The organism is Streptomyces hazeniae (genome assembly GCF_031845485.1).
Classification (GTDB): Bacteria; Actinomycetota; Actinomycetes; order Streptomycetales; family Streptomycetaceae; genus Streptomyces; species Streptomyces hazeniae.
The window spans coordinates 1-102,962 of sequence record NZ_JAVREQ010000022.1 but is presented as its reverse complement, the minus strand read 5'-3'; the positions used below and the strand labels follow the sequence as shown (position 1 = coordinate 102,962).

Annotated in this window: 134 protein-coding genes and 2 pseudogenes; 34 read left to right on the top strand and 102 right to left on the bottom strand. The window is 73.5% G+C overall.

The annotated features are described in order from the left end of the window. Positions 1 to 227: 227 nt before the first annotated feature. From RM572_RS22265 to mug, 5 genes are all read left to right on the top strand, one after another. Positions 228 to 1,574, top strand: a complete 1,347-nt coding sequence (locus tag RM572_RS22265) for a hemolysin family protein (protein ID WP_311675179.1) — start codon at positions 228 to 230, stop codon at positions 1,572 to 1,574. Further along, positions 1,571 to 2,599: a hemolysin family protein gene (locus tag RM572_RS22260; protein WP_311675178.1), complete on the top strand. Its 1,029-nt coding sequence runs from the start codon at positions 1,571 to 1,573 to the stop codon at positions 2,597 to 2,599. The genes RM572_RS22265 and RM572_RS22260 overlap by 4 nt, the downstream gene beginning before the upstream one ends. A 67-nt stretch (positions 2,600 to 2,666) precedes the next feature. Further along, positions 2,667 to 3,455 (top strand): SGNH/GDSL hydrolase family protein, encoded by a 789-nt coding sequence (locus RM572_RS22255; RefSeq protein ID WP_311675177.1) that lies wholly within the window; start codon positions 2,667 to 2,669, stop codon positions 3,453 to 3,455. A gap of 10 nt (positions 3,456 to 3,465) precedes the next feature. Continuing rightward, positions 3,466 to 4,896 carry an adenylosuccinate lyase gene (purB, locus tag RM572_RS22250; RefSeq protein WP_311675176.1) on the top strand — a complete coding sequence of 477 codons (1,431 nt, stop codon included), beginning with the start codon at positions 3,466 to 3,468 and terminating at the stop codon, positions 4,894 to 4,896. A gap of 65 nt (positions 4,897 to 4,961) precedes the next feature. Further along, entirely contained in the window at positions 4,962 to 5,474 is a 513-nt protein-coding gene (gene mug / locus RM572_RS22245) for a G/U mismatch-specific DNA glycosylase (protein ID WP_394813675.1), read from the top strand. A 40-nt stretch (positions 5,475 to 5,514) separates the two neighbouring features. On the opposite strand, the gene RM572_RS22240 is transcribed toward mug, so the two are convergent. Continuing rightward, positions 5,515 to 5,901, bottom strand: coding sequence for a hypothetical protein (locus tag RM572_RS22240; protein WP_311675173.1), 387 nt, complete (start codon positions 5,899 to 5,901; stop codon positions 5,515 to 5,517). A 216-nt stretch (positions 5,902 to 6,117) separates the two neighbouring features. Here RM572_RS22240 and RM572_RS22235 point away from each other — a divergent pair, with 216 nt between their 5' ends. Continuing rightward, positions 6,118 to 7,278, top strand: coding sequence for an ROK family transcriptional regulator (locus tag RM572_RS22235; protein ID WP_311675172.1), 1,161 nt, complete (start codon positions 6,118 to 6,120; stop codon positions 7,276 to 7,278). Positions 7,279 to 7,358: 80 nt separating this feature from the next. Here the strand turns inward: RM572_RS22235 and RM572_RS22230 are convergent, their stop codons facing one another. After that, positions 7,359 to 8,096 (bottom strand): GntR family transcriptional regulator, encoded by a 738-nt coding sequence (locus RM572_RS22230; protein WP_311675171.1) that lies wholly within the window; start codon positions 8,094 to 8,096, stop codon positions 7,359 to 7,361. Positions 8,097 to 8,316: 220 nt separating this feature from the next. Between RM572_RS22230 and RM572_RS22225 the strand changes: the two genes are divergently transcribed. Further along, positions 8,317 to 9,093 (top strand): SDR family oxidoreductase, encoded by a 777-nt coding sequence (locus RM572_RS22225; RefSeq protein WP_311675170.1) that lies wholly within the window; start codon positions 8,317 to 8,319, stop codon positions 9,091 to 9,093. 27 nt (positions 9,094 to 9,120) lie between these two features. Here RM572_RS22225 and RM572_RS22220 read toward each other — a convergent pair whose 3' ends face one another. Further along, positions 9,121 to 10,017, bottom strand: coding sequence for an RNA polymerase sigma-70 factor (locus RM572_RS22220; RefSeq protein WP_311675169.1), 897 nt, complete (start codon positions 10,015 to 10,017; stop codon positions 9,121 to 9,123). 145 nt (positions 10,018 to 10,162) lie between these two features. On the opposite strand from RM572_RS22220, the gene RM572_RS22215 reads away from it, so the two are divergent. From RM572_RS22215 to RM572_RS22205, 3 genes are all read left to right on the top strand, one after another. Beyond that, positions 10,163 to 11,038 carry an alpha/beta fold hydrolase gene (locus RM572_RS22215; RefSeq protein WP_394813674.1) on the top strand — a complete coding sequence of 292 codons (876 nt, stop codon included), beginning with the start codon at positions 10,163 to 10,165 and terminating at the stop codon, positions 11,036 to 11,038. 97 nt (positions 11,039 to 11,135) lie between these two features. Then, on the top strand, positions 11,136 to 11,663 hold the full coding sequence (locus RM572_RS22210; protein WP_311675168.1) for a DUF1990 family protein: 528 nt from the start codon (positions 11,136 to 11,138) through the stop codon (positions 11,661 to 11,663). A 124-nt stretch (positions 11,664 to 11,787) separates the two neighbouring features. Further along, positions 11,788 to 12,432, top strand: a complete 645-nt coding sequence (locus tag RM572_RS22205) for a GNAT family N-acetyltransferase (protein ID WP_311675167.1) — start codon at positions 11,788 to 11,790, stop codon at positions 12,430 to 12,432. Here the strand turns inward: RM572_RS22205 and RM572_RS22200 are convergent. Continuing rightward, positions 12,347 to 13,558: a trans-sulfuration enzyme family protein gene (locus tag RM572_RS22200; RefSeq protein ID WP_311675166.1), complete on the bottom strand. Its 1,212-nt coding sequence runs from the start codon at positions 13,556 to 13,558 to the stop codon at positions 12,347 to 12,349. The genes RM572_RS22205 and RM572_RS22200 overlap by 86 nt on opposite strands. Positions 13,559 to 13,617: 59 nt before the next feature. Between RM572_RS22200 and RM572_RS22195 the strand changes: the two genes are divergently transcribed. Both RM572_RS22195 and RM572_RS22190 read left to right on the top strand, forming a co-directional pair. Continuing rightward, on the top strand, positions 13,618 to 14,091 hold the full coding sequence (locus RM572_RS22195; RefSeq protein WP_311675165.1) for an Lrp/AsnC family transcriptional regulator: 474 nt from the start codon (positions 13,618 to 13,620) through the stop codon (positions 14,089 to 14,091). A gap of 77 nt (positions 14,092 to 14,168) precedes the next feature. Continuing rightward, positions 14,169 to 15,896, top strand: a complete 1,728-nt coding sequence (locus RM572_RS22190) for a DUF885 domain-containing protein (RefSeq protein ID WP_311675164.1) — start codon at positions 14,169 to 14,171, stop codon at positions 15,894 to 15,896. 76 nt (positions 15,897 to 15,972) lie between these two features. Here the strand turns inward: RM572_RS22190 and RM572_RS22185 are convergent, their stop codons facing one another. The 3 genes from RM572_RS22185 to RM572_RS22175 all read right to left on the bottom strand — a co-directional run bounded on the left by RM572_RS22185 (position 15,973) and on the right by RM572_RS22175 (position 21,111). Further along, on the bottom strand, positions 15,973 to 19,146 hold the full coding sequence (locus tag RM572_RS22185; RefSeq protein ID WP_311675163.1) for an SMC family ATPase: 3,174 nt from the start codon (positions 19,144 to 19,146) through the stop codon (positions 15,973 to 15,975). Continuing rightward, on the bottom strand, positions 19,143 to 20,318 hold the full coding sequence (locus RM572_RS22180) for an exonuclease SbcCD subunit D (RefSeq protein ID WP_311675162.1): 1,176 nt from the start codon (positions 20,316 to 20,318) through the stop codon (positions 19,143 to 19,145). The genes RM572_RS22185 and RM572_RS22180 overlap by 4 nt, the downstream gene beginning before the upstream one ends. A gap of 97 nt (positions 20,319 to 20,415) precedes the next feature. After that, positions 20,416 to 21,111, bottom strand: coding sequence for an IMPACT family protein (locus RM572_RS22175; protein WP_311675161.1), 696 nt, complete (start codon positions 21,109 to 21,111; stop codon positions 20,416 to 20,418). A gap of 61 nt (positions 21,112 to 21,172) precedes the next feature. Between RM572_RS22175 and RM572_RS22170 the strand changes: the two genes are divergently transcribed. Next, entirely contained in the window at positions 21,173 to 21,586 is a 414-nt protein-coding gene (locus RM572_RS22170; RefSeq protein WP_027764748.1) for a CoA-binding protein, read from the top strand. Positions 21,587 to 21,671: 85 nt separating this feature from the next. Here the strand turns inward: RM572_RS22170 and RM572_RS22165 are convergent, their stop codons facing one another. Then, positions 21,672 to 22,244, bottom strand: coding sequence for a helix-turn-helix domain-containing protein (locus RM572_RS22165; protein WP_311675205.1), 573 nt, complete (start codon positions 22,242 to 22,244; stop codon positions 21,672 to 21,674). 113 nt (positions 22,245 to 22,357) lie between these two features. Here RM572_RS22165 and RM572_RS22160 point away from each other — a divergent pair, with 113 nt between their 5' ends. Next, entirely contained in the window at positions 22,358 to 23,221 is an 864-nt protein-coding gene (locus RM572_RS22160; protein ID WP_311675204.1) for a DMT family transporter, read from the top strand. 170 nt (positions 23,222 to 23,391) lie between these two features. Here RM572_RS22160 and RM572_RS22155 read toward each other — a convergent pair whose 3' ends face one another. After that, positions 23,392 to 24,072 carry an acyltransferase gene (locus tag RM572_RS22155; RefSeq protein ID WP_311675203.1) on the bottom strand — a complete coding sequence of 227 codons (681 nt, stop codon included), beginning with the start codon at positions 24,070 to 24,072 and terminating at the stop codon, positions 23,392 to 23,394. Positions 24,073 to 24,235: 163 nt separating this feature from the next. After that, positions 24,236 to 24,769, bottom strand: coding sequence for a gamma carbonic anhydrase family protein (locus RM572_RS22150; protein WP_311675160.1), 534 nt, complete (start codon positions 24,767 to 24,769; stop codon positions 24,236 to 24,238). A 107-nt stretch (positions 24,770 to 24,876) separates the two neighbouring features. On the opposite strand from RM572_RS22150, the gene RM572_RS22145 reads away from it, so the two are divergent. Then, positions 24,877 to 25,722, top strand: coding sequence for a spermidine synthase (locus RM572_RS22145; protein WP_311675159.1), 846 nt, complete (start codon positions 24,877 to 24,879; stop codon positions 25,720 to 25,722). Here the strand turns inward: RM572_RS22145 and RM572_RS22140 are convergent. Further along, entirely contained in the window at positions 25,662 to 27,047 is a 1,386-nt protein-coding gene (locus tag RM572_RS22140) for an MFS transporter (protein WP_311675158.1), read from the bottom strand. The two genes, RM572_RS22145 and RM572_RS22140, sit on opposite strands and share 61 nt — an antisense overlap. A gap of 126 nt (positions 27,048 to 27,173) precedes the next feature. Between RM572_RS22140 and RM572_RS22135 the strand changes: the two genes are divergently transcribed. Both RM572_RS22135 and RM572_RS22130 read left to right on the top strand, forming a co-directional pair. Beyond that, positions 27,174 to 27,647, top strand: coding sequence for a DUF4442 domain-containing protein (locus tag RM572_RS22135; RefSeq protein WP_311675157.1), 474 nt, complete (start codon positions 27,174 to 27,176; stop codon positions 27,645 to 27,647). A gap of 94 nt (positions 27,648 to 27,741) precedes the next feature. Further along, positions 27,742 to 28,554, top strand: a complete 813-nt coding sequence (locus tag RM572_RS22130; protein WP_311675156.1) for a TVP38/TMEM64 family protein — start codon at positions 27,742 to 27,744, stop codon at positions 28,552 to 28,554. 65 nt (positions 28,555 to 28,619) lie between these two features. Here RM572_RS22130 and RM572_RS22125 read toward each other — a convergent pair whose 3' ends face one another. Further along, on the bottom strand, positions 28,620 to 29,195 hold the full coding sequence (locus RM572_RS22125) for a TIGR03086 family metal-binding protein (protein ID WP_311675154.1): 576 nt from the start codon (positions 29,193 to 29,195) through the stop codon (positions 28,620 to 28,622). A gap of 86 nt (positions 29,196 to 29,281) precedes the next feature. Here RM572_RS22125 and RM572_RS22120 point away from each other — a divergent pair, with 86 nt between their 5' ends. Then, positions 29,282 to 30,085, top strand: coding sequence for a helix-turn-helix transcriptional regulator (locus tag RM572_RS22120; protein ID WP_311675153.1), 804 nt, complete (start codon positions 29,282 to 29,284; stop codon positions 30,083 to 30,085). A gap of 156 nt (positions 30,086 to 30,241) precedes the next feature. After that, on the top strand, positions 30,242 to 31,132 hold the full coding sequence (locus RM572_RS22115) for an undecaprenyl-diphosphate phosphatase (RefSeq protein ID WP_311675152.1): 891 nt from the start codon (positions 30,242 to 30,244) through the stop codon (positions 31,130 to 31,132). 67 nt (positions 31,133 to 31,199) lie between these two features. Here the strand turns inward: RM572_RS22115 and RM572_RS22110 are convergent, their stop codons facing one another. Continuing rightward, positions 31,200 to 32,417 (bottom strand): CapA family protein, encoded by a 1,218-nt coding sequence (locus tag RM572_RS22110; protein WP_311675150.1) that lies wholly within the window; start codon positions 32,415 to 32,417, stop codon positions 31,200 to 31,202. A 74-nt stretch (positions 32,418 to 32,491) separates the two neighbouring features. Next, a complete protein-coding gene (locus tag RM572_RS22105) occupies positions 32,492 to 33,646 on the bottom strand; it encodes a CapA family protein (RefSeq protein ID WP_311675149.1) in 1,155 nt (384 codons plus the stop codon). Between the two features lie 322 nt (positions 33,647 to 33,968). Here RM572_RS22105 and RM572_RS22100 point away from each other — a divergent pair, with 322 nt between their 5' ends. Beyond that, positions 33,969 to 34,976, top strand: a complete 1,008-nt coding sequence (locus RM572_RS22100; RefSeq protein ID WP_311675148.1) for a DMT family transporter — start codon at positions 33,969 to 33,971, stop codon at positions 34,974 to 34,976. Between the two features lie 34 nt (positions 34,977 to 35,010). On the opposite strand, the pseudogene RM572_RS22095 reads toward RM572_RS22100, so the two are convergent. Further along, positions 35,011 to 35,331: pseudogene (locus tag RM572_RS22095) on the bottom strand (gfo/Idh/MocA family oxidoreductase); the annotation flags it as partial. A gap of 308 nt (positions 35,332 to 35,639) precedes the next feature. Here RM572_RS22095 and RM572_RS22090 point away from each other — a divergent pair. Further along, positions 35,640 to 35,882, top strand: a complete 243-nt coding sequence (locus RM572_RS22090; protein WP_311675147.1) for a helix-turn-helix domain-containing protein — start codon at positions 35,640 to 35,642, stop codon at positions 35,880 to 35,882. A gap of 278 nt (positions 35,883 to 36,160) precedes the next feature. Here RM572_RS22090 and RM572_RS22085 read toward each other — a convergent pair whose 3' ends face one another. Then, a complete protein-coding gene (locus RM572_RS22085) occupies positions 36,161 to 36,538 on the bottom strand; it encodes a DUF6415 family natural product biosynthesis protein (protein ID WP_311675146.1) in 378 nt (125 codons plus the stop codon). Positions 36,539 to 36,644: 106 nt separating this feature from the next. Between RM572_RS22085 and RM572_RS22080 the strand changes: the two genes are divergently transcribed. The 5 genes from RM572_RS22080 (at position 36,645) to RM572_RS22060 (ending at position 39,726) form a co-directional block, all read left to right on the top strand. Continuing rightward, positions 36,645 to 37,823, top strand: a complete 1,179-nt coding sequence (locus tag RM572_RS22080; protein ID WP_311675145.1) for a helix-turn-helix domain-containing protein — start codon at positions 36,645 to 36,647, stop codon at positions 37,821 to 37,823. A 5-nt stretch (positions 37,824 to 37,828) separates the two neighbouring features. Continuing rightward, positions 37,829 to 38,275 (top strand): GNAT family N-acetyltransferase, encoded by a 447-nt coding sequence (locus tag RM572_RS22075; RefSeq protein ID WP_311675144.1) that lies wholly within the window; start codon positions 37,829 to 37,831, stop codon positions 38,273 to 38,275. A 525-nt stretch (positions 38,276 to 38,800) separates the two neighbouring features. Beyond that, positions 38,801 to 39,094 (top strand): hypothetical protein, encoded by a 294-nt coding sequence (locus RM572_RS22070; protein ID WP_311675143.1) that lies wholly within the window; start codon positions 38,801 to 38,803, stop codon positions 39,092 to 39,094. Positions 39,095 to 39,117: 23 nt separating this feature from the next. Beyond that, positions 39,118 to 39,417, top strand: coding sequence for a hypothetical protein (locus RM572_RS22065; protein WP_311675142.1), 300 nt, complete (start codon positions 39,118 to 39,120; stop codon positions 39,415 to 39,417). 78 nt (positions 39,418 to 39,495) lie between these two features. Then, positions 39,496 to 39,726, top strand: a complete 231-nt coding sequence (locus RM572_RS22060; protein ID WP_311675141.1) for a hypothetical protein — start codon at positions 39,496 to 39,498, stop codon at positions 39,724 to 39,726. A 97-nt stretch (positions 39,727 to 39,823) separates the two neighbouring features. Here RM572_RS22060 and RM572_RS22055 read toward each other — a convergent pair whose 3' ends face one another. The 43 genes from RM572_RS22055 to RM572_RS21845 form a co-directional block, all read right to left on the bottom strand. Further along, complete coding sequence (locus RM572_RS22055) at positions 39,824 to 40,510, bottom strand: collagen-like protein (protein WP_311675140.1); 687 nt, start codon at positions 40,508 to 40,510, stop codon at positions 39,824 to 39,826. Further along, positions 40,507 to 40,704, bottom strand: a complete 198-nt coding sequence (locus tag RM572_RS22050; RefSeq protein ID WP_311675139.1) for a hypothetical protein — start codon at positions 40,702 to 40,704, stop codon at positions 40,507 to 40,509. Before RM572_RS22050 ends, RM572_RS22055 begins: the two co-directional genes overlap by 4 nt. 171 nt (positions 40,705 to 40,875) lie before the next feature. Further along, on the bottom strand, positions 40,876 to 41,139 hold the full coding sequence (locus RM572_RS22045; protein WP_311675138.1) for a holin: 264 nt from the start codon (positions 41,137 to 41,139) through the stop codon (positions 40,876 to 40,878). A gap of 61 nt (positions 41,140 to 41,200) precedes the next feature. Next, positions 41,201 to 42,133, bottom strand: coding sequence for a LysM peptidoglycan-binding domain-containing protein (locus tag RM572_RS22040; protein ID WP_311675136.1), 933 nt, complete (start codon positions 42,131 to 42,133; stop codon positions 41,201 to 41,203). After that, positions 42,121 to 42,558 carry an endonuclease VII domain-containing protein gene (locus RM572_RS22035; protein WP_311675135.1) on the bottom strand — a complete coding sequence of 146 codons (438 nt, stop codon included), beginning with the start codon at positions 42,556 to 42,558 and terminating at the stop codon, positions 42,121 to 42,123. The genes RM572_RS22040 and RM572_RS22035 overlap by 13 nt, the downstream gene beginning before the upstream one ends. Then, a complete protein-coding gene (locus RM572_RS22030; RefSeq protein ID WP_311675134.1) occupies positions 42,555 to 42,830 on the bottom strand; it encodes a hypothetical protein in 276 nt (91 codons plus the stop codon). The genes RM572_RS22035 and RM572_RS22030 overlap by 4 nt, the downstream gene beginning before the upstream one ends. A 79-nt stretch (positions 42,831 to 42,909) precedes the next feature. Next, the gene (locus tag RM572_RS22025; protein WP_311675133.1) at positions 42,910 to 44,934 is read right to left on the bottom strand and encodes a right-handed parallel beta-helix repeat-containing protein; all 2,025 of its coding nucleotides are present in this window, start codon (positions 44,932 to 44,934) and stop codon (positions 42,910 to 42,912) included. 13 nt (positions 44,935 to 44,947) lie between these two features. Then, positions 44,948 to 45,565, bottom strand: coding sequence for a hypothetical protein (locus tag RM572_RS22020; RefSeq protein WP_311675132.1), 618 nt, complete (start codon positions 45,563 to 45,565; stop codon positions 44,948 to 44,950). 10 nt (positions 45,566 to 45,575) lie between these two features. Next, on the bottom strand, positions 45,576 to 46,508 hold the full coding sequence (locus RM572_RS22015; protein ID WP_311675131.1) for a hypothetical protein: 933 nt from the start codon (positions 46,506 to 46,508) through the stop codon (positions 45,576 to 45,578). Continuing rightward, a complete protein-coding gene (locus tag RM572_RS22010) occupies positions 46,505 to 47,692 on the bottom strand; it encodes a phage tail protein (RefSeq protein ID WP_311675130.1) in 1,188 nt (395 codons plus the stop codon). Before RM572_RS22010 ends, RM572_RS22015 begins: the two co-directional genes overlap by 4 nt. Continuing rightward, complete coding sequence (locus tag RM572_RS22005; RefSeq protein WP_311675129.1) at positions 47,659 to 48,546, bottom strand: hypothetical protein; 888 nt, start codon at positions 48,544 to 48,546, stop codon at positions 47,659 to 47,661. The genes RM572_RS22010 and RM572_RS22005 overlap by 34 nt, the downstream gene beginning before the upstream one ends. Positions 48,547 to 48,558: 12 nt before the next feature. Continuing rightward, on the bottom strand, positions 48,559 to 52,266 hold the full coding sequence (locus RM572_RS22000; protein WP_311675128.1) for a phage tail tape measure protein: 3,708 nt from the start codon (positions 52,264 to 52,266) through the stop codon (positions 48,559 to 48,561). Positions 52,267 to 52,284: 18 nt separating this feature from the next. After that, positions 52,285 to 52,539 (bottom strand): hypothetical protein, encoded by a 255-nt coding sequence (locus tag RM572_RS21995; protein WP_311675127.1) that lies wholly within the window; start codon positions 52,537 to 52,539, stop codon positions 52,285 to 52,287. A 134-nt stretch (positions 52,540 to 52,673) separates the two neighbouring features. Next, positions 52,674 to 53,027 carry a hypothetical protein gene (locus RM572_RS21990; protein WP_311675126.1) on the bottom strand — a complete coding sequence of 118 codons (354 nt, stop codon included), beginning with the start codon at positions 53,025 to 53,027 and terminating at the stop codon, positions 52,674 to 52,676. A 101-nt stretch (positions 53,028 to 53,128) separates the two neighbouring features. Continuing rightward, a complete protein-coding gene (locus tag RM572_RS21985) occupies positions 53,129 to 53,779 on the bottom strand; it encodes a phage tail protein (protein WP_311675125.1) in 651 nt (216 codons plus the stop codon). Positions 53,780 to 53,845: 66 nt separating this feature from the next. Beyond that, positions 53,846 to 54,229 (bottom strand): hypothetical protein, encoded by a 384-nt coding sequence (locus RM572_RS21980; protein ID WP_311675124.1) that lies wholly within the window; start codon positions 54,227 to 54,229, stop codon positions 53,846 to 53,848. 6 nt (positions 54,230 to 54,235) lie between these two features. Continuing rightward, the gene (locus RM572_RS21975) at positions 54,236 to 54,556 is read right to left on the bottom strand and encodes a hypothetical protein (protein ID WP_311675123.1); all 321 of its coding nucleotides are present in this window, start codon (positions 54,554 to 54,556) and stop codon (positions 54,236 to 54,238) included. Further along, complete coding sequence (locus RM572_RS21970) at positions 54,556 to 54,894, bottom strand: phage head completion protein (protein WP_311675121.1); 339 nt, start codon at positions 54,892 to 54,894, stop codon at positions 54,556 to 54,558. The genes RM572_RS21975 and RM572_RS21970 overlap by 1 nt, the downstream gene beginning before the upstream one ends. Then, on the bottom strand, positions 54,894 to 55,442 hold the full coding sequence (locus RM572_RS21965) for a mobile element protein (RefSeq protein WP_311675120.1): 549 nt from the start codon (positions 55,440 to 55,442) through the stop codon (positions 54,894 to 54,896). The genes RM572_RS21970 and RM572_RS21965 overlap by 1 nt, the downstream gene beginning before the upstream one ends. Continuing rightward, a complete protein-coding gene (locus tag RM572_RS21960) occupies positions 55,429 to 55,659 on the bottom strand; it encodes a hypothetical protein (protein ID WP_311675119.1) in 231 nt (76 codons plus the stop codon). The genes RM572_RS21965 and RM572_RS21960 overlap by 14 nt, the downstream gene beginning before the upstream one ends. Positions 55,660 to 55,759: 100 nt before the next feature. After that, on the bottom strand, positions 55,760 to 57,109 hold the full coding sequence (locus tag RM572_RS21955) for a phage major capsid protein (protein WP_311675118.1): 1,350 nt from the start codon (positions 57,107 to 57,109) through the stop codon (positions 55,760 to 55,762). 4 nt (positions 57,110 to 57,113) lie between these two features. Next, on the bottom strand, positions 57,114 to 58,001 hold the full coding sequence (locus tag RM572_RS21950) for an HK97 family phage prohead protease (protein WP_311675117.1): 888 nt from the start codon (positions 57,999 to 58,001) through the stop codon (positions 57,114 to 57,116). A 3-nt stretch (positions 58,002 to 58,004) separates the two neighbouring features. Next, complete coding sequence (locus tag RM572_RS21945; RefSeq protein WP_311675116.1) at positions 58,005 to 59,939, bottom strand: phage portal protein; 1,935 nt, start codon at positions 59,937 to 59,939, stop codon at positions 58,005 to 58,007. 2 nt (positions 59,940 to 59,941) lie between these two features. Beyond that, positions 59,942 to 60,163 (bottom strand): hypothetical protein, encoded by a 222-nt coding sequence (locus RM572_RS21940; protein ID WP_311675115.1) that lies wholly within the window; start codon positions 60,161 to 60,163, stop codon positions 59,942 to 59,944. An 85-nt stretch (positions 60,164 to 60,248) separates the two neighbouring features. Beyond that, entirely contained in the window at positions 60,249 to 62,030 is a 1,782-nt protein-coding gene (locus tag RM572_RS21935) for a terminase large subunit (protein ID WP_311675114.1), read from the bottom strand. After that, positions 61,999 to 62,454: a phage terminase small subunit P27 family gene (locus tag RM572_RS21930; RefSeq protein WP_311675113.1), complete on the bottom strand. Its 456-nt coding sequence runs from the start codon at positions 62,452 to 62,454 to the stop codon at positions 61,999 to 62,001. The genes RM572_RS21935 and RM572_RS21930 overlap by 32 nt, the downstream gene beginning before the upstream one ends. Before the next feature lie 223 nt (positions 62,455 to 62,677). Beyond that, the gene (locus RM572_RS21925; protein WP_311675112.1) at positions 62,678 to 63,076 is read right to left on the bottom strand and encodes an HNH endonuclease; all 399 of its coding nucleotides are present in this window, start codon (positions 63,074 to 63,076) and stop codon (positions 62,678 to 62,680) included. Between the two features lie 24 nt (positions 63,077 to 63,100). Next, a complete protein-coding gene (locus RM572_RS21920) occupies positions 63,101 to 63,481 on the bottom strand; it encodes a hypothetical protein (RefSeq protein WP_311675111.1) in 381 nt (126 codons plus the stop codon). A gap of 228 nt (positions 63,482 to 63,709) precedes the next feature. Then, positions 63,710 to 64,108, bottom strand: coding sequence for a DUF732 domain-containing protein (locus tag RM572_RS21915; protein ID WP_311675110.1), 399 nt, complete (start codon positions 64,106 to 64,108; stop codon positions 63,710 to 63,712). A gap of 624 nt (positions 64,109 to 64,732) precedes the next feature. Next, the gene (locus RM572_RS21910; RefSeq protein ID WP_311675109.1) at positions 64,733 to 64,942 is read right to left on the bottom strand and encodes a hypothetical protein; all 210 of its coding nucleotides are present in this window, start codon (positions 64,940 to 64,942) and stop codon (positions 64,733 to 64,735) included. Between the two features lie 100 nt (positions 64,943 to 65,042). Further along, the gene (locus tag RM572_RS21905) at positions 65,043 to 65,225 is read right to left on the bottom strand and encodes a hypothetical protein (RefSeq protein ID WP_311675108.1); all 183 of its coding nucleotides are present in this window, start codon (positions 65,223 to 65,225) and stop codon (positions 65,043 to 65,045) included. A gap of 97 nt (positions 65,226 to 65,322) precedes the next feature. Beyond that, on the bottom strand, positions 65,323 to 65,928 hold the full coding sequence (locus RM572_RS21900) for a restriction endonuclease (RefSeq protein WP_311675107.1): 606 nt from the start codon (positions 65,926 to 65,928) through the stop codon (positions 65,323 to 65,325). A 159-nt stretch (positions 65,929 to 66,087) separates the two neighbouring features. Further along, positions 66,088 to 66,237 carry a hypothetical protein gene (locus RM572_RS21895; RefSeq protein WP_311675106.1) on the bottom strand — a complete coding sequence of 50 codons (150 nt, stop codon included), beginning with the start codon at positions 66,235 to 66,237 and terminating at the stop codon, positions 66,088 to 66,090. A gap of 85 nt (positions 66,238 to 66,322) precedes the next feature. Then, positions 66,323 to 66,493, bottom strand: coding sequence for a hypothetical protein (locus RM572_RS21890; protein WP_311675105.1), 171 nt, complete (start codon positions 66,491 to 66,493; stop codon positions 66,323 to 66,325). 20 nt (positions 66,494 to 66,513) lie between these two features. Next, positions 66,514 to 67,281, bottom strand: a complete 768-nt coding sequence (locus RM572_RS21885; RefSeq protein ID WP_311675104.1) for a hypothetical protein — start codon at positions 67,279 to 67,281, stop codon at positions 66,514 to 66,516. Further along, complete coding sequence (locus tag RM572_RS21880) at positions 67,278 to 67,772, bottom strand: hypothetical protein (RefSeq protein WP_311675103.1); 495 nt, start codon at positions 67,770 to 67,772, stop codon at positions 67,278 to 67,280. Before RM572_RS21880 ends, RM572_RS21885 begins: the two co-directional genes overlap by 4 nt. Beyond that, on the bottom strand, positions 67,769 to 68,386 hold the full coding sequence (locus RM572_RS21875) for a hypothetical protein (RefSeq protein ID WP_311675102.1): 618 nt from the start codon (positions 68,384 to 68,386) through the stop codon (positions 67,769 to 67,771). Before RM572_RS21875 ends, RM572_RS21880 begins: the two co-directional genes overlap by 4 nt. Continuing rightward, the gene (locus RM572_RS21870; protein ID WP_311675101.1) at positions 68,383 to 68,775 is read right to left on the bottom strand and encodes a hypothetical protein; all 393 of its coding nucleotides are present in this window, start codon (positions 68,773 to 68,775) and stop codon (positions 68,383 to 68,385) included. Before RM572_RS21870 ends, RM572_RS21875 begins: the two co-directional genes overlap by 4 nt. A gap of 33 nt (positions 68,776 to 68,808) precedes the next feature. Next, positions 68,809 to 69,792: a hypothetical protein gene (locus RM572_RS21865; protein ID WP_311675100.1), complete on the bottom strand. Its 984-nt coding sequence runs from the start codon at positions 69,790 to 69,792 to the stop codon at positions 68,809 to 68,811. 200 nt (positions 69,793 to 69,992) lie between these two features. Next, positions 69,993 to 70,343 (bottom strand): hypothetical protein, encoded by a 351-nt coding sequence (locus RM572_RS21860; RefSeq protein ID WP_311675098.1) that lies wholly within the window; start codon positions 70,341 to 70,343, stop codon positions 69,993 to 69,995. Between the two features lie 82 nt (positions 70,344 to 70,425). Then, on the bottom strand, positions 70,426 to 70,689 hold the full coding sequence (locus tag RM572_RS21855) for a hypothetical protein (RefSeq protein WP_311675097.1): 264 nt from the start codon (positions 70,687 to 70,689) through the stop codon (positions 70,426 to 70,428). 21 nt (positions 70,690 to 70,710) lie between these two features. Next, on the bottom strand, positions 70,711 to 70,938 hold the full coding sequence (locus RM572_RS21850) for a hypothetical protein (protein ID WP_311675096.1): 228 nt from the start codon (positions 70,936 to 70,938) through the stop codon (positions 70,711 to 70,713). A gap of 2 nt (positions 70,939 to 70,940) precedes the next feature. Beyond that, entirely contained in the window at positions 70,941 to 71,087 is a 147-nt protein-coding gene (locus tag RM572_RS21845) for a hypothetical protein (RefSeq protein ID WP_311675095.1), read from the bottom strand. Positions 71,088 to 71,293: 206 nt separating this feature from the next. Here RM572_RS21845 and RM572_RS21840 point away from each other — a divergent pair, with 206 nt between their 5' ends. Beyond that, on the top strand, positions 71,294 to 71,572 hold the full coding sequence (locus RM572_RS21840; protein WP_311675202.1) for a helix-turn-helix domain-containing protein: 279 nt from the start codon (positions 71,294 to 71,296) through the stop codon (positions 71,570 to 71,572). Positions 71,573 to 71,635: 63 nt separating this feature from the next. On the opposite strand, the gene RM572_RS21835 is transcribed toward RM572_RS21840, so the two are convergent. From RM572_RS21835 to RM572_RS21680, 32 genes are all read right to left on the bottom strand, one after another. After that, positions 71,636 to 72,574 (bottom strand): hypothetical protein, encoded by a 939-nt coding sequence (locus RM572_RS21835; protein WP_311675094.1) that lies wholly within the window; start codon positions 72,572 to 72,574, stop codon positions 71,636 to 71,638. Between the two features lie 167 nt (positions 72,575 to 72,741). Then, on the bottom strand, positions 72,742 to 72,966 hold the full coding sequence (locus RM572_RS21830; RefSeq protein ID WP_311675093.1) for a hypothetical protein: 225 nt from the start codon (positions 72,964 to 72,966) through the stop codon (positions 72,742 to 72,744). Beyond that, positions 72,963 to 73,355 carry a DUF2493 domain-containing protein gene (locus RM572_RS21825; RefSeq protein WP_311675092.1) on the bottom strand — a complete coding sequence of 131 codons (393 nt, stop codon included), beginning with the start codon at positions 73,353 to 73,355 and terminating at the stop codon, positions 72,963 to 72,965. Before RM572_RS21825 ends, RM572_RS21830 begins: the two co-directional genes overlap by 4 nt. Further along, the gene (locus tag RM572_RS21820; protein ID WP_311675091.1) at positions 73,352 to 73,984 is read right to left on the bottom strand and encodes a hypothetical protein; all 633 of its coding nucleotides are present in this window, start codon (positions 73,982 to 73,984) and stop codon (positions 73,352 to 73,354) included. Before RM572_RS21820 ends, RM572_RS21825 begins: the two co-directional genes overlap by 4 nt. Beyond that, a complete protein-coding gene (locus RM572_RS21815) occupies positions 73,984 to 74,373 on the bottom strand; it encodes a hypothetical protein (protein ID WP_311675090.1) in 390 nt (129 codons plus the stop codon). The genes RM572_RS21820 and RM572_RS21815 overlap by 1 nt, the downstream gene beginning before the upstream one ends. Before the next feature lie 2 nt (positions 74,374 to 74,375). After that, a complete protein-coding gene (locus tag RM572_RS21810; RefSeq protein WP_311675089.1) occupies positions 74,376 to 74,657 on the bottom strand; it encodes a hypothetical protein in 282 nt (93 codons plus the stop codon). Positions 74,658 to 74,743: 86 nt separating this feature from the next. Then, positions 74,744 to 75,148, bottom strand: a complete 405-nt coding sequence (locus RM572_RS21805; RefSeq protein ID WP_311675088.1) for a DUF6011 domain-containing protein — start codon at positions 75,146 to 75,148, stop codon at positions 74,744 to 74,746. Further along, entirely contained in the window at positions 75,145 to 75,459 is a 315-nt protein-coding gene (locus tag RM572_RS21800; protein WP_311675087.1) for a hypothetical protein, read from the bottom strand. The genes RM572_RS21805 and RM572_RS21800 overlap by 4 nt, the downstream gene beginning before the upstream one ends. After that, positions 75,456 to 75,695, bottom strand: a complete 240-nt coding sequence (locus tag RM572_RS21795) for a hypothetical protein (RefSeq protein ID WP_311675086.1) — start codon at positions 75,693 to 75,695, stop codon at positions 75,456 to 75,458. The genes RM572_RS21800 and RM572_RS21795 overlap by 4 nt, the downstream gene beginning before the upstream one ends. Then, positions 75,692 to 75,904, bottom strand: coding sequence for a hypothetical protein (locus RM572_RS21790; RefSeq protein WP_311675085.1), 213 nt, complete (start codon positions 75,902 to 75,904; stop codon positions 75,692 to 75,694). Before RM572_RS21790 ends, RM572_RS21795 begins: the two co-directional genes overlap by 4 nt. After that, positions 75,901 to 76,155 (bottom strand): hypothetical protein, encoded by a 255-nt coding sequence (locus RM572_RS21785; RefSeq protein ID WP_311675084.1) that lies wholly within the window; start codon positions 76,153 to 76,155, stop codon positions 75,901 to 75,903. Before RM572_RS21785 ends, RM572_RS21790 begins: the two co-directional genes overlap by 4 nt. Next, positions 76,152 to 76,607 carry a hypothetical protein gene (locus RM572_RS21780; RefSeq protein ID WP_311675083.1) on the bottom strand — a complete coding sequence of 152 codons (456 nt, stop codon included), beginning with the start codon at positions 76,605 to 76,607 and terminating at the stop codon, positions 76,152 to 76,154. Before RM572_RS21780 ends, RM572_RS21785 begins: the two co-directional genes overlap by 4 nt. Further along, a complete protein-coding gene (locus RM572_RS21775; RefSeq protein ID WP_311675082.1) occupies positions 76,604 to 76,852 on the bottom strand; it encodes a hypothetical protein in 249 nt (82 codons plus the stop codon). Before RM572_RS21775 ends, RM572_RS21780 begins: the two co-directional genes overlap by 4 nt. Then, on the bottom strand, positions 76,849 to 77,307 hold the full coding sequence (locus RM572_RS21770; protein ID WP_311675081.1) for a hypothetical protein: 459 nt from the start codon (positions 77,305 to 77,307) through the stop codon (positions 76,849 to 76,851). The genes RM572_RS21775 and RM572_RS21770 overlap by 4 nt, the downstream gene beginning before the upstream one ends. Then, positions 77,300 to 77,923, bottom strand: a complete 624-nt coding sequence (locus RM572_RS21765; protein ID WP_311675080.1) for a zinc finger domain-containing protein — start codon at positions 77,921 to 77,923, stop codon at positions 77,300 to 77,302. Before RM572_RS21765 ends, RM572_RS21770 begins: the two co-directional genes overlap by 8 nt. Next, entirely contained in the window at positions 77,920 to 78,681 is a 762-nt protein-coding gene (locus tag RM572_RS21760) for a hypothetical protein (RefSeq protein WP_311675079.1), read from the bottom strand. Before RM572_RS21760 ends, RM572_RS21765 begins: the two co-directional genes overlap by 4 nt. A gap of 14 nt (positions 78,682 to 78,695) precedes the next feature. After that, on the bottom strand, positions 78,696 to 78,977 hold the full coding sequence (locus RM572_RS21755; protein WP_311675078.1) for a hypothetical protein: 282 nt from the start codon (positions 78,975 to 78,977) through the stop codon (positions 78,696 to 78,698). Between the two features lie 75 nt (positions 78,978 to 79,052). After that, positions 79,053 to 79,322, bottom strand: coding sequence for a hypothetical protein (locus tag RM572_RS21750; protein WP_311675077.1), 270 nt, complete (start codon positions 79,320 to 79,322; stop codon positions 79,053 to 79,055). Further along, complete coding sequence (locus RM572_RS21745) at positions 79,319 to 80,746, bottom strand: DNA cytosine methyltransferase (protein WP_311675076.1); 1,428 nt, start codon at positions 80,744 to 80,746, stop codon at positions 79,319 to 79,321. Before RM572_RS21745 ends, RM572_RS21750 begins: the two co-directional genes overlap by 4 nt. Then, positions 80,746 to 81,261 carry a RusA family crossover junction endodeoxyribonuclease gene (locus RM572_RS21740; protein ID WP_311675075.1) on the bottom strand — a complete coding sequence of 172 codons (516 nt, stop codon included), beginning with the start codon at positions 81,259 to 81,261 and terminating at the stop codon, positions 80,746 to 80,748. The genes RM572_RS21745 and RM572_RS21740 overlap by 1 nt, the downstream gene beginning before the upstream one ends. 115 nt (positions 81,262 to 81,376) lie before the next feature. Continuing rightward, on the bottom strand, positions 81,377 to 81,847 hold the full coding sequence (locus RM572_RS21735; RefSeq protein WP_311675074.1) for a phiSA1p31-related protein: 471 nt from the start codon (positions 81,845 to 81,847) through the stop codon (positions 81,377 to 81,379). Further along, on the bottom strand, positions 81,844 to 82,641 hold the full coding sequence (locus RM572_RS21730; RefSeq protein WP_311675073.1) for an exonuclease domain-containing protein: 798 nt from the start codon (positions 82,639 to 82,641) through the stop codon (positions 81,844 to 81,846). Before RM572_RS21730 ends, RM572_RS21735 begins: the two co-directional genes overlap by 4 nt. Then, positions 82,638 to 82,823 (bottom strand): hypothetical protein, encoded by a 186-nt coding sequence (locus RM572_RS21725; RefSeq protein WP_311675072.1) that lies wholly within the window; start codon positions 82,821 to 82,823, stop codon positions 82,638 to 82,640. Before RM572_RS21725 ends, RM572_RS21730 begins: the two co-directional genes overlap by 4 nt. Further along, positions 82,823 to 83,884, bottom strand: a complete 1,062-nt coding sequence (locus RM572_RS21720) for a recombination directionality factor (RefSeq protein ID WP_311675071.1) — start codon at positions 83,882 to 83,884, stop codon at positions 82,823 to 82,825. The genes RM572_RS21725 and RM572_RS21720 overlap by 1 nt, the downstream gene beginning before the upstream one ends. A gap of 2 nt (positions 83,885 to 83,886) precedes the next feature. Next, positions 83,887 to 84,720 carry a hypothetical protein gene (locus tag RM572_RS21715; protein WP_311675070.1) on the bottom strand — a complete coding sequence of 278 codons (834 nt, stop codon included), beginning with the start codon at positions 84,718 to 84,720 and terminating at the stop codon, positions 83,887 to 83,889. Beyond that, positions 84,717 to 85,163, bottom strand: coding sequence for a hypothetical protein (locus RM572_RS21710; RefSeq protein ID WP_311675069.1), 447 nt, complete (start codon positions 85,161 to 85,163; stop codon positions 84,717 to 84,719). Before RM572_RS21710 ends, RM572_RS21715 begins: the two co-directional genes overlap by 4 nt. After that, positions 85,160 to 85,381: a hypothetical protein gene (locus RM572_RS21705; RefSeq protein WP_311675068.1), complete on the bottom strand. Its 222-nt coding sequence runs from the start codon at positions 85,379 to 85,381 to the stop codon at positions 85,160 to 85,162. Before RM572_RS21705 ends, RM572_RS21710 begins: the two co-directional genes overlap by 4 nt. Beyond that, entirely contained in the window at positions 85,381 to 85,635 is a 255-nt protein-coding gene (locus RM572_RS21700; protein ID WP_311675067.1) for a hypothetical protein, read from the bottom strand. Before RM572_RS21700 ends, RM572_RS21705 begins: the two co-directional genes overlap by 1 nt. Further along, complete coding sequence (locus RM572_RS21695; RefSeq protein ID WP_311675066.1) at positions 85,632 to 85,859, bottom strand: hypothetical protein; 228 nt, start codon at positions 85,857 to 85,859, stop codon at positions 85,632 to 85,634. Before RM572_RS21695 ends, RM572_RS21700 begins: the two co-directional genes overlap by 4 nt. Further along, complete coding sequence (locus RM572_RS21690; protein WP_311675065.1) at positions 85,856 to 86,254, bottom strand: hypothetical protein; 399 nt, start codon at positions 86,252 to 86,254, stop codon at positions 85,856 to 85,858. Before RM572_RS21690 ends, RM572_RS21695 begins: the two co-directional genes overlap by 4 nt. Positions 86,255 to 86,335: 81 nt before the next feature. Beyond that, on the bottom strand, positions 86,336 to 86,557 hold the full coding sequence (locus RM572_RS21685; RefSeq protein ID WP_311675064.1) for a hypothetical protein: 222 nt from the start codon (positions 86,555 to 86,557) through the stop codon (positions 86,336 to 86,338). Continuing rightward, complete coding sequence (locus RM572_RS21680) at positions 86,554 to 86,802, bottom strand: helix-turn-helix domain-containing protein (RefSeq protein WP_311675063.1); 249 nt, start codon at positions 86,800 to 86,802, stop codon at positions 86,554 to 86,556. Before RM572_RS21680 ends, RM572_RS21685 begins: the two co-directional genes overlap by 4 nt. Before the next feature lie 239 nt (positions 86,803 to 87,041). On the opposite strand from RM572_RS21680, the gene RM572_RS21675 reads away from it, so the two are divergent. Genes RM572_RS21675 through RM572_RS21665 form a run of 3 tightly spaced genes read left to right on the top strand, consistent with a single transcriptional unit; the run spans position 87,042 to position 89,445 of the window. Continuing rightward, complete coding sequence (locus tag RM572_RS21675) at positions 87,042 to 87,515, top strand: helix-turn-helix domain-containing protein (RefSeq protein WP_311675061.1); 474 nt, start codon at positions 87,042 to 87,044, stop codon at positions 87,513 to 87,515. A 16-nt stretch (positions 87,516 to 87,531) separates the two neighbouring features. Next, positions 87,532 to 87,867 (top strand): hypothetical protein, encoded by a 336-nt coding sequence (locus tag RM572_RS21670; RefSeq protein ID WP_311675060.1) that lies wholly within the window; start codon positions 87,532 to 87,534, stop codon positions 87,865 to 87,867. Between the two features lie 15 nt (positions 87,868 to 87,882). After that, positions 87,883 to 89,445 (top strand): recombinase family protein, encoded by a 1,563-nt coding sequence (locus tag RM572_RS21665; RefSeq protein ID WP_311675059.1) that lies wholly within the window; start codon positions 87,883 to 87,885, stop codon positions 89,443 to 89,445. Here the strand turns inward: RM572_RS21665 and RM572_RS21660 are convergent. After that, positions 89,436 to 90,089 (bottom strand): annotated as a pseudogene (locus tag RM572_RS21660) (Gfo/Idh/MocA family protein); the annotation flags it as partial. The gene RM572_RS21665 and the pseudogene RM572_RS21660 overlap by 10 nt on opposite strands. 148 nt (positions 90,090 to 90,237) lie before the next feature. Between RM572_RS21660 and RM572_RS21655 the strand changes: the two are divergent. After that, the gene (locus tag RM572_RS21655) at positions 90,238 to 90,711 is read left to right on the top strand and encodes a hypothetical protein (protein ID WP_311675058.1); all 474 of its coding nucleotides are present in this window, start codon (positions 90,238 to 90,240) and stop codon (positions 90,709 to 90,711) included. Here the strand turns inward: RM572_RS21655 and RM572_RS21650 are convergent. The 7 genes from RM572_RS21650 to RM572_RS21620 all read right to left on the bottom strand — a co-directional run bounded on the left by RM572_RS21650 (position 90,699) and on the right by RM572_RS21620 (position 96,937). Next, positions 90,699 to 91,121 (bottom strand): hypothetical protein, encoded by a 423-nt coding sequence (locus RM572_RS21650; protein ID WP_394813677.1) that lies wholly within the window; start codon positions 91,119 to 91,121, stop codon positions 90,699 to 90,701. The two genes, RM572_RS21655 and RM572_RS21650, sit on opposite strands and share 13 nt — an antisense overlap. Positions 91,122 to 91,244: 123 nt before the next feature. After that, positions 91,245 to 91,916, bottom strand: coding sequence for a uracil-DNA glycosylase (ung, locus tag RM572_RS21645; protein WP_027764761.1), 672 nt, complete (start codon positions 91,914 to 91,916; stop codon positions 91,245 to 91,247). 196 nt (positions 91,917 to 92,112) lie between these two features. Continuing rightward, the gene (locus tag RM572_RS21640; protein WP_311675055.1) at positions 92,113 to 93,699 is read right to left on the bottom strand and encodes an ABC transporter substrate-binding protein; all 1,587 of its coding nucleotides are present in this window, start codon (positions 93,697 to 93,699) and stop codon (positions 92,113 to 92,115) included. A gap of 293 nt (positions 93,700 to 93,992) precedes the next feature. Beyond that, on the bottom strand, positions 93,993 to 94,784 hold the full coding sequence (locus RM572_RS21635; RefSeq protein WP_311675054.1) for an SDR family oxidoreductase: 792 nt from the start codon (positions 94,782 to 94,784) through the stop codon (positions 93,993 to 93,995). Positions 94,785 to 94,798: 14 nt separating this feature from the next. Continuing rightward, complete coding sequence (fabG, locus tag RM572_RS21630; RefSeq protein ID WP_311675053.1) at positions 94,799 to 95,560, bottom strand: 3-oxoacyl-ACP reductase FabG; 762 nt, start codon at positions 95,558 to 95,560, stop codon at positions 94,799 to 94,801. Between the two features lie 133 nt (positions 95,561 to 95,693). After that, positions 95,694 to 96,077, bottom strand: a complete 384-nt coding sequence (locus RM572_RS21625) for a DUF3037 domain-containing protein (protein ID WP_136181383.1) — start codon at positions 96,075 to 96,077, stop codon at positions 95,694 to 95,696. Continuing rightward, positions 96,074 to 96,937 carry a HipA family kinase gene (locus tag RM572_RS21620; protein ID WP_311675052.1) on the bottom strand — a complete coding sequence of 288 codons (864 nt, stop codon included), beginning with the start codon at positions 96,935 to 96,937 and terminating at the stop codon, positions 96,074 to 96,076. Before RM572_RS21620 ends, RM572_RS21625 begins: the two co-directional genes overlap by 4 nt. Before the next feature lie 95 nt (positions 96,938 to 97,032). On the opposite strand from RM572_RS21620, the gene RM572_RS21615 reads away from it, so the two are divergent. Further along, positions 97,033 to 97,494, top strand: a complete 462-nt coding sequence (locus RM572_RS21615) for a Rieske (2Fe-2S) protein (protein WP_311675051.1) — start codon at positions 97,033 to 97,035, stop codon at positions 97,492 to 97,494. A 24-nt stretch (positions 97,495 to 97,518) separates the two neighbouring features. On the opposite strand, the gene RM572_RS21610 is transcribed toward RM572_RS21615, so the two are convergent. Next, positions 97,519 to 98,850: an aminotransferase class I/II-fold pyridoxal phosphate-dependent enzyme gene (locus RM572_RS21610; protein ID WP_311675050.1), complete on the bottom strand. Its 1,332-nt coding sequence runs from the start codon at positions 98,848 to 98,850 to the stop codon at positions 97,519 to 97,521. 45 nt (positions 98,851 to 98,895) lie between these two features. Here RM572_RS21610 and RM572_RS21605 point away from each other — a divergent pair, with 45 nt between their 5' ends. Continuing rightward, positions 98,896 to 99,591, top strand: coding sequence for a pyridoxamine 5'-phosphate oxidase family protein (locus RM572_RS21605; RefSeq protein WP_311675049.1), 696 nt, complete (start codon positions 98,896 to 98,898; stop codon positions 99,589 to 99,591). On the opposite strand, the gene RM572_RS21600 is transcribed toward RM572_RS21605, so the two are convergent. Further along, positions 99,563 to 100,588, bottom strand: a complete 1,026-nt coding sequence (locus tag RM572_RS21600) for a DMT family transporter (protein WP_311675047.1) — start codon at positions 100,586 to 100,588, stop codon at positions 99,563 to 99,565. The genes RM572_RS21605 and RM572_RS21600 overlap by 29 nt on opposite strands. 161 nt (positions 100,589 to 100,749) lie before the next feature. Next, on the bottom strand, positions 100,750 to 101,766 hold the full coding sequence (locus RM572_RS21595; RefSeq protein WP_311675046.1) for an EamA family transporter: 1,017 nt from the start codon (positions 101,764 to 101,766) through the stop codon (positions 100,750 to 100,752). Between the two features lie 168 nt (positions 101,767 to 101,934). On the opposite strand from RM572_RS21595, the gene RM572_RS21590 reads away from it, so the two are divergent. Further along, positions 101,935 to 102,756 (top strand): PhzF family phenazine biosynthesis protein, encoded by an 822-nt coding sequence (locus tag RM572_RS21590; protein WP_311675045.1) that lies wholly within the window; start codon positions 101,935 to 101,937, stop codon positions 102,754 to 102,756. Positions 102,757 to 102,962: the final 206 nt, after the last annotated feature.

Below are 102,962 nucleotides of genomic sequence, written 5' to 3'. Positions count from 1 at the left end.
CGGAGCCGGGACGGTGCGGGCGCGTGACCAGGGGTGCTCCGTGCGGGCTGCTTTGCGGACGCTTTACGATGGGTGGCTCACCGGACAGTCGTCCGGGGTGTCAGATCGACCGGAAGGTGTGAGCGTCCGCCCATGGGCGAGCCTCCCAGTACCGACTCCGGCGGCCGTCACGGCCGCCACACGTGCCCCGCCGGCGTGCCCGATCCCGGGTTGGGGGTGGCGGCACGATGACCGAAGTACTCCTGCTTCTGGTGGCGCTCCTTCTCGCCGTGGCCTGCGGCGCCTTCGTGGCGGCCGAGTTCTCGCTGACCACCGTCGAACGCGCGGAGCTGGAGAACGCGGTGGACCGCGGCGAACGCGGCGCGCGGAGCGCGATGAGCGCGGTCACCTCCCTCACGTTCCAGCTCTCCGGCGCGCAGCTCGGCATCACCGTGACCAACCTGGTGGTCGGCATGCTCGCCGAGCCGTCCATCGGCGCGCTGCTGTCCGGCCCGCTCGGTGACCTGGGGGTTCCCGAGTCGGCGTCGTCGTCCGTGGCGCTGGTCATCGGTACCGCGCTGTCCACGCTGGTCATGATGGTGATCGGCGAGCTGGTGCCGAAGAACTGGGCGATCTCCCGCCCGCTGCCGGTGGCGAAGGCGGTCGCCACGCCGCAGCGGCTGTTCTCGGCCGCCTTCCGGCCGCTGATCCGGCATCTGAACAACACCGCGAACCGCGTGGTGGTCCGGATGGGCCTGGAGCCCACCGAGGAGCTGGCGTCCGCGCGGTCCCCGCAGGAGCTGGTGGCGCTGGCCCGGCACTCCGCGAAGGAGGGGGCGCTGGAGGCCGACACGGCGGACCTGTTCGTGCGCACCCTGCATCTGGCGGAGCTCACCGCGGAGAACGTGATGACGCCGCGTGTGCAGGTCACCGCGCTGGAGGTACAGGCCACCGCGGAGGACGTCGCCAACGCGACCCGGGCGACCGGCCTGTCCCGCTTCCCCGTCTTCCGCGGCAACCTGGACACCGTCGTGGGGATCGTGCGGATCAAGGACGTGCTGGCCGTCCCGGCGGAGGAGCGGCCGCGACTGCCGGTGACGGAGCTGCTGCGGGAGCCGCTGCTGGTCCCGGAGTCGCTGACCGTCGACCGCCTGCTGGACCGGATGCCGGGCGGTGACCGGTCGATCGCGGTCGTCATCGACGAGTACGGCGGCACCGCCGGAGTGGTGACGCTGGAGGACATCGTCGAGGAGGTCGTCGGCGAGGTGCGGGACGAGCACGACCCGCACGAGGCGCCCGACCTCGCACCCGCCGGGCAGGACGCGGACGGCCGCAGGCTGTTCGACGCCGACGGCGCGGCACGCACCGACCAGCTGGCGCAGATCGGCCTGCGGGCGCCGGAGGGGCCCTACGAGACGCTGGCCGGCCTGGTCGCCACGGAACTGGGGCGGATCCCGTCCGAGGGCGACGTGCTGGAGGTCGCCGGATGGCGGCTGGAGGTGCGGGACGCCTCCGGGCGGCGCGCTGCGGGCGTGCGGCTCACGGGGCCGCTGCCGCAGGCGGAGAACGACGAGGACGAGGGGGCCTGGCGATGACCGCGCTGCAGTTGTTCATCGGCCTGCTGACGCTGGTGGCCAACGCCTTCTTCGTCGGCGGCGAGTTCGCCATGGTCTCGGTGCGCCGCAGCCAGATCGAACCGCGTGCGCAGGAGGGCGACCGCCGGGCGCGGAGCGTGATGTGGGGCCTGGAGCACGTGTCGCAGATCCTGGCCGCCGCGCAGCTGGGCATCACGCTGTCCACGCTGGTCCTCGGCGTCGTCGCGGAGCCGGCGATCGCCCACCTGCTGGAGCCGCTGTTCCACGCTGTGTCGATGCCGGAGGGCCTGATCCATCCGATCGCGTTCGCGATCGCCCTGTCCGCGGCGACCTACCTGCACATGCTGGTCGGCGAGATGGTGCCGAAGAACATCGCGCTGGCCGCGCCGTACCGCTCGGCCATGGTCCTGGGGCCGCCGATGGTGGCGCTGACCCGGGCGCTGCGTCCGGTGATCTTCACGGTGAACGCGTTCGCGAACACGCTGCTGAAGCTGATCCGGGTGGAGCCCAAGGACGAGGTCGAGTCGACGTTCTCGGACGACGAACTGGCCCGCATGGTCGCGGACTCCAGCGAAGCGGGACTGCTGGACGACCGTTCCACGGAGCGGCTGCGGGACGCGCTGGAACTGGGCCGCCGCCCCGTCTCCGACGTGGCGCGGCCGCTGGAGCGGGTGGTGTCGGCGCCGCTGGGTGTGACGCCGGAGGAACTGGAACGGCTGTCGTCCGACTCCGGTTACTCCCGCTTCCCGGTCGTCGATGCGAGGGGGCGGGCGATGGGCTACCTGCACGTCAAGGACGCCCTGGACGCGGTGCCGCGCGACGAGGCGTTTCCGCGGAGCGCCCTGCGCCCGATCGCGCTGGTGCGCGGGGCGATGCCCCTGGACGACGTGCTGGGCGCGATGCGCGGCAGCCGTACGCACCTGGCGGCGGTGATCGGCGCCGAGGGGAAGGCGGCGGGTCTGGTCACCATGGAGGACGTGCTGCGGGAGCTGGTGGGCAAGCTTCCCGGCGGGTGGACCCTGTGAGCCGGGTGGCCGGGCGGGGCGCACCGGTGATCTGCTTGACCGGGGCAACCAGTATTCTGGGGCGGCCATGGACAACGCCGCCGCGCCCCCGATCACCAGCTTCGTCGCCCTGGGCGACTCCTTCACCGAAGGCATGTCGGACCTGCTGCCGGACGGCAGTTACCGGGGCTGGGCGGACCTGCTGGCCACCCGGCTCGCCGCGCGGTCCGGCGGCTTCCGGTACGCCAACCTCGCGGTGCGGGGCAAGCTGATCCGTCAGATCGCCGACGATCAGGTGGCGGTCGCGGCCGCGCTGCGCCCGGACCTGGCGACGCTGGTCGGCGGGCTGAACGACGTGCTGCGGCCACGCTGCGACATGGGCCGGGTGTGCGGCGTGCTGGAGGAGTCGGTGGAACGGCTCGCGCCGTACTGCGGCCGGCTGGTGCTGATGCGCAGCCCCGGGCGCCGCGGGCCGGGGCTGGAGCGCTGCCGGCCCCGGATGGAGCAGCTGTTCTCCTTCGTCGACGCTCTCGCCGGCCGGCACGGCGCGACGGTGGTCGACCTGTACTCCGCCCCGTCGCTGACCGACCCGCGGCTGTGGGCGGACGACCGTCTGCATCTGACGGACGAGGGGCACCGCAGGGTCGCCGAGGCGGTGTGGCAGGCGGTCGGGCTGCCCGCCGAGTCCGACTGGGAGACGCCGCTGCCGGAGTCCGCGCCGCCCGGCTGGCTGCTGCGGCGGCGCGCGGACCTGCGGTTCACGCGCGAGCATCTGGTGCCGTGGGTGGGCCGTCGGCTCACCGGGCGTTCCTCCGGCGACGGACGGGCGCCCAAGCGCCCGGACCTCACCCCGCTGGCCTGCGAGGACACCCCGTAGAATCCGCGGTGTGAGTGACAAGCCCCGCATCCCGAACGTCCTGGCCGGCCGCTACGCCTCGACGGAGCTGGCCGTCCTGTGGTCCCCCGAGTACAAGGTCACGCTGGAGCGGCGGCTGTGGCTCGCCGTGCTCCGCGCCCAGCGGGACCTGGGTGTGGAGGTCCCGGACGGGGCCGTCGAGGACTACGAGCGGGTGCTGGAGCAGGTGGACCTGGAGTCCGTCGCCGCGCGGGAACGCGTCACCCGGCACGACGTGAAGGCCCGCATCGAGGAGTTCAACGCGCTCGCCGGGCACGAGCAGGTCCACAAGGGCATGACGTCCCGGGACCTGACGGAGAACGTCGAGCAGCTGCAGGTGCGGCTGTCGCTGGAGCACGTGCGGGACCGCACGGTGGCGCTGCTGGCGCGGCTGGGCAGGCTGGCGGGCGAGCACGCGGAGCTGGTGATGGCCGGCCGCTCGCACAACGTGGCCGCGCAGGCGACGACGCTGGGCAAGAGGTTCGCGACCGCGGCGGACGAGCTGCTGGCCGCCTACGAGCGGCTGGAGGACCTGCTCGGCCGGTACCCGCTGCGGGGAGTGAAGGGCCCGGTGGGCACCGCGCAGGACATGCTGGACCTGCTGGGCGGCGACGCGGGGAAGCTGGCCGAGCTGGAGCGTCGCGTCGCCGGGCACCTCGGTTTCGCGCGCGCCTTCACCTCCGTCGGGCAGGTCTACCCGCGGTCGCTGGACTACGACGTGGTGACGGCCCTGGTGCAGCTCGCGGCGGCGCCGTCGTCGCTGGCGAAGACGATCCGGCTGATGGCAGGCCAGGAGCTGGTCACCGAGGGCTTCAAGAAGGGCCAGGTCGGCTCGTCGGCGATGCCGCACAAGATGAACACGCGTTCCTGCGAGCGGGTCAACGGCCTCGCGGTGATCCTGCGCGGGTACGCGTCGATGGCCGGCGAGCTGGCGGGCGACCAGTGGAACGAGGGCGACGTGTCGTGCTCCGTGGTGCGCCGGGTCGCGCTGCCGGACGCCTTCTTCGCGTTCGACGGGCTGCTGGAGACCTTCCTGACGGTGCTGGACGAGTTCGGCGCCTTCCCGGCCGTGGTCGCCCGCGAACTGGACCGCTATCTGCCCTTCCTGGCGACGACGAAGGTGCTGATGGGCGCCGTGCGGGCCGGTGTGGGACGGGAGACCGCGCACGAGGCGATCAAGGAGCACGCGGTCGCCTCGGCGCTGGCCATGCGTCAGGGCGCGGAGCGCAACGAGCTGCTGGACCGGCTCGCCGCCGACGACCGCATCCCGCTGGACCGCACGGCGCTGGACGCGCTGATGGCCGACCGGCTGTCGTTCACCGGCGCGGCGGGCGAGCAGACGGCCGCCGTGGCGGCGAGGATCGAGGAGATCGTCAAGCGCCATCCGGAGGCGGCCGGGTACACACCGGGGTCGATCCTCTGAGCAGCCCGCCCCCGCCGCCGTTCCGCCCCTCCCCCGCCGACCTGGAGGCCGCGCGCGACCGCCTGGTGCCGGACGTGGTCGCGGAGGGCTTGCGGGTGCTGTTCTGCGGCATCAACCCCGGGCTCTGGTCGGCGGCGACCGGCCACCACTTCGCGCGGCCGGGCAACCGGTTCTGGCCGGTTCTGCATCGTTCCGGCTTCACGCCGCGGCAGTTGGCGCCGCACGAGGAGCGCGAGCTGCTGGAGCACGGCCTGGGCATCACCAACGTGGTCGCCCGGGCCAGTGCTCGCGCGGACGAGCTTTCCCGCGAGGAGTACGAGACCGGCGGGCGCGCGCTGGAACGCAGGGTCGCGCGGTGGCGTCCGGCGTGGCTGGCGGTGGTGGGGGTGACCGCGTACCGGGCGGCGTTCGGCGAACGGCAGGCCGGCGTGGGCCCGCAGGAACGGACCATGGGCGGCACGCGCATCTGGGTACTGCCCAACCCCAGCGGCCTCAACGCGCACTGGCAACCGGCCGCGATGGCGGAGGAGTTCGGGCGGCTGCGTGCCGCCTCGGAGGCGGACCTGACGGACGGCTGAGCCGCGCGCGGCGTGCTGCGTCAGCCGCTGTCGGTCGGTGTCAGTCGGTGTCGCCGACCGCAGCGACCAGGTGGAGGGGCAGGTTGTCGCCCTGCCGGCCCACGCCGACACCCAGCCAGCGGTCGCCGACCTGCCAGCGGCGCAGGACGCGGACGAAGGCACAGAGGGTGCGCCGGGGTTCGGGGACCGGCTCCCCCGAGGCCAGCCGCACCAGGTCGTCGGTGAGGTCGAGCACCTCGGGCTCGCCCCAGCGGCGGGTGAGCAGCTCCACCAGCGCCTCGCAGTCGGTGCCGAAGGCCTCCTCCGCCTCCAGGCCGGCGCTCGGGTCGTCCTCGGACGGGTCCGCGCCGACGGCGAGGTCCGCGGTGCGCGGTCCGGGCACCTTCAGGAGGCGCTCGACGGCGGCGGCGTGGTCGGCGAGGATCATGGGGCCAGTAAACCGTCCTCCGGGAGCGGTTGACGACGGTTCAGGCACGGGCATTCCGCGACGCCGGAACGCGAGCCGCCGGGATGCCGCCCCGGGGCCCGGCCGCAGGGAGGTCCGCGCCGCCCGCCACGGGTCCGTTTCGTGAGGGCGGCGCTGCTCGCAGGGCCGCGGCGGAGCGGATACGATCCGCTGCACGCGCACGACCAGGGAGGCGACGTGGGGAGGCTCACCGGCGGCGACCCGTCGCTGCTGCGTCGTATCAACTCCGCCGTCGTGCTGCGGGCCCTGCGCGGGACGGACGAACCGCCGACGCTGACGCTGACCGACCTCGCCCACGCGACGGGTCTGTCGCGCCCCACCGTCGAAGGTGTGGTGGAGGGCCTGGCGGACGCCGGACTGGTCGCCGAGGACACCCAGGGCGGCGGCGACGCCCGCCGCGGACGGCCCGCACGCCGGTTCCGGTTCTGCTCCGAGGCGGGGCACCTGCTGGGCGTGGAGATCGGACCGCACCGCGTCGCCGCGGTGCTGGCGGACCTGACGGGGCGCACCACCTCGACGATGGCACGGCCGGTCGCGGAGGACGCGGAGGCCGGCCGGCGGCTGGAGCACGTCCGCACGCTCGTCGCGGATCTGCTGCGCCGGGCGGGGGTGGCCCGCACCTCGCTGCGCGCGGTCGGCGTGGGAAGCCCCGGCATCGTGGAGGCGGACGGCCGGGTACGGCTGGGCACGGCGCTCCCGGGATGGACCGGCCTCCCCCTGGGCGACCGGCTGCGGCGGTCCTTCCGTTGCCCGGTGCTGGTGGAGAACGACGCGAACGCGGCGGCGCTCGCCGAGCACTGGAAAGGCGCGGCCGCCGGCTCCGACGACGTGGTGTTCGTCCTGGCGGGTCTGAGCCCCGGCGCCGGGTCGCTGATCGGCGGCCGGCTGCACCGGGGGTTCGGCGGGGCGGCGGGAGAGATCGGGGCGCTGCACCTGCTGGGCAGGGAGGCCACCCCGGAGCGTTTGCTGTCCACGACGGGCGAGCCGCTGCACCCGCTGGACGAGGAGGCGGTGGCCCGGGTCTTCGAGCTCGCCCGGGAGGGCGACCTCCGGGCGACGGAGGCGGTCGGGAGGTTCATCCGGCGGCTGGTGCACGACGTGGCGGCGCTGGTCCTGGCCCTGGACCCCGAGCTGGTGGTCGTGGGCGGCTGGGCCTCCGGGCTGGACGGGGTGCTGGACCCGTTGCGTCACGAGCTGGAGCGGTACTGCCTGCGGCCGCCCCGGGTGGCGCTGTCGGAGCTGGGTGAGGCGGCGGTCGCGACCGGCGCGCTGCGGCTGGCGGTGGACCATCTGGAGGAGCGGCTGTTCGCGGTCGAGGGCACGACGGTCGGCGGCTGAGAGGGAACGCGAGCGCGACTCGCCGCTCGGCGGCGGCGAGGTCGCCGTTCCCGCAGGGCCCCGCGCCTCGCAGGGTCCGGTCAGCCTGCCAGGGGCAGCGGGCCCGTCTCGGCGAAGGTGAGCCGGCAGGTGTCGGCGCGGTAGGTGGCCACGGCGACGGCGGCGGTGCGGCCGGCGGAGAAGTAGCGGGTGGTGACGACGAGGACGGGCGCGCCGGGCAGCCGGTCGAGCTGACGGGCGTCCTCCGCACGGGCGGAGCCCAGCTCGACCGCGCGGTCCTGGCCCTCCAGCGCGTTGGCGTGGAGCAGCCGCAGCAGTGTGTGAGCGGCGTCGGCGTCGCCGTGGGTGAGGTCGGGCGCGCCCGGCAGCGAGGCGGCGGGGAGGTAGAGGAGCTCGGTGGCGACCGGTTGTCCGTGGCTGATGCGGGTGCGGCGGACCGCGTGCACCGGCGTGCCGGGAGTGGTGGCCAGCAGCCGGGCCACGGGAGCGGGCGGCGCGGCCGGCTCGACGCCGTCGGTCTGCCACGCCTCGCCGGGCAGGCCCGGCCAGCGGTGGGGCTCGGGACCGACGTCGACGCCGACGCGCGGGGGCGCCACGGTGGTGCCGACGCCTCGGCGGCGCTGAAGCCGTCCTTCGAGTTCGAGCTGTTCGAGGGCCTGCCGGAGGGTGGCGCGGGCGACCCCGAACCGGGCGGCCAGTTCGCGTTCGTTGGGCAGGATCTCGCCGACGGAGAACTCGGAGTCGAGCGCGTCGGTCAGGACGGTCTTCAGGTGCCAGTACTTCGGCTCCGGAACCTGTTCGAGCTGTGTCGTCCCCACCCTTGCCTCCGCATGTCGCCGCGCGGGGGCGGCAGTCGGGTTCTTTACGCGTGGTCCTTTATGAAAGGTTGTTGCGTAAGCCCGACCATAGGACGGCGCGGTGCGCTGGTCAAGACCAATCGACGGCGAGCGGTCGCGCTCGGTGTTGTCCACGGTCCGGCGCCGGTGAGATGCTCGATCATCGATCGGGTGCCGATCGGGTGTCGGTGAAGAAGGCGGGGTGACGGGAGTGACGCGGGCGGAGGGCGCCACCCGGCCGGTGACGGTGGTCACCGGGGGCGGGCGGGGCATCGGTGCGGCGACCGCGCTGCGGCTGTCGCGGGCCGGGCACGACGTGGGCATCGGCTACGAACGGGACGCTGAGGCGGCGCAGCGGACCGCCGCAGCGGTGCGGGACGCGGGCGGGCGAGCGGTGACCTTCCGTCTGGACGTCAGCGACGAGGACCAGGTGGACGCGTTGTTCACCGAGGTGCGCGAGCGCCTGGGCCCGGTGACGGGAGCGGTGTGCAACGCGGGCGTCACCGGACCTCTGGGCCGCTTCACCGAGACCCCGGCGTCCGTGATGCGCCGCGTGACCGAGGTGAACGTCCTGGGCACGCTGCTGTGTGCGCGTCGCGCGCTGCTCGAGATGTCGACCGCGCACGGCGGGGCGGGCGGCGCGATCGTCGCCGTCTCCTCGTGCGCGGCGACGCTGGGCAGTCCGGGCGAGTACGTGCACTACGCGGCGACGAAGGCGGCTGTGGACGCGATGACGGTGGGGCTGGCGAAGGAGTACGGGCCGGAAGGCGTGCGGGTGAACTCGGTGCAGCCCGGGTCGGTCCTCACCGACATGCACGCGGCGATGGGCGACCCGGACCGCGCGTGGCGGAAGGCCGAGGTCACGCCGCTGCGGCGGCCGGGCGAGCCGCGCGAGGTCGCGGACGCGATCGCCTGGCTGCTGTCGGACGAGGCGTCGTTCACCTCCGGCGCAGTGCTGCGGGTGTCCGGCGGGCTGTGAGACCCCGCACCGAGGACGGCTGCGGGGTCACGGGGCCAGGTGGGCGACCTTGTCCGGGTTGGCCATCAGGTACAGGGTGCGGATGCGGCCGTCGGCGACGTCCACCGACATGACGGTGTGCGGGCGCCCGCCGCTGGTGACCAGGACCGCGGGGGCGCCGTTGAGCTCGAGGAAGGTCCACCGCACGTCAGGGATCTCGTTGGGGCCGATGGCCGCGAGGAAGCGGGCGACCTTGCGGGCCGACTCGATGACGCGGCGCGGCGCCTTGGCCTTGCCGCCGGCGTCGCCGACCAGCCGGGCGTCGGGCGCGAGGACGGCCAGCAGCCCTTCGAGGTCGCCGGCGGTCGCGGCGGCCAGGAAGCGTTCGGTCAGGTCGCGTTGCTGCGCCGGGTCGACCTCGAATCGCGGCCGGCGCTCGGCGACGTGCCGGCGTGCCCGTCCGGCCAGCTGCCGCACCGCCGGTTCGGCGCGCTCCAGGACGGCGGCGATCTCGGTGTACGGGTAGCCGAAGGCCTCGCGGAGCACGAATACGGCGCGTTCCAGCGGGGAGAGCGACTCCAGCACCACCAGGAGGGCGAGGGAGACCGACTCGGCCAGCACCACCCGGTCGGCGCCGTCGGGCACCGGGGCGGCGGCGAGGTCGGTGGGGAACGGCTCGGGCAGCCAGGGGCCGACGTACGTCTCCTTGCGCGCCTGGACCTGGCGGAGCCGGTCGATGGCGAGGCGGGTGGTGGTCCTGACCAGGTAGCCGCGGGCGTCGCGTACGGCGGTGGTGTCGGCGGCGGACCAGCGCAGCCAGGCCTCCTGGACGACGTCCTCGGCGTCCGCGACGCGGCCCAGCATGCGGTAGGCGACGGCGAGGAGCACGTCGCGGTGCTGCTGGAATTCCCGGGCGGGGGCGGTGGTGGAGTTCTCGGCTGCCACGGCTTCATGATGGCATCCGGGCGGGCGACGGCGTCGCCGGGTGGGCGGCTCGCGGCGGGTTTCACCCTTCCCTCCTCCACCCCTTGCTGACATGGTGTCCAGGACCGTCTCTCGACAACTCCGACCAGCGCGCAGGGAGTCCGCCGTGACCGTCGCCCCCGTCCACGCAGCCGTGCCCGTCTCCGCCACCTCCGTGCGGGTGCGTCCGTCCGGCGGGCCGGACTTCGAGGTGGTCCACGAACGGCGGGGCAGCGGTGCACCCGTGCTGCTTCTGCACGGCATCGGGCACCACTGGCAGGCCTGGGAACCGGTGCTCTCCGCACTGGCCGCCTCGCACGAGGTGGTGGCCGTGGACCTGCCGGGCTTCGGCGCCTCGCCCGCACTGCCTCCGCCGTACGACTACGACCTGGGCACGGTGGTGCCGCTGCTGGCCCGCACGCTGGAGGCGCTGGGCATCGAGCGGCCGCACGTGGTGGGCAACTCCCTCGGCGGCCTCCTGGCGCTGGAGCTCGGGCTGCACGGGCACGCCCGCTCGGTCACGGCCCTCTCCCCCGCCGGGTTCTGGACCGAGCCGGAGCGTCGGTACGCGTTCGGGGTTCTGCGCGGCATGCGGGCGGGCGCCTCGGCACTTCCGGACGGCGCGCTGCGCGGGCTGGCCCGCACCGCGGCCGGGCGTGCGGCACTGACCAGCACCATCTACGCCCGGCCGGGGCGGCGTTCTCCGGAAGCGGTGGTGGCCGAGACGCGGGCGTTGCGGGACGCAGCCGGCTTCGCCCCGACCCTGGCCGCGGGGCGGCGCGACGACGTCCGCTTCACCCGCGACCTCACGGACGTCCCGGTGACCCTCGCCTGGGGCGACCGGGACCGGCTGCTGCCGCCCCGTCAGGGGGTACGCGCCAAGCAGACGATCCCCGGAGCCCGGCTGGTCCGGCTGAACGGCTGCGGGCACGTGCCGATGAACGACGACCCCGCGAGGGTGACGCGGGTCGTCCTGGACACGGTGGCGCGCGCCACGGCGTGAACGCCGCGGCACCGGCCGGGAGCCGGGCGCCGGGGGGCGGCGCGCCGTTCGGGGGCCGGGCTCCGCACGGACGCGCGGCCCGCGCCATACTGGCGCCGTGGATGGGGACTTCACTTACGCTGACGTGGGGGCGACCGCGACGGACCGGCAGCCGGAGGGCTTCTCCCGGCTGTGGGTGCGGACGCGGATCGGTGAGGGCGACGCCGACTTCCGGAGGGCCGCGGGCGCGGTCTCCGGGTGGCGGATGCACCGGGCGATGGGAGTGCGCATCGACGCCGACGCCGAGTCGGCCGTCGAGGGCGCGCGGGTCCGCGTGGGGCTGGGCATCGGACCGTTGCGGCTGCACGCGCCGTGCCGGGTGGTGTGGACGCTCGACGAACGGCGGCGCGCGGGCTGGGCGTACGGCACGCTGGCCGGGCACCCGCAGTGCGGGGAGGAGGCGTTCGTCGTCACCCGCGACGGCTCGGGCACGGTGTGGCTGACGGTGCTGGCGTTCAGCCGGCCCGCGGCGTGGTGGACGCGCGCCGCGGGCGGGCTGGTGCCGGTGTTCCAGCGCCGGTACGCCGACCGGTGCGGGACCGTGCTGCGGCGACTGGTGCGGGAGGGCGGACGTGCCGGGGGCTGAGCGGGCTGCCCGAAACGTCCCGCCCGAGCGGCGAGGCGCCCGACCGGCCCCGGGCGGGGCGGAGTTCACCCCGTCGTCACGCCACGGTGAGGTCGCGGCAACACGGCCGGGCGACCGTGGCCGGGTGGACGAGACGACGACTGCGGGCAACCGCCCCGGCAGCCGGCGGCGCGGACGGTCCGCCGGGCACGCCCCGCGGGACGTGCTGCTGCCGCGCGGCGGCGGCACGCTCACGGTGCGGCTGGTGGACGTCCGCGACGCGGACGCCGTGACGGCACTGCACGCTCTGTGCTCCGACGCCGTGCTGCGGGCCCGCTACCGGACACCGGGCGCGGCGACCGGCGCGCGGCTGCGCGGGGAGGCCGACGTGCTGCTGTCGCACCTGCTGGCTCCGCACATGGGGCACACCCTGGGCGCGTTCCGGTCCGACGGCACAGTCGTCGGCCTGGGGCACCTGCTGTGGGACGGCGCGGACGAGGCGGAGACCGCCCTCCTCGTGGCGGACTCCTGGCAGCGGCGGGGCGTCGGGGCCGGGCTGCTGCGGCGGCTGGTGAGCACGGCCGGTCAGCGCGGGCTCGGCCGGGTCTACACCGTCGCGACGCGACCGGCCACCGGCGCGGCGGCGGTGCTGCGCACGCTGGGGCTGCCGCTGGAGTTCCGACACGAGGAGGACGCCGTCGTCGTCACGGCATCGCGGGTTCCGGCACCGCGTGGGCCGGCACGGCCGGCCGGTCCGCCGGGGCCGGGACGGCACTGCCGGCTCCGCTGAGCGCCGCGTCGAGGTCGCGCCACAGGTCCTCGACGTCCTCCAGTCCGACCGACATGCGCAGCAGCTTCTCGTCGATCCCGCCGCTGCGCCGGTCGTCCTCGGGCACGATGCGGTGGCTGATCGAGCCGGGGTGCTGGATGAGCGTGTCGACGCTGCCGAGGCTGACCGCGGGGGTGATGAGCCGCACGCCGGAGATGACCTCGTGCGGGTCGCCGGCCACCTCGAAGGCGACCATGGCGCCGCCGATCCTCGGGTAGTGGACGCGGGTCACGCGGGGGTCCTCGGCCAGCCGGCGGACGAGTTCGGCGGCGGTCGCGGACTGGGCACGCACCCGGACGGGCAGCGTGGAGAGGCCGCGCAGCAGCAGGTATCCGGCCAGCGGGTGCAGCACGCCGCCGGTGGCGAAGCGGATCTGGCGGAGCTGCCGGGCGGTCTCCTCGTCACACGCGATGACGCCGCCGAGCACGTCGCCGTGCCCGCCGAGGTACTTGGTGGCGCTGTGCAGCACCAGCCGTGCACCGCTCTCGCACGGCCGCTGCAGCACGGGGGTGGCGAAGGTGTTGTCCACCAGCAGTGGCACCGAGCCGGCGGCCTCGGCCACGGCGGCGAGGTCCTGCTCGGCCAGGGTGGGGTTGGCGGGGCTCTCGACCATGACCAGGCCGGTGTCCGGGCGGATCGCCTCGGCGATCTCGCCCGGGTCGACCCAGGTGACCTCGGTGCCGAGCAGGCCGCTGGTCAGCAGGTGGTCGCTGCAGCCGTACAGCGGGCGTACGGCGACGACGTGGCGGAGCCCGGCCGAGGCGCGTACCAGCAGGGTGGCGGTGAGGGCGGCCATGCCGCTGGCGAACGCCACGGCCGCCTCGGTGCCCTCGAGACGGGCCAGGGCGTCCTCGAAACGCGCCACGGTGGGATTGTCGAGGCGGGAGTAGACCGGCGGCCCGTCCGGGCGCGCACCGGTGGCGGCGAACTCGTCGATGCGGGCGGCCTCGGCGCGGCTGTCGTGCGACGGGTAGGTGGTGGAAAGGTCCAGGGGCGCCGCGTGCAGGCCGAGGGCGGCGAGGTCCTCGCGTCCGGCGTGCACGGCTTCGGTGGCCAGCGATCGGGTGGCCGCAGTGGTCGTCTCCATGCTCCGATACTGAACAGCGACCGGGAAGAAGCGGGATACGACCGTGCTACGTTCGGAGTATGACCGAATCCGTCGCTCTGGATCCGGTGGATCTGGAGATTCTGCGGGTGTTGCAGAACGACGCCCGGACCACGAACCGGGACCTCGCCGCCGCGGTCGGCATCGCGCCGTCGACGTGTCTGGACCGGGTGGGCCGGCTGCGGCGCAGCGGGGTCATCCTCGGGCACGAGTTGCGGCTGGACCCGGCGCGGCTGGGGCGGTCGCTGGAGGCGCTGCTGCTGGTGCAGGTACGGCCGCACCGCCGGGAGCTGATCGGGCCGTTCGTCGACCGCATCCGCGCGCTGCCGGAATCGCGGGCGCTGTTCCACCTGACCGGCCCGGACGACTACCTGGTGCACGTCGCGGTCACCGGGACGGCCGACCTGCAACGGCTGGTGATCGACGAGTTCACCTCCCGGCGGGAGGTGGCGCGGGTGGAGACCCGGCTCATCTTCCAGCAGTGGGCGTGCGGTCCGCTGCTCCCGCCCGCCTGACCGCGGCGCACCCGATCACGAACGGGGGCGGCCGATGGGCGTGACGTGGGGCTCGCTCGCGTACGAGGATGGACCGCATGTCCGATGCAACCAATGCCGCTCAGTCCACCGAGTCCGCCGAGGGGCCGCTCCCCCGCCAGGTCGCGGACGCGTACGTCGACGCCCTCGTCGCGCTCGACCCGATCACCGGAACGTACCTGGGGGTGCCCGAGAGCCACAGCAGACTTCCCGACTTCTCCCCGCACGGGCAGGAGGAACTGGCCCGGCTGGGCCGTGACACGCTCGCTCGGCTGACCGAGGCCGAGCAGCGGCCGGGTGCCGGCAGCGACGCGGAGCGGCGGTGCGCCCGGCTGCTGCGGGAGCGGCTGTCCGCCGAACTGGCCGTGCACGAGGCGGGCGAGGGCCTGCGGGCGGTCAGCAACCTGCACTCGCCGGTGCATGCGGTGCGCGGCGTGCTGACGGTGATGCCGTCGGAGACCGAGGAGGACTGGGCGGCGGTCGCACGGCGGCTGCGGGCGGTTCCGGCCGCGCTGGAGGGCTACCGGGCGTCGCTGGCGCAAGGGCTGGACCGGGGTCTGGCGGCGGGCCCGCGCCAGGTCGCCACGGTCGTGGGGCAGTTGGCCGAGTGGACCGGCGACGACGGGGAGGGCGGCGGGGAGAGCTGGTTCGTCTCGTTCGCCGGTGAGGGCCCGGAGCTGCTCGGCGAGGAGCTGGCCGCCGCGGCCGGCGAGGCCACGGGGGCGGTGCGGGAGCTGCGCTCGTGGCTGGTGAAGGTGTACGGGCCTGCCGTCGAGGGCGCCCCGGAGACGGTGGGCCGGGAGCGGTACGCCCGGTGGTCCCGGTACTGGAACGGAACGGACCTGGATCTGGACGAGGCGTACGCGTACGGCTGGGCGGAGTTCCACCGGCTGCTGGCTCAGATGCGTGCCGAGGCGGAGAAGGTGCTGCCCGGTGCGGCCACGCCGTGGGAGGCGCTGCGCCATCTGGACACCGCGGGCGAGGCCGTCGAGGGTGTCGAGGAGGTCCGGGACTGGCTGCAGGCTCTGATGGACGAGGCCATCGAGTCGCTGGACGGCACCCACTTCGACCTGGCCGAGCGGGTCAAGCGGGTGGAGTCGAGGATCGCGCCGCCGGGCAGTGCCGCGGCGCCGTACTACACGCAGCCGTCGCTGGACTTCTCCCGCCCGGGCCGCACCTGGCTGCCGACGCTGGGCGAGACCCGGTTCCCGGTCTACGACCTGGTGTCCACCTGGTACCACGAAGGCGTGCCGGGCCACCATCTCCAGCTGGCGCAGTGGACGCATGTCGCCGGTGAACTGTCCCGCTACCAGACGACGGTGGGGATGGTCAGCGCCAACGCGGAGGGGTGGGCGCTCTACGCGGAGCGGCTGATGGACGAGCTGGGGTTCCTGCGGAACGCGGAGCGGCGGCTGGGCTACCTGGACGCGCAGATGATGCGGGCGCTGCGGGTGATCGTGGACATCGGCATGCACCTGGAGCTGGAGATTCCGGCGGACTCGCCGTTCCGTCCGGGCGAGCGGTGGACGCCGGAGCTGGCGCAGGAGTTCTACGGCATGCACTGCGGGCGTCCGGCGGACTTCGTGGAGAGTGAGCTGGTGCGCTACCTGGGGATGCCGGGGCAGGCGATCGGCTACAAGCTGGGCGAACGTGCCTGGTTGAAGGGCCGGGACGCGGCGCGGGCGGCGCACGGCGACGCGTTCGACGCCAAGCGCTGGCACATGGCGGCCCTGTCGCAGGGGTCGCTGGGGCTGGACGACCTGGTGGCGGAACTGTCGGCGCTCTGAGCCGCCCGGCGCGCACGGCCTTCCTCAGCGCTGCGCGCGCCGGGTTTCCGCGCTGCGCGCCGGGCCGCCGCCACGCTCAGGAGGTGAGCGGGGCGGCGCGGTGGCGCACGGTCGAACCGGTGCGGGTCTTGAGCACCTCCAGCTGGACCGGGATGCGGGTGCGCAGGTCGGCGACGTGGCTGACGATGCCGACGCAGCGGTCGCGTTCGCGGAGTGCGTCGAGGACGTCGAGGACCTCGTCGAGAGTCTGCTCGTCGAGGCTGCCGAAGCCCTCGTCGATGAAGAGGGTGTCGAGGCGGGTGCCGCCGGCCTCGTCGGTGACGACGTCGGCGAGGCCGAGGGCGAGGGCGAGGGAGGCGAAGAAGGTCTCGCCGCCGGAGAGGGTGGCGGTGTCGCGCTGCACCCCCGTCCAGGAGTCGACGACGTGCAGGCCGAGGCCGGAGCGGCCGCGCCCGGAGGCGCGTTCGTCGGAGTGGACGAGGGTGTAGCGGCCGGCGGACATGCGCGCGAGGCGGGTGCTGGCCGCGGCGGCGACCTGTTCCAGCCGTGCGGCGAGGACGTAGGTCTCCAGGCGCATCCGGTGCCGGTTCTCCGCGGAGGTGCCGGCCGCCAGGTGGGCCAGGGCGGCGACGCGTTCGTGCACCCGGCGCAGCGGCGCGGTGCGACGGATCTGTGCGGTGGCCCGGGCGCCGAGTTCGTCGAGTTCGCGGCACCGGGCACGGGCGGCGTCCAGTGCGGTGTCCGCGTGGCGCCGGGCCAGGTCGGCTTCGCGTGCGGCGGTGTCCGCACGGACGGGGTCGGCCGGGGGTGCTTGGGCCGCCGCGAGGAGTTCGGGGTCGGAGAGGGCGTCGGCGACGGCCTTCTCCTCCGTGTGCCAGGCGTCGAGGTCCCGCTGGAGACGGCTTTGCGTGGCGGCGTCGAGGAAGGCGTCCCGGGCGGCTTCGCGGGTGGGGAAGCCGGCTGCGCGCAGGGCTTCGGCGAGGCGCGTGCCTGCGTCGTCCTGGTGGCGGGCCGCGGTGAGGCGGGTGCGCGCGGCGTCGGCCGCGGTGGCGAGCAGCCTGGCGCGGCGTTCGAGGAGGTCGGCGTGTTCGGCGAGGGTTCCCTCGGCGCCGGTGGTGCGGGAGGTGCCGGTCCCGGCCCGGAAACGCTCCAGTTCACGGGTGAGGGCTGACTCCTCGACCTGGAGCGCTTCACGGCGGGAGGCGCGGGCGGCGCTGCGGCGTTCGGCGTCCTGGGCCGCGGACCGGCGGCGGGCGTGTTCGCGGTCGGCGCTGTCGAGGGCCTCGCGGGCGGAGTGGGCCCCGCCGGCGGCGGTGCGTGCCGCGGCGTGCTGTTCCTCCAGGGCGGTCGCGGCGTGTTCGAGGGCGGCGCGGGTGGCGTCGCCGGTTTCGGCGCGGGCGGCGGCGAGATGGTCCCGGAGGGTGCGCAGCCGGCCGGCGGCTTCCTCGCGGGCGGTGTCGGCGCGCTGGTGGGCGTCGAGGGCGGCGTCTTCGGCGCGCTGGTCGGCGTGGTCGTCGGCGGGCTCGCGCGGGTCGGGGTGGGTGGTGGCGCCGCAGACCGCGCAGGGCTCGCCGTCGCGCAGGGCGGTGGCGAGTTCGGCGGCGTAGCCGGCGAGCCGGCGGTTCCTGACGTCGAGCCAGTTCTCGCGGGCGTCTGCGGCCTCCTCGCGGGCGCGGAAGAGCGCCGCACCGGCCAGGGGTTCCTCCTCGGCGAGCCGGTCGCGCCGGTGGGCTGCCTCCAGCCGGCGGCGCGCCGTCCCGAGGCGGCCGTCCAGGTGTTCGGCTCGGGTGGCGGCCTCCTGCGCGTCGTCGACGCGCTGCTGGAGTGCGGCGCGGGTGGCGTCCCAGTCGGCGAGCCAGGCGGCGGCTTCGCGCAGGCCGTCCTCGTCGGCGCGGGCTTCACGTTCCAGGGTGGCGAGTTGGGCGTGCAGGTCGGTGCGGCGCTGCTCGGAGCGGCGGGCCGCTTCCAGCGCGCCGAGGTCGCGGCGGGTCGCGCGTTCGACGTCGGTGAGCCGGTCCGGGCCGGCGTCGGCGACGTCGGCGGGAAGGTCGTGGCGGGCGCGCGCCTCCGCCGCTGTGGCGCGGTCATGGTCGGCTGCGGCCCGGTCGTCGTGGGCGAGGAGGGGAGCGACGGTGTCGGCGGCGCGGGAGGCGGCGAGGCGTGCGGCGGTGTCACGGCGTTCGGCCGCGCGGGCCTCGAGGGCGGTGTGGCGCTGCCGGGCTTCGGCGTACCGGCGCCGGCGGCGGTCGAGTTCACGGGTCTGCTCGGCTTCGAGGGCGGCGGCTTCGTGACGGGCGTCGGCGGCGCGGGAGGCGAGTACGGCGCTCTCGTGCCGTTCGCGGGCGGTGCAGCGGGCCTGCGCGGCCCAGGCGAGGAGCCCGTCGGCGGTGGTGGGTGCGGTGGTCTCGCCGTCGGCAGGGGCAGAGACAGAAGCGGGGACGGAGGCAGAGGCCGTGGGGGCGGTCGCGGCGGGGGTGCGCGGGTCGGGTACGGACGCGGCCCGTCGCCGTGCGCGGGCGGGCTCGGCGGCTCCGTCGGCTTCGTCGGGCTGGGCCACGTCGGCGAGGATGTCGGCACCGGCCGCCTGGCGGATGCGGTGGGCGTAGCCCGTGAGGGCCTGGTCGCTCTCGGAGACGTCCTGCTCGGTCTCCTTGCGCATCCGGGCGAGTTCCTCCTCGGCGGCGGCGAAGGCGGCGGTGTCGAAGAGGCGGCCGAGGAGCTTGGCGCGTTCCTCGGCGGAGGCCCGCAGGAAGCGGGCGAAGTCGCCCTGCGGCAGCAGGACGACTTGGCAGAACTGGTCGCGGCTCATGCCGAGGAGTTGCGTGATCTCCTCTCCGATCTCCTGGTGGGAGAGGCTCAGCGCCTTCCACCCGCCGGTGGCGGGGTCGTGCTCGCGCAGGGTGGACCGGGCGCGCTCGCGGGTGAACCCGGTGCCCGTCTTCTTGGGACGGAGCTGGTCGGGGGCGCGGGTGATCTCCAGGCGGCGGTCTCCCACCGTGAGGTCGAGGACGACGCAGGTGGCGGTGTGCGGGTCGGCGTGGTGGCTGCGGAGCACACTGCCGGGCTGCTGCCGGGCGCCGGGCACGGCGGCGTACAGGGCGTAGCACACGGCGTCGAGGACGGAGGTCTTGCCGGCGCCGGTCGCGCCGTGCAGCAGGAAGAGCCCGCCGGCGGACAGGTCGTCGAAGTCGACGCGGTGGGTGCCGGCGAAGGGGCCGAACGCGGTGAGGGTCAGGGAGTGGAGTCTCATCGGGCGGCTCCGCTTCCCGCGGTCTCGGTGCTCCGGGCACGGACGGCGTCCAGCGCGTCGCCGAGCAGGCCGCGTTCGTGGGCGTCGGCGGCACGGCCGCCGCGCACGTGCAGGACGAAGTCCTCGGCGATCTGCTGTGCGGTGCGTCCGCGGACGCGGGCCGCGTACCCGGTGTGCGGGTCGTCGGGGGCGCCCTCGGGATCGAAGGCGAGGCTGAGGACGTGCGGGAAGCGGCGGGCCAGGCGGGCCATGGGTTCGGAGGGGCGGACGGCGTCGGTGAGCGTGGCCTCCACCCAGGCGTCCTCGTACCGGGTGTGCGCTTCGGCGGTGAGGAGGTCGTCGAGGGTGCCGCGGAGGCGGGCGAGGGGGCGCGGGACGGGGCAGTCGAGGCGCTCGGCGCGTACCTCGCCGTCCGCGTCGAGGTCGATCATCCACATGGACTTGCGGTGCTCGCTCTCGGAGAAGGAGTAGGCCAGGGGCGAACCGGAGTAGCGCACCCGCGGGGTGAGGGTCTGGCAGCCGTGGAGGTGGCCGAGGGCGGCGTAATCGACGCCGTCGAAGACGGCGGCGGGCACGGACTCGACGCCGCCGACGGTGATGTCGCGTTCGCTGTCGGAGGGCCGGCCGCCGGTGACGAAGGCGTGCGCGAGGACGACGGACCGGGTGTCGGCGGGGCGGCCGGCGAGGTCGGCGCGCACCCGGTCCATCGCGGCGGTCAGCACGGCCTCGTGGCTGCGCTGACCGGCGCCGAGCGTGGTCTGGGTGAGCGTCGGTTCGAGGTAGGGCAGCCCGTAGCAGGCGACGTCGCCGTGCTCGTCGTGGAGGACGACGGGGGTGCCGCAGCCGGCGGGGTCGGTGCGCAGGTGGACGCCGGCGCTGCGGATGAGGCCGGAGGCGACGCCGAGGCGCCGGGCCGAGTCGTGGTTGCCGGAGATCATGACGGTGGGGACGCCGAGGGCGGCGAGCCGGTGCAGGGCGTCGTCGAAGAGCTCCACGGCGGCCAGCGGCGGCACGGCCCGGTCGTAGACGTCGCCCGCGACGAGGACGGCGTCGATCCGCTGCTCCTCGACGGTGGCCACCAGGTGCGTGAGGAAGTCGCGTTGGGCGTCGAGCAGCCCGACGCGGTGGAAGGAGCGGCCCAGGTGCCAGTCCGAGGTGTGCAGCAGACGCATGGTCACAGACTCTAAATGCGGCCACTGACATCGTCTTTCGCGGCCGGCGGCCTGCGGCGTCCCGGGACCGGCGGGTCCGTCCGCAGCCGACGGGGCGTCAGGCGGCCGTGCCGCCTCCGGCGACGGGGGGCGTGCCGCCCGCGGCGTAGGTGTCGCCGCCGAGTTCGAGGCGGGCGGTGCCCGCGGTGGCGTCGGCGAGCCGGGCACGGAAGTCCTCCACCGCTCCGGCCGGCAGCGCGAGGTCGAGGGTGACTTCCGCGCCGTAGCGCACGTCGAGGACGGCCGCGTCGCCGACGGCGCGGAGGTCGTTCTCCAGCCGCCCGGCCCGTTCGTGGCCGACGGTGACGGTGACGAGGCGGCAGCGGCGCCGCTCCACGGTGCCGACCGCGTCGAGGGCGGCGCCGACGGCGCCCCCGTAGGCGCGGATGAGTCCGCCTGCCCCGAGTTTGGTGCCGCCGAACCAGCGGCTGACGACGGCGACGAGGCAGCGGGTCTCGCGGCGGGTGAGCATCTGGAGCATGGGCAGTCCGGCGGTGCCGCCGGGTTCGCCGTCGTCGCCGGAGCGCTGCACGCCCGCGTCGGCGCCGATGACGTACGCCCAGCAGTGGTGGCTCGCGGTCGGGTGCTCGCGGCGGACGCGGGCGATCACCTCCTGGGCCTGCTCCTCGGTGGCGGCCGGGGCCAGCAGGCAGCGGAACCGCGAGCGGTTCACCTCCGTCTCGTGCACGCCCTCGGCGGCGACGGTGAGGTAGCCGTCCTGCTGCTCGTCGCTCCGGTCCCGTTCGTGCGGCATGACGGCAGCCTATGCGGGCAGTGGGGGAATGCCGCGGGCCGGTGCGCGGGTTGTGCACGGCATGAGCAGCGAGACGGAGACCATGCGGCGCGTCCTGACCTCCTCCGGGGACACCTGGGCGGTGGTCGGGCTGTCCGGCAACACCTCGCGGGCCGCCTACGGCGTCGCTCAGGTGCTGCGGCGGTTCGGGAAGAGGGTGGTGCCCGTCCATCCGCGGGCGGAGACCGTGCACGGCGAGCCGGGGTACGCGAAGCTGGCCGACGTGCCGTTCCCGGTGGACGTGGTGGACGTGTTCGTGAACTCCTCCCTCGCGGGAGGGGTCGCGGACGAGGCGGTGGCGGCCGGCGCGAAGGCCGTGTGGTTCCAGCTGGACGTGGTCGACGAGGCGGCGTACGAGCGGACGCGCGCGGCGGGGCTGGACATGGTGATGGACCGGTGCCCGGCCATCGAGATCCCGCGGCTCGGCCTGGGCTGAACGCGGCCGCCGCCCTCAGTCGACGGGCACGCCGGGGCCCTCCTGCCCGGGTGGGGTACAGGCGGGGCCGGGACGGGCGGCGGCTTCAGCGGGGCGGGGGCACGGCGACGGCCATGGTCATCTCCACGGGCTGCGTGCCGTCGTTGCGGTAGCCGTGCGGTACGTGGGACTCGAAGGACGCAGAGGTCCCCGCGGGCAGGAGGTAGTCCTCGCCGTCGGCGGTCAGGGTGAGTTCGCCGGCGGTGACGTGGACGAGTTCCGTCGTGCCCTGGGGGTGGGGGTCGGAGGCGCTGCCCTCCCCCGGCATCAGCCGCCAGTGCCACAGCTCCAGGGGCCCGGGGGCCTCGGCTCCCGCCAGGAGGGTGCTGTGGCTTCCGGCGTCCGTGGACCACAGGCGCACCGCCTGGTCCGGCGGGACGACGCGGACCTGGGGCTCCCGGTCGAAGTCCAGCAGGGTGGTGATGCTCACGCCGAGCGCGTCGCCGACCTTGACGACGGTGCCGACGCTGGGGTTGGTGCGGGCCTGTTCGATCTGGATGAGCATGCCCCGGCTGACGCCCGCCCGGGCGGCGAGGGCGTCCAGGGTGAAGCCGCGTTCCTGCCGCCATCGCCTGAGGTTGCGGGCGAGGGACTGCGTGAGGTGGTCGAGGTCCGTCACGTGCGGGCGCACCGTCCAGTCGTAGTCCACTATTCTACATGACAGAGTCCAGCCTGCTGTACTACGGTGTGCTGGACCCGATCGTTCACCACACTGTACTGCGAGGTGCCGTCATGACCGCAGCCCTGGCGCTGGCGACCAGCCTGATGTGGGGGCTGGCCGACTTCGGCGGCGGGCTGCTGACCCGGCGCATGTCCGCCCTCACCGTCGTGGTCGTGTCGCAGACCCTCGCCGCGCTGGTACTGGGCGCCGTGGTCGTGGCGACCGGAGGATGGAGCGAGTGGGGGCCGCAGCTGTGGTTCGCGGTCGCCGCCGGCGTGGTGGGGCCGGTGGCGATGCTCGCCTTCTACAAGGCGCTCGCGCAGGGGCCGATGGGGGTGGTCTCACCGCTCGCCTCGCTCGCCGTGGTGGTGCCGGTCGGCGCCGGGCTCGCCCTGGGCGAGCGCCCCGGCTGGACTCAGGCCGTGGGCATCCTCGTCGCCGTCACCGGGGTGGTGCTGGCCGGCGGCCCGGAGCTGCGCGGCGCCCCGGTACAGCGGCAGACGCTGCTGCTGACGCTGGTCTCCGCGTTCGGTTTCGGTGCGGTGATGGCACTCATCGAGCACGCCTCGACCAGCATCACCGGGCTGTTCCTCGCGCTGTTCGTACAGCGGCTGTGCAACATCGCGGTCGGCGGCGGGGCGTTGCTGGTGCAGACGCGGCGCGGCGCGGCCGCGCTGCCCGAGGGCGGGGTGCCGGTACTGCGCGCCCAGCTTCCCGCGCTGGCCTTCGTCGGCCTCGCGGACGTGGCGGCGAACGGGACCTACGTGCTGGCGGCGCAGCACGGTCCGGTGACCGTCGCGGCGGTGCTCGCCTCGCTCTATCCGGTGGTCACGGCACTGGCGGCGCGGGGCGTGCTCAAGGAGAGGCTGCGCGGGGTGCAGACCGCCGGGGCCGGGCTGGCGCTGGTGGGCACGGTGCTGCTGGCCTCCGGCTGAACGGGAGGGGGAAGCGGGAGCGGGCGGGTCAGAAACGCTGGACGGCGTAGAGCAGCAGCGCGAACCCCTGGACGGCGATGGCCGCCAGAAGGAGTATGCGCAGCGTCCGGCCGCTCACGGCGCCTCCCGTCCGGTGCCCGTGCCGCGCGGCACCCTGCCGCCGGCCGTTCTCACTCCAGTGTGCCCGCGGCGCTGCGTTCGGATGCCGCCAGTGCGCGCAGTTCCTCGGCCGTGATGCCGTCGGGCAGCGGCTCGGGCGGAGGGGTGCGAAGCGGCGGCTGCCAGCCGTGCGCGGCGTCCCAGCGGCGCACCACCCGGGCCGGGGCGCCGGCGACCACCGCGTGGTCGGGCACCTCACCGCGCACCACCGATCCGGCGGCGACGACCACGTTGCGGCCCAGACGGGCGCCCGGCAGGACCACGGCCCCCGCGCCCAGCCAGCTGCCGGCGCCGATGTGTACGGGCGCGGTGCGCGGCCACTGGCGGCCCACGGGAGCGCCGGGGTCGTCGTAGGAGTGGTTGGTGGAGGTGATGTAGACGTACGGGCCGCAGAAGACGTCGTCGTCCAGGGTGACGGCGGCGTCGGCGACGAGGTGGCTGCCGCGGCCGACGACGACGCCGTCTCCGAGAGTCAGCACGGTGTCGTCGCCGAGGTCCAGGCCGGGCATCATGCCCGCGGTGAGGGTCACGTCCTGACCGATGACGCAGTGGTCGCCGATCTCCGTCCAGGGCGCGCCGAAGACGGTGCCCTGCGGAAACGCCAGGCGGCTGTGGGGGCCGAAGGCGCGGAAGGCGTACGGTCCGGGACGCTGCGCCGTAACGGCGCCGAGGTGCTGGGCGCGGCGCCACATGGCGTGCACGGCGCGGGAGGCCAGCGCGGAGAACAGGTTACCGATCGGTCGCACGGCCTCACGGTAGCGGCCGGGCGGCCGGCCCACCCCGCGCCGGGCCTGTGATCCTTCCCGCAGCGTCGCCCGCAGGGGCGCCGCGCACGGCTGCCGTGCGGGGCCGCGGTCAGCGGACGGGAGTGGCCTCCCGGTGCCGGCGGGCGAGTTCGAGGTACATGTCGGAGTTGGCGCGGATGCCCTCGCGTTCCTCCGGGGTGAGTTCGCGCTTGACCTTCGCCGGGACGCCGGCGACCAGCGAGCCCGGTGGGATCTGGAGCCCCTGCGGGACGAGCGCCTGGGCGGCGACGAGCGAACCCGCCCCGATCCGTGCACCGTTGAGGACCGTGGCTCCCATGCCGATCAGGACGTCGTCCTCCACGGTGCAGCCGTGGAGGACGGCGTTGTGCCCCACGGAGACGCGGGCGCCGACGCTGACGGCGAAGCCGGGGTCGACGTGCACGGTGCAATTGTCCTGAATGTTGCTGTTCGCGCCGAGCACGATCGGGCCGCAGTCCGCCCGCAGCACCGCGTGGTACCAGACACTCGCTCCGGCCTCCAGGGCGACCTCGCCCAGCACGACCGAGGTGGGCGCGGTGAACGCCTCCGGGTGGATCCGGGGCCCATGGCCGCCGACGGCCATGACGAGTGCGTTCTCCGTCATCGATGTCTCCCGTTCCGCGTCTCTCGGCGGGGTGCCGCCCTGCCCCGGCAGCCTACTGGAGCGGGGGCGACGCACCGACGGGTGAGCGAGGACCGCACAATGGGACGGTGGAGGAGCCCGCAGCCGTCTGCCGCCCGGTGGGCGGCGGCACCGCGAAACTGCTGCCCGACGTCGACCGCCGCCGGGCGTGGCTGCTGACCGTCGACGGGGCGCCGCAGTCGTACGTGGACCTGGACGATCCGCTGCACCTGGAGTTCGAGTACGTGCGGCGGCTGGCCCACGTACTCGATCTCGCGGGGCCCGAGGGGTCGCCGCTGGACGTGCTGCACCTGGGCGGCGGGGGTCTGACGCTGCCGCGCTACGCGGCACGCACCCGGCCTGGGTCGCGGCAGCGGGTCGTCGAGTGGGACGCGGAACTGTCGGCGCTGGTCGCGGAGTTCCTGCCGCTGCCGGCCGGGGCCGGGACGGCGGTGGAGGCGGCTGACGCCCGCGCGGCGCTGGAGTCCTCTCCCCCGGCATCGGCAGACCTGGTCGTCGCGGACGTGTTCGGCGGGAACCGGGTGCCGCCGCAGATGACGACGGTGGGCTGCGCCCGGGCCGCGGCGCGGGCGCTGCGGCCCGGCGGGATCTACGCGGCGAACCTCGCGGACGCGGCGCCCTTCGGCTTTCTCGGTTCCCAGATCGCCACGTGGCGCGCGGCGTTCGCCCGGGTGTGCGTCGTGGCGGAGCCGGCGGTGCTGCGCGGGCGGCGGTTCGGCAACGTACTGCTGCTCGCCTCGGACGGCGAACTGCCGCCGCCCCTGCTGGCGCGGCGCACGGCTGCGGATCCGTTCCCCGCGCGGGTCGTCCCCTGTGCGGAGCTGGGGGCTCTGCGGGGCGGGGCGATCCCGGTTCAGGAGGACGCGGCCGCGCCGTCCCCGGTACCGCCGGAGGGTTCCTTCGGCATCGGCTGAGACGCCCGTGGCGGTCCGGGCTGCCCGGGAGCCCCGGTGTCGTCCGCGACGTCGCGGGGCACCGTGCGGCGCTCCAGGCGGCGTACGTCGGGCACGCACAGGACCGCCGCGGTGAGCAGCACGATCACCGCGGAGCAGGACCACAGTGCGGCCGGCCGGCCGACGAGTTCCTCGGCGGGCCCGGCGAGAGCGGTCGCCACCGGGACCATCGCGAGGGAGCCGAACCAGTCGTAGGAGGAGACGCGGGAGAACTTCTCCTCGGGGACCTCCTGGTGCAGGGCCATCATCCACGTCACCCCGAACACCTCTACGAACAGGCCGGTGGCGAACATGACCCCGATCAGCACCGCGGCGGACACCGGCACCGCGAGCGCGGCGGACGGCAGAGCGAGCGGGAAGACACACAGGGCGCCGGTGAGCAGGATGCGGCGGGGTTTCCAGCGGGTCATCAGCAGCGCGCCGACGACCGTGCCCGCGCCGAACGCGCCCAGGGCGACACCCCAGGGGCCGGCCCCGCCCAGGTGCTCCTGGGCGACCTGGGGCCCGTACACCGCCTCCGCGGCGGCGACGACGGCGTTGACCACCGCGAACTGGACCACCACCGCCCACAGCCAGGTACGGGAGACGACCTCGCGCCAGCCGTCCCGCAGGTCGGCGAGCAGCCCGCCCCCCGGGCCCCGTTCGGGGACGCCACTGAGGTCCAGCAGGGCGCGGAGGAGTCCGGCGGCGGCGAACGCCGCGGCGTCGGCCGCCAGGACCCAGCCCGGTCCGACGACGGCGACGAGCGCGCCGCCGAGGGCCGCGCCGCCGATGTTGGCGCCGTTGACACCCATGCGGAAGAAGGCGAAGGCGCGGGAGGACTGCTCACCGCTGACGGTGGCCAGCACCATGCCCTCGGACGCGGGCGCGAAGAACGCCTGGCCGGTTCCGCCCAGCGCGGACAGCAGGGCCATCTGCCACAGCTGGGCCTGCCCGGTGATCACCAGCGCGGCGAAGACGCCCTGCGAGGCACAGTTGAGGGCGTTCGCGGCGACCATGACCCGGTGGCGGGGCAGGCGGTCGGCCACGGCGCCGCCGACCAGCAGGAACAGCACCAGTGGAACAGTGCGGGCGGCGGCGACCAGCCCGATGTCGGTGCCGTCGCCGCCGGCCGCGAGGACGGCGAAGGCGGCCGCGACGAGGGCGCCGGAGTTGCCGAGGCCGGTGACGACGGCGGCGGCGGTGAGCAGGGTGTAGTTGCGGCCGGCCCAGGTCGCCCGGGCCGGCCGCTTCGCTGGTCCGGGCGGCGTCCCGGGGTCGCCGCCGTGCTGGTCCGCCTGCCACATGGGCGGCAACCCTACGGGCTGCGCCGGGCCCGTCGCAGCCCGGTTTCCGGTCGCTCGGACGGCGCGGCGGCGGTTGCGGCGCGAGCGGCCGGACCACAGCAAGTTACCCAGTGGTAATGTGCGCCCATGACGACGGAACCCGCGCCCTCCACGGGCGACACGCAGTCCTGGGGCGAGCTGCTGGCGGCCACCGTGCCGATGGTGCGCACCCTGAACCTGGAGTTCGCCGAGACCACGGCCGAACGCGCGGTGCTCTCGCTGCCGGACCAGAGCGCCTTCCACAACCATGTCGGCGGGCCGCACGCCGGGGCCATGTTCACCCTCGCGGAGTCCGCGAGCGGTGCGATCGTCCTGGCCGCCTTCGCCGACCAGCTCTCCCGCGCCGTGCCGCTGGCGGTCAGCGCGGAGATCGCGTACCGCAAGCTGGCCATGGGGCCGGTCACGGCGACGGCGGAGCTGGGGCGGCCGGCCGCCGAGGTCGTCGCCGAGCTGGACGCCGGCGGGCGGCCGGAGTTCCCGGTGCGGGTCGTGATCACGCGCGAGGACGGTGAGACGACGGGCGAGATGTCCATCATCTGGACATTGCGCCCGAAGGGCTGACGGGCTGGTCAGAGCGCCACGCCGGAAAGGGACCGCCGGGGGGCGTGACCCGCGTCACGTTGCGGGTCCGAGGTCGTGGGTTACTCTCCCCGAGATGTCCCTTTCTGTCGCGCAGCCCGCGGGTTTCCCCGCCCGCCTGGCACAGACGCTCCTCTCCCCCTGGTCCCGTTTCGGCCTGCTGATCGTGCTGCTGGCCACGGCCGCCACCCTGGTTCTGGTCTTCGAGCCGCAGCGCCTCATCACCGACGGCGGGATCGCCCAGCTGTCCGGTGCCCTGGCCGTGCTGCTCTTCGCCGCGGCCTACGGCACGTGCACCACGGCCTTCCTCCCCCGCCCCTTCCTCAACCTGGCGGCAGGCGCCCTCTTCGGCGCGCAGCTCGGCCTCGGCGCCGCGCTCGCCGGCACCGCCGTGGGCGCCGGCATCTCGTTCGGCATGGGCCGCCTGCTCGGCCAGGACGCCCTGCGTCCGCTGCTGAAGCACAAGCTGCTCACCAAGGCGGACCGGCAGCTCAGCCGGCACGGATTCCGCACCATGCTGATCATGCGGCTGCTTCCGGGTATCCCGTTCGCCGGGTCCAACTTCACCGCGGCCGTCTCCCGCATGAGCTGGCCGGCCTTCCTCTCGGCCACCATCCTCGGCTCGATCCCCAACACCGCCGCGTACGTGGTGGCGGGCAGCCAGGCCGGCACGCCGAACTCCCCGGCGTTCATGGTCGCGTTCGGCTTCATCGCGGTGTCCGGTGTCGGCGGCGTCGTCTTCGCCTGGCGCAAGCGCGCCAAGATGCGGGCGGCCACCGCACGGGCGGCGGGCGTCCCTGCCGATGCGGCCACCGAGGCACCGCAGCCGCTCGACGCCCCGCAGGTGGCGGCCGCGGAGGAGAAGGTTCCCGCCGCCCAGGCCGCCTGAGGCCACCGCCCCCGCCCGGGCCCTCCGCTCCGGCCCTCCCCGCCACGCCCCTCGGCCCGCCCGCGTCACCGCGCGGGCGGCGCCCATTGCGGGTCGCGTCCCACGGCGCCCAGCAACCTCTCGAAACGCCCCGCATCGTCGGGAACGGGTACCGGCTCGCCGAAGGCGCCCATCGAACGCGCGGTCGGCCCCATCTGCGCGACGAGGTCCTCCAGCTCGCCCAACCCCGCCGTGCCCGCCGTGTAGTCCAGTCCGGCGGCCCGGGCCAGGTCCCAGGGGTGCACGGTGAGGTCGAGCAGGACCATGGCGCCCAGCGTGCGCGCGGGCAGCCCCATGGAACCTGCCGTGCCCTCCTCGGCGCCCGGCTGCGCCCAGGCGCGCACCAGAGCACCGGTCTCGCGCGGGAAGCGCGCCCGCCAGTCGCCGTGCAGGTAGACGGGCGTGGCGGAGAAGTCCGCTTCGCGCTTGGCCGCCATCTCCTGGAAGCTCACGACCACGTGGAACAGGTGGTCGAGCAGTTCACGCACCCGGTAGTCGGCGCACGGCGTGGGTGCGTCGAGCCGGTCGTCGGGCACCGCCGCGACGACGGGCACGGCCCGGCGTGCGGCCCCTTCGAGCAGGTCACTGATCGTGTCGTCCATACCGGCGACGCTAGGCGCCCGGCGCGGGCGGGGCTTGAACAAACGCGACACCGGTGCGGCGGGGCATGCCGTCCTAGGATCGGGACATGGCAGGTCCACGGCGCGACACCCGCGGCATCGTCGACGCGCACGGCCTCTTCGCCCGCGTCCGGTTCCGCCGTCACGCGCCGGCCGCGGCGCTGCGGCCGTACCTGGAGCACTACTGGCTGATCGACTGGGATCTCGACGAGCCGTACGAGACGCACGTGGTCCCGCATCCCTCGGTGAACGTCGTCTTCCAGCGCTCCTCGGGCGGACCGGACCACGCGGAGGTCGCCGGGATCGGGCTGGAGCTGTTCACCCGGAAACTCGAGGGACGCGGGCGGGTGTGCGGGGTGCAGTTCCGTCCCGGCGGTTTCCGCCCGTTCGCCCCCGGCCGCACGGTCTCCACCCTGACCGGGCTGCACGAGGGGCTGCGCGAGGTCTTCCCCGGCGCAGCTCCCTCCGTCCCCTCCGCCGTGCTGGGACCGGAGTCCGACGCGGAGCGGGTGACGGCGCTCGACGACTTCCTGCTGTCCCTGGGCCCGGAGCCGCTGCCGGACGCCGACCTGGCGATGGCGCTGGTGCAGCGTGTGCGCGAGGACCGCACGATGCGGCGCGTCGACCGGCTGGCGCAGGCGGGCGGCATGTCGGTCCGCGCCCTGCAACGGCTGTTCGCCGCCCAGGTCGGGGTGGGCCCCAAGTGGGTGATCCTCCGCTACCGGATCCACGAGGCGCTGGAGCGTGCGGAGTCCTCCGGGCCGGTGGACTGGGCGCGGCTGGCGGCGGAGCTGGGGTACAGCGACCAGGCCCACCTGGTCCGCGACTTCACCGCGACGGTGGGCGTGCCGCCGACCGCGTACGCGGCGTGACGCGGCACCGCCGTCCCGTCATCCACCCGTCACCGGCCCGCCGCCCACGCGTCACCTCCCGTCGACGGAAGGTGACGCCGTCTGTCCTAGAGTGGCGCGGGTCCGACTCGCACCGGCTCGCGAACAGCGCACACCTCGGGGACGCACGGGAATTCCATGTCTTGGTTCGAAGCATTCGTCCTCGGGCTCGTCCAGGGGCTGACCGAATTCCTCCCCATCTCCTCCAGCGCCCACCTGAGGCTGACGGCCGCGTTCGCCGGCTGGAAGGACCCGGGCGCGGCGTTCACCGCCGTCACCCAGATCGGCACCGAGACGGCCGTGCTCATCTACTTCCGCAAGGACATCGCCCGGATCGTCACCGCGTGGTTCCGGTCGCTGACCGACCGGGCGATGCGCCGGGACCACGACGCGCAGCTCGGCTGGCTGGTGATCGTCGGGTCCGTCCCGATCGGCGTGCTGGGGCTGACGCTCAAGGACCAGATCGAGGGGCCGTTCCGTGACCTGCGGCTGATCGCCACCACGCTGATCGGCGTGGGCGTCATCCTGGGCGTCGCGGACCGGGTGTCGGCCCGGCGGGAGCGGGGCGGGCGGCACCGTGCGCGCCGCGAGCCCAAGAAGCTGGAGAACCTGACCGTGAAGGACGGCCTGCTCTACGGGCTGGCGCAGGCGTGTGCGCTGGTGCCGGGCGTGTCGCGGTCCGGGGCGACGATCAGCGCGGGGCTGTTCATGAACTACACCCGCGAGGCCGCCGCCCGGTACTCCTTCCTGCTCGCCATCCCCGCGGTGCTGGCCTCCGGACTGTACGAACTGACGGAGATCGGCGAGGGGCACGTGTCCTGGGGGCCGACCCTCTTCGCCACCCTGCTGGCGTTCGCCGTCGCCTACGTGGTCATCGCCTGGTTCATGCGGTACATCAGCACCAGGAGTTTCATGCCGTTCGTGATCTACCGGGTGCTCCTGGGGGTGGTGATCTTCGTCCTCATCGCGCTGGGCGTGCTCACTCCGCACGAGGCAGGCGACGTCGGGTCGGGGCAGGGCTCGCACTGAGGCCCCGCCCCGACACCGCCCCGAGACCGTGCCGCCGCCGTGCCGCCGCCGCGGAGGAAGCCGGTGGTCAGCGGGTCATGGTGAGGCCGTCGTCGGCGGCGCCGCGGGCGAGCACGGCCTCCCGGATGCCGTTCAGCGCCGCGGTGTACTGCGGGCGGCCGGACCCGCGGGCCTCCTCACCGGTGAGGTCGACCAGCCGGAAGCGTGGCTCACTCGCCATCAGGAACGGCGTGAAATCCGCCTTCCGCACGCGCCACTCGCCGCCCTCGCGCCGCGGCGGGGCGAAGGTGAACCGGGCGGCGCTGCCCATGCTGCCGCGCGGGTCGTTCATCACCCCGGCGACCTGGTCGCCGAGGCCGTAGACGACCCAGGTGCCGTTGACCTTCTCGTACGCCTGCGGCACGTGGTTGTGCGTGCCGAGGATCAGGTCGATGTCGCGCCGCCCGTCGCTGCGCGACGCGGTCAGCTCCTTGGCCAGCCGCAGCTGGTCCGTGTCCGGCTCCTGCTGCCACTCGGTGCCCCAGTGGACAGACACCACCACGACGTCGGCGCCCGCCTTCCGGGCCGCACGGGCGTCGGCGACGACCTTCCGCGGGTCGAGGAGGTCGACGAGCCAGGGCTTGCCGTCGGGCACCGGTATGCCGTTGGTGCCGTAGGTGTAGGCGAGCTGGGCCACCTTCGCGTCACCCGCGTCCAGTAGGACGGGCTCGGCGTCCTCCTTCGCGGAACGCGCCGAGCCGACGTGCCGGACCCCCGCTTCGTCGAGGGCGTCCAGAGTGCGGCGCACGCCGTCCGGGCCGGCGTCCAGGGTGTGGTTGGAGGCGGTGGAGCAGCTGTCGTACCCGGTGGCGGCGATGGCCTCGGCGACGTGCGGCGGCGTCTGGAAGGCGGGGTAGCCGGTGAACGGGCCGCCGTCGGCACCGTAGACGGTCTCCATGTGGCAGACCGCCAGGTCCGCGGCGGAGACGAGGGGTTCGGCGGCGGCGAGCATGGGCCGGAAGTCGTAGCCCTTGCCGCCCGCGTCACGCCGTGCCTGCTGGATGATCGAATCGTGCGCCAGGATGTCGCCGGTGGCGACGAGGGTGAACCCCTCTGCGGACTCGCGGTGGGCGGCCGCCGCGGCGTCCCGGCTCCGGCCGCCGTCCGCGGCTGCGCCGTCGTCGCCGGCCCGGTCCGCCCCGCAGGCGGGGAGTGCGGTGAGGAGCGCGGTGACGGCGCAGGCGAGGGCGACGCGGTGCAGGGGGCGGCGGCGGGTGCGGTCTCTTCCGTGGTGGTGCGTGGGCATGCGGCATCTCCGGAGGGTGCGGGCGGGGGTGCGGGGTCGGTGTGGGGGCGGGGCGGTGTGGGGGCGGGTGCCGTTCAGCGGGTTTCGGTGAGGCCGTCGTCGGCCGCGCCGCGGCTGAGTACGGCCTCGCGAACGCGCTGCCGGACCTCGGGGAAGCGGTCCTCGGTCGCCCGGACCACCCGGAACGGCGGGCCGGTGTCGGAGTGCGTCACCAGGAAGCCGGCCTCGGAGACGGTCCAGGGCTCTCCCGCCCGCTCGGGCGGGGTGAAGGTGAAGCGCGCGGTGGAGCCCTCGTTGCCCCGGTACATGGAGGGGATGAAGCTGGCGACCTGGTCGCCGAGGCCGTAGACGACCCAGGTGCCGTTGACCTTCTCGTAGGCCTGCGGCACGTGGTTGTGGGTGCCGAGGATCAGGTCGATGTCGCGCCGCCCGTCGCTGCGCGACGCGGTCAGCCGCTTCGCGAGGCGCAGCTGCCGCGCGTCGGGCTTCTGCTGCCACTCGGTGCCCCAGTGGACGCTGGCGACGACCACGTCGGCGCCCGCCTTCCGGGCGGCGCGGGCGTCGGCGACGACCTTCCGCGGGTCGAGGAGGTTGACGGCCCAGGGCTTGCCGTCGGGCACCGGTATGCCGTTGGTGCCGTAGGTGTAGGAGAGGTGGGCGACGGTGGCGCGGCCGGCCTTCAGCAGGGTGGGGCTGTTCCGTTCGCGCGACGACCGCGCGGAGCCGGCGTGCTCGAGTCCTGCCTCGTCCATCGCCCGCAGCGTGCGGGTCAGACCCTCCATGCCGGCGTCGAGGGTGTGGTTGGAGGCGGTGGAACAGCTGTCGTACCCGGTGGCGCGCAGCGACTCGGCGAGCTGCGGCGGCGAGCGGAAGAGCGGGTAGCCGGTGAACGGGCCGTCGTCGTCCCCGTAGGGGGTCTCCATGTGGCAGAGCGCGAGGTCGGCCTGTGCGACGACGGGGCGGATGCCGGCGAATATGCGGGTGAAGTCGTAGCCCTCGCCCCCGGCGTCCTGCCGGGCCTGCCGCATGATCGAGGGGTAGGGGATGACGTCGCCGGAGGCGACGAGCGTGAACGGTTCCGCGTCGGCGGCTCGGGCCGCGGGTATCCGCTGCTCGTCCCGGTCGCCGGCGGCCGCGTCGGTGCCGGTCTGCGTCTGGCTGCACGAGGCGAGCGCGGCGCAGAGCGTGAGCACTCCCGCGAGCCGTACCGGCCGTCGTATGCGTCCCATGACTGTTCCTCGCCTCTCCTCGGCGTGCGTGCCCGTGACGGGCTCCTGCTTCGCACCCTGCGGCGGGCGGAGGGAACGCGACAGCCGGGAGGTCCGTCGGGGGGAGGAACGTCAGGGGGACGGGCTAGCGGCGGGTCCGGGCCGAGGGCGGCGCGGTGTCGGGGCCGGTGTCGGGCACCGTGTCCGCTGTGGGGTGTACACGGGGCTGGGGTGTACTCCTGTGGGGGGAGGAGAGATCGGGACCGCCAGAGGACGCATTCGCGGTCCGACGGGTCCATGGTGGAGGTATGGACGTCTTCTGGTCGGAGCGAGGTGCACGGCGGTGAACGCGCTGGCCGCCTCGGTCCTGCTCGCGCTCCTTTCCGCGGTCGCCTACGCGGGAGCGGCGATCGTCCAGGAGCGGATCGCGTCGACGACCGACCCGAGCCGTTTCGCGCTGCTGCGCAACGGCCGCTGGTGGGTGTCGGTCGTGCTGAACGGCACGGGCGCGCTGCTGCACGTCGCGGCGCTGGGGCTGGGGCCGCTGACGGTCGTGCAGCCCCTGGGGGTGCTGACCATCGTGATCGTGGCCCCGCTCGCCGCGCTGACGGTGAAGCGCCGGGTCGGCAGGAGGGCCTGGCGGGGCATCGGCCTGGTGACGCTGGGGCTGGCGGCGGTGCTCCTGTTCACGGGCGCGAACGCTTCGGAACCGCTGGGCACCGGCGGCCAGTACGCGGTGACCGGCGTCGCCACGGCCGGCGTCCTGCTGCTGGTCGGCTGCGCGACGGTGCTGAGCCGGACGGGGCGCACCGGACTGCGCAGCATCGCCCTCGCGACCGCGGCCGGGGTCGCCTTCGGCACGGCCTCGGTGTGCGTGAAGGCGGTCGCGGAGGGCTGGGCGCTGACGTCGCCGGCCCGGGCCGTCCCGGTGCTGGGCCTGATCGCGGTCTTCGCGGTCACCGGCCTCGCCACCTCGCAGGCGGCGTACCGGGGCGGCGGCCTGGCCACGCCGCTCGCCACGGCGACGGTGGTCAATCCGGTGGTGGCCGGGGCAGTGGGCATTCTGCTGCTGGACGAGGGCTTCCGCTACGGGGCTCCGGGTGCGGTCGCCGCGCTGCTGGGCGCCGTGGTGACCGGCTGGGGGCTGTTCGTCCTCACGGCCGACAACGTGGCACGGCAGCGGCGGGCGGCGGCGGCCGCCCGAGCGGTCGTCATCCCCGCGCCGGTGGCGCGGCCGGAGGCCGCCGGGGTGCTGGTGCCGCTGACGGCGGCGCTCGATCCGGCGGCGGTGCGGGGCGAGGGCCGGGCGGACGGTACGGCGGTGCCGCTCCCGGCGCACTGCCGGAGCTGACCCGGGGCGAATGTCCGCCCGGGGCGTCAGCACGTCAGACGGACTGCTCCTCGACCGCACGGACCACGCGTTCGCACAGTTCGTGGGTGCGCAGCGCGTCGCGGGCGGACAGCGGCCGCCCGGCGCGCACGGCGTCCAGGAAGCCGAGGACGGCCTGCTCGACGCCACGCTGCCGGGCGACGGGCACCCAGTCGCCGCGGCGCCGCACGCTGGGCTGCCCCTTGTGGTCGACGATCTCGGCCAGGTCGCGGACCTCCCGCTTGGTGTCCTGCCCCGAGACCTCCAGGATCTCCTCCGCCGATCCGGAGAGCCGGTTCATGACGCCGAGCGCGGTGAAGCCGTCCCCGGGCAGTTGACCTAAAGCACGATACGGGGGTGATGGGCTGCGCCCCCTGTCTGGACTTTGCGGAGACGAGACAGGGGGCGCACGCCGGTCACGCAGGTGCGGAGTTCCTGGTGACCGTTCTACCGGTATACCCGGTTCGCCGTATGGTCCCTGTTTCAACCAGGCGACGGGTATGTCCGGATGCTGTGGCGACGAAACGATTCTCTACGTTCTGAGCAGGGATGGTCTGGCTCCGGGTGCGTACCCGCGCTTCATGATCGTAAAAAGTGCGTTACCAGATACAGACACGCGATCATGGTCGGCCAGAGCGTTGACGGGTGCAACCCGCCGACCCGCCGCCCGACTGGCTGCTCCCCCGCCGCCGGGCCGTCGGCGACCGAATCCGCACACTGCGGATGCACGCCAACCTCACGCAGGAGCACCTCGGCGAACGCGCCGGCGTCGACCGGCAGCAGGTCAACCGCATCGAGCAAGGGCACGTCTCCCCACGGCTCGACACGCTGCTGCGCCTCGCGGACGCTCTCGACGTTCACCTGTCGGACCTCGTTCGTCATGAGTAGCAGTGGAGGGGCCGCCCGGCGGGAGAGAGCCACCGCCGGACGGCCCGGGGAGGTCCGGCTGCCTGCGACGGGGGGACGCCTACAGCCGGACCGGTCTTAAAGGGCCCGCAGCGGGCGGGCCAGCCGCAGCGCCCACTCCGGGACGTGCGTCGCGCCTTCCCGCGTGAGATGCGCGAGGCACGGCGGGCACGCCCACGGGTCGTCGGCGCGGTGCTCGTGCGGCTCCAACATGGCGGGCGTCCCGCAGGCCCGGCAGACGCGCCGCACCGGTTCCGGGCTCACTGCCCGCCCCCGGTGGCGTACCGCAGGAGCCCGCGGCAGTCCTGCGCGAGGAGACGCACGTGGGTGTGCGCGGTCGCCCGGTCGTAGCACAGCCGCTTGCCGACCCGGTAGCGGGCGATGTTCAGCGCCTGGCGCTGCCCGACGTACTCGACGGTGCGCCTGTCGAGTTGCTCAACCGCCTGCTCGCCCAGGGGCAGCAGGAGCTGGATATGGCCGCGGAGCAGCTGCTCCAGCAGGACGAGGTCATCCCGTTCGGGCGCCGGGCCCTGCTGCAGGGCGCGGTCGACGGTGGTGCGAATGGTGCCGACGTCCACCGGCAGCCCGTCGACCGGCGAGGTCGGATTATGCCGGATGGGGTCCTTCGTCGCGGTCATGCGAGTAACGTCTCTCACCTGCACGGTCACGCACAGGAGTTGACCGTCCGCTGATGTCCGCTCCGCTGCGGACAGCGCGGACACTGCGGACAGAGAGGAGCAGGCCATGAGCCAGACGTTCGGAGACCGACTCCGGGAACTACGCGGCAGCCGCTCCCTGCGAGACGTCGCAGCCCTCGCCTCCGTCGGGAAGTCCTACGTCTCCGACCTGGAACACGGCCGGCGGCGACCGACCCGAGCCATCGCCGACGCACTCGACCACGCCCTCGACGCAGGCGGAGAACTCACCGCCCTTGCGTCCGTCGACCCGGCCGCAACCGTTCAGGCCCGCGCTGGCGCGCTGCAAAAAGGGCTCCACGACGCGCTCGCCGCCGGACCCATGACCGACGCCGGCCTGGACGACTGGGAGTACACCGTCGCCCGGCACGGCCGCGCCACCCGTACCCGGCCAGAGGGCAACCTGCTCGCCGACCTGGTGGACGACTTCGCCGACCTGCGGCTGGTGCTCACCCACCGGCACCCCGCCCCCGTGCGGCGGCGCCTCACCCTCGCCAGCGCACACATGGCCGGCCTGATGGCCCTGACGCTGTTGAAGATGGGCGATCCGACGGCGCGGGACTGGTGGCGCACTGGGCGGGCCGCTGCTGCCGCCGCCGAGGACCGGGCCGCCATGTCGTGGATCTACGCCCACCAGGCGTACCAGGCGTACTACCTCGGCGACATGGACAGCGCCGTCGAACTCGCCGCGCGCGCCCAGCAGCTCGCCGGTGGCCTGCCGTGCGTCGGCCCCGCCCTGGCGGCGCCGCTGGAGGCCCGCGCACTGGCCGTTCTCGGCCGCGCGGAGGCGGCAGCGGGCGCGCTGGAGCGCGCCGAAGTCGCGCTGGAACGGCTCCCCGAGCAGGAGCAGATCGGGTCAGCGTTCGGCTACTCGGAGAACCAGCTCCGTTTCCACGCTGGGAACGCGTGGACGCACCTCGGGGACACCGCGCGAGCCGCCGAGAACCACGGGCAGGCGCTCGCCCTGTACCCGGCCGACGACCTCACCGACCGCACCCTGATCCGCCTGGACCAGGCCATGTGCATAGTGCAGGACGGCGACCTCGCCGGGGCAGCCACCACCGCGACCGCCGCCATCGAGGAACTGCCCCGTGAGCACCGCTCCGCCCTGATCATCTACCGTGCCGAACAGCTCGCGGATAGGGTTCCGCGGCAGGCACAGACGGTGCCGGAGGTGCGGGTGCTCCGCGAGACGCTGGCGCTGCCCTCCGGGCGAGGGAGGGACTGACCCACATGGTGACGATCGACCGGGCGACCGAGACGGACGCCGAGACGATCTCCGCGCTGCTGGGGGAGATCGAGGCGTACTACGGCGGCGACAACGTGCCCGGCGATCTCACGCAGGTACGGGCTGCGCTGTTCGGTGACCGGCCTGCCGCGACGGTGCTACTCGCCCGCGAGGGTGAGCAGGTCCTGGGCATGGCGTCCTTCACCTTCCTGTGGCCGGCCTCTGGCGCTGAGTCGTCGCTGTACTTGAAGGAGCTGTACGTGCGCGAGGGGGCACGGCGGCGCGGTATCGCACGTGCGCTCATGGACGCGCTTCGTGACGAGGCGACGGACGCTGGCTGTTCTCGGGTGGAGTGGACGGCGGACCGGGACAACCCGACGGCGCTGGCCTTCTACGAGGCGTTGGGCGCTGAGGAGAACCGGGGGAAGGTTTTCTTCCGGTCGGAGAAGTAGCCGCGCGCAGACATGACGAATGCGCCCCCGCCCGGCCCGAAGGCCAGAGCGGGGGCGTTCGTGATATACGAACCCCGCTCGCGCGGGGAGTAGGGGCGCCACTCTCGCGGCGACCTGAGCCCTCATCGGGCCACCCCCGCTCGCGCGGGGACACGGCACAGCTTACGCACGAACCCCGCTGGTGCGGGGTCAACTCGTCCGTGGCGGGTATGGCCGGCCGATCCCCGCGTGTGCGGGGGCCACAACGGGGGCCACTGACCCTCGATGGGGATAACCGGCCGATCCCCGCAGGTGCGGGGCCGACGGGGATCAGACTGCCACAGTGCCGCGGTCCGTGCAGCCGTTTCAGGGAGAAAGGACCGCTCGCGCCGTGTCGCGCGGCCATTCGGCGGTGCCTCGTCGGCGCGGCGGTGATGTCGGCAGACGGGCGCGCGCGTGCGTACTTGACACTTCGCATCACGTGCTGCATAGTTGGGTTCATCGCCAAGGGCAACCGCCCAAGGCACCACGGAGAAGGAGCCTCCGTTGACCACCACCGCCCGAGTCGAATGGCACCGCGAGGTCGAGGGCCACTTCCTCCACGTCCGCCCCGAGACCGCCGTTACCGGCATGGGAGACCACCTCGTCCGCATCCTCATCCACTTCCACGAGGACGGCCCCACGACCTGCGACTGCCGCAGCGTCCACGTCCAGAGCGGCAACAGCCACGACTTCGACCCCGAGCTGTGCGAGACGGTCCTCCGCGACGCCGGATGGAAGGTCACCGGCCCCTGGAGCCGACGCCGCGCCTGTATGACCGCCCCCGTCGCCGCCTGCTGACCGACACCACACCGGGAGACCTCATGACCACCACCACGAAGTACGGCGAGTACACCCTCCTCACCGAAGACGCCACCGCCCAGACCTTCACCGAGTACGTCGTCGGAGCCCTCGGCGACCACAGCGAGGACTACGACACCGCCGCCCTCACCGACGCCTACCGGGCCGCTCTGAACGAGCAGCTCCCCACCGGCGTCACCCTCGTCGGAGACGAGGTCTTCGGCCCCTACCCGGTCGACGCGGCGCTGTGCGAGCAGATCCCGGCCGCGTGGGACGCCGTCGACTTCTGGGCGATCGCCGAGAAGCACGACCGCACCGCCTGACCCCCACGGAACATGCGAGCGGCCCGCCACCCGATGAGCCCGGGGGCGGGCCGCTCCGGCACGGAAGGAGCCCGCACCATGCCCGACGATACCCGCGAGCTGTGGACCGCCCAGCAGGTAGCCGACCACCTCGGCACGACCTCCACCGGCAGCGTCCGCGGCACCCTCTCCCGTCTCGGCGTTGCCGCCGTCGAGCACCGCCCCGGACCGTCTGGGCGCGTCCAGGCGTACTACGACGCCGCACAGGTCCGCGCCGCCCTGGCAGCCCGCCCCGGCCGTGGCCACCGCAGCGACCTCAATGCCAGCTGACTCCGGACGCACGAAGCGCCCCCGCCCGCCGGCCGCGAAGGCCAGCAGACGGGGGCGTTAACGCGCGGCGTGAAATTTCCACGGCCAGAATTAAGGGTCAGGGGTAGGTGCGTCGGGTCGGGTCCAGCGCCGCCACGGTCAGGTCCAGCAGGCCGCCGCCGTCCTCCGAAGGCTCCGGGTCGGGCTCCGGCGCACTGCTCGAGCACGTGTACCGAGTCGAGCCCTCCGTGACGGGCGAGCAGGAGTACGTCACCCCGTCGTGCGTGAACGTCCAGCCCGACGGCGAAGGCCCGGCCGGGCCCTGCTCACCGCGGGGGCCCGGAACAGTCGAGTCCGCGCCCGGCTCTCCTCGAGGCCCACGCGGCCCCGGCACCGTGGAATCCGCACCGTCCTGACCGTCCTCCCCAGCCTCCGGGGTGATCGTGGGGGCCGGCTTCCCGGACGGACCGGGCTTCCCCCGGCGCCCTTCCGGCCCGGGCGGGCCGGGCACCGGGACGGGAACCTCGACCCGCTCCGGGAGGTCGTCCACAGCCTCCGCGGGGTCCGGCACAGCCGGCGTGTCCCCGTTGGCAGTGATCTGGTTGCGGAGCGTCCGCACGTCCCCGGCGAGCGTGCTGACCGCCTCCCCCCGCCGGTTCGCCTCATCAGCGAGCCCATCCGCGCGGTCGTTCGCCGCGTCGACACGCAGCCACACCAGCAGCACCGCGCCACCGAGGATGAGGAGCGCAGCAACGACGGCAAAGGCCCGCCACCGGCGCGTCAGCACGTGCTTCGTGCGGGTCACGTCGTCGTCCCTTCGAGTTCGCCGATGCGGCGGTTGAGCCGGGCATTGTCGGCGCGCAGCTCGTCGACTTCGCGTTGCAGCGCCGCGACCTGGCCGTGCCCGGCGGCGAGTTCGGCGTATGCGTCCGCGAGCTTGCGTTCGGCGGCGGCGAGCTTCTCCCGCACGTCCGCGCGTTCCTCTTGCAGCTCGTTCACGAGCCCGCCGTACCCGGTCAGGACGACACCTTCGTGGTTCGTGCGCCCGGCTCTCCGGTGCCCGTACAGGGCGGCGCCGGCCGCTGCGAGCCCGGTCACAAGGAGCGCAACGGACCCGAGCATCGCAGCGTCCACGCGAGTGCCTCCATGGTGCGTGCAGGGCCGTTACGGTCACGGGGCAGCAGTGCCGCCTCCGCTTCCGGGCCCAGCGTGGTTGACCGTCTCCGTGACGCCGGGGCCCTCGCCGCCGGCGCCGGAGGTGACGATCGCGGTGAGCAGCGCGACTACGGCGGCGAGCCCGCCGACGGAGAACGCCGCGCCCCAGTCGACGTCGACGAGGCCCATGCCGTCGCCGCCGAGCAGGGCGAGCACGGCTTGCGCGAAGGTGCGCACCATGCGTTCGAGGGTGGCTCTCCAGAATGCAGCGGTGGTCATGACGGATGTCCGTTCTCTCGAAGGGGTGTGACCAGGCTTTTCGGCGATCGCCGAAGAAGGGTCAGGTGGTGACGGTGAAGCCGTGCCGCCGCCCAAGGTCCGTCAGCGACGACCGGCCGGGCATGCCGTCCGCGTCACCGCCCGGAGCGGTGCCCCGGTAGCCGAGCCGCTGCTGCCACAGGCTGTAGGCGCTGAGCGTCGCCGTGCCGAAGTGGCCGTCCGCGAACCGCGACGACAGCAGCCCCTCGGCGACGAGAGCGGCCTCCACCACCTTCGCGGGGCCGTACGAAACCGGCGTGCCCTGCTTCGGCGGATCGCTCTTGGCCGCCTTCCGCAGCCGCGACAGCGACACCGCGGGCTTCGCCACGCCCGGCAGCTTCACGCGCTGCCCGGCCCGGATGACGTCCGGGTCCTTGATGCCGTTCAGGGACGCCACCTTCGCGACGGTGGTGTCGTACCGGTCGGCGATCTCCGACAGGGTGTCGCCCGGCTTCACGGTGTACGTCGCGGCGCCGTCCCCGGACTCCTTCTCCGGCCCCGGGCTGTACTTCGGCCGCCCGTACCCGGCGATCTCCCGCTCGCTGCGGACTCGGCGGGCGCACACGTTCGCGGTGTTGCCCTCGATCGTGTAGACGCGGGAGCCGGACACGCCGGTGACGATGCCGACGTGGTCGATGTGCCCGATCGAGTCGGAGCCCGCCCAGTCGATGAACACGATGTCGCCGCGGCGGATGCCGCGCGCGCCGGAGTGCCACTGCCCGGCTTCCTTGAAGCGCTGCGCGTGCCACACGGTGTACGCGTAGTCGGTGCCGAAGCACACCTCGGCGTGGTTGCCGGACTGCACCGCCCAGTACGTCACCGCAGCGTTGCACCACGGCCAGTTCCCGCGGAACGCTGGCCCGTTGCGCTGCTCGTACCACCGTTGAATGGCGTTGGGCTCCCGCATGCCCAGGGACCCCTCAGCCTTGCGGATCATCGCCTCTACTCCGGACATGTCGCCTCCTTCAGAACGTCGCGCTGAGCCATCAGATAGGCGGCAGCACCAAGCAGCCTGTTCGGGTCGTCCTGAAAGCAGCCGAGACCCTTGTTGCAGAACGCGCAAAGGAGCCCGCGAACCGCCCCGGTGTCGTGATCGTGGTCGACATGCAGGCGGTGCTGCGGGGTATCCCCGCACGCCGCACACTTGCCGTCCTGCTCGGCGAACATCCGGTCGTAGTCCTGGATGGTGATGCCGTACCGAGACTTGAAGTGAAGTCCCTGTCGCGTGCGGTTGTCCTGCTGCTGTCGCGCCTCGCGCTGTGTACTGGCGCGGCAGGAGCGGCACGCGCTGTAGAGGCCGTCACGACGTCGTCCGTCAGGGGAGAACGCGGACCGCGCCTTGTCCTCCTGGCAGACGGAACACACCTTCGTCGCGGTCACGACGGCTCGCCTTCTTCGGCCTGCCCGGTGGTCGGGGTGTCCGGCGCGGCGGACGTGTTCTCGCCCTGCTGGCCGTCGTCGGCGCCGGCGCCGTCCTCGACCGGCCGGGCCTCCGTGCCGGTGTAGACCCCGGCCATGTCCGGCGTGCCGAACCGGGCGCGCAGCAGCGCCTCCTCGTCCTTGGTGGTCGGCCCGTTGCTGGTGCGGCGCAGGAGCCGCGCCTGCTCGTGTTGATCCGGCCGGCCCTCGACCGGTCGTTCCTCCTGGCCCATGGGTGAGCCTCCGTCCGTGCATGAGAAAGGCCCCGGCCGGTCGGCTCGGGGCGTACAAGGGGGTGGCGCTGCGCTGCGCCTACGTGCCTGCGTCGTACGGGCTGAGGTTCGGGCTGGCGCTGGTGTCGTTGACGGGGGTCGCGGCCTGCCCGATCACGTCGTTCCCGAACCGGCGCACGCCGGACACGGACGAGCTGAGGTAGATCGCCGTCCCGGCCTCCGTGCCCGATCCCCACTTCTCGTAGGTGTTGAGCGTCAGCGTCAGCCGGGTGACGTTCGTGGTGACCCGGTAGCCGTTGCCGGTACCGTCCGCCCGCCCGGCGCCCTTGACCCGGTTGCCGTGCACCTTGAGTCGGGCGCTCGTCTCGAACACCCACAGGCCGTGCGACTGGCACAGCGACAGGTGATTGTCGGAGATCACCATGTCCGTGCCCGTCTCGACGGTGAGCAGGCTCGATCCGCAGTCGTAGACGCGGTTGCCGCTGATGTGCCCGCCCGCGAGCTGAGTCGTCGAGATGCCCGTCCCGCCCACGGACCGAATGATGTTGCCGGTCACCTCCGGGTCGGTGCAGTACGTCATCCGGATGCCGTGCGCCCCGCCGGTGACGATCTCGTTGCCGCGCACCTGCACGGCGTTCCACCGGCCGGTCGACTCGCCCTGCACGAGGATCGCGTCGGCGTAGCTCCCGGCCTGCCGGATGATGTTGCCCTCGACGAGCTGCACCGTGTTCCACGCGGACGCCCCGGTGTCGACGCCGGCGTCGTTCGTCCGGTCGGCGGTCTTGCTGGAGTCGAGGGTGCGCAGCCAGATTCCGGCGCCGCAGCCTTGGATGATGTTCCGCGCGATCACGGACTCGTCCCAGCAGTACGACTTGACCGCGTACTGCGCGAGCCCCTCGAAGGTGTTGTTCTCGACGCGGATCCGCTTGTGCGGGTGCCCGGCCGTCGTGCTGTGCGAGCCGACGCCGGCGGGCCACGCCACGGTGCCGGGGGTGCCGGACGCGCCGACGTAGCAGCGCCGCATGACCACGTCCTGGCACACGGTGTGGTCGTAGGGGCCAAACGCGCCGAACAACGTGACCCGGCCGGCGAGGTCGAACTGGACGGCCTCGGAGAACGCGCGGCCGCCGGTGTCGAGGTAGCCGAGGAACCGGCAGCCCTCGATGAGCCCGTGCCGGGTCGAGTTGAGTTCGATCGCGTGGTAGCCGCCAACGTCCCGGATCTCCAGGTCGCGGATCACCACGTTCTCGGCGTGCCCGATCGAGATGGCCATGTCCGGGTCCGTGGGCGCGTCCGTGGCGCGCATGTCCCACACGCCGCCCTCGATGACGAGGTTCCCGTGACCGGTGTAGCCGCCGAAGTTCTGGTCGGCGTCGCCGTTCACCAACAGCGTGCCCGTGGTGCCGCGCACGAACACCGCGCCGGGCATCAGCGTCAGCCGCGTGTTGCGACGGACCCGCAGCGGCAGCGACGCCAGCCGGTACGTGCCGGGCGGCACAAGGACCTGCCCGCCCCCGGCACCCACGCACTGGTCGAGGGCGGCCTGCACGGCGTTCGCGTCGTCCGCGACGCCGTCCCCGGCCGCGCCGTAGTCCCGCGGGTTGAAGATGCGCAGCGCTTCGAGGCTGCCGCCGCCCTCGTACCCGTCGACCGTGAGCGTGCCGGTCACGTTCAGGTCGTCGATCGTGGCGCCGCCGGTGACGTCGAGGCCGCCCGCGACGACCGCGCCCTGCAGCAGCTCGACGAGCCCCTGCACCTGCCCGCCCGCGCTGCGGGACAGCGCCCCGGCGGCCTGCGCGAGCGCGTCCTGCGCGACCTCCCGCCCGGCCTGGTACCAGCGCACCGGCTGAGACTGCGCGTCAAGGTACTCGTACTCGATCTCCGGCTGCGCGCACTTGAACGGGCGCACCGCGCCGGGCTGCGAGTGCCCGGCCGGGTTGGACCGGAGTTCCCCGATGGGGGTGGTGCCGTCGACCTCGAACAGCGCCGTCACGAGCTGGCCGGTTCCGGCGACGCGCACGTTCAGCGGGTAGTCGGGGACGACGTTGCCCAATGCGTCGGTGAGGACGTCGGACGGTGTGCCGCCGTAGGTGTACAGAGCCATGCAGAGATCCCCCTCAGTCGATCCAGTAGGTGCCGCCGCCGAGGTTCACCCACGACACGCCCTCGCCCTGCTGCGACCACCACACGACGGTGCCGGGCCCACCCACGCTGCTCGAGGTGTTGGCGTCGAGGACTTCGATCCGCCCGGCAGGGACGGTGGGGTCGCCGGCCATGGAACACACCACGGCCATCTGGCCGGGCTGGTCCTGCGGGACGCAGTCGTTCGGCACCGTGCCCAGGGCGACCCCGGTGTTCGGGATGACGGCGCTGTCGGTGCGCTCGACCTGCCCGCGGATCCACACCTGGCTGCCGATACGGCGCACCTCCGGCCGGAAGCTGGACGTCTGGTGGCCAGTAGCGAGGGCGAGGGGCCGCCACTCGGGGTCGGGCTCGTACACGGTCGCCCACACGTTGGCGGCAGCCGAGGTCTTGAGCCACGCCGAGCCGTCCTCGGCGGTGACCAGGGTGTGCAGCGGCGCGGACGCGAACGTCGCGTCGCGGTCCGCGATGTCGACGGCGTGCTGCACGAGGTGCGGGTCGAGAGCCTGCGCCAGCGCCGCGACCGCCGCGGGCCCGGTCGGTGCGTCCCCGCCTCCGGGGACGGGCAGGTTCGCGTATCCGACTGTCGCCACAGGGCGCCTCCTAGGTGAACGTGATGCGGATCGTGCCGCGGGTGAACGCGGCGTAGTCGCGGGAGCCGTTGGCGTAGATCGCCAGACCCCGGGCCGCGCCCGTGGCGAGCTTGTTCGCCCACGAGCCGGGCAGGGGCGCGGTGCCCTTCGCGCCGGTGGACAGCGACAGCAGGTTCTCGGGGCCCTCGTCGAGGTCGAGCTGCCCGCCGGGGGGTGAGGTGTGGTCGTGCAGGTACAGGTGCATCGGCACCTTCGAGTTGCGGCCGGAGCCTGAGCGGCGGGTGAAGGCGACGGTCATCTTCGCGACGGTCTTCCCCGCGCACGCGTCGGCGATCTTGCTGCCGTAGAACCATCCGCCGCGCCGGTTGCCGCGCCCGGTCCAGTCGCCTTGCATCGGGTAGTCCGCGTACTCGTCGGGCCGCCCGCCCCGCCACGAGCCCGACGAGTTCGGGGAGATGCTGACCGGTTTCGGGGCGCCCTCGGCGGGCGCCTCCGGGCTGGTGTCGGTGGGGTTGTCGACCTGCGCGTACAGCTCGACCTTCCCGTCCCGGGACTTCCTCATGTACAGGCCGTTGACGGTCTGCCACCCAGCGCCGGACGGCGCCCCGGACCCCCACGTCGCCGCGCGCACCACCTGCACATCGAGGGACTCATCCCGGGCGTACTGCCGCACCTGCGCCTCGTCCGCCTCGCCCGGGTCCTCACCGAGCCGCCACAGCACCACCGGCCGCGCCCCGGGCCGCACCGCGACCCAGTCGCCGGCGGCGCGTGCGCGGTAGGCGTCGGTGCACGGGACGTCGGTGATGAGCGCGCCGCGCATCTCCAGGTTGACGGTGCCGGCTTCGGTGACGTCGACGACCTGCGCGGAGATGGTGCCGCCCGCACCGGCCGGGGTCATGGCGCGGGCGAGGTCTTCGCCCAGGCGCCGCGCCGCGTCGCTCATGCCGTCGTCCTCCGGGTCGTCGTGCGGGTCGTGCAGGACATGGAGGCGCCGCCGAGGGCGTACGGGCAGGAGTCGATGATGTGCCGCTGCCACTCGCCGGGCCGGACCTCGACGTCGACGACGTCGCCCGGCTCCAGGGCGGGGTTGCACACCGCGGTGAAGGAGAGGCTCGACTGGACGCCCAAGCTGTCGGCGAGCCGTGCGCGACCGACGTTGTAGGCCTGCCCGGTGGAGGTGATCAGGGGCGAGCTGTACCGCTCGACGCGGAGCCGCACCCCGGAGAGTCCGAGCCGCTGCGGCGCGAGCGGGTCCTCGATCGGATCCGGCCCGGCGTACGTCAGCGAGTTGGGGTCGTCGTCCCACACGAACACGGGGCCGACCGTCGCCGTACCGTCGCCGCCGTCGCCCGTGACGACCCACAAGTTCACCACGCCCTCGGCGGACTGCTCCTCGGCGGGCTCCACCATCGCCAGCCCGTACGGCACCCGCCACACCACCGGGTCGGCGAGGGTAGGGATCGGCGCCATGGTGAACACCCCGCGGGCGTCCACCCAGCATTCGGCGCCCAGGGCGGCGGCGATACCGGTCTGCGTCCCGGACTCGTCCGTGCCACCCGACAGGGCCGCCCACCGGTCCTCGTCCACCACGAACCGCGGCACCGGCGTGGCCTGGTCGACGCCGCGCCGCCACGACACCGGAGTCGCCGGCAGGGCTTCGCCGACGAGGGCGGGCACCAGGTCCCCGGCGGTGTCCGGGCCGACGGTCCGCGCCGTCGGAAACGACGCGGACCGGATCGGTTCCTCCAGCCCCAGCAGGTCGAGTTTCGCGCCAAGCCGCGTGCGCTTCACGCCGTCGACGACGTACACACCGGCCGGGATCCACTCCACGTCCATGCGCGGCCCAGCGATGCCCTGGAACAGGCGGACCTGCGTCGCCTCGGTGTTGATGCCCGCGGCTCCCAGCGTCACGTCGAGGAGCTCGACGTCCGCCGAGTAGCGGCACTCCGCGGTACGGTCCGGCGTCACCGTGCCGTCCCCGCACCGCGCCGGCAGCCACGTCACGCCGCCGTCGTTGCTGTACTCCGCGCGGCGCGGCCGACGGGCGGCCGGGCCGGTGACCGCCTCGCGGGCCGCGTCCGACAGCCACTGCATCAGGTCACGCCGTTCGTGCTGAGCGCCGCCCACGACGGGTACGACGCGGCGACCGCGTCCCACGTCGCGAACTGGTCGACGACGTGGTCCCACGACCAGCCGGGCAGACGCATCGGCTGCCCGGCCGTGGCCGGCCGGGCGATCGGCTCGATCGTGAACGCCACGGCGTAGCCGCCGGTCGAACCGAGCTTCCCCGTCGGGGTCTCGGCGATGTCACCGGGGACGAAGTACGCGTCCGGGGTCTGGTACGCGGCCCTCACCTGCGCCAGCAGGATGCCGGACCGCAGCAGCTTCCGCACCCGCTCGATGTCCTCACGGAGCACGTCGACGGTCACCGGCCGGGTCGCGGCCTGGTGCACGTCGTAGGCGATCACCCGGTACGGCGACCCGGCGACCACGGTGGCGTCCTGACGCCCGGCCGACTCCTGCCCGTACGGGGAGGTGAGCTGTACCCGCGCGGAAAGCGACGGGTCGTCGAGGGACTTGATCCACAGGTCGCGGACGGCGCCCGGCGCTGGGGCCGGGACGGTCACCGCGAGCTGCGAGGAAGGTCCCTCGCTGCCGTCCTGGTAGAGCGCGGTCGCCGTGTAGACCACGGCCGCGCCGAGCGGCGCTTCGTGGTCGTACGCCGTGCCGACGCCCTCGACCGCCCACGCCGCGTCACCCGACCGGACCGGGACCGGCTCCGGGGCGCCGGGGTCCTGCCGCACGATGCGGACCTGCCACACCTCGTCGGCGTCCGCGAGCGGGGTACCGGCCGTGTAGTCCACGGACAGCACCACCCCGGCCCACGGCTCGTCGACGATCGCGGCGAGCCACCCGTCCGGGCTGGTGATCCGGCTCGGCGGCGTCACGTGCGGCGCCGCCGGGTCCACGATCATCGCCATGCGTTGCCCTCCCTACTTCACTCCTGCTCGCTTCCGGCGCCGCGCCTTGTCCATGCCGTCGTCGACGCGCTCGTCGACGAGGGCGACGAACTCCCGCTCCCCGATGCGCAGCACGACGGTGTCGCCGCGGCGCAGCGCCCCGTCCTGCCCGCCCGGCGACGAGGCGCCGTGAGCGGGCGCGGCCGCGTGCGCGTAGCTGCGCGCGACCACGGGGGCGACGGTGGCCATCCCGGCGACGACTGCAGCGCCGACCTCTTCGCCGACGAGCCGCATCGACTCGCGGTGGTCGAAGATCCGCGTCGAGGATCCGACACGTGCCAGCTCCGGGCCCTGCTCGCCGAACATCGACCAGCCCGGCCGGGGCCGCCCGCCGCGGGCGTAGCCCTTGCCGGTGAACCCGTACCAGCTGCTGAACATCCCGGAGTTCGTGCCGCGGGCCCGGGGGCCGACCAACACGCCGTCACCGCCGCGAGATTCCACGTTGGTGCCGGACAGGGTGCCCGCCGTGTGGCCGACACCGGCGTGCGTGATTCCCACGGTGAAAGGCGCTTTCACGCCGCGCTGCCAGCCGGGCGGCGCCCCGCCGGCGAACGCGTGCGTGCTCCACCGTCGGTGCGGCCGCTGGCCGCGGATGACCGACTCGATCGCGGAGACGAACCCGCTGCAGTCCCAGCTGGGGTTGCCGTTGCCGCCCCACTGGTACGGCTTGCCGTGCTGCGTGCGCGCCCAGCGCAGCGCGCGGGCGACGGCCGGGCCGCCGATCGCCGCGCCGCCGCGCTTGTCGGCCTCCTTGCTGTAGCCGAACAGCGCGCTGATCATCCGGTCCGGGATGCGGCGCAGCATCTTCCCGAAGCCGGTGTCCATGCCCGGGAAGTTCGCCAGCAGCGGCCGCACGACGGTGTTGACGCCGGCCCGTGCGGACGCGGCGATGCCGTCCTTCAACCACGACGTGGTCGCCTTGACCGCCGACCAGACCGCCGACCCGGCGCCGCCAAGCTTGTCGCCGATCCACCCGAAGATGCCGCCGTCTGCAAACCGCTGGTGCGGAACGACCCCGCCCGCGGCGTACGCGGACTCGACCGACGTGCGCGGGTTGCCGCCCAGCAGCGGCGACAGGGCCTGCCGCACACCTCGCGCGCCGCGCGAGGTGGCGAGCTGGTTCATGCCGTTCACGAACCGTGCCCCGACGGCGCGGGTGAACTCCGGCCGCATGATGGACTCGCCGCCCGACAGGGACAGACGGCCGCCGGACGGCGACGCAAAGTGGTGCACGTCGCGGCCCGGGGTGTAGCCCGGCATGATGCCGCCGGACGCGAACTCGAACCGCGGCAGCTTCTTCGCCCCGAACGCGCCCGCGACCTTGTTCCACACCCCGCGGATGCCGTTGTTGTAGACGGTGTCCACGATGAACTGGATGGGCTTGCGGGCGATGCTCTTGAGCTTCGACCACTGCTCGCCGATGACCTCCTTCGCATGCCGGAACGCCGCGCCGAACAGGCGGACCGCTGAGCGGCCCTTGTCCAGCACGGGCTTGATCGTCTTGTCGTACAGCCAGCGCACGACGGACGCGACACCGTTGAACGCCGGTTTGATCGCGTTGCGGTACAGCCACGACGCGACCGCCCCCACGCCACGGAAGATCGCGCGGATCATCGCGAAGTACCGGGAGATCACGTTCCGCCACAGCCACGTCGCCACGTTGGCGACACCGCGGAACGCGGGCTGCAGCGCGTTGCGCCACAGCCACAGCCCGGCCGCGCCCACCGCGCGGACGGCGACCATGACGCCGCGCATCGCGCCCTGCACGATGTTCCGGAACGTCGTCGACCGCTTCCACAGGACGACGAACAGGGCACCCAGCGCGACGAGAGCCGTGATGACGATGCCGATCGGGTTCGCGCGCATGGCCGCGTTGAGCAGCCACTGCCCCGCGGCGGCGGCCTTCGTCGCGACCGTGCCGGCGACCATCGCCGTGCGCTGCGCCGCCAGCGCGACCGTGGACCGCACCGTCGCGGCCATCGTCCGGGCCTGCGCCGCCACCCACGCCCCCGCGGTACGGGCGGCGTTGCCGGTGGCGGACGCCGCCGTCGCGACGAACGAGCCGACCGCGCGGGCCCGAGCAGCTGCCCAGCCCATCCCGGCCCGTAGCGCCGTCGCGGTCCACGTCGCCGCCGTACGGGCGGCGTTGACGACGGCCGCGCGGGACGTCGCCAGGAAGCTGCCCACCGCGCGTGCACGCGCGCCCGCCCACGCCGCGCCCGACCGGGCCGCCGACGCGACCCACCGGGCCCCGGTGATCACGGCCTGCTTCGCCGCCTGCGCACCGACGACCGTGTAGTAGCGGACGGCGAACGCCGCGAACCGGACGTGCCCGGCCGCTGTCCTCGCCGCCGTACCCGCGGCCTGCATACCGCCCCACAGCGCGCGAGCGCCGGACACCGCGGCGGCCGCGACCTTGAACGCGATGACCGCGCCGACGATCGCCATGACCGCGGTCGCCGCCGCCCGCATCCGTCCCGGGTCCGCGGACAGCCACTGCCACAGCTCCCGCACCGGGGCGAGCGCCGTGGCGAAGACGGGCGCGACCGCCCGCGCGGCGGGCACCACGTCCTGCATGACGACCGTGGCCAGTCCCTGCATGGCGTCGCGCTTGAACTGCTCGAACTGCACCGCGGTGTTGTCCCGCAGGTCGTCGCCCGCCTTCCGCGCCGCGCCGCCGACGCGGCCCAGCGCGTTCTCCGCCTTGGACGGGTCGAGCGCGAACAGCGCGTCTCCCATGTCCTCGGCCTTGGTGCCGAACAGCTCGATCGCCGCGGCGTTCCGTTCCGCGCCGGGCGGCATCGCCCGCAGCCGGTCCAGCACGGTGTCGAGTGCCTTCCCTGCGGCCGGGCCGCCCTTTGCGAACGTCTTCACCATCGTGTCGGCGTCCAGGCCGATCGACTTGAACCCGCCGCGCACGCGTTCCCCGCCGGCGACGGCCTCGATCGTGAACTCCTTGATGGCGTCGGCGACGACGTCGGTGTCGCGGGCACCGGCCTTCATGCCCTGTGTCATCAGCCCGACGGCGGTCTTCGCGTCCAGGCCGACCGACCGGAAGATCGTGGAGTATTCGTTGAAGGTGTCCATCAGGTCATCGGCGCGCGGGCCCATGATCTGGAGGCCGCGGGTGATGACGTCGAACGCCTCGGTGGCGTCCTTCGCCAACCCGGTCTTGAGGATCTGCCCGACGGCGTTCGCGGTCTGACCGAGGTCCGTCTCGAACAGGCCGCTGACGTCGGCGACCTTCGTCGCGATCGACTCCAGCTGCCGCGTGGTCGCCCCGGCCGGGGCGATACCGGCAGACATGATCGCCCGCACGGCGGCGGCGCCGTCCTCGACGGACTCCGTGACCGCGCTGGTGTACAGGTTCCCGGCGGCCTTCCCGGCGCGCTGGGCGTCCTTCCCGGACAGCCCGAGCTGCGCCTGCAGCCGGCTGGTGGCCTTCTCCGCCTCCAGGCCCTCCATGAGCCCGGCGGTCAGCGCGGCGCCGGCCGCGACACCGACCGCCGCCGCGCCGGTCTTGAGCGAGTCGCTCATGCCCCGCGCGGCGGCCTCGCCGCCTTCCTCACCGGCCTCCCGGGAGGCTGTGACGATCGGCTCGCTGATCTGCCGGTCCAGCTCGCGGCTGAACCTGCTCATGTTCGGCAGGACGTCGACCCACACCGCTCCGGCACGCGCCACCGACGGCACCTCCCCGCGTCACAGCCGCCCGGGGGCGACCTGCTGCACGATGTCCTCGTAGCCGCGCCGCGCCTGCACGGCGGCCTTCCGCGCGGCCTTCTTCTCCTGCTTGCGCCGCTTCGCCTCGCCGGGCCGCGGCAGCCGCTCGGGGTAGGGCACCTCCGGGGAGCCCTCCTTGCGGTGCACGTTCTGCGTGAACGTCAGCAGACCGCCGAGCAGGTCGGCAACGTCGTGCAGACGCCAGTCCGCCAGCGTCCACGCGGAACCGTTCACCGCCCTGCCGACCGCCCCGTCGACGGGCAGCCCCTCGGCGAGGACCCGCAGCTTCCGCAGCGTGATCTCCCCCCGGAAGTACGCGGCGAGCGGCCCGTCCCGCCCGTACCCGGGGTACCGGTGCAGGTCGGCCTCTACCGCTTCCGGGTGCTCCCCGAGGACGTCGAGGACCGTGTAGGGCGCCCATTCTTCAGCTCACCCTTCATGTCCTCCATCGCCGCCATGCGCACGAAGTTGACGTCGGACGGGTCACCGCCCGCCTCGACGAACTTGTCGTACTGCTCGTCGCCGAGCATGGCGCGCGCCAGCTCGTCATCGTCCTCGGCGTCGTCGACGGCCTTCTTCCACGCCGACGGGGCGAACATCGGGTGCGGCATGGTGAACGTGCCGCCGGGGCCCTCGAACTCGATCTCCTCGCCGCCGACCGCTTCGGCGTACTGGGCTCGGACAGCGGACAGGATGTACCGCTTCTTGTTCGGCTTGCTCATGATCTCGTCTCGCTTTCAGGTGGGCCGGTGGGTGGACCGGAGGTGCGGGGCGGCGCGGCCCACCCAGGGCGCCGCCCCGCACCGGTCGATGCGCGTCAGGGTCAGGGGACGACAGGCGGGGCGTAGTCCCGCCAGCCCGGCCCGTCGATCCACGTCTGCGAGTCCGTGCCGGCACCCTCGTCGAAGTACGCCTGATAGGTGACGGCACGGCTGATCTCCGCGGTGCGCACCCACTGCTCGTCGTCGCGCTCGGTGCGCAGCGCGGCGGGCATGTGCCGCACCACGTACAGCGGGTTGCCCGTCGCCTTGTTCAGGTCGCGGGCGATGAACACCAGCCGCCGGTACAGCGTCGGCGGCGTCTTCGGCCGCGACCACGTCCACGTCGCCGAGCCCATGTCGGGGAAGTGGTCCAGCAGCAGGTTCTCGTACAGGCAGACCGCCGCGGCGTTGGTCTCCTGCGGCACCCACGCCGCGGTCTGGATGTCGGTCTCCACGTCCGACCGGGTCGGCATCGCCGCCTGCCCCGACTCGACGTCGGACATCGACAGGTCCCCGGAGAAGGTGACGCCGTCGCCGTTGGTGTAGCCGACCGGCAGGTAGCCGGTGGGCAGCTCCTGGAGGACGCCGGCCTCATCGAACGGCGCCGTGACCGCGGGGGCGTCGGCGTCGGCCGCGAAGATGGCGTACGACAGGGCCTTGCGGATCAGCGACGTCTGGAGCGCCGCCATCGTGTCGAAGTCGGCTGCCACCATGGCGCCCACTCTCCTTTCCGGAACGAGTCCCGCGCGGGCGCGGGCGTGCAGATGGGTACGCGCGTCTCAGGTGCGCGCGGCTACGCGGTGGGTGAGCCGGTAGGAGGAGACCGTCCGCTCGACGGCCGGGTTGTTGTAGGGCACGTGGCCGGGCATCGAGTCGGTGGCTACGTCGTCGATGACGAGCCCTCCGGCGAGTCGGCCGCGGGCGGCGAGCATCGACTCGTGCGCCGCGCCGGCCAGCTCCCACATCAGGGTGCGGGTCTCGGCGAACGCCTGGACGTCGAGGGCGTTCTCACCGCTGACGCCGTCGTCGCCGCCGCCGGGTACCACGGCGACGAACAGCAGCGGCAGCCGCTCCTCCAGATCGGACGGCAGGGCGTTGACGACCCGGACGCCAGGGTGTCGGGAGCGCAGCCACAGCGTCGCCGCGTACTCGAGGTCCGGCACGGGAGGTCACCCGCCGTCCTGGAGGATCGGGCCGCTGCGCGCGGCCCGGCCCAGGATGCGGCGCCGCTCCTGGTTGGTGTCGCCGAACTCCACCTGCTCGGCGTCCTCCCGGTCGGCGATGACCCGGGCGGTGGGGCGGCCCTTCGGCCGGGTGTCCTCCTCCACACGGATCGCCTCGGCGAACTCGTCCGACACCTCCGTGCGGGCGAGGGACTTCGCGCGGGGCTCGACCTGGTCGGCGACCTTCCGCAGCGCGCCCCGCACCTGCTTCGACCGCATCACCTCGCCGATACCGCGCCGGTCCGGCTGGAAACGGCGTCGTGTCATCAGCCGCTCACCTCCATCAGGATCGCTTCGGTGTGGTCCAGCACGCCGGCGAACGACCGGTGCACACCGGGCTCGCCGTCGACCTCGAACGTCCGGTCGCCGTACCGCACCCGGTCGCGCGCCTTGAGGTCCATGCCGCGCGGCCCCGCGAGCCGCCACCGGGTGATGACCTGCGCCTTGCCCTCGACGACTTCCGTGGAAGACATCGGCTGCACATTGCAGCCCGGCACGACGGTCTCCGTGGTCTCCCACGCCTCGTTGCCCCGGTCGTCCTCGACCGCCACCGCACGCAGCACGGTGACCGTGTCGCGGTACAGCGGGTGCGTGAAGCCGCCCATCAGGCGCCGTCCCCGCGGTTGAGGCGGTACGCCGACACCGCGGACGTCCACTGCGCCGACACGCCGACCGCAGCGGTCGCCGCGAACGTCACCGCGTCCGACCCGGTCGACACCTGCTGAATCGCAGGGTCGAGGCGGTAGATCGCGCGGGCCTGGTCGACGACGACCTCGGCGACCTCCGGCGGCGGCACGACGTACCCGTGGTCGTACGTCACGTCGATCTCGGCGTCCGCCTGCCACACCCCGGCCGTGCGCTTGAGCACACCGGAGCGGCGCAGCACCCGGTAGTCGTCGACCTCGACGCCGTCCACGGTCACCAGGTGCACGACCGTGACGGGGGCGGCGCGCAGGTGCAGGACCCGCGTACCGTCCCCGTCGGCCTGCTCCACGTCGCCGGTGACGCGGGTGACCGGGTGCCGGACCGCGCCGCGGAACCGCGCTGAGGCGGCGTGCAGCGCGGCCAGCAGCCGCACGTCGTCGGCGGGCAGGTCGAGAAACTTCGCGAGCTCGGCCGGCTCGGCGAGCAGCAGCGGGTCAGGCCCCGCCACCGTCGGCCGCCTTGTTCCGCGCGCCGGTGCGGGCCTTGTTGGTCGAGGTGCTACGCGCCTTCGCCGACAAGGTGCTCGCCTCGCCGTCGTCGACGGCCACGGCACCCGGGTAGTTGGGCAGGTCCGACTCCGAAAGCCGCATCGTGGTGTCGAACCCGTTCAGCTGCACCCGGTAGGTGCGCAGCGGCTCCCCCGGCTTGCTGGTGTCTTCCTTCATCACGTCCACCGCTTCCGTCGTGGTTGTGTGTCCACACGTCGTGTGCGGCGCCCCGTCGACCGGACACCGGCCGCGGGGCGCCGTCCACCACGCCACCGGCTCAGGCGGCCGTGAGGTCGAGCCGCGCGAACGCCGCCGGACGGAGCACGCCGAACGCGGCGCGCATCTCACCGAGCACGGCGACCAGGTTCCGCACGAAGAAGTCCTCGTGGCTGTCGGTGGCCGTGATGCTCGACTCCTCCCGGTCCCACAGGATCGCCTGCCGCCAGTCGCCGAGGTAGCCGACGCCCTCGGCGACGGACTCGGACTGAACGACCGGCAGGCCCCACAGCGGGTTCGCGCCGCCGGCCGCCGACGGGCCGCCGAAGTAGAACCGGCCCTGGCCGTCGGCGAGCAGGTCGAACCGCTCGGCGTCGGTGGGGTTGATGACGAACCCGGTGGGTGCGGCACGGCCGATCTTGCGGATCTTCGTGACGGCCTTCCGGGCGGTGGTCAGCAGGTCCGTGTCGTACGCCTGCGCCTGCACGCCGCTGATGGTGTCGAGGCCCTCGAAGTTCTCGCCGGTGCCGTCGCCGCTCATCATCTGGTCTTCCAGCTCTTCCTCCAGGCCGGCCTCGAGGAAGTTGTCGACCATCGTCTGCACCTGCGCCACATCCGAGATGCTGCGCTTGGTCATCGCCAGCCAGTGCGCGATCGTCTTCACGACCGCCGTCTTCCGCTGCATGGTGAACGTCGACTGCGGCTTGTAGCCGCCGCCGGTCGCGTTCACCAGCGGCCCGGCCGTGCCGCCCGACGTCGGCCGCGCCTCGGTCGTCGCCTCCGCCACCGGGGCGGCGTTGTTCGTGATCGAGGCGACCCGCGCGTACTCCACCGTGTCCGACGTGGTCGTGCCCTGCGTCACCAGCGACCGCAGCGTCAGCGGCCGGAAGAACTGCGAGAAGTCGTCCTGCAGACCCCTCCAGTCCGGCTGCACAAGCGCGCCACCGGAGCTGTCGCCGGCGCCGGTCGTCAGCGCCTTCGCGCCCCGCGCGGGCCGCACCAGGCTCTTGAACGTCGCCGGGCGGGACTGCACCCGCTGCTTCTCGCCGAACCGGCCGCCCGCCGCGGTGCCGAGCAGGTCCACGAACTCCGCGCTGCGCACGAACCGCTCACCGATGGACCCGCCGGCGGACTTCCCGCCGCCGTGCTGCGGCGCCGAACCGGCCGGCTCGCCCGGCCCGCCCACCTCGGACGCGAACTGCGCGACCGTGCTGTACGCGTCGCGGTCGGCCTTGGCCTGCCGCCACCGCTCGTCGGCGGCCTTCGCCTCCGTCAGCGCGGTCTCCACCGTGGTGCGCTCCTCGGCGGTGAACTCGCGGCCCTCCTCGGCGACCTTGTCCGCGATGGACTTCGCCGCCTGAGCGTGCCGCTGCCGCTCCTCGAACGCTTCCTTCACTCGCTGCTCGTACATCCGCTTACTCCTCGTCGGTGTCGTCGGCCGCCAGAAGGACGGCCAGGTCGGCACGCAGACGCAGATCAGCGGCGCCGCCACCGGCAGACGCGGAACCCGTCGGTTCCGTGTCGCGGGTGCCGGGCGTGGCCTTCCCGTCCGTGCTCTGCTGCGGCGGCTGGTCGCCGCCGTCCTGCGGTGCGCCGCCGTCGACGGGCCCGTCGGCCGGGGCCGCGGGCGCCGTCGCGGCCGCGGGTTCCGGGCTGGCGGGCCGGCCGGGGCCGGCGCTCTTCTCCGGCTCGGCGGCGGCGAGGACATCGCCGATCGCCTCGTGCGCGGAGCTGAGCCGGTCGTAGTTCGCCTGCGACAGCACACGGCCGGCCTTCGCGCCCTGCGCGAGCCGGGTCGCCTTCGCCGCGATCAGCTCCGTCTCCTGGTTCGCGCCGACCAGGCACGGCCCGACCTCGTGCAGCTTGAGGCGCCGCAGTTCGAAGTAGCCGCCCCACCGGTGATCGTCGTCGGTGACGAACGCCTCCTCCTCGATGTCGTAGGCGAAGGAGAACTGCGTGACGCGGCGGCCCTTGAGCAGGCGGTACACCTGCTGCGCGGTCGGGTTGGAGTCGAGGTCCTCGATCTGCCCCGTGATCTCCAGCCCGGCCAGAGTCTCGGTGGCCTTGACCACCGACCCGATGTGCGCGAACGGGTCACCCCACGCGTGGGACCAGATCACCGGGATCGGGTCGCCCTTCTCACCCCACGCCGCCAGGGTCTCGGTGAACGCCCCGGCGCGGACGACGTCACCCATCGAGTCCTCGTTGTCGAACACGCTGACCAGGGCGACGAACTGCCCCTCGGTCAGGCCATCGTCCGGGCCCGCCGCCTTCACACGCGCGGGCGCGTCCTTCGTTCGCATGCCTCACTCCTCCGCTCGCGCGTAGGTCAGATCGCAGTTGCAGTTCGCTGTCTGCGCCGACGAGCCGGCCGAATCGCCGGGCCAGCGCAAGCCGTTGCTGAACGTCTCGCCGAGCCGCACTGTCTCGCCGTCCATCCGCGCGTGCTCCGGCCGCGGCTTCGACCCGGTCCGCCACGTCTTGAACACCAGGCCCGACGCGTCGGCGGCGTCATGCCCGCCGAAGCTGCGGGCCTCCGTGCCTGCCGTTGCCGCGCGCAGAGCCGCCGTGGACAGCAGCGCCTCGCGGGCGCCGGCCACGGCCTGCCCGGTGTCGAGGTCCGGGTCGGCGACCCGGTCGGCGAGGTCTTCGTCGCCGGCCTGCACCAGCTGCGCGGCGTGCGTCGTCGCCGCGGCGGCCAGCCACGCCTCCATCACCGCCGGGTCCCAGCCGTCCGCGGTCGGGTTGAACTCGGCGAGGACTTCCCACGCCCCGGCCGCCGCGATGCGCAGCAGCCAGTACCGCACCGTCGCCGCCAGCTCCGCGGTACGCTCCGGCGCGGTCTCCGTCCACGGCAGCAGCGACGGCAGCGCGTCCTCGTCGCCGAGCACGTCGGCCAAGCGGCCGCCCTGCTGCTCCGCCCACTGCGCGAGCGCCGCCGCGAACCCGGCCTGCTCGACCTCGTACGCCGGCGGGTCGGGCTCGTCGGCTTTCGCCCCGGCAGGTGACCGCGTCTTCGGCGCCGCCTTGGGCGGCGGGGCGGTGTCTCGCGGTGAGGCGAGCCCTCCCGCCGTCACGTTCATCGGCACGATGAGGTCGTCGCCGCCGTCGACCCGCGGCAGGTTGAACCGGGCGCGCTGCTCGTTGCGGGTCATCCACGGCCCGCCCGTCGCCGTCGACGCGGCCGCGGCCTGCTCCTCGAAGCTGCCGCGCATCTTCTCGGAGATGTTGAACTCGACGTACACCCCGGAGCCGGGAGGTTCGAAGTCCGGCAGCAGCTGCACCGCGATGTCCTGCTGGATCTGCTGGAGCCACGGGCCCAGCGTGTCCTGGTACAGCTGCCGGTGCTGCTCCTTGATGTTGGAAAAGGTGGCGTGGTCGAGGATCCCGACCATCGGCAGCGGGATGTGGAACGCCGCCGCGACCTCCTCGCGGGTCAGCTTGCGCGCCTCGATGTACTGCGCCTTCTGCGGGTCGATCGAGACCTGCTTGTAGTCCATGCCGTCCTCAAGGATCGGCGTGCCGCCCTCGGCGCCGCCGCCCTGCGTGAACGTCCGCCACATCTCCCGGAACCGGCGCCGCTCGTCCGGGTTCCACTCGGCGGCGTCCGCCGGCCGGGTCAGGACACCCGTGGCGCGCATGCCGTTCCGCCACATCGCGGTGCGCTGCCCGGTCGCTTCCCGGTCCTCGCGCAGCAGGTCCGCGAGCGCGTCCAGCGTCGACGACCCGACCCGCATGTCCTCCGGGGTGTAGCCGCGGAAGTGCACCACCTGCTCCGGCCACAGCGTCTGCCCGCCCGCCGTCTCGTACTTCTCCGGCCCGAGCCACGACCCGCCACGCGGGCGGATCAGTGTGGGCGGGATCGGTGCGAGCATGCGCCGCTCCCCGTCGAAGAACTTCACCCAGTACGCCACGTCGTGGAGCGCCAGGTCCGACACGAGACGCTCGATCAGCCGGTACAGGGAGAACCGCGGCAGGGGCTCGTTCAGCAGCAGCGCCAGCGGGTGATCGGTGACCCGCTGCCGGTCGTTGTCGTCGACACGCCGGTAGGTGTGCAGCCCAAGCTGCGCGATGTTCCGCGCCAGGAACGAGATCACGGTGCGGACCTGCGGCTGTGTCCGCCAGATCAGCACCCGGTCCAGGGGCGGGAGCACATCCAGGCCCGGCGCCGACCAGGCGCCCAGGCCCGGCGAGATCCCGCCCGGCCCGGCGGTGGCACCACCTGAGACGACGAACGCCACGATCAGCCACCCCCGCCCGGCACGACCTGAACGAACTCGACGCGGGCACGCTCGACGACGACCTCCCCGTCGACGGGCACGGGCTCCCGGCCCGGTTCCAGCAGACGCGCGTCACGCAGCACCAGAAGCGGGCCGCGCTTCGCCCACAGCACCCCGTCGAAAGCCCTGTCGGCGAGGTTGACCACGACCCGCTTCCGGACCGCCGTACGCCGCCACGCGAACATGGGACCCCCTCCGGGAATTGCGCCGCTACCGTGACGGCGTGAAGAGATTGCTGTTCCGCCTCGCCGGGCGCTGCCCGGGGCGCAGCTACACGACCATCATGTCGTCGTCGCTGGCGTACGCGGACTTCTTCTTCCGCGGCCGCGCGATCAGCTCCGACATGCCCGTCGCCAGCGCAGACACCCCGTCGATCTTGTCGCCGGAGCTCGCCTTGTCCGGCTTCACGTTCCCGGCCGGGTCCATCGCCACCGCAAGGTTGTCGACACACCAGCGGGCCACCGGGTTGCCGCCGTGGATCAGCGCCGGCGCCTCCGCGGTCCCGGCGAGCACGAGCCGCTGCACCGCCTTGAGCGCCGGGTTCATCGTGATGAACCCTTGCCGGACCTTGACCAGCGGCGCCCGCTCAGCCGTCAGCATCGTCGTCAACTGCGACGCGTTCCACGGGTCGTAGCCCAAGGACCGGACCTTGAACGCGTCACGGTCCCGCCGTACCTGCTCGATGATCCACTCGTAGTCGGCGACGTTGCCCGGCGTCACCGTCAGCCAGCCCTCCCGGGCCCAACGCGACGCCGCCCCCGCCGTGCGCTTGTCCAGCGACTCGACGTTCGCCTCCGGCGTCCAGAAACGCCAGATCGCTTCGACCGTGCCGTCGCCGGCGCCGTCGGCGTCGTTCGGGAACAGCCAGCACAGCGCCGTCAGGTCGCTGGTGCTGGCGAGGTCCAGGCCGCCCCACGTCTCCCGCCCCGCGAGGGTCTGCTCGTCGACCATGCCCGCGTTGCGGTCCCACGCATCCAGCGGCAGGAACTTCGTCTCCTGCCGGGTGCGGATCCCCAGGTGCAGACGCAGGTAGGCCGCCAGGTCCGCCGGCGACTGCTGCGCCTTCCGCGACGCCTTCGCCAGATACGAGCGGGTCGGGGAGATCCCGAACCCCGGGTTCGCCTTCCGCCACGTCTCCTCCGCGTGCGGGTCGTCGGACTTCTCCGCGGCCCAGATCACGCCGTACACCGACGGGTCGGTCAGCACCCCGCGGGCCAGCTGCTCGATCCGGCGCCGCTTGTTGTCGTACGGCGTCTCCCGCTTCCCCGTGTCCGCCGTCGTGATGATCATCCCGAGGGGCTGGCGTCGCGACCCCGTGCCGGACTCCAGCGTCTCCAGCATGTCCGGCGTCCGGTGGATGTGTAGCTCGTCGCAGATGTAGCAGTGCAGGTTCGCGCCGTGCTGCGCGTCCGCCACGTTCGAGATCGGCTGGAAGTAGGAGTTCGACCGGCCGTGGAGGATCTTGTCGCGCAGCGGCTGCACATGGCCCTTGAGCGCGGGCGAGGACTCGGCGAGTTTCCGCACCGGGTCGAAGACGAACCGCGCCTGCTCCTTCGTCGTCGCCGCCGCGAGGACCTCGGCGCCCTGCTCGCCGTCCGCGCACGTCATGTAGATCGCGATGCCGCCGCACAGCGTGCTCTTGCCGTTCTTCCGCGGCACGTCGACGTACGCCTCGGAGATGACCCGCACGTACCCGTCGGCGTCGTCGTCCCAGTGCACCCAGCCGAACACCGGCGCCAGGATGTACCCGACCTGCCACGGGTCCGGGCGCAGCGGCTGCCCCGCCCACTGGCCCTTGGTGTGCCGCAGCTTCGAGAACGCGTTGATCACGCGGTCGACGCGGTCCGGGTCGAAGCGGGCGCCGGGCACGTCCCGCGGCTCAGGGGTCTTGATCAGCGGCGGGCAGTCCGGCAGCGGAATGTTCCGCGACAGCAGGTACCACGCCACCTCGGGCGACAGCCGGAGCCGCTCCAGCTCGGCGGCGTCCGGAAGGTCGACCTGCGCCGCGGCGGCGCGCGGCTTACGCGAACGGGTTGTCGTCCTCGCCGCCATCGTCGGCCCCTCTCGCCAGGGCCTGTTCCGTCGAGGGGGTCAGGCCAAAGTGGGCACTCCAGGCCCGCACCTCACGGCCGGCGTTCCGCGCGATGGCGACCGCGGGGTGCGCGAGCGTCCCCTGCTTCGCCTCGATCGTCAGCCCCTCCCGCTGCACGGTCTCCGACGCGGCCCGGAACGTCGCCCATGCCTCGCAGTACGACGCGAGCCCGGCGCGGTCCTCCGGCTTGAGCAGGTCCAGGCGCGTCAGCCCCGGCACCACCCGCTGCCACTCGGCGGCCGCCTCGTCGCTTAGCCACTCCGGCGCGTCCGGCGGGGTCCGCACGAAAGCGGGGCCCTGGTTCACCGGCCGCCCGGCGGTGTCCTTGCCGTCGCCGCGGCCCTTGAGCAGCTTCAGCGCGGCCGGCTGCGCGGTGCGTCCCATGGCTGACCCCCTGTTGATCGATTTGTGCAGCGGTCCGCCGAGTTGACCGCGCCGGGTCCCCAGCGATCTTGTCCAGCGATCGAGACTCCCCTACCCCCGGGGAGGGGCGTGGGGCTGGCTGTGCGCCTGCTGGGCGCGTTGTGGGGCTGTGCTGCGCCTCGGTGGGTGCCTGGTGTGCTGCGGGGGCGCCTGTGGGGCTCCTGCGCGTTCGGCTCGGGGGGCGTCAGGTGTGCCGTGTTCGTGCCCGTTCGCGGGCTCGCTGGGCGCCTCGTTGTGCTTCGTCGCGGCTCTTGACCTGGTCGCAGGGGCCGCAGAGGAGTCCGAGGTTGTCGAGGTCGGTGGGGGAGCCGCCTTCGGCGATGGGGGTGATGTGGTCGAGGACGTAGGGCTCTTCGGGTGTGTCGGCTTGGTCGGCTCCGCATCTGTAGCAGCAGCCGTGGTCGCGTCGGGTGACGGCGCGTTTGAGGGTGCGCCAGCGTCCGGAGCTGATGCCGTAGCGGGCTGTCTTGTCGTCGCGGCCGGCCCATGGGGTGGGTTGGTGGTGGTCGCAGCGGCCTCGGTGGGTGGCGTAGTTGCTGCATTCGGGGTCGGTGCAGCGGGTGGGGGGTGCGGTGGGGGGCATGCCGGGGTCCCCTCGGGGTGGGGGTTAGACGGTGCGGAGGGGTTCGGTATGGGGCCTGCCTGCGGCCTTGGTGGTGCGCTGGTGCAGGTCGGTGATGGCCTGTTCGACGTGTGCGCGGAACTCGTCGAGCTGGGCGCGGAGGTCGTCGACGTCGAGCTTGACGCGGACGGGTCCGGGGTTGGGGGTGGGGTGTCCGTTGTGGTCGAGGGTGATCACGTTGTCGGGGATCTCGACGGTCTCGGCGAAGACGAGGACGTGGCGCGCGCCGATGCCTTCGGCGAGGACGGTCTCGTTGTGGGTGATGTCGGCGAGGGTCTTGTCGGTGACCTGGTCGATGACGAGGGCGAAGGGCGGCCGGTCGTCGTGGGTGCCTTCGGGGAGTTCGAGGATCTGGAGTCGGGGCATGGTGGGCCTCCTGCTCGGGGTGGGTGGGGTGGTGTTGGTGGAGCCGAGGGGGTGAGAGGCGCTGCGCGGGGCCCACACCCCCTTGCGCGTGCCGTCGATCACCCTCCTCGGCTCCGTGCCCGCCCGCCTGCGGGCTGTCCACGCTCCCCAGCGTGGTGTGTTCCGTGCGGGGCGGGCGCCAGCGGCACCGCCGTGTGTCGATGGGTGTGACCTGCCCCGCACGGGGCTCTACTTGGGGCAGAGGGTCTGCCTGAGGGCCTGGTTGATGGCCTTGGCCTGCTGCTCGCTGACCTGGTTGCCGCCCATGCTGAACCGGGCTGCTGCGGTGCCGGCGGGGTCGGTGCCGCCGCCGTTGAGGCTGCTGCACTGGTTGCGGCCGGCGTCGATGGCCTTGTCGGCGTCGGCGACGAGCTGCGGGTCGATGGCTTCGAGGGCGGCGAGGTAGGCGTCGCGTGCTGCGCCGGTGGGCTCGGGTGGGATGCCGGTGCCGGGGTCGGGCTGCGTGGGGCTGCTGGCCGCGGGGGTCTCCGGCTGTGGCTTGGTGTCGGGGGTGTTGTCGGCGCCGCATGCGGTGAGGGTGAGGGCGGCGAGGGCGAGGCCGGCTGTGGTGGTGAGGTGTCGTCGCATGCCGTCAGGGTGGCAGCGGTGGCCGGCGTTGGGGCGGGGAATGGCGAAAGCCCCCGGTGGTCTCCGGGGGCTTTCGCGGGAGGTTGGGAGGGAGGGCCTCGTCCTGCTGGTTGCTGTTGGCCGGCATCTGGGGCGGGGCTCTCGCTGTGGGCTTTCTGCCGTCTGGGCAGGGGGTGCCTGTCGACGAGTGTGTGACATGTCGGCTCGGATTGCAAGTGGCGGGCCTGAGAGCAGAGTTGATCTTGCTCGCGCGCTGATCCACCTGAGGTTGATCTCTCTCCTCAGCCACCAGAGAGGTAGTGGAGTGGATAGGACTCTACGCGCGCGCGAGCCTGGGGAGTCCCCGGGGGACAGAATCCGTTGACCTGCGAAGATGCGATGCAGTTGCCGATACATGTAGGCACCATTCGGCAGCAAAAGCGATTCAGTTTGCGTTCAGTTTGAGCGCGGAATGACGCCGGATCGCTCCTCGGCGGGGCCGCCTGGCAGCCCGTCTGCGCCCCTCGGCCGGCTCCTCGACGGGGGCTGCGGATGGGCTCCGGGCCCTGGAAATGGCGGTGGTCCCGCCGATCTGACGGGACCACACATCCGCGAACCGTTACCGGATCGTGTCTTTCGTGGGGGCTATGGGGTGATTTGAGTCTCCGTCGGATCGGGCTCTGCGGGCGCCGGGATGGGCAGCGGAAGGCCGGGGACCGGGGCGCCGGTGACGGCCGCAGCGGCGACGCGTACCTCCGGCGGCTCCCATCCGGCGAGCGGGGGTTCGCCGGTGAGGGGGCGTCGGTGGATGTGTCGTACGGCGCGGCCGGCGTTCGGGTAGGGGCGGTGTCCCATGTCGGGCTCCTCGATGGGCGTGCAGGGGCGGGTGGGGCCTGCACGCGGCAGCGCGAAGGCCCGCACCGGGTGAACGATGCGGGCCTTCGGGAGGGGACGGTCAGCGGCGAGGCCCGTGCGCCACTGCGGCATAGGCGGCGGCAAGTTCCGCGACGTGCTGCGCCTTGCCGCCCGCGTTGCTGACCTTCACCACGTCCTTCAAGCGCTCCTCGATGGCCTCGTACAGGGCCTTCGCGGTGGACATCTGCGCGTCGTGGACTTCGCTCGCGGTGACGTCGGCCATGGGTTCCTCCGTGCTGGTGTGGGACAACTGGGGGCGGCTTGATCAGCCTATGCGACAGGTCCGACAACCCGTCTGGAACCGGGTTTACGCGTGTACTTCAACGCATCCACGGCGGCGGGCCCGTGCGCGACGCCCACCCCGCCAGCGCGGCCTGGTCCACGCACGCGATGCCGTGCGCCGCCGCGTACTGCGCGGCCGGGCGGGTGAACACGCTCGTGGTGACGACGGCGGCGAGCGCGGCGCGGTGCACGGAGTAGCAGGTGCCGCCGAACCGCTGCACGTCCGGCGATCCGACCTTCGTGGAGCCGTACCGCTTGCACTGGATGACGATCCTGCGCCCGTCCGGCGCGACCGCGGTCACGTCGGCGCCGAGGTCGCCGGCGCCGCCGACGACGCGGACGTCTCGGCAGCCGTCGCGGGCGCACAGGTAGGCGACGGCGTGCTCGAACTCCCGCGGGTCCATCGCGTGGTAGCGGGCGACCTCGGTGGACCTGGTGGCCCGTAGGCGGCCCTCGCGGCGTCGTTGCCGCCATGTGCCGACGAGGCCCATGACGGCGGCGATGGGGAGCAGCAGGGCGGCGAGGAGCCCGGGGTGCCGTTCGATGAGGAACAGCAGCAGCATGCCGGCGAGCACGGCGACGACCAGCAGACCGGTGCATGAGCGCAGCGGGTTGCGCTGCATGATGCGGTGCGGTGTGGTCATGGTGCGCTCCCGTGATGCGGTGATGCGGACGGCGTGGTGCGGTGGTGCGGATACGGCTGCGCCCCGCCGCATCAGGTGGTGATGCGGCGGGGCTTTGATGATGCCTGCCGGGTCTGACTCTCCGGCAGGTCGCCGGGTTGTGTCAGCCGAACGCGGGGATCAGGGCTTGGGCTTGGGCTCGGGCTTGCTGGACTTGAACCAGCCGCCACGGGACGGCTGGTAGGTGGTGGCGTGCCGCTCGTTGTCGCCGCCGCTCGCCTTCTGCTTCTCGCGCAGCTCGCTGGTGGACATCGTCCTGCGGAAGGGCATGATGGGGCTCCTGTCTCGATGCGTCGGGATGGGTGGACCGGGGCGGCCGTCAGCTGCCAGGCGGGGGCCGCCCCGGGGTCTTAGGTCAGCTCGCGCGCTGCCGCTTCACTTCGGCCTCGATGTCGGCGCGCCGGACGCCGAGGAGCAGCGCGCGGACGACGGCACCGGGGTGGTGGTCCGGGTCGGTGAGGCAGTCCGGCCTGCTGTTCTCCAGCACTGCGCGGGCGGCGTTCTCGGTGGCGGTCTGCTTGTCCATGTCGGGTGTCCTCTCGTGGGTCAGGGGCGCTGCACGCGGTGGTGGCGCAGCACGGTGTCGGCGTGGTGCCGGACGATGGTCATCCCCGGGACGGGGTGCTCGACCGTGACCCCGCCCGGGGCCGGCTCGGCGTTGTTGCTGTTGTTGTTGCCGGGCTGACCTGCGCATTCCGGAGCAACAACAGGGGGGCCAGGGGCGGTCGGGAGAGTGGGGAAGTCCTCTCGCTTCACGCCGGTTGAGACGCGGCCCCCCGCGCGCACCCCACCGGAGACCGGGATACCGGCCGCGTCCAGGCCCTCCCGGACCCGGCCGGGGGTGGTGTCGAGGTGGCGGGCGAGGGCGGCGAGGTGGGCGTGCGGGGCGGCCACCTGGCGGAGCGCCTGCACGAGCTGCTCGGGGGAGGGCGGGCCGGCCTTGGACAGGTCCACGCGCGGGCCCTGGCTGGGGGGCTCTTGGCCGTCGCCGTCGGCCGGCTCAGCGTCATCCGCGGCGGCAGGTGCCGCGGGCTTGGCGCGGTACGCCTTCCAGCACCACACGGCGGTCGCCGCCCACATCAGGTTCGGGGCCGCGTGCAGCACCCGGTATGCGATCCACGCGCCGCCGGCCAGCAACCCGGCGCGCAGCCAGCAGCCCAGTGCCGCGGCGACGCCTTCGAGGTCTTCCCGGCGCCCTGCGCGGACCCACTCCCCCGCGCCGCTGGTGATGCGGTCGGTGAGGATGCGGGATCCGCTGCTGATGCGGCCGAACGCATCACGCGCCGCCTCACCGGATGCGGTCAGGCGCTTCATGCCGCACCGCCGAGCAGCCCGTAGCCCTGCGCCCCGATCCAGTTCACCGCGTCGGGCAGGACCGCGAGGCCGGCGGCGACGCCCGGCAGGATGCCGAGCGTGGCGCCGGTGATGAGCCCGCCCGCGGTGCGCCGCTTGTCGTCCTTCCCGGCGGATTTCCACATGAGGACGACGCCGATGGTCAGCAGGAACACCACGACGCCGCCCGGGGGTGTGAGGGCGCCCAGGCTGGCGGTGGCGACGGGTGCGGAGCCGGTGCCGGTCACGGAGGTGACGGCCTTGTCCCCGGCGCCGGAGATGAGGCTGGCGACACCGGACGCGCCCCAGCCGAGGGCGCCGCCGGCGCAGATTGTGGCGAGCGCGCCGAGCGCGGCGCCGGTCCCGAAGGGCACGAGGGCCTTGGGGTCGCGGCCGCCCTTCCACCAGGGCTTGAAGTTGGCGAGAACGATCGCGAGGGCGACAGCGATGCCGCCGAGCGAGAGCGGGTTCACGGGGTGACTCCTGTAAGGAAGGTGATCGGGTCGTACCAGTGGGCTGCGCCTGCGAAGCCTGCGGCGCCGACGACGAGCCAGAAGCGGGTGACGATGCGCCAGGACCGGCCGCGGTGGTCGGCGAGGACGGCGAGGGTGAACACGCCGCCGGCGAGGGCGTAGCCCCAGCCGTAGCCGAAGCTGTCGCGGGCCTGTCCGACGGTGTCCGCCCAGGTGACGGCGGCGGAGTAGTCCGAGAGCGGGTACATGGGGACGAACGCGAGTCCGGTCGCGGCGAGCGTCCACCAGGGGTGGAGGCGGTGCCGGGCCCACGCGAGGGACCAGCGCGACGGCGGCTCCTGCTCGCTCTGCTGGGCCTGGTCGTGGGTGACGCGCACCTCGACCACATGCGGCGCAGCGTCGGTTGCGGCAGGCGCATCCTGGCGCGGCGCCTCAGCGGCGGGGGGCGCCTCACGAGGCGGCGCCGCCGCAGGAGGCGGTGGTGCGGCCGGGGCGGTGGGCTTCGGCTGTTCCCACCACGGCGGGCGCTCCCCCGGCTGCGGCCCGCGGCCCGGGAGCGCCGCGGTCTGCCCGGCCGGGATGATGCGCGTCGGCGTCAGCGGCTTGTCGGTCACCGCAGGCTCCCCTCGGTGCAGGTGTGGGTGCGGGCGTCGGTGAGTGCGCGGGCGAACTCGCGGGGCTCGAAACCGCGGGAGATCGCCGGGCAGGTGGGGCAGCGCCAGGCGTAGCCGTGGATCGTCCACCCGCCGTGCACCGACGGGCGCTGGTAATCGGCGCGGTGGAGATGCACCGGCTGGCCCGCGGTGCCGGTGACCGTGGTCAGGACGCCGGACACGAGTACGGGACGGGGCGCCGCCGGGGGCGCCTCACTGGTGTGCGGCGCCGCCGGGCGGGCGGGTGCGGTGATGCGGGGGGCGTACCCCGTCGGGAGGGGCGGCAGCGTGGGCAGGGCGGGGCGCGCCGCGGCGGGCGGGCTGGTGCGGGGCGGGGTAAGCAGTCGCATCGGGTCCTCCGGGGCGCGTGTCTGGCGGGCGGGTTAGAGGTAGAGGCCCTGGCCGTCGGGCTGGTCGTTCTGCTGCGCCTTGCGGGCGGCGCGGCCGAGGGCGGTGCGGACGTATCCGTCGGTCACCTCGACGCCGTGCTCGGCGAGGCGGCGGACGATCTGCGGGGCGCTGTCGCCCGGGTGCTTCTCCTTCATCAGCAGCACCGCCTTGGACTTCGGCAGCTCGGTCAGGTCGAGCGCGGGCGGCGGCTGCGTGCCGTGCGGCGGGACGGGCACGAGCGGCGGCCGGCCTTGCTGGGCGGGCTGCTCCTCGTGCTGCGGATGCGGCGCGTCGTGGGGCGCCTCGTCCGCCTCGCCCTGATGCGCCGCCGCATCCGCGGGCGCATCGTGGGGCGCACCACCGGATACGGGAAGCGGCCGGGCGGCCGGGGCAGCGTCGAGAGCGAGCGGACGCTGACGGTGCAGCTCCCTCTGCTTGTTCTGCCGCTTGAACTCGATGTCGAAGTCCGTGTCGACTTCCGTCATCTGGAGCTCGGCCTGCATCTGGCGGCGCCGCATCGTGATGCTGTGCTGCGCCTCTTCGAACGCCATGTGCCGCCGCATCTCGGCGAGCTGGTGCTGCTCGTCGTCGGTGAGCGCCGCGGGGTCGCGCATGTCGGCCAGGGCGAGCGCCCACACGATTTTTGCGCCGAGCGGCAGGAACGGCCCGGCGACGGCCATCGCGATGACATCCTGCTCGATGCCGTGCCAGGCGAGGAACGCGGCGACGGCGAGGAGCGTGAGCCAGCCGAGGACGTGCACCGGCCAGCGGCGCCCCATGATGCGGAGGCCGCGGTACTCGGCGACGATGATCGACGCCCAGATGATGTCGGCGCCGGCGGCGACGGTGATGCCGACCTCTTCGGCGCCGAGGAGGTCGATCAGCGACCACGACGTCCAGACGAGCGATGCGGCGGAGAGCAGGGCGGCGGGGTAGACGAGGGGCGAGGTGCGGGCGAGGAACGCCGGCGGGTTCATGGGGTGCTCCGGTGTGGGTGTAGGGGGCCGGGCCGCGCAGGGACGGTGCGCGGGCCTGGCCGGTCGAAAGGGGGGTCAGGACTCCCAGCCGCGGGCGACGTCCAGCGCGCGGCGCAGGGCGGACGCCAGCGGCAGACGCTGCTGCTCCGGCAGATCCACGGCGGCCCGCAGCAGCGCGCGGTCGCCCTCCTCGATGGCGGTCAGGGTGAACCCGCCGTCGGCCGGGGCGAGGGTGAGGCCGGAGAGTCGCCGAGCCAGGTGCCGACGCGGCCCCTCGGCGTGCCGTCGGGGTAGTGCGGCTGGTGCTCCCACGGGGCGGTGACCGGCTCGCTCAGCGCGTCGATCAGGGTGGGCAGGTCGGTGGTGGTGATCGAGGCTTCTGCGGCGTGGGTCTTGTCGCTGGTGACGCGCACGTAGACGGTCGCCTGGCCGGGGTCCTCGCGGAGGCCGGCGGGGATGACGGTGAGGGTGACGCCGTCGGGGGTGGTGTAGTCCCAGGGCTGCGGGGTGAGTTCGGCGATGACGTTGCTGAGGGCCTGCTTGAAGTCCATCGGGGTGTCCTGTTCGGGTTCGGGGCTTGACTGGTTCTCCTTGGCGCCCGGGAGGGTGGTCCCGGGCGCCGCGGGCAACCCGTCAGGCGGTCGGCTTGGGCAGGGCGCGGCACTTCTCGGCGTGACTCTGGGCGTGCTTATGGGCGGACGATTCGGCCCAGACGGCGCCGATCCCCTCCGGACAGCCAGTGCACCGGTACCTGGTTCGGTGCCCGCTGCCGGTCACGTCGACGGTGGCGCCGGCGACGGTGAGGTAGCGGGCGACGACGCCCTTCGGCCAGGCGGTGGCGGTGGTGTCGGACACGGGGGTCTCCTTGCGGTGGATGAGGAACGCGGGCATGCGCATGTCGTTCGGGTCCTTCCGGGGTCAGTGGCGGCGGCCGAAGCGGCCGTACTGCTCGCGGTGGCGGTCGGCGTCCTCCCACGCCTGGCCCTGGCGGGCCGCACGGGTGGCGCCGGATCGGTGGTGCCGCTCGCGCCGCTTCGCGGACCTCTTCTCTTCGCGCTCGCGGGCGCGATCCGTGGCGGACTGGCGGCCGGCGTACTCGTTCGCCGCCATCGCGGCGTCGTTGCCGAACAACCCGAAGAACGCCACGTTCACCACCCGCCGTTGCCGGTGCGGCGCGCGGCGGCGTCTTCGTACTCGCGGCGGCACGTCTCCGGGGTGGAGGGGCCGTCGAGTCCGGGGATGCTGTCGGACGGCGTGGGGGTGTCCTGCTGCTGTTCGGGGGCCGTACGATCCATGTCGGACCTGCCTCTTCGTGATGGTTGTGGGTGGGTCCGGCCCCCCGGCATATGGCGTTGGAGCGCCGCCGGGGGGCCTTCGTGCATACGGACGGAGAGCGGACTCTCGCCGTTGTGTACAGACACTACACACGTGTAGGCTCTGTACACAACACCGAAACGAGATCCGGCTCCCAGAACACCCATGAGGAGCGGACGTGGACGACATGGCGGAGGAGGTGCAACGCGTGCTTGACGCCGTCGACGGCGTGGCGGAGGCCGACTCCCCTACAGCCAGAGCGAAGCAGTTGACGCACCTGTTGGACGCGGTGCCGGAGAGAATCCGGCAGGCGCGGCAGCAGGCCGTGCGAGAGATGCACGAGAGCGGAATGACGTACCGGGAGATCGCCGCGGAACTCGACATCAGCTTCGGGCGGGTCCGCCAGATCCTCGAAGGCGTCAACGCACCCCGGAAGCCACGGAAGAAGCCGGCGGACGACAAGTAGCACCCGCAACAGCGAACGGCCCGTGCACCCCCTAGGCGAGCACGGGCCGTCCGTATGTCCACGCTACGCCGCACGAGCACGCGCCCGCTGACGGGCCTTCCGCTCCCGCGCCGCACGCCGCCGGTCCGCGTGGTGCAGCGCCTGCTCCAGCTTGAACAGCTCCCGGGGCGTCGACCACGCCCGGCGCCCGTCCTCGCCCTGCGGCACCGGGGCGCCGCATCCCGGCTCGGCGCACACCACCCGCGCGGTGCCCGCGGCGTGGTCGCGATGCATGGTCAGCGTGCCGGAGCAGTACGGGCACGGCCGGTCCATCGGCACCGCCGAGGACAGGGCGCCGATCGTGCGCTCCATCCGGGCCGCGGCCTCACCGGCGACGAGCCCGACACGCACCCGCTGCTCCATGCTCAACCGGCGCAGGAACGGCCCGTCGTGGTTCTCCAGGCGGGCGAGCAGCCAGGCGGCGGCGGTGGGCGCGGTGCGGTCGCCGAGCAGGTAGCGCCAGCGGCGCGGGTCGTCGGCGTCTTCGGCGACGAGGGCGCGGCGCCGCTTTCTGTCCGGGGCGGGCCAGTGCGGGTCGGGGCCGGACATGGTGGGGCGCTGCACGCACGCGGCGATCTCGTCGGCGAGGTGCGCGAGGGCGGCCTCGATGGCGCGGCAGGCGTCGACGACGTGCAGCCGCACGGGGGCGGGGGTCTCGGCGAGCCGGCCGGGCCCGCGGTCGGGCCGCACGGGGTGGGCGCGGCCTTCGCCGACGTAGTCGCACAGCCCGCACTCGTAGTAGACGCGGCCGTGCTGGTCGTGGCGGGTGGTGAGCTGCTGGACGTGGGAGAGGGCGATGGCGGTTTCGGCGGCGTCGGCCTGGTCGAGGGCGGCCAGGTAGGCGGCCTTGGTGGTGGGGGCGTCGCCGGCGGGGGTGTTGGTGTCGATGAGGGCGCGCAGCTGGGGCCAGTGGTCGGTGATGAAGGTGAGGTCTTCGACGGCGGTGCGGCGGTTGTGCGGCATGGCGGGCGCTCCAGTGGGTGCGTGGGGCGTACGATGATCACGCCGCGTGTTGGGGTGCCCCGGAGCTTGGCCGGCTGGTGGGGCGCCCCTTTCGTGTGTGCGGGGTCAGGTGTTGGTGATGGTGCTGGTTTGTGTGTAAGGGCGCTGTTTGTGCGGGGTTGTGGTGGTCATGGGGTTTTTCCTTCGCGGCGGATGAGGGCGCGGAGTTCGCGGTCGAGGGGGTCGCGGTGTCGGCGGTGTAGGGCGTATGCGGCGGCGGTTGCGGTGAGGGCGAGGAAGACGATCAGCCACACGGGGGCCTCCTGTGCGGTGGGGTTGTGGGCGGCGGAGTAGGCGCAGACTGCGATGACGGCGATCACGAGGCAGGCCGCGGCGGGGCGCAGTGCGGTCACGCGGTCCACCGCCTCACGGGGATGCCGGCTTGCTCGGCGAGGCGGGCGGTGTGCGAGGCGCCGCGGGAGCCGTCCTTGATGAAGGCGAGGCAGAGGTCGGCGCCGCGCTGCACCATCTCGGCGTTGCGGCAGAACCCGGCGGCGCGGCCGTGCCGGTCCCAGTCCGCGGGGTGGCGTTCCTCGGTGACGCCGTTGGCGAACTGGGTGGCGGTGGTGCACCAGCGGGCGGCGTGGGCGTCTGCGCCGCGGGGGCACGCGCCGTGGACGACGACGAGGTGTCGCCCGGTGATCAGGGCTTCGTCGCGGGTGTCGTTGAGCGCGGCCCACACGCGTTCGTCGCTGTCCCAGTCGCGGCTGCCGGTGACGAGGACGCGGTACGGGGCGGTCATCGGTCCCCCTCGCCGGCCGGGGGCGTCGAGCCGGGGCACTGGTGGACTTGGCGGCCGAGCATGTACTGGTGCGCGCCGTTCGGCAGGCAGGTCGGCGAGCCGCACGGCCGCAGCTCCGGCCCGCCCGCTGTCTCGGTCTGCTGGGCGCCGTCCAGCGCGGCGGCGGTGCGGCAGGGCCACGGGACCGAGCAGGTGCCGCACCACGGGCCGAGCGGGTTGCTGTCGTCCCGCTGGTGCAGGGCGCGCACGGCGGTCAGCTGTTTCTCGGCGCGGCGGGCCCGGTTGGCGAGGCGGGTGTTCGCGTTCCACATGCCGTCGACGGCGGCGCAGTGCTTGCGGGCGCGGTCGCGTGCGGAGTGCCAGGCCGCCCGGTAGGTGCCGCGCTCCTCGCGGGCGCGCTCCAGTTCGGCGGCCTGCTGCTCCCAGGCGATGTCGAACGTCTCGCGCTGGTTGTCGAGTTCGAGGTAGGCGGTGTTGGCGTCGGCCAGTTCGGTCTCTACTGCGGCGCGGAGCAGCGGGCCCTCGTTGGGGGTGAGGACGCCGCGGGCGGCGCGGGAGAGGAGCACGGCGAGCTGCTCGCGGCGGAGCTGGCGGGCGGCGAGCACGGTGTCGGTGGGGTGGTCGGCCATCACGCACCCGCCCCTCGGCTGGCGCGGTGCTCGGCCATCTCCAGCGCATCGGTCACCGTGTAGCCGTTGACGGTCAGCAGCGGCGCGGCCTCGCGGGCGAGGCGCAGCGCGGTGTCCAGGTCGAACCGGTGCGCCTCGATCCAGTCGTCCTCGCGGTTCGACGGGGAGGGCTCGTAGGACCAGGTGCCGTCGGCGGCGAGGCACTGGCCGTGCCGTGCGACGGCCCACCGGTCGGCGCCGCGGTACTCCACGGTGAGAGCGAAGTGCCGGCGGTCCTCGCCCTCGGGCAGGCACGACACCTCGTAGCGGGTGGGTTGGACGGTGGCGGCCGGGACGGTGGGGGCTTCGTCGTGGGCGCGGCGTTCGGCGGCGCGGCGGGTGTTGCCCATGGTCAGGCTCCGGTGGTGTCGTCGGGGCGGGCAGCGGCGGCCTTGGCGCGGATGCGGAAGGCGAACGCCTTGGCGATGCCGTGGCAGGTGCTCCGGGCGTTCGGGTGGAAGTCGATGCCTTCCAGTTCGTCGGCGGCCTCGTGAAGTGCGGCGGCGCGCACCTCGGCGTCGCGGGCGGCGCGGTCCTCGGCGAGCGCGGCGTCGATCAGCTCGTCCAGCCGGTACGACGTGCGGCCGCTCTCGAACAGGCGGTGGATCGCGTCGCGGGCGGGTGTGGTGTCCATCGGGTGTTCCTCCGGTGGTGGGTGGGTAGGTGCCGGGCGCGCCCGCCCCTGATTCGCGCAGGGGCGGGCCGTCCTGCTGGGCGGGGTCAGGCGGTGGCGCAGCGGCCGTCGTCGGCGAAGTCGAGGTCGCATCCGCTGCCGCAGTCCTGGCAGCCGTAGCCGTTGCAGCCGTCGGCGTCGCAGCCGGAGAAGTAGGCGGGCTCGCCGCAGTCGGGGCAGCCGCGGGAGTCCGGCACGGTGTGCGCGGAGCCCGGGATGGTGATGGATGCCTCGGCGGGGCCGGACGGCAGGTTCACGGTGAACTTCAGGTCGGTCACGGTGTCCTCCAGTGGGAGTTGTCCGGCGGTCGCCGGCACGGAGGTTGTGTGGTGGGTGGTGTTCGCGGCGTGCGGGATGCCGGCCTTCGCGGCGCAGATCCGGCCGTAGCCGACCCGGATGGACTCGGGGTCGGTGAGGTCACGGCCGCAGGCGCCCAAGCAGCGGCGGCTCACCGGCCGGCCCTCCGGTGCGCGTCCGTGCGGATCTCGCGCCCGGCCGGGTGAGCGTCCAGCGCCTCCGCGACCGCCGCGTACCACCGGCGGGCATACGCCGCCTTCTCCCGCTCCTCCCGCAGCTCCTCCTCCACGCGGGCCAGACGGGCGGCGAGCGTGGCGCAGGTGCAGTCGGCGTCCGGGTCCTGCACCCGGGCCATGCAGCCGGGGATGAGCAGCAGGCCGTCGTCCGGGTCGGTCGACCAGTAGCAGCCGCTGGGGAGGGTGTTGGCGTCGCCGAGAGCGGGCTGAACGGCGGCCGGCGCGGTCACTGGACACCGCCGTCGTGTTCCGGGCGCAGGTGCACCACGGACGGGCCGCGGGTGGGCTGTCGTCCGGAGCAGGTGGGGCACAGGTCCTGTCGAACCTGCGGGCTCCAGTACCAGCCGAGCCGGGCCCCGTAGGCGCGGGCGTCGGCGATCGTCTGCGCGTCGGTGAGCAGCGTGGCGGCGCATACGCCGTAGTCGCCGTGCAGCCGCTCGCAGATCAGCATGATCCGGGCGCTCATCGTCGGGCCTCCTTCCGGCAGTCGGGGCACAGGTCGATGCGCTGGCCGTCGCGGCGCCGCAGCGTCCACCCGAGGGAGCGGCCGTCGGCGCGCACCTCCGGGGCCGTCATCGAGCCGAACCGGCGGGGCACGGCGGCCGACTGCGGGCAGTCCCGGGCCTCGTCCGGGCCGTCGCAGGCGATCTCCACGCCGAGAGAAAAGGCGCTCACAGGGCACCGCCGTCCTGCGCGGGCCATCCCTGGCGGCAGCCGTTCGCACGGCAACGCAGACCGGCCGGCACGTCCGCGGGCCGCCACGACGAATCGTCATCGAGGATCGACCGGCCGCACCGGGACATGACGCCCTCGCCGCGCGGCGCCATCCGCCCGGCCATGTGGACCTGCTTGTCGCTGCGCACGTTCGGCCGCTGGTACCAGGAGGCGTCTCGGGTGGCCGCCCAGTCGGCGGTCTCGGCGCTCACTGTCCACCGCCGTTCTGCGTGCGCGCAGCAGCGGAACCGGATGCCGCGGTGCGGAGCGCGGCGGCCATGTCGGCTGCCTCGTTGAGCGGCACTTCGACCGCGACGCTGGCGGGGCCGTGCGGGTCGCCGCGGTGCTCTTCGACGGAGATCGTGACGCGGGGCTCGATGCCGTCGTCGGGGCCGGGGACGACCTGGATGCTGTCCCCGGCCGTGTCGATGCGGGGGTCGCTGACGCCGACGGTGGTGTCGCCGTTCGCGGCGGCCTCGACGGCGCGGTCGAGGTCTTCGGCGAACCGGACGGCGGTGATCGCGGCGAGGTACAGCAGTACGGCCGTGTCGTGGCGGTCCTGGGCGACGACTTCGACCAGGGGGCGGCCGTCGGGCTGCGGAGTGATGGTGAGCCCTGCGCCGTTCGGGGCGATGAAGCCGTAGCTCGGGTTGTCGATCATCATGCGGTGCTCCACGGGGAGTAGGCGGGCGGGTTGTAGTCGTCGACCGACGGGCCGGTGACCACCGGCCGAGCCCAATCGACGGAGCCGGGACGGCGGGTCACCGGACGGCTGATCGAGCAGCACACCGGCGGCAGGCACAGCGGCCCGACCCCCGCCGGCAGCGCCAGGTCGTACAGCGGGTCGTCGTCAGCCGGGGCGCCGGTGCCGGGCAGGTCGTCGACGTCGAACAGCACGTCGCCGTTCACGAGGCACCACCGCGCAGCCACGGACGCAGCGCCTCCAACACCGCGGTGACACGGCCCTCCGTCCGCGGCGCCTTCGCGCAGCGGCACGGCACCGTTCGGGAGCAGCTCGGGCACGGCACCGGCGCGGTGAGGGCGTGGTCGACGGCGCGGCGCACGGGCAGCGGCCACCCGGCGGGCTCGTCGACGGCCCGGGCCGGGGCCTCATCGGCGTCGAGGAACAGCACCTGTGTGGCGCCGCCGTGGCCGTGGATCAGCTCCACCGACGCCCGGCCCCGGTCCCAAAACACCGTCGACGGATGCTCACCCCGCCACCGCACGGAGGCGGTGCCGTCCGGCCACAGCACACCGTCGGCGACGTCGCCCGTGCCGGACACCCCGGACACATCGACAGCGCGGGAGAGCACGAACCGGCGGGGCGCAGCGTCGTCCCTCGGGCTCACGATGCGGTCAGGCACTGCGGGCCCCCTGCTCCTCGTTGCGGATCTGCGCGGCCGCGTACACGTCGCGGCGGGACGGGTGCACGCCCTGCATCGGCCGCTGCCGACTCTTCGTGCGGCACGGCCGGTTCGCGGAGGCGCCGCACCACGTGCAGTGCACCGCCAGCTCGACCGGGCGCTCGGGGCGCTGCTCCTCCGGCCACATCGCGGCCTTCGCGGCGAGGAACCCGGGGGTCGCGGGGACGAAGTCCGGGCCGGGGCCGCGGGTCAGTTCCCCCACGGCGGCCGGCTGCTGGTGCCCGGCGGCGACTGCGGCTCGCCCGGCGCGCAGTGCGTCCCGGTAGCCGTGCACGTCGTCCGGGTCGTGGGCCGGGGCGGACCGCTCGGTGTGCTGCGCCATCCGGTCCCGGGCGACGCTGCGCCACTGCTCGGCGATGTCGCTGGGCTTCACGGCGTACGGGCAGGCGGCGTAGTGCCTGCCGAGCGCCTCACCCGCGAACTCCAGCGGCACGTTGATGAGCGCGGCGGCCCACAGGTTCGCCTGCGCCGTGAGTTCGGCCGGGTCGGTGCGCACCACCCGGTCGTCGACCAGGCTGATCTGCTTGAACAGGTCGTAGACCTCGTCGAGGGTCATCCGACGCCTCCCTGCTGCTGTCGGCGCGCCTGCTCGATCGCGGCGCGCTGCTGCTGTCCTCGGGTCTGCTGGGCGCCTGGGAACGGCACGACCGCCCCGCCCGGCGCGTTGGTGCGTTCGTGTTCGGCCCACTGCCGCCACCGGCCGCCCCACTCGGCGGCCGTCCGCCCGTCCTCCCGCATTCGGGCGACGAACTTGCCGGTGACCTGGTCGAGCTGCGCCGGGTTGAGCTGCTCCCGCCCGGCATCCACGCGGGCGAGTTGCGCCGCGGCGACGTCGTCCTCCGACGGCCGCCACCCAGCCGGGATCGGCGCGGCCTGCGGCCGGGCCGCGCGGCCACCGGCAGCCGGCGGCGGACCGTCGAACAGGCCCGGCCCCGGCGGCGGTGTCGGGCCCTGCCCGCCGCGCTGCCGCTGCTTCTTCTCCGCTTCACGGGCCCGCCGCCGCTCGACCTCGGCGCGCGGCAGGTTCCCGTGCCCCGGCCGCGCGTAGTCGTGCATGTGGTAGTCGCCCTTGGCGGGCTGCGGGCACCGGTCGCAGTCGTGCCCGTGGCCGTGCCACAGACCGGCGTCGACCAACGCGCGGGCCTGCGCGGGGGTGCCTTTGAGCATCTTCACGACGGGACCGGGGACGGTGCCGTCGGTCAGGTGCTCGGCGACCCACGTGCCGCACTTCATCCACAGGCCGGCCGCCGCGTTGCTGGCGGCGAGGAACTTCGGGTGGGAGTGCGACTTGTCGTCGACGAGGAACCAGGCCATGAGTGGTGCTCCAGTCAGAGAGTGAGCTGACCGTCGGGAACGGTGGTGCGGGGCCGCCGCGCGGGTCGGGCCGGCTGCGGGGGCGCGGTGCAGGCGTGGTCGATCACGTGCGGGTGCGGGCACTCGGCGGGGTGCCAGGGGTCCAGCCACCGCAGGTCGACGCCGTCGCGGGTGGTGCGCAAGCACCAGGCGAGCCGGTTCGGCTCCCGCAGGGCGGCGGCCCGGCCGGGCGGCATCGGCTCGTCGTCCGCCGTGACATCGAGCGCCGCACGCTGGCCGACGAGCTGCTGCAGCACCGGCCGACGGCAGCGCGGGCAGCGGGTTCGGCGTGCGCCGCTGGTGTCCGGCCGGTATCCGCCCGCCATGCCGGGTCACCGCCGTCCCTCGCCGCGCTGCAGCGCCCGGTAGCGGAGCGCTGCGGCGCGGCGTACGGCCGGGGTGGGGCAGGTGTCGCGCATGTGCTTGCCCACCCGGGCGACGAGGGCGGCGACTTCGTGGGGGCCGGTGACGGGTCCGTCGCCGTGGCCGCACGAGCAGGAGAAGTCCGCGCTGGCGAGGGCCTTGGGGTGGTCGAGGCGGACCCGGAGGCCGCAGCCGGGCCGGGGGCCGCAGATCGTCGGGGCGACGGCCGGGGCGCTCACGCCGCCACCCCCAGCTCCGGCAGGCCCGGCAGGACGACGTCCTCACCGGTGACGGCCTCAAACACCATCGCCAGCAGGTCCCGCGCGGCCGGGGGCGTGACAGCGTTCCCCGCCATCCGGACGCGCTCCCGCTTGTTGCCCAGCCAGATGTAGGTGCCGGGGAACGCCATCGCCGCGGCGTACTCCGCCGGCGCCAGCATGCGGAACCCGAGGTCCTCAACTGCGGTCACGGTGCCGCCGCGCAGCAGCGCGTGCCGGTCGACGGTGGTCACCGTCGGGATCGGCTCGGCGGCCGGCCGGGCCGTGGTGTTGCCGTAGTACGGCAGCACCATGTCCGGCACGGCCAAGCCGTGGTGGTTGCCGGAAGCGCACACCGTGGCGAGCGGCTGGGCGACGGGCCGGTGCTTCGACCCGCCGCCGCGCAGCTCCACCACGTACGGCGGGACGGCGAGGCCGGTCTCGTTCCGCGCGGTGCAGGTACGCATCGGGGCGTCCGCCGGACGGGCGCTCTTGCCGTTGCGGCCCTCGACCGGCACCAGGATCGGCTTCGCGTAGGCGGCGAAGCCGTCCCGGATGCGCGTCATGGTCTTCTCGGCCAGGGGCCGGGGCCGGTCGCCGATCCGTACCGCGGGCAGCGCCCAGTCGATGACGTCTGCCGCGGGCCGCACGTCGGGGTGCACCTCGGCGTGGCAGCGGGCGGTCGGGCAGCGCCACACGTACTGCGTGCGGTACTTGCCCCACCGGCGCTCGGGGTTCTTCCACGCCTGCACCGCCCGTACCCGCCGCCCGCAGCTGACGCAGCCCGCGGCCGGGCGGGTCCACTTGTCGAAGTCCGGCTCGCGTTCACCGGCGAGCCAGAACACGACGTACATGCGGTCGCGGGACTGCGGCGCGCCGGGTCCGGCGGCCTGAGCGAACATGCTGTTGAGGTAGACGACCTTCGCCCGGTAGCCGAGCGCGGTCATCGCGGTGTACCAGGCCGGCCAGAGCACCCATTCGCGGGCGTCCACGACGTTCTCCACGACGATCGCCCGGTAGCGGTGGTACTCGGCGAACCGGACGACGTCCCACATCGTGGCTCGGGACCGCTCGGCGGCCTCGTCCGGGAGCGTCTCGCCGAACAGGTCCGGCGTGGCGTCGGCGCGGCGCCGCTTGCCCTGCGCGATGGAGTGGTTCGTGCACGACGGCGAGAACCAGGCGAACGTCGTCGTCGGGTAGCGCCGCGGGTCCACCTGGGAGATGTCGGCGCAGTCGTGCGCGGTGTCGGGGTGGTTGGCGTTGTGGACGTCGATGGCCTTCTGCCAGTGGTTCAGCGCGAGGCGGACGGTCAGTCCGAGCCACTTGGCGCCCTCGGAGGATCCGCCGCCGCCGCAGAACGCGTCGGTGACGTCGGCGCCGAGGGTCTTCAACTGGGGAATGGACATCACTGGGCATCGCCTCCGAGGGTCCAGATGCGGATGACGGCGCCGGGTTCCGCGAGGGCGTCCAGGCCCTCGCCGGGGTGGACCTTGCGCGCGGTGACCTCGACGACGCGGGAGTCGTCGGCGATCGCGCCAGCGTCGGTGAGGGCGTCGAAGGTGGAGCGGAGGAGTTTGTCGAGGTCGCCGCTGTCCCGGGTCGTGGGCCAGGTGATGCGCCTCTTCGGCGCCGACGCCGGCTTCCGGACGGTGAACACGACCTCGACGGACAGCGGCCCGTCCAGCGGCGCCACCTGCCCGGCCGGGGCACCCCCGTACTGCATGACGTGCGCGGTGCGCGTCGCGCGCTCGGCAGCGACCTTCACCGCGGCCCGCCACGGCGCGACCCGCTTGGACTGCTCAACCATGCGGCCGCGGCCGACGTGCCGCTTCGAGCCCTGCGGGGCCGGGCGGTGCCCGCGGACGACGACGGTCAGGTCCGGCGCGGGCGGCGCGGGCGCGAGGATCGGCGTGGTGGTCATGAGCGGCCACCGCCCTCGACGTCACGGCGCGGGGACAGGCGCACCGACCACACGATCGCCGGGACCGCCAGCGTCAACACGGCACCCACCCACGGGGCCAGCGGAGCGAGGGCCATCACAGCCACGCACCCCCCACCGGGCGCATCGGGCTGAACCGAGCCCGTACCACGTCGAGCGGCTCCGTCTCACCCTCGACCGACGCCACCATCAGCGGCACCCGGCCCGTCGGGTCGAGCCGGCCGTTCCACCGCCACTCGACGCCGCACGCGTCGCCCCACGCCAGGGACAGGTCCCACGCGTGGCCGGTGCCGTCGAACCACACCTGCCGCAGGGCGTCGAGCCGGCCGCCGCGGGTGGTGAACGGGGTCTCCGGCGGCGGCCCGTCGGGGTCGAGGTCGGGCAGGCGGGGCGGGCAGGGACGTTCGGTGTGCTGGGCGTCGAGGTGGTCGGCCACCTGGCGGAGCGCCGCGGCGGCCTGCTCCGGGCACAGCTGCGAGTGCGGCACGGACACGGTGCCGTCGCAGTGGACGATGAGGACGAACGCGGTTCCGCGTGGTGGCCCGGTCGGGCCGTACTGCTCGTTCATGAGGCCCCCCAAGGGCGAATCGGCCACGACCCGTCGACGACGGCCGTCGGATCGGTCTTCCGGAAGTGCTCCTGCAAGCCGGCGGCCTGCTCGGCGGCCCACTTGATCTGCGCGTCGTGCAGCGCGCCGAGGTCGAGGTCCCGCAGCTCCCCGAAGCGGGGGCGGCGCACGGCCCGGATCTCCTCCGGCCACTGCTCCGGCTCGGTGTGCGCCAACGTGCCGATGCGGTAGGCGACGCGGGCGGCGACCAGGGCGTCGTACTCGCAGCCGTGCGCGTCCGCGTCCGCCCACGGCAGCCGGTAGGCGGCGGCGCAGGTCTTGAGGACGCGGGCGCCCTGCGTCTCGCTGACGCGGCGGCGGTACGGCCAGACGTGGGTGTCGAGGACGCGGGTGTCGATGACGAGCATCCGCATGTCCGGGTGGATGCGGTCGGCCAGCGGGACGACGTCGTGACGCCGGGCCTCGCGGTCGAGCAGGGTGAGGTCGTAGGTGCCGATGTTGTGGCCGACGACCGGGATCCCGACACCGAGGGACAGGGCGAGCCGCTCGACGACCTCGTCGACGACCTGCGCCGCCGGGCGACCCTCGGCGCGGGCATGCTCGGTGGTGATGCCGTGCACCGCGGCGGCCTCGTCCGGAATCTGCACCCCGGGGTCGGCGAGCCACGACGCGGGGTCGATGTCCCGGCCGCCGCCGACGCCGTACACGGCGGCGGTGACGATGCGGTCCTGCTCGACGTCCACGCCCGTGGTCTCAAGATCAAATGCCGTAAGGCGGCCCAGGTGCCAGGTCATGCGGCACCCCGCATCGCGTCGGCTGGCTCCACGCCCTCCGGCAGCAGGCCCAGAGCGTCGAGCAAGTACCGGCAGTCCTCGGCGTCGGCGGCGTGTTCGGCGACCATCCGCGCGGCGCTGGCCTGCGTCTCGTCCAGCTCGGTGGGCGGCTCGGTGGCGCTGGCCCGTGCCGTGTTGTGCATCACCGCTCACCGCCCGCTGCGCGGGCCACTCCCTGCGCCCACACCTCCGGGTACGCCGACGGCTCCTGCTCGACGGCGCCCTCGTCGACGATCTCTGCGGGGAACACGCCCTCGTCGTCCGGGCCGTCGTCGATGACGCCGGTACGCGGGTCGACCCCGGCCTCGACGTCCGCAGCGATCTGCATCAGCTGCTTCGACAGCTCGTCGGACCCGTCCCGGGCCACGTCCCCGGCGCGGTTCGCCCGGTGCCACACCTGCCGCACCTCGTCGGCCGTACGGCACGCCCGCGCGTCGGCGAGGTAGTCCGGGCGCTCGGCGGGCGCGGCCTCGAGCTGCGGCCGGTCGATCGTCGACGGGTCCAGCGCAGCCGCCGTCGAGATCGGCCCGGACAGGGCGTGTCGCAGCTTCGGCAGCGACGGCACGACCATGACGACGGGGAAGTTCTTCGTCTGCCCGCCCGCTACGCGGGTGCGCTGCTCGATCCACATGCGCACCGGCATCAGGCCCTGCCCGCCGGTGGCTTGGAGCACGGTGTCGACTCCACCGGCCATCGCGTCGGCCGCGTAGAACGACTTCGTCTCCAGCCGCCATACGCCGAGGTCGGGCAGGTCCGGCAGCATCACGTTGATGCGCGAGGTCGGCTTGCACACCTCGCGCGCCGAGCGGAGGTGCCAGTCGTCGCCGTACTGCGCCAGGCACAGGCACGGCTTCCGCGACAGCTGCTCGATCTCGCCGTCGCATCGGCGCTGGCAGCCGCCGCCGGACCACATCTCGTTCGACTGCGACAGCGGGTCGCCGGCCGGGAGGATCGCCCGCAACTCGCTCGCGTCGGTGATGACGCGGTACTGCGCGACGTTCTGGTTCTGCGGCGTCCACTCCTCGACGCGGCCGCCGTACAGCTCGGCGGCCCGCTCGACGTAGTCACGGCTGTGGCTGCTGAGCACGAACGTCTTGGACTTGACCGGCCGGGGCCGCTTGCCCTCTACGGGCAGGCTGTAGCCGGTGCGGATGCGGCCAAGCTCTGCGGCTTGCCGCTTCATCGTCAGGATTCGGGAGCCCATGGTCAGGCTGCCTTTCGGGTCTCGGACCCCGGCGCCCAGGGCGGCAGGATCGTGGGGAAGTCGGCGGTGCGGGTGGCGTGCAGCTGGCGGGCGTTCGCCAGGGCGCCGAGGAACCCGCGGTAGACGTCGCGGCCGGTGGGAAGCTCGATCAGCCGGTGGCTGCGGGGCCGCAGGTTGAGCACGGCGGTGCGGCGCGGCCTCGGAGCGGGCATCTCGGAGTCGTCGGGGAGCAGCGCGACCTCGGCGTACCGATAGGCGGCGAGCTGGTACGGCTGGTCCTCGTACACCGTGGTGGCGGGCTTCTTCGCCGACGTCTTGTAGTCGATGAGCCACAGTTCGCGGCGTCCGCCGGGGCCGGTGGGGAGCCAGATCCACAGGTCTCCGGTTCCGGCGTAGCCGTGCCTGCGGTGCAGGACGGTCGTCTCGACGGCTTCGACGTCGCGGTCGAAGTCGACGCGCCACAGCCGGAACCAGCGGGCGAGCTGCACGGCGTACGGCTCGACTTCGGGGTCGGCGGGGGCGGGCTTGCCGATGACGATGGCGTGCGCGCGGTGGTGGACGCGGGATCCGAGGTCGGTGGCCCGTTCCCGATAGTCGTTGGGCAGGCCAACGAGTTCCTTCCGCAACACGCCCGGTTCGGTGTGGGCCCGGTGGGCGACGGCGACGGGGTCTGCGATCACGTGGTCGGCGACGAGGCCGGCGCCCCAGGGGACGAGTCCGAACTTGGCGACGGAGGTGCCCGTGACGTTGGTGACGGAGATGAGGTCGGGGCCCCCAGCGGGGTCGCGGTAGTAGCGACCCCGCTGGGTGGCGACGGCGTTCTTCGGATCGGTCACTGAGCACCGCCCCGCGGGTTGCAGGTGCGGCAGCGCAGCTCGACGAACTCGCCGTCGCGCCCCCGATAGCGGACCCACCCGCCGTCGCAGTCCGGGTCGCAGCCCGCCGCGGCGAGCCAGTCGTCGCCCTCGACGAATTCCGGCCGGTGCTCCCGCCAGTACGCGAGAGCCGCCTCGAACCACGGCCGCGTGTACTCGCTGAGGCCCTTGCGCCGGACCTCACCGATCCACGTGTCGCGGACGGACTCGTACGCCCGGCGGGTCAGGTCGTAGCCCTGGGACGGGTCGATGTCCTCCAGCGGCACCCCGCGGGCGACGCACAGCGCGATCCGCGCGTCGTCCATGGATGTGCGGGCGTCCACGGCGGCGACATGGTCGGTCGGGTCGGACGCGGCCCGGGCGATGGTCTGCATGCGGAGCACGCAGTGCTTCACGGGGTTCATGCGGCCTCACCGGCCTCCATGAGCCCGGCGGCCCGCTGCGCGGCGTCGTGCGCCGCGACCTCAGCCGCCAGCAGCAACACGTTCTGCGTCGCCTCCTCGTCGGAGATGACGAGCCGGCCACGCCGCACCGGGCGAGCGGACGGGCGCCACGGGGCACCGCCGAACCGGCCGGTGGGGATCTCCTCCGCGTACAGGTGCTTGAGTCGGGCGTCGCTCATCAGACGATCACCCACTCGCGGAGCAGGTGGCCGGGGATGGCCGGCTTGCTGGTGTCCCGGCGGGCCTGCGACACCAGGGCGCCGACCTCGTTCTCCGGCACCCCGTGCGCGGTCATGACGTGCTCGACGAGGCGGTCGTGCGCCTCGTCGGAGGACGCCGGGATGCTCGGGTCGTCGGTCTCGTGCGTGGGGTCGAACGGCTCGCTGTACGTGCAGGCGGCGCCGACGGGGCAGTGGTAGTAGGCAGTGCTCACGACGCCCTCCGGCCCTGCTGCACCGGCAGCGGGCTGGCCGCGAAGTGCGCGCGGGTCGACGCGAACAGCGGGTGCCGGATCGTGGACCGCGACCGCGGGAACCCGTCCTCGGCAGCGACCTGCGCCGCGGTGTCGGTGTCGTAGGCGGTCTCGTTGCTGGTGCAGTTCGACGCGTGGCCGCACGAGTCGCAGCACGTGCCGCAGTCGCAGTCGCGGGCGCTCACGCCGCCACCCCCAGACCGGCGGTGCCGAACTGCGAGTCGACGTCCAGGTCGAGCAGCATGTGCCGCTGCTCGGCGAGACGCCCCTCAGCCAGGTCCGCCAGAGAGCTCGGCATGATGCCGACCAGCTCGACGTCGACGTCCCGCCAGCAGACGACCAGCCCGTATGAGCGCAGGTCCTGCCCGCCGCTGGTGAAGGACTGGCGGGCCGTCACCTCGCCGCCGAGCACCTGCTGGAAGCGGTGCAGGTCGTCGAGGGTGCTCGCGCCGTTCTGGACGTCGCCGAGCAGAGCGGGCGCCATCGCGCAGACTCGCCATCCGGCGACGGGCAGTTCCGGGTGCTCCCGCAGGAGCTGGGCGAGCGCCAGCGCGGGCGCCAGCTGGGTAGGCTTCTTCACGGCCTACTCCTTTCGAATGGTTGTGGGTGGGCCAGGGGTCGCCCGCTGCTTGGCCGTTGCGGTGCGGCCCCGTCTTCGTTGTCAGGCGGCGCGGTCGGTGCGGGCCGGGCTCGTCGCGGCGGCCTTGCGGCGCCGGAGGATCTCGGTCTCGATCGCGTCGACCGACCCGAGTGGGTGGCCGGGGTAGTAGGCGGCTTCGGCCGCTTCGCGGGGGGACATCGCGGCCCGCTTGGCGACGCCGGCGGTCAGTGCGCGGGCCGCTGCGGAGATCGCGGCCTCTCGGGTCACGGGCCGGCGGTTCATGCGGCGAGTCCCGTCGCGATCTGTTCTGCGGCGGTGTCGCCGTCCTTCACCTCGAACAGGTCGGTGAAGCTGACGCCGTAGAACCGCATGAGGCGGGCGGCGACGGACGGGCCGACTCCTCCCCCGTTCTCGATGCGGTGGGCGGTGGCGATCCCGATGCCGACGGCGTCGGCCTTCTGCTCGTAGGTGAGGAGTCCGCGGTCTTCGGCGAGCTGCCGGTAGCGGGTGGTCTTGAGGGTGAACATGGCGGTGCACCTCCTTCCGTGCGCGGAAGTTTCCTTGCGTGGAAGAAAGCTAGCACAGATCCTTCCGTGCATGGAAGGAAGTAGCCGACTCATTTGAGTCGGCTGAATGTGCCGAACGCCTGTTCTATAGAGGGGGGACGTGGGTAGACCACGAACACGCCGGTCAGACCAATGACTGGTCTTTCTTCCGTGCACGGAATGTCGACTTAACTTCCGTGCACGGGCGGTAGCCTGCGCACATGCGGAGACGAGACAACGGCGACGACGCGCGGCAGGTCTGGGTGACCTGGCTACGCGAGACGTTGCAAGAACGCGGATACGACGTCGACAGCCCTCGCGGAGGGGGCAAGACGCAACTGGCCGCTGACCTTGACATGGCCGGGTCGAGCGTGACTCGCCTACTCACCGGCGGCAGCATGCCCAACCACGAGACCGTCGTGCGCCTGGCCAAGGTCCTCGACGTCCCCCTCGCAGAGCTACTCGTTCGAACAGGGAAGGCAGCGGAATCGGACTTTCCACAAACAGGGTCAAAACTTGATCACTCTGAGGTATCGTCCGTAACTCCTATGACCCCGGAGCAACTCGCAGCCGCGGCGAAGGTGCCACAAGCACACAGAGCCTGGTTCGAGGAGATGGTCCGGAACTTCATGAACGAAGCGGACAGCGAACAGCACGGTGGCAACTCAACGGGGGGAGCCGCCGCGGGAAGGTAGGCGCTCCATGCGGGGTATGGCGACTGCGCGCGGACTGATCGGGCTCACCACGACGGCCGGAGGCGGCCTCATCGCACACGGCATCACCATCGGGGACGCCACGACGTTCCGCGTCGGCCTGACCGTCGCCCTCGTCGCGATCGCCGGACTCGTGCTGTACCGCGACAAGCGCAGCACGGACCGCATCATCGCCAACCAGACCCACCTGGCCGCCATCCAGGAACGGGGCATAGAACGGCTCGCGCAGGCGAGACACGCCCCGGCAGAACTCCCCACCAACGTCCACCAGATGCACCGCCACCTCCCGCCGCCCCGCGTCGCGGCCCACAACCGCCAGCGGGGCGGCGCCTGACCCACACTTCTCCCCATGAGCCCACCACCCGCCCGCCACACCGGGCACACCGCCGACGACGAGGCCATCCCCGCCATCGGCTACGTACGCGTCTCCACCTGGCGCGAAGAGAAGATCAGCCCAGAACTACAGCGCGCATCCGTCGAAGGATGGGCCCGCCGATCCGGCCGCGTCATCGTCGACTGGGTCGAAGACCTCGACGCCACCGGCACCAACTTCCGCCGAAAGATCATCAACGCGATCGAGCGGGTAGAGCGCGGCGAAGTCCGCGAGATCGTCGTGTGGAAGTACAGCCGCTTCGGCCGCGACCGGCACGGAGTCGCCCTCAACCTCGCCAGGATCGAGAAGGCCGGCGGACAGCTCCAGTCCGCCACTGAAGAAGCCGACGCCACCACCGCCACAGGCTGGTTCCACCGCGACATGCTGTTCAGCGTCGCCGGGTTCGAGAGCAAGCGGGCGGGCGAGCAGTGGATCGACGCCATGGACCACCGGCGGGCGCAGAAGCTCCCCGCCTCCGGAGGCCGCCGCTTCGGCTACATCTGGCACCCCCGCACCATCCCGGACGGGCAAGGCGGCTTCACCACACAGGAAGAGAAGTACGTCGTCGACCCCGACACCGGACCCATCGCTGCGGACCTGTACCGCCGCCACGTCGACGGCGAGGGGTTCTACCGGCTCGCCGGGTGGCTCAACGAGCACGGCTACTACAGCCCCCGCACCGGCAAGCCGTGGGGCCTGAACGCCCTCATTTACTACATGGACGCCGGCTTCCCCGCGGGGAAGCTGTGGGTGCACCGCCGCGACCTCCAGTGCGGCACCCGGAACAAGTGCACCGCCCGGCGGGCCCACTACACCCACATCGACGGGGCGCAGCCCGCGCTCGTCGACCCGGAGCTGTGGCAGCAGTACCTCGATCGGCGGGCGCGGAACGCGAAGCTTCCACCCCGCTCCCGGAAACCGACCTACCCCCTCACGGGGCTCGTCCGCTGCGGGCACTGCGGCCGGTCCGCGATCCCCAGCAACGGCAACTACACCACCGGCTACGCCTACCGGTGCAGCGGCCGCGCCCACCACGGAAACGACTGCAAGGGCGCCTACGTCCGCCGGTCGATCGTCGAGAAGCGGGTGCACGAGTGGCTCGGGGAAGTCGCCGACGAGATCGACGCCCAGTCCGCGGGCACGGAGATCCAGCCGCCGGCGCCGGCCGTCGACCCCGGTATCGAGCGGGCCCGGCTCGCGAAGGAAGCGGACAAGCTGCAACACGCCCTCGACTCCGCGTCGGAGGCGTACGCGCTCGGCGACATCCCCCGGGACAGCTACCTGCGCACCCGGGACCGCCTACAGCAGCGCATGACTGGGCTGGAGAAGCAGATCGAGGAAGCCGCCGCGGACGCGGACCGGGTGCGGGGGCCCGCGCCGTTCACCGGGGTCGTGCAGACGCTCTTGTCGGAGTGGGACACTCTCGCCGTGTCCGTGAAGCGGGATCTCCTGGCGACGCTGCTCGCCCGGGTCGAGATCCTGAGCGACGAGGACGGCCGACGGGCGCGGCCGGTGCCGGTTTGGCCCACGGCGGAGTAGGACAGCCTTACCAGGTCGCCCCGTGCTCGTGCTTTAGAGCAACCGTCCCCGGCGAGCTGCAGGACCAGGTGGTGCAGCAGCCCGTCACGGACCCTGGCGTGGACCGTGACCTGGTCGTAGGGGGCGGGAGCGAGGAAGCGCAGGGTGTCGACGACGTGGATGAAGTCGTCGAGGATCATGTGCCGCGGGCTCTCGGGCAGGCCGACGCGGTGCTTCTGGAGGACGATCAGGTCGCGCGGGTGCTCCAGGCACTGCGTGTAGCACGGCGCGTGGCGGCGGTTGAACCCGACGGCGAGGGGGATTCCGGCCGACTCCGCCCTGTCGACGAGCGTCTCCGCGTCGGCCAGGTGGTGGGCGAGCGGCTTGTCGACGTAGGTGGGGACGCGCGCGTCGAGCAGGCGGCCGACGAGCCGGGGGTGTGCCGGGGTCGCGGCGTGGACGAACGCCGCGTCCGGGCGGGCGTCGAGGAGACCCTCGATCGTGGCGTGGCGGTGTGCGGGAGGGACGCGGTAGGCGTCGCCGAGTTCGCCGAGCACCCGGGCGTCGCGGGTCACCAGGTGCGGCTCGACACCGGGCTGTGCGGTGAGCACCGGCAGGTAGGCCTTGCGGGCGATCGCGCCGAGCCCGATGATGCCGATCTTCACGGGTGCTCCTGGTCCGTTCGGTGAGGGCGGCCGCTGCCGCGGGGTGGAGGGATGTGTACCCGGCGGCGGCACCTCGACGCCCGCGTTTTCACTCTCCCGGGGAATGTCGCGGCAACCCGCCGACGTGCAGGGTTGCGGGGTGAGACATATGACGGGAGCCGTGGTGCTGGGGTGCGTGTCCGTCGTGGCGGTGACGGGCTGCGTGACGGTCCGGGCGAAGGAGGAGCCGCACCGGTCCCCCGGCCCCGGTTCTTCGCGGGCTGCGGAAGCGGCGGACGGGGCTGGTGAGCCGCCGGCGGGCCGGCCCTCGCCGCACGAAGGACTGTCACGCCCGGCCCCGGCGCCGGGCGTGTCCGGGCGGCACGACGCCCGGCCCGGCGCCGTACCGGAACGGGAAGCGGCCGAGAGCGGGGCGCTCGCGCAGGTGCCGCCGGGGGCGGACGGACCGGCCGGGCGGCCCGCTGCCGGGGGCGGCGCGGAACGGCGGGCCCCGGCCCTGCGGCCCGGGGACATGCCGGGGCTGCCGGGCGGCGCGAGGATGTGCGACCTCGGCCGCCGGTACGGCGGCTGGGACGCGGGCAGCGCGCCGCAGGACGCCTGCGAGCGGGCCTACGGGCGCTGATCCGGTTCCTCCAGTCTCCGGCCGAGCCGGTCGATCGCGGCGAGGACGCCCCGGCCGTAGGCGTCGTCGGGCAGCACGTGCGCCGCGTGCCGCGCGCGCTCCAGCTCGCGGCGCGCGGCGCGCGGGTCGCCGAGCTTGGCATGGTCGGCGGCCAGGTTGAGATGCAGGGAGGGATACAGGGCCCGCACCTCGACGGCGTGCTCGCCCCAGGCCGCGTGGTCCTCGGTGAGCGAGTCGGCGGCGGCCAGCGCCCGCAGGTCCCAGGCCAGTTCGTCGGCCGGGTCGTCCTGGGTGTCCGCCATGTAGTGGGCGATGGTGCACCGGTGGAAGGCGTCCGCTTCGGAGGTCTCCTCCCACAGCGCGGCGAAGCGGCTGCGGGCCTCCTCCCGGTCTCCGGCGTGGTGGAGCATCACCGCCTGACCGATGCGCGTGGTCGGTTCGCCCTGCGACGGCTGGGGCGCTGCTGCGGTCACGGCTGCTCCTCGACGGTGTGCGGGCCTGCGGGTCCCGCGTGGGGGGTGGCGGGGTGGAGGTCAGGCGGCCAGGTCGGGGATGCGCCAGTCGACGGGATCGTGGCCCTGGGCCCGCAGGGCCGCGTCGATCTGGCTGAACGGGCGGGAGCCGAGGAACTTCTTCGCCGAGAGCGGGGACGGGTGGGCCCCCTCGACGACGGCGTGCCGGGTGGTGTCGACGAGACGGAGCTTCTTCCGGGCGTAGGCACCCCAGAGCACGAACACGGCGGGCTGCTCGCGGTCGGACACGGCGCGGATCACGGCGTCGGTGAACCTCTCCCAGCCCTGGTTCTTGTGCGAGTTGGGCTCGGCCTCACGCACCGTCAGCACGGAGTTGAGCAGCAGGACGCCCTGCCGCGCCCAGGGGGTGAGGCAGCCGTTGTCGGGCACCGGGTGGCCGAGGTCGTCGCGCAGCTCCTTGTAGATGTTGCGCAGCGAGGGCGGGGTCCGTACGCCCGGACGCACGGAGAAGCACAGGCCGTGGCCCTGGCCGGCCCCGTGGTAGGGGTCCTGACCGAGTACGAGGACCTTGACCTGGTCGAAGGGTGTGGCATCGAGGGCGGCGAAAACCTCGTCGCGGGGCGGGTAGACCGGCCCCGCCGCTCGTTCCTTCTCGACGAACTCGGTGAGTTCGGTGAAGTAGTCCTCGTCCAGCTCCTCGCCGAGAACGCCCTGCCAGGATCCGGGCAGCATGCCGATCACGCGTCAACCTCCGTCAGATGCGGGCGCGTTCCGCTTGGTGTTCCCACGCGCCGGAACCGAAGGTACCGGGCGCCACCGACAACGCCGCGCCGGGCGGCGCGGTGCGGGGTCGTCGGCCCCGCGTACAGACGTGCGCCCCGGCTGCCGACCAGCCGGGGCGCACGCAGTGCGGAAGGGCTCCAGGTCGCTACCAGCTCGCCTTCCGGTTCAGCTCCCACATGCGCATGATCGTCGAGGGGTCGATGCACCATTCGACGCCGGCGATGTCCTTGCCGGCCGCCACGTACACCTTGCCCTGCCAGAGCGGCAGCAGGCGGGCGTCCTCGGCGAGGATCTTCTGCGCCTCGGTGAAGGCCTCGCTGGCGATGCCGCGGTCGTCCTGCTTGCGGGAGGACGGCAGCAGCTCCTGGGTGATGCGGGGCGCCTCGTACGGCGTGTTCAGCGCGTTGTTCTCACCGACGAACGGGGAGATGAAGTTGTCCGCGTCGGGGAAGTCGGGGGCCCAGCCACGGCCGAAGACCGGGTACTCGCCGTGCAGGTAGTCCTGGGAGTACTCGTTCCACGGCTTGCCCTTGACGGTGATGTCGAAGAGGCCGGAGCCCTCGAGCTGGCGCTCGATCTCCTCGAACTCCTTCTTCATCGTCGAGCCGTAGCGGTCGGTGGTGTACCAGAGGGTCAGCGGCACCTTCTCGGTGATGCCGGCTTCCCGCAGGACGGCCTCCGCGCCCGCACGGCTGGGCTCGCCGTACTCGTCGAAGTAGGCGTTGGTGTGGCCGGTCAGGCCACTCGGCACCATGGAGTACAGCGGCTCGGCGGTGCGGTCGTAGACGTTGCGCACCAGTGCCTTGCGGTCGATGAGCTGGGCGATGGCCCGGCGGACGGCTTCGTCGCCCGCCCAGTCGTACTTGGGGTTGAAGACCAGGTAGCGGATCTCCTTGCCCGGGAGCTCGCTCAGCTCGATCTTGTCGTTGCCCTTAGCGCCGGCGTCCTGGAACTCGCTGATCTGACTCGGCGTGAGCCCGCGGAAGGTGACGTCGAGTTCGCCCTTCTTGAACTTCTTCACCATCGCCTTGGAGCTCTGGAAGTAGCGGATGGTGACCTTGTCGTTCTTGATCTCGGCGGCACCCTTGTAGTTCGGGTTCGCGAGCAGGACGGCGCGCTTGTTCTCCCTGTACTCCTCGAGCACGTACGGGCCGGATCCGCCGATCTCGGTGCCCTTGAGCAGCCCCTTGTCGTCGTACACCTCGGGGTCGACGATCGAGGCCGCGGGAGTGGCGAGGACGTACTCGAAGGTCGCGTCCGACTCCTTCAGGTGGAAGACGATCTCGTGCTTCCCCGGGGTCTCGATGCGGTCCAGGCTGCCGAGGAGGCCCGAGGGGCCGCCTTCGGCGCCGATGCTGAAGACGCGCTCGAGGGAGAACTTGACCGCCTCCGCGTCCAGCGGGTTGCCGTTGGAGAAGGTGAGGTCCTCGCGCAGGGTGCAGCGGTACACCTTGCTCGCCGTGTCGGTGAACTTGCAGGACTTGGCGGCGTCCGGCTCGGGCGAGCTGGAGGAGTTGGGGAAGTGCATCAAGGTCTGGTAGACGTTCCGGAACAGCTCCCAGGACTGGTCCCACGCGCCGGCCGGGTCCAGGACGCTGGGCGAGCTGGTGGTGCCGACCACGATGGACTGGTCCTCGTCGTTGTCACCACCGGGCAGCACGCTGCACCCGGCGAGCAGCGCCGCGCTCACCGCGATCGCTGCGGTTCTCAGAGGTCCGTTCCGGTCGAACACGTACGCGCTCCTCAGTCGGCGGGGCCACTGCTTGATGCGGTTGCATGAGGGATGTCGCCCGCCGGCCGGTTCCATGCGCTTCGCTTGCGCATCCGTGTGTCCTGCACGCGGATGCCCGCGCGGACCCGCTGGCCGCAGGCGCATCAGACCTTACCCCAGCATCCCAGCCGTGAGCAGGGACAGATCATCCCTTTGTGACGCCCTTTTCGAAGGCGTCACAGATCTGATGCCGCTCCGCTGCGGAGCGGCATCAGATGGGTGACCAGCGGTGGACGCGGCTCAACTCAGGGTCATCAGACCCCGGCGTTGAGGAAGAGGCCGCCGTCGAGGACCAGGGTCTGGCCGGTGATCCACGCCGCGGCGTCCGAACTGAGGAACGCGGCGGCGCCGCCGACGTCCTCGGGGGCTCCGAGCCGCCCCATCGGGTAGCGGGCCGCGGCCTCGTCCTCACGGCCCTCGTAGAGCGCCGCGGCGAACTTCGTCTTCACCACGGCCGGTGCGAGCGCGTTGACGCGGGCGGCGGGCGCGAACTCGTGGGCGAGCTGCTGCGTCAGGTTGACCATCGCGGCCTTGCTCATGCCGTAGGCGCCGACGAAGGGCGAGGCGGAGAGCCCGGCGATGGAGGCGATGTTGACGACCGAACCGCCGTGGTCGCGCTGCCAGGCGGCCCAGGTCCGCTGGGCGAAGCCGAGGGCCGAGATGACGTTGGTCTCGAAGACCTTGCGGGCGACGGCGAGGTCGAGATCGGCCATGGGCCCGAAAACGGGGTTGGTCCCGGCGTTGTTGACCAGGTGGTCGAGCCGTCCGTAGGCGGCCATGACCGCGTCGACGGCGGCGGCCTGGTGGCCGGTGTCGTGCGCCTTCCCCGCGACGTACATGGCCCGGTCGGCGCCGAGCGAGGCCACCGCGGTCTTCAGGGCGTCCTCGTTGCGACCGGTGATGCAGACCCTGTCACCGCGTGCCACGAGGGCTTCGGCGACGGCATATCCGATGCCGCGGCTGCCGCCGGTCACCAGGGCCGTCCGCCCGCTGTCCGGGCGGGGCGTTCCGGGCTGTGACGGGTCCGGCTGTGCTGTGTCGGTCATGGGCGTGACTCCTGTCAGTTGAGGGGGCCGCCGGCCACGTACATGACCTGGCCGGACACGAATCCCGCGTCGTCGGAGGCGAAGAAGGCGATGGCGCCGGCGACGTCCTCGGGGCGGCCGACGCGCTGGACCGGGATCTGGGTGGCGGCTGCGGCCTGGAACTCGTCGAAGTCCATACCGACGCGTTCGGCGGTGGCGGCGGTCATGTCGGTGACGATGAAGCCGGGCGCGACGGCGTTGGCGGTCACGCCGAACTTGCCCAGTTCCTTGGCGAGGGTCTTGGTGAAGCCCTGGAGACCCGCCTTGGCGGCGGCGTAGTTGACCTGGCCGCGGTTGCCGAGAGCGGAGCTGGAGGAGAGGTTGACCACGCGTCCGAACCCGGCGTCCACCATGTGCTTCTGGCAGGCCCTGGTCATCACGAAGGCGCCGCGCAGGTGGACGTTCATCACGGTGTCCCAGTCCGCGTCGCTCATCTTGAACAACAGGTTGTCGCGGAGCACACCGGCGTTGTTCACCAGCACGGTGGGCGCGCCGAGTTCCTCGGCGACCCGGGCGACGGCGGCCTCGGCCCGCTCGGTGTCGGCCACGTCGCAGCCGACGGCGATCGCCCGCCCGCCCGCGGAGGTGATCTTCTCGACGGTGTCCTTGCAGGCCGCCTCGTCGAGGTCGAGCACGGCGACGGCCCTGCCTTCGTGTGCCAGGCGCACGGCGGTGGCCGCGCCGATGCCTCGGGCTGCGCCGGTGACGATCGCGACGCGCTGCTCGCTGGTGGACATCTCGTTCTCCTCGTCCTCGTGGGGTCGCCGGCGGGTCGCGGGCCCGCCTGGTGAGCAACCGCTTAGTAGGCTCGGTGGTCGTGACGCTAGAAGTCGTGGCACTCCGTGTCAACGGCAGCCCGGTTCATGCCGGTCACCGCACCAGGAGGTCCAGCAGCCGGCGGGCCTCGGCCTCGGGGTCCGCGGTCAGGCCGGTGTGCACCGGGCCGGGCTGGACGACGGTACTGCGCGGCGCGACGATCCAGCGGAAGCGGCGTCCGGCGTCGTCGCCCGCGGCCTGCCCCGCGTCGCCGCCGCCCCGGCACACCCCCTCGACCGCGCGCAGCGCGGCGTGCACCCCCGCCACGTCGGCGTCCGGGTCCAGGGCGCGCAGCCGGTCCTCGTCCAGGTGGGTCAGCGCGGCGGCGTAGGAGCGCGCACGGCAGTAGAGCACGACGCCGGCGTTGATGAGTTCGCCGCGTTCGACGCGCGGGACGACGCGGAGCAGGGCGTATTCGAAGACCATGCGAGGCGTCATCGCGTCTCCCCCGGCTTCCCGGCGTGCCGGGCGGGGGCCGGTTCGGGCGCGGTGCCGGGGCGCCCGGTCAGCCAGCCCGGGGCCTGTGAGGGCCGGTCGGGGGTGGGTGCGCCCAGTTCGACGCGTTCGTGCACCTGTGGCGCGCGGGCTGCGAGGACGCGGGTATAGGCGGCGCGGACGTCGTCGGGGTCGTCGAAGCCGGGTTCGCCCGCCAGCCAGTCGTCGGGGATGTCCGCGGTGCACCGGTCGAGGAGTGCGGGCGTGACCCGGGGGGCGAGGTCGGCCGCGGCGGCGGCCACGTCGGGGGCGAAGGGCGCGAGGACGTGGTCCGACGCGTCGTAGCGGCGGTTCGCGGCTGCGGCGGCCTTCGGCCAGTTGTGGTGCCAGATCAGGGAGGCCCCGTGGTCGATGAGCCACAGGTCGCCGTGCCAGACCAGCAGGTTGGGGTTGCGCCAGGAGCGGTCGACGTTGCCGGTCAGGGCGTCGAACCAGACGATCCGACCGGCCTCCCGGGCCGTCACCTCGTAGGCGAGCGGGTCGAATCCGAGGGACCCGGGGAGGTAGTCCATGCCCAGGTTGGGACCGCCGCTCGCCTTCAGCAGTTCCTGCACCTCCTCGTCCGGCTCGGCGAGCCCGAGGACCGGGTCGACGTGGACGACTGCCAGGTCGGGTACGCGGAGCCCGAGGAGCCGGGCGAGCCGCCCGCAGACGACTTCGGCGACCAGCGTCCTGCGGCCCTGTCCGGCACCGGTGAACTTCACGACGTAGGTGCCCAGGTCGTCGGCTTCCAGGAGGCCGGGCAGCGAGCCGCCCTCGCGCAGGGGCGTGACGTACCGGGTGGCGGTGACTTCGGGCAGCATCGCACCAGGTTATGCGGCGCCGTGTCGTTGAACGCGGCGGCCCGGGCGCACGTAGGAAGGTGTGGACGGCTGTCCCGAGACCGTAGGAGCGTCACATGAACACCGCCTTTCCCACCCGCCGTACCGTGCTGGCCGCCGCGGGGACCACCTCGGCCGCGCTGGCTCTCGCCGCGTGCGGGAGTTCCGGCGGCGGGGACGCCGGCGGCGAGAAGTCCCCCGGGTCCGGCGACCAGCCGACCGGAGAGGGCACTTCGGAGCCCGGCGGGGGCGGCGCGGAGCTGGTGAGCGCGTCCGAGGTGCCGGAGGGCGGCGGGACGATCCTCAAGGAGGAGAAGGTGGTCGTCACCCAGCCCTCGGCCGGCGAGTACAAGGCCTTCTCCGCGGTGTGCACGCACCAGGGCTGCGTGGTGTCGTCGGTCGCGGACGGCTCCATCAACTGCGCGTGCCACGGCAGCCGTTTCGCCGTCGCCGACGGCAGCGTGCAGCAGGGTCCGGCGACGCAGCCGCTGCCCGCGGTGAAGGTGTCGGTGCGCGGCGGTTCCGTGCGGCGGAGCTGACCGGGCGCCTCCTCCACCGGCCCGTCAGTCGTACCGGCGTGACAGGGAGGGGCGCAGCGCGTCGGTCACGGCGTCCGCCACTCCCTCGACCTCTTCCAGAGCCAGCGGCGAGAGGGTGATCCGGACTCCGGGTTCCGAGGCGAGGCGGAAGCGCGCGCCGGGGGCCACCGCCCAGCCGGCCTGGAGGAGGCGCGCCACCGCTCCGGTCTCGTCGGGCACGGGCACCCAGGCGTTCATGCCGCTGCGGCCGCGTGCGGGCACGCCACGGTCCGCGAGGGCGCGTACCAGTGCGTCCCGCCGGTGCCCGTAGGAGGCGGCGACGCGGTGCGGACGCACGGCCTCGTGTTCCCAGAGCCGGGCGACGGCGTCCTGGAGCAGGTGGCTGACCCAGCCCGGGCCGAGCCGCTGGCGGCCCCGCACCCGGTCGACGGTGAGCGCGTCGCCGGTGAGGACGGCCAGGCGCAGGTCGGGGCCGTACGCCTTCGCGGTGGAGCGGACCAGCGCCCAGTGGGTGGTGGAGCCGCAGACCGCGTGCAGCGGCAGGTCGACGATGCCGTGCCCGTGGTCGTCCTCGACGACCAGCGTGGCCGGGTGTTCCGCCAGCAGCGCGCGGAGGGCGGCTCCACGCGCGGCCGAGACGGCGGCGCCCGTGGGGTTCTGGGCGCGGGCGGTCACGATCAGGGCGCGGGCGTGCCGCCGGAGGGCGCCGGCGACGGCGTCGGGCAGCGGCCCGTCGTCGTCCACGGCGACGGGCAGCGGACGCAGGCCGAGGGCCGGGACCAGGTCCAGCAGACTCCCCCAGCCGGGGTCCTCCACGGCGACGACGTCACCGGGCCGCAGGTGCGCCGCCAGGACGCGTTCGATCGCGTCCAGGGCGCCGGAGGTCACGGCGACGGGCCCTTCGGGAACGCCGTCGTCGGCGAGCATCCGCCGAGCGGCGCGGCCGAGTTCAGCCGTGACGGCGGGGGCGCCGTAGAGCGTCGGACGCGTGCGGGCGCGCTCGGCCGCCGCGGCGAGGGCGTCGCCCAGCGGAGGCAGCAGCGCGGGGTCCGGATTGCCGGTGGACAGGTCGCGCGCACCGCGGGGGACGTCGACGCGGAGCGACTCGCGGGGTGTGCTGGCCGGGCGGTGCCGGATGCGGCTTCCCCGGCGCCCGGCGGTCTCGATCACTCCGCGGTCCCGCAGCGAACGATAGGCGGCCGCCACGGTGTTGGGATTGACGCCGAGCCGTGTGGCGAGCTCGCGCTGCGGGGGAAGCGCGTCGCCGGGGGCGAGGGCGCCGGCGCCGACGCCGCGCTCCACGCTGGCGGCGATCTCGGCTGCGCCCGCTCCCTCGATCCGGTAATCTCCTAGCACAAACATAATTATGCACTAGTTCAAAGAGAACGCAAGGAGATCCCCATGTCCGCCACCGCGTCTCAGCGACCGTCCTACGAGGCCGTCGGGCGCACCACGCCGACCCGCAACCGCGACCGGGCCTCCTACGACCGCGACCTGGTGCACGCGATCCTCGACGAGGGCTACGTCTGCCACCTGGGTTTCGTGCGCGACGGGGCACCCGTGGTGCTGCCGACGCTGTACGCCCGGGCCGGCGAGCGGCTGTACGTGCACGGTTCCACCGGCTCCCGGCCACTGCGGGCGGCCGGGGACGGCACCGAGGCACCGGGGCTTGCCGTCTGCCTGACCGTCACGCACGTCGACGGGCTGGTGCTCGCCCGCTCGGCCTTCCACCACTCCGCCAACTACCGCTCCGTGGTCGTCCACGGCGAGGCCCGGCAGGTGACGGACCCGCAGGAGCGGACGGCGGCGCTGGACGCGCTGGTGAACCACGTGCTGCCCGGCCGGGCGGCCGACTGCCGCCCGGCGGACGCGCGGGAGCTGGCGGCCACCGCCGTCCTGGCGCTGGACCTGGTGGAGGTCTCGGCGAAGGTCCGGTCCGGCCCGCCCGTGGACGAGCCGGAGGACCTGTCGCTCCCCCACTGGGCCGGCGTGCTGCCCGTGCGCAGCACCAGGGGCGAGCCGGTGCCGGCCGACGACCTGGCCGGCACCGTCGCCGCGCCCGCCTACCTCACCGCTCCGCGGAGGCCGGGACGCTGAGGTCGGGCCCCGGCCGCACGGGGGTCCGACGGACCGACGCGGCGTGCCGCGCCTCGGCCCACGCCAGGCCGGTCACGGCGAGGAGAAGCAGCACCGTGCCGGTCACCGTGGCGGCGGTCAGCCGTTCGTCCAGGAGCACCACCGCGATGACCGCGGCGCTCACCGGCTCGATCAGCATGATGACCGAGACGGTCGCCGCGCGGACCACGGCGGCGCCCGCGAAGTACAGGGCGTAGGCGAGCGCCGTGGGCACGGCCGCGACGTAGGCGAGGAGGAGCAGCACCCGGACCGGGTCCCCGGTCTGCGGGAGGAGCCCTTCGGCCAGCGCCAGGGGGAGGGTGCAGACCGCCCCGACGGCGAACGCCCACCGTGTGGTGGCGGACTCGCCGGTGCCCGACGTGCGGCCGAACCGCCGCGTCAGCAGGGTCACCGCCGCGTAGCCGGTGGCGGAGAGGAGGGCGAGGGCGACTCCGGCGGGGCGGACCGTGCCGCCTCCGGCACCGAGACACAGGACGAGGAGTCCGGCCAGTGCACCGGTCACCGCCGCGATCCCAGAACCACCGAGGCGTTCGCCCATGGTCAGCCGCGCGCCGAGCGCGATGAGGACGGGTCCCGCGCCGAGCGTGACGACGGTGCCGACGGCGAGGCCGGTGACCTCGACCGCGGCGAAGTAGGCGGTCTGGAAGACGGCGAGGCCGACGCCGGTGGCGGCGATGCGCAGCGCACGACGCCCGCGCCGCTCGGCCGGCCGGGGCGCCCGGGCCGGCTCCGTCCGCGAGCGTGCCGTGAGTCCGCGCAGGCCCTGGAAGGCCAGCAGCAGCAGGAGGCCTCCGGCGTAGCGCCAGAAGGAGAGGGCGAGGGGGCCGAGGTCGCTCGCCCGGTAGAGGAGCGAGGCGGCCGCGCCGGCGGTGCCCCAGGCGACGCCGGCCACGACGAGGTAGGTCAGGGCGCGGCCGACGGGCAGGACGGCGGCAGCTGAAAGGGATGCGTGCGACACGTGGTGTACTCCGCGCAGAGAGGGGACTGGTGACGTTCCCGTCTGCGGGCGCCGGAGGGGGACGCCGCGGGCGGAGCCTTGCTCCCCCGGTGGCGCGGTCCTCGGCCGGCCCGCTCTACGCGGCGGGCGGCGACAGCACGGTCAGGTACACGGCGGCCACCCTACGAGGACGGGGTCCGCGCGGACAAGCCCGTTCCGGCGTGGTCGGCGACGGCGCTCCCGGCGACCGGCTCGGGTGCGGGCGGCCGGGGGGCCGAGCGCTGGGCGATGAGGGCGCCGGTGAGCACCAGCAGACCGCCGAGGACCTGGGGTGCGGAGAGGTGTTCGCCGAGCAGCACCCAGGCCAGCGCGGTCGCGATGACCGCCTCCAGACAGGCGACCACCCCGGCGACCTGCGGGGACAGGCGGCGCACGGAGACCACGCCGGTCAGGTAGGCGGCGACGGTGGCGACCAGCACGATCCACCCGAGGAGCAGCAGGCCCGGGACCGGCGTGCCGTCCATCTCGGCGTCGCGGAGCAGGACCCCCCATTCCATGGACCACGGCCGGGCGACGAGGGTGAGCAGGAGTGCGCCGACCAGCAGGCCGTACGCGATCACGCCCACCGGGTCGGGCCGCCTGCCGTCGGCCTCGTCGGCGCCGTGGTCGGAGAGCACGAAGTAGCCGACCTGACAGCAGGCCGCGCCCAGCGCCAGCAGCAGGCCGAGGACGTCGAAGGCCAGCCCTGACCACACCTGCACCACGCAGCTCAGCCCGCCGACGGCCAGCACCACGCCGACGGCCGCCGCCCGGGTCACCGGGCGGCGCTGCACGAACCGCACCCAGCCGAGGACCAGCGCGGGGGCCAGGTACTCGATGAGCAGGGCCACGCCCACGGGGATGCGGGAGATCGCGGCGAAGTAGCAGGCCTGCACGCCGGCCACCGCGAAGAGGCCGAAGCCCGCCAGCAGCGCGGGATGCGACCTGAGCAGCCCGCGGTGACGCCAGGCGAGGGGCAGAGTGACCAGGGCGGCTCCCGCGACCCGTAGCCAGGTGACGTGCAGGGGGTCGAGGCCGGCCTCGATGAGCGGCTTGGCCGCGGGACCGGATCCGCCGAAGGCGAAGGCGGACAGGAGCGCGATGGCGAGTCCCGTGCTCCGGGCCCGGACGAGGTGCGACGGTGGTGCGGCGTGCGGCATGCGCCCCATGATGCCAAGCGAAGTCAGGAGTGTCACCCTGGATAGCACCTGTCTCACCGTGCGAGACCCGGACGCGGCCGGCCCTCGCGGAGGCCACGAAGCGTGCGGGTCGGCGTCCCCGCGACCGGCCGTGGCGAGGCGCGACCGCCGCGGCCTACGCTTCCCGGCATGAGAATCCGTGTCGTCGACGCCTTCACCGACCGTCCGTTCGCCGGCAATCCCGCCGCGGTCGTCCTGCTCGAGGAGGCGCGCTTCCCCGAGGACGAACGGCTCCAGCGGGTTGCGAGCGAGATGAACCTCTCCGAGACGGCGTTCGCGCACCCGCTCCCCCGCGAGGCGGACGCGGACTGGGCGCTGCGCTGGTTCACGCCCGCCGTGGAGGTGAACCTGTGCGGGCACGCGACGCTGGCCACGGCGCACGTGCTGCACTCCGCCGGACGGGCCGGCTCCCGGCTGCGGTTCCGGACCCGTAGCGGAGTGCTGACCGCCGCTCCCTCCCCCGACGGCACGGTGACGCTGGACTTCCCGACGGCTCCGCTGACGCCGGTGGCCGAGCCGCCCGGGCTCTCCGCGGCACTGGGCTGCGAGGTCCTGACGGTGCACGACACGGGGCCGGACGTCGGCGACCTCCTGGTCGAGGTCCACGACGAGGAGACGGTGCGCGCCCTCGCGCCGGACATGGCCGCGCTGGCCCGGCTCCGGGGGCGCGGCGTCATCGTCACCGCCGCCGCTCACGACACGGCCGCCGGTTACGACTTCGTCTCCCGGTTCTTCGGGCCCGCGGTGGGGGTTCCGGAGGACCCGGTCACCGGGAGCGCCCACACGGCGCTCGCGCCGCTGTGGGCGGCCCGCCTGGGGAGGGACGAGCTGACAGGTTTCCAGGCGTCCGCGCGGACCGGAGTGGTGCGGACCGCGCTGCGCGGCGCGCGGACGGAGCTGTCGGGGTCGGCGGTGACGATGCTGGACGGCCGGCTGCTGACGGGTCTCTGAGCGCACGGGCCGCCGCTGCACCCCCGGTGGCGGTGCGCGTGCGCCGGGAGGGGGTCACCGACCGGAGGCACCGGACGGCGGGATGCTCCTATTGACGTCAACCGGCGGGTGCCAGGTTGGTTTGGGTGATGCGTGGCTTGTTGGTCAGAGCGCGGTAGACCTCGCGGGCGACGAATCGCTTGAGGCAGCGCATGATGTCCTTCTTC

What these genes read in the sequence shown, in the direction of transcription:
- RM572_RS22005 (WP_311675129.1), bottom strand. Translation starts at nt 48,546, where the DNA reads ATGGCGATGATCGTGGACCCGGCGGCGCCGCACGTGACGCCGCCGAGC.
- RM572_RS21885 (WP_311675104.1), bottom strand. Translation starts at nt 67,281, where the DNA reads ATGAAGCGCCTGACCGCATCCGGTGAGGCGGCGCGTGATGCGTTCGGC.
- RM572_RS22240 (WP_311675173.1), bottom strand. Translation starts at nt 5,901, where the DNA reads ATGATCCTCGCCGACCACGCCGCCGCCGTCGAGCGCCTCCTGAAGGTG.
- RM572_RS22060 (WP_311675141.1), top strand. Translation starts at nt 39,496, where the DNA reads ATGCCCGACGATACCCGCGAGCTGTGGACCGCCCAGCAGGTAGCCGAC.
- RM572_RS21970 (WP_311675121.1), bottom strand. Translation starts at nt 54,894, where the DNA reads ATGGGCGGCTTCACGCACCCGCTGTACCGCGACACGGTCACCGTGCTG.
- RM572_RS22160 (WP_311675204.1), top strand. Translation starts at nt 22,358, where the DNA reads ATGACCGCAGCCCTGGCGCTGGCGACCAGCCTGATGTGGGGGCTGGCC.
- RM572_RS22130 (WP_311675156.1), top strand. Translation starts at nt 27,742, where the DNA reads ATGTCCCTTTCTGTCGCGCAGCCCGCGGGTTTCCCCGCCCGCCTGGCA.
- RM572_RS21930 (WP_311675113.1), bottom strand. Translation starts at nt 62,454, where the DNA reads ATGGGACGCACCGCGCAGCCGGCCGCGCTGAAGCTGCTCAAGGGCCGC.
- RM572_RS21685 (WP_311675064.1), bottom strand. Translation starts at nt 86,557, where the DNA reads ATGAACCGCCGGCCCGTGACCCGAGAGGCCGCGATCTCCGCAGCGGCC.
- RM572_RS22260 (WP_311675178.1), top strand. Translation starts at nt 1,571, where the DNA reads ATGACCGCGCTGCAGTTGTTCATCGGCCTGCTGACGCTGGTGGCCAAC.
- RM572_RS21665 (WP_311675059.1), top strand. Translation starts at nt 87,883, where the DNA reads ATGAGCCCACCACCCGCCCGCCACACCGGGCACACCGCCGACGACGAG.
- RM572_RS21625 (WP_136181383.1), bottom strand. Translation starts at nt 96,077, where the DNA reads ATGACGCCTCGCATGGTCTTCGAATACGCCCTGCTCCGCGTCGTCCCG.
- ung (WP_027764761.1), bottom strand. Translation starts at nt 91,916, where the DNA reads ATGCTGCCCGGATCCTGGCAGGGCGTTCTCGGCGAGGAGCTGGACGAG.
- RM572_RS21905 (WP_311675108.1), bottom strand. Translation starts at nt 65,225, where the DNA reads ATGGCCGACGTCACCGCGAGCGAAGTCCACGACGCGCAGATGTCCACC.
- RM572_RS21950 (WP_311675117.1), bottom strand. Translation starts at nt 58,001, where the DNA reads ATGCGAACGAAGGACGCGCCCGCGCGTGTGAAGGCGGCGGGCCCGGAC.
- RM572_RS21795 (WP_311675086.1), bottom strand. Translation starts at nt 75,695, where the DNA reads ATGAGCGCCCGGATCATGCTGATCTGCGAGCGGCTGCACGGCGACTAC.
- RM572_RS21865 (WP_311675100.1), bottom strand. Translation starts at nt 69,792, where the DNA reads ATGAACCCGCCGGCGTTCCTCGCCCGCACCTCGCCCCTCGTCTACCCC.
- RM572_RS21620 (WP_311675052.1), bottom strand. Translation starts at nt 96,937, where the DNA reads ATGCTGCCCGAAGTCACCGCCACCCGGTACGTCACGCCCCTGCGCGAG.
- RM572_RS21855 (WP_311675097.1), bottom strand. Translation starts at nt 70,689, where the DNA reads ATGCGCATGCCCGCGTTCCTCATCCACCGCAAGGAGACCCCCGTGTCC.
- RM572_RS21725 (WP_311675072.1), bottom strand. Translation starts at nt 82,823, where the DNA reads ATGCACAACACGGCACGGGCCAGCGCCACCGAGCCGCCCACCGAGCTG.
- RM572_RS21655 (WP_311675058.1), top strand. Translation starts at nt 90,238, where the DNA reads ATGACGGGAGCCGTGGTGCTGGGGTGCGTGTCCGTCGTGGCGGTGACG.
- RM572_RS21590 (WP_311675045.1), top strand. Translation starts at nt 101,935, where the DNA reads ATGAGAATCCGTGTCGTCGACGCCTTCACCGACCGTCCGTTCGCCGGC.
- RM572_RS22200 (WP_311675166.1), bottom strand. Translation starts at nt 13,558, where the DNA reads ATGGAGACGACCACTGCGGCCACCCGATCGCTGGCCACCGAAGCCGTG.
- RM572_RS21815 (WP_311675090.1), bottom strand. Translation starts at nt 74,373, where the DNA reads ATGGGCAACACCCGCCGCGCCGCCGAACGCCGCGCCCACGACGAAGCC.
- RM572_RS22120 (WP_311675153.1), top strand. Translation starts at nt 29,282, where the DNA reads ATGGCAGGTCCACGGCGCGACACCCGCGGCATCGTCGACGCGCACGGC.
- RM572_RS21820 (WP_311675091.1), bottom strand. Translation starts at nt 73,984, where the DNA reads ATGGCCGACCACCCCACCGACACCGTGCTCGCCGCCCGCCAGCTCCGC.
- RM572_RS21860 (WP_311675098.1), bottom strand. Translation starts at nt 70,343, where the DNA reads ATGGACTTCAAGCAGGCCCTCAGCAACGTCATCGCCGAACTCACCCCG.
- RM572_RS22190 (WP_311675164.1), top strand. Translation starts at nt 14,169, where the DNA reads ATGTCCGATGCAACCAATGCCGCTCAGTCCACCGAGTCCGCCGAGGGG.
- RM572_RS21845 (WP_311675095.1), bottom strand. Translation starts at nt 71,087, where the DNA reads ATGGATCGTACGGCCCCCGAACAGCAGCAGGACACCCCCACGCCGTCC.
- RM572_RS21810 (WP_311675089.1), bottom strand. Translation starts at nt 74,657, where the DNA reads ATGGACACCACACCCGCCCGCGACGCGATCCACCGCCTGTTCGAGAGC.
- RM572_RS22155 (WP_311675203.1), bottom strand. Translation starts at nt 24,072, where the DNA reads ATGTGGCGCCGCGCCCAGCACCTCGGCGCCGTTACGGCGCAGCGTCCC.
- RM572_RS21920 (WP_311675111.1), bottom strand. Translation starts at nt 63,481, where the DNA reads ATGCCCCGACTCCAGATCCTCGAACTCCCCGAAGGCACCCACGACGAC.
- RM572_RS22125 (WP_311675154.1), bottom strand. Translation starts at nt 29,195, where the DNA reads ATGGACGACACGATCAGTGACCTGCTCGAAGGGGCCGCACGCCGGGCC.
- RM572_RS21605 (WP_311675049.1), top strand. Translation starts at nt 98,896, where the DNA reads ATGTCCGCCACCGCGTCTCAGCGACCGTCCTACGAGGCCGTCGGGCGC.
- RM572_RS22030 (WP_311675134.1), bottom strand. Translation starts at nt 42,830, where the DNA reads ATGGGCCAGGAGGAACGACCGGTCGAGGGCCGGCCGGATCAACACGAG.
- RM572_RS21940 (WP_311675115.1), bottom strand. Translation starts at nt 60,163, where the DNA reads ATGTTCGCGTGGCGGCGTACGGCGGTCCGGAAGCGGGTCGTGGTCAAC.
- RM572_RS22080 (WP_311675145.1), top strand. Translation starts at nt 36,645, where the DNA reads ATGAGCCAGACGTTCGGAGACCGACTCCGGGAACTACGCGGCAGCCGC.
- RM572_RS21900 (WP_311675107.1), bottom strand. Translation starts at nt 65,928, where the DNA reads ATGACCACACCGCACCGCATCATGCAGCGCAACCCGCTGCGCTCATGC.
- RM572_RS22015 (WP_311675131.1), bottom strand. Translation starts at nt 46,508, where the DNA reads ATGAGCGACGCGGCGCGGCGCCTGGGCGAAGACCTCGCCCGCGCCATG.
- RM572_RS22150 (WP_311675160.1), bottom strand. Translation starts at nt 24,769, where the DNA reads ATGACGGAGAACGCACTCGTCATGGCCGTCGGCGGCCATGGGCCCCGG.
- RM572_RS21890 (WP_311675105.1), bottom strand. Translation starts at nt 66,493, where the DNA reads ATGGACAAGCAGACCGCCACCGAGAACGCCGCCCGCGCAGTGCTGGAG.
- RM572_RS22135 (WP_311675157.1), top strand. Translation starts at nt 27,174, where the DNA reads ATGACGACGGAACCCGCGCCCTCCACGGGCGACACGCAGTCCTGGGGC.
- RM572_RS21985 (WP_311675125.1), bottom strand. Translation starts at nt 53,779, where the DNA reads ATGGTGGCAGCCGACTTCGACACGATGGCGGCGCTCCAGACGTCGCTG.
- RM572_RS21745 (WP_311675076.1), bottom strand. Translation starts at nt 80,746, where the DNA reads ATGTCCATTCCCCAGTTGAAGACCCTCGGCGCCGACGTCACCGACGCG.
- RM572_RS21735 (WP_311675074.1), bottom strand. Translation starts at nt 81,847, where the DNA reads ATGAACGAGCAGTACGGCCCGACCGGGCCACCACGCGGAACCGCGTTC.
- RM572_RS22105 (WP_311675149.1), bottom strand. Translation starts at nt 33,646, where the DNA reads ATGGGACGCATACGACGGCCGGTACGGCTCGCGGGAGTGCTCACGCTC.
- RM572_RS21825 (WP_311675092.1), bottom strand. Translation starts at nt 73,355, where the DNA reads ATGACCGCCCCGTACCGCGTCCTCGTCACCGGCAGCCGCGACTGGGAC.
- RM572_RS21935 (WP_311675114.1), bottom strand. Translation starts at nt 62,030, where the DNA reads ATGGCGGCGAGGACGACAACCCGTTCGCGTAAGCCGCGCGCCGCCGCG.
- RM572_RS21915 (WP_311675110.1), bottom strand. Translation starts at nt 64,108, where the DNA reads ATGCGACGACACCTCACCACCACAGCCGGCCTCGCCCTCGCCGCCCTC.
- RM572_RS22045 (WP_311675138.1), bottom strand. Translation starts at nt 41,139, where the DNA reads ATGACCACCGCTGCATTCTGGAGAGCCACCCTCGAACGCATGGTGCGC.
- RM572_RS22065 (WP_311675142.1), top strand. Translation starts at nt 39,118, where the DNA reads ATGACCACCACCACGAAGTACGGCGAGTACACCCTCCTCACCGAAGAC.
- RM572_RS22195 (WP_311675165.1), top strand. Translation starts at nt 13,618, where the DNA reads ATGACCGAATCCGTCGCTCTGGATCCGGTGGATCTGGAGATTCTGCGG.
- RM572_RS21870 (WP_311675101.1), bottom strand. Translation starts at nt 68,775, where the DNA reads ATGCGACTGCTTACCCCGCCCCGCACCAGCCCGCCCGCCGCGGCGCGC.
- RM572_RS21955 (WP_311675118.1), bottom strand. Translation starts at nt 57,109, where the DNA reads ATGTACGAGCAGCGAGTGAAGGAAGCGTTCGAGGAGCGGCAGCGGCAC.
- RM572_RS21740 (WP_311675075.1), bottom strand. Translation starts at nt 81,261, where the DNA reads ATGACCACCACGCCGATCCTCGCGCCCGCGCCGCCCGCGCCGGACCTG.
- RM572_RS21960 (WP_311675119.1), bottom strand. Translation starts at nt 55,659, where the DNA reads ATGAAGGAAGACACCAGCAAGCCGGGGGAGCCGCTGCGCACCTACCGG.
- RM572_RS22115 (WP_311675152.1), top strand. Translation starts at nt 30,242, where the DNA reads ATGTCTTGGTTCGAAGCATTCGTCCTCGGGCTCGTCCAGGGGCTGACC.
- RM572_RS21975 (WP_311675123.1), bottom strand. Translation starts at nt 54,556, where the DNA reads ATGACACGACGCCGTTTCCAGCCGGACCGGCGCGGTATCGGCGAGGTG.
- RM572_RS21780 (WP_311675083.1), bottom strand. Translation starts at nt 76,607, where the DNA reads ATGATGATCGACAACCCGAGCTACGGCTTCATCGCCCCGAACGGCGCA.
- RM572_RS21765 (WP_311675080.1), bottom strand. Translation starts at nt 77,923, where the DNA reads ATGACCCTCGACGAGGTCTACGACCTGTTCAAGCAGATCAGCCTGGTC.
- RM572_RS22085 (WP_311675146.1), bottom strand. Translation starts at nt 36,538, where the DNA reads ATGACCGCGACGAAGGACCCCATCCGGCATAATCCGACCTCGCCGGTC.
- RM572_RS21615 (WP_311675051.1), top strand. Translation starts at nt 97,033, where the DNA reads ATGAACACCGCCTTTCCCACCCGCCGTACCGTGCTGGCCGCCGCGGGG.
- RM572_RS21835 (WP_311675094.1), bottom strand. Translation starts at nt 72,574, where the DNA reads ATGCCGCACAACCGCCGCACCGCCGTCGAAGACCTCACCTTCATCACC.
- RM572_RS22025 (WP_311675133.1), bottom strand. Translation starts at nt 44,934, where the DNA reads ATGGCTCTGTACACCTACGGCGGCACACCGTCCGACGTCCTCACCGAC.
- RM572_RS21910 (WP_311675109.1), bottom strand. Translation starts at nt 64,942, where the DNA reads ATGGGACACCGCCCCTACCCGAACGCCGGCCGCGCCGTACGACACATC.
- fabG (WP_311675053.1), bottom strand. Translation starts at nt 95,560, where the DNA reads ATGTCCACCAGCGAGCAGCGCGTCGCGATCGTCACCGGCGCAGCCCGA.
- RM572_RS22255 (WP_311675177.1), top strand. Translation starts at nt 2,667, where the DNA reads ATGGACAACGCCGCCGCGCCCCCGATCACCAGCTTCGTCGCCCTGGGC.
- RM572_RS21680 (WP_311675063.1), bottom strand. Translation starts at nt 86,802, where the DNA reads ATGTTCACCCTCAAGACCACCCGCTACCGGCAGCTCGCCGAAGACCGC.
- RM572_RS21670 (WP_311675060.1), top strand. Translation starts at nt 87,532, where the DNA reads ATGGCGACTGCGCGCGGACTGATCGGGCTCACCACGACGGCCGGAGGC.
- RM572_RS21705 (WP_311675068.1), bottom strand. Translation starts at nt 85,381, where the DNA reads ATGAGCGACGCCCGACTCAAGCACCTGTACGCGGAGGAGATCCCCACC.
- RM572_RS21840 (WP_311675202.1), top strand. Translation starts at nt 71,294, where the DNA reads ATGGCGGAGGAGGTGCAACGCGTGCTTGACGCCGTCGACGGCGTGGCG.
- RM572_RS22185 (WP_311675163.1), bottom strand. Translation starts at nt 19,146, where the DNA reads ATGAGACTCCACTCCCTGACCCTCACCGCGTTCGGCCCCTTCGCCGGC.
- RM572_RS22180 (WP_311675162.1), bottom strand. Translation starts at nt 20,318, where the DNA reads ATGCGTCTGCTGCACACCTCGGACTGGCACCTGGGCCGCTCCTTCCAC.
- RM572_RS21595 (WP_311675046.1), bottom strand. Translation starts at nt 101,766, where the DNA reads ATGCCGCACGCCGCACCACCGTCGCACCTCGTCCGGGCCCGGAGCACG.
- RM572_RS22140 (WP_311675158.1), bottom strand. Translation starts at nt 27,047, where the DNA reads ATGTGGCAGGCGGACCAGCACGGCGGCGACCCCGGGACGCCGCCCGGA.
- RM572_RS22040 (WP_311675136.1), bottom strand. Translation starts at nt 42,133, where the DNA reads ATGTCCGGAGTAGAGGCGATGATCCGCAAGGCTGAGGGGTCCCTGGGC.
- RM572_RS21720 (WP_311675071.1), bottom strand. Translation starts at nt 83,884, where the DNA reads ATGGGCTCCCGAATCCTGACGATGAAGCGGCAAGCCGCAGAGCTTGGC.
- RM572_RS22110 (WP_311675150.1), bottom strand. Translation starts at nt 32,417, where the DNA reads ATGCCCACGCACCACCACGGAAGAGACCGCACCCGCCGCCGCCCCCTG.
- RM572_RS21675 (WP_311675061.1), top strand. Translation starts at nt 87,042, where the DNA reads ATGCGGAGACGAGACAACGGCGACGACGCGCGGCAGGTCTGGGTGACC.
- RM572_RS21635 (WP_311675054.1), bottom strand. Translation starts at nt 94,784, where the DNA reads ATGACCGACACAGCACAGCCGGACCCGTCACAGCCCGGAACGCCCCGC.
- RM572_RS21760 (WP_311675079.1), bottom strand. Translation starts at nt 78,681, where the DNA reads ATGGCCTGGTTCCTCGTCGACGACAAGTCGCACTCCCACCCGAAGTTC.
- RM572_RS21895 (WP_311675106.1), bottom strand. Translation starts at nt 66,237, where the DNA reads ATGCCCTTCCGCAGGACGATGTCCACCAGCGAGCTGCGCGAGAAGCAG.
- RM572_RS22170 (WP_027764748.1), top strand. Translation starts at nt 21,173, where the DNA reads ATGAGCAGCGAGACGGAGACCATGCGGCGCGTCCTGACCTCCTCCGGG.
- RM572_RS21925 (WP_311675112.1), bottom strand. Translation starts at nt 63,076, where the DNA reads ATGCCCCCCACCGCACCCCCCACCCGCTGCACCGACCCCGAATGCAGC.
- RM572_RS21710 (WP_311675069.1), bottom strand. Translation starts at nt 85,163, where the DNA reads ATGAACCCCGTGAAGCACTGCGTGCTCCGCATGCAGACCATCGCCCGG.
- RM572_RS21730 (WP_311675073.1), bottom strand. Translation starts at nt 82,641, where the DNA reads ATGACCTGGCACCTGGGCCGCCTTACGGCATTTGATCTTGAGACCACG.
- RM572_RS22175 (WP_311675161.1), bottom strand. Translation starts at nt 21,111, where the DNA reads ATGCCGCACGAACGGGACCGGAGCGACGAGCAGCAGGACGGCTACCTC.
- RM572_RS21990 (WP_311675126.1), bottom strand. Translation starts at nt 53,027, where the DNA reads ATGAGCAAGCCGAACAAGAAGCGGTACATCCTGTCCGCTGTCCGAGCC.
- RM572_RS21650 (WP_394813677.1), bottom strand. Translation starts at nt 91,121, where the DNA reads ATGCTCCACCACGCCGGAGACCGGGAGGAGGCCCGCAGCCGCTTCGCC.
- RM572_RS22265 (WP_311675179.1), top strand. Translation starts at nt 228, where the DNA reads ATGACCGAAGTACTCCTGCTTCTGGTGGCGCTCCTTCTCGCCGTGGCC.
- RM572_RS22075 (WP_311675144.1), top strand. Translation starts at nt 37,829, where the DNA reads ATGGTGACGATCGACCGGGCGACCGAGACGGACGCCGAGACGATCTCC.